This window comes from Bacillus cereus group sp. MYBK95-2, from assembly GCF_051915225.1.
Lineage (GTDB): Bacteria > Bacillota > Bacilli > Bacillales > Bacillaceae_G > Bacillus_A > Bacillus_A cereus.
The window spans coordinates 228,030-343,372 of record NZ_JBQAEH010000002.1; the positions used below are offsets into that span (position 1 = coordinate 228,030).

Sequence of the window (115,343 nt, forward strand, 5' to 3'; positions counted from 1 at the left end):
CAAATATTAATAGGACTTGCGCTTGGTATTGCGGTTGGGGCGATTTTCTTTGGCAATCCAGCAGTGGTGAGTTATTTACAACCAATTGGTGATATTTTCATCCGATTAATTAAAATGATCGTTGTGCCAATTGTTGTAGCAAGTATTGTTGTTGGGGTTGCTGGTGTTGGCGATGTTAAAAAACTAGGTCGACTAGGCGGAAAAACAATTATTTACTTTGAAATCATTACAACAATTGCAATTATTGTCGGTCTATTAATAGCGAATATTTTCCAACCAGGAAAAGGCGTAAATATGGAGCAGTTAACAAAGACAGATATTTCGAAATATACACATACGACAGAGCAAGTACAAAGTCATTCATTTGCAGATACATTTGTAAATATTGTTCCAACGAACATTATGAAGTCGTTAGCTGACGGAGATATGCTAGCTATTATCTTCTTCTCTGTACTATTTGGTTTAGGTGTAGCAGCAATTGGTGAAAGAGGAAGACCAGTTCTTCAATTTTTCCAAGGTGTAGCTGACGCAATGTTTTACGTAACAAACCAAGTTATGAAATTTGCGCCATTTGGTGTATTTGCACTAATTGGTGTTACAGTTTCTACATTTGGTCTTGCTTCATTAATTCCATTAGGGAAATTACTAATTGTCGTATATGGAGCAATGATCTTCTTCGTCGTAGTTGTCTTAGGACTTACAGCGAAAATATTTGGAATTAACATTTTCCAATTCTTTAAGATTTTAAAAGACGAGCTGATTTTAGCGTATTCTACAGCAAGCTCAGAAACAGTTTTACCAAAAATCATGGAGAAAATGGAGAAATTCGGTTGTCCGAAAGCAATTACATCTTTCGTTATTCCGACAGGTTATTCATTTAACTTAGATGGATCAACTTTATATCAAGCAATTGCGGCTATTTTCTTAGCGCAAATGTACGGTATTGATTTATCTATTACACAACAAATTACATTGTTGCTTGTATTAATGGTTACATCAAAAGGGATCGCAGGTGTACCGGGCGTATCATTCGTTGTATTATTAGCGACACTTGGTACAGTAGGTATTCCACCTGAAGGCTTAGCGTTCATTGCTGGTATTGACCGTATTTTAGATATGGCTCGTACAGCAGTTAACGTTGTAGGAAACTCTTTAGCAGCTGTAGTTATGTCTAAGTGGGAAGGTCAATATGACGCTGAAAAAGGACAAGCTTATTTAAAAGAGATTTCTGAAAAGGGTCAAGCGGCTTAATTATAATATGAACAAGCTCTCACATAATATGTGGGAGCTTTTCTGTATATAGAAGAGGAGCAGACATAATGAAACGAAAATATGGTGACGGTTCTTCGTGGAAGAGACTAATAGAAAAGAGTTATACGGTTAAGCAAGTGGAAGAGGGAATGCTCGGAATACTGGATATAAAAAAGGTGAGAGAGCCTAGTTGTAAAGAATATGATGGTGAAGAACTTTGTATTGCAGCAGATCAGTATACGTGGATTCAATATTTCATAGACGGGAAAAACTTTGCGATTACCGCTATGTTAGATGATCAGAAAAAATTAGTGCAATATTATATCGATGTGGCGAAAGAATATAAAATAGACGATCGTGGTTTACCGTATTTTGATGATTTATATTTAGATGTAGTATTATTATCTAGCGGTAAGGTGTATGTATTAGATGAAGAGGAGCTAGAGGATGCTTATAAAAGTGGTGATGTCACGAAGGAAGAGTATGAGCTAGCTTGGCACACTACGAAATGGATATTAGCAACAATAAAAAATAGTGAATTTTATTGGATTTCAATATTGGAAGAAGAAATCGAAAAGTTAAAATGATTGTTGTATTCAAATTTTTGTATAATTACCAAAAAAATCTATACAAAAAATAATTGACTTTTGTTTTGTAAGCGAGTAAAGTTAGGGAAGAAATTATTATTAAAAAATAAATATGAAACCTTCTTATAAAGAGAGGCGGAGGGACTGGCCCTACGATGCCTCGGCAGCGGACTCGATTTCAGAGTGCTGTGCCAAATCCAGCAAGCGTGTGCTTGAAAGATGAGAAGAGTGTTTCTTATAGATGTATAAGACCTCTTCTCATCGGAAGAGGTCTTTTGTTATTCATTAGAAAAAGGTTGAAACTAGGGAGAGATGGTACTTTGAAAGAAACGAGAGGAAATGGTTTAGCTTTATTACCACTTGGAATATTTTTGGCGCTATTTATTGGTTCTGGAATTATTACAGGTGATTTCTATAAATTGCCGATACTTGTAGCGATTTCAATTGCTGTAGGAGTCGCTTTAGTGATGAATCGTAAAGAAAGTTTTAATGTGAAAGTAGAGCGGTTCGCTAAAGGTGCAGGAAATCCGGATATTATGATTATGGTATTAATTTTTGTGCTTGCAGGTGCGTTTTCTGAAACTGCTAAAGGAATGGGCGGAGTAGACTCAACTGTTAATTTAGCGTTAACTATTTTACCGCCAGGATTTATCGTAGCTGGAATCTTTGTTATTGGTGCATTTATTTCATTAGCGATGGGAACTTCAATGGGCACAATTGCAGCATTAGCGCCGATTGCTGTAGGTATTAGTGGTCAAACTGATATCTCAATTGCGCTTGCAATGGCTACTGTTGTTGGCGGAGCGATGTTTGGTGATAATTTATCATTTATTTCAGATACAACAATCGCAGCTGTTCGTTCACAAGGAACAGAAATGAAAGATAAGTTTAAAACGAACTTTTTAATTGTGTTACCAGCGGCTATTATTACAATTGTACTATTAGTAATAGTTACTTCAGGAAGTGACACGCAGATTAAAGCACATAGCTTTGATTGGATAAAGATTTTACCGTACGCAGGAGTACTTATTACAGCGCTACTTGGCTGGAATGTACTTATTGTATTAACTGGTGGAACTGTACTATCTGGTGTTATCGGCCTTATAGATGGAAGTTACACGTTAGAAAGTTTCTTTAAAAGTGTAACGACTGGAATGGGCGGTATGATGGAGTTAGTATTACTTGCTATATTAATTGGCGGTATGGTTGAATTAATCCAATATAATGGTGGTATTCAATATTTAATGAATGTATTAACACGTAATATTCGTTCGAAAAAAGGAGCGGAATTTGGTATTGCTGGTTTAGTGAGTATGACGAATATGTGTACAGCGAATAATACGATTTCAATTATCTTTACAGGCCCGCTTGCAAAAAATATTGCAGATCAATATGAAATAGATCCTCGTAAATCAGCGAGTGTATTAGATCTTTTCTCATGTTGTGTGCAAGGATTAATTCCGTACGGTGCCCAAATGTTAACGGCAGCAGGATTTGCAGCGTTATCTCCGGTTGAATTGTTGCCATATGCATTTTATCCAATCTTAGTTGGAGTATGTGGGATTGTTTCTATTTTAATTGGGTTTCCAAGGTTTTCGAAAGTAGCTGAGAAAAAAGAGTATCATAAAACAGCTTAATTTAATATGAATGTTAGTAATTAAAAAACGTGCAGAGAATAGACTCTGCACGTTTTTTTGCGTAAAGGGCTGAATATGACTCGGTCTTAAGTCTGAGTTAAAAACGGTTCTTAAGCTCGTTATGGAAAGATGAAAAAATAGTTAAGATAAGAGTATCAAATCGAAGGGAGGCAAGCACAAGATGAAACAATTTCTAGCGTTTATCGCAGCCGGTATTTTGGCTTTAATTGCTCTTGGTAGTCTTGCTGGTATTGTAGGATTCGCAATCGGAGCAGGAGTTGTATATTGGAGCTATAAATCATTTGTGCGAGCTAAATCATTTTTTGGAAAGTTAGCTTGGGGTATTGTTGGTTTAATCGGTTTATCCATTGCACTTTCTCATTCGCCAGCATTAATCGGTATCGCTGCTTTAGTGGTTTTATACTACGGATACCGTGAGTGGAAAAAAGAAAAAGATGTAGTTGTTGAATCTGCTCCAGAAAGTTCTAAACCATATAGTAACTTTGAAGATGAGTGGAACAAATTAATGAAAAACTAAAACAATAAATCAAATTATAAATAAAGTAGAAGAGAGGAAGATTTATAATGAAACAATCTTTATTCGGACGTGTACGCGATGCAATTTTAGCTGATTTTCATAACGTGTTAGATGAGAAGGAAAGAAAAAATCCAATTGCGATGTTAAACCAATATTTACGTGATAGTGAGCGTGAAATAACAAAAATTGAGAAGTTAATTGAGCGTCATAAAACATTAAAATCTAATTTTGCTCGTGAGCTTGAGCAAGCACGTTATTTCGTTAATAAAAGATCAAAGCAAGCTATCATTGCTCAAGAAGCAGACGAATTACAATTGCACGAACGTGCGTTAGAAGAGGTAGCTTATTATGAAGGGCAAGTAACTCGATTAGAAGAAATGTATGCAGGTGTTGTAGAGCAAATTGATGAGTTAGAGCGTCGTCTTTCTGAAATGAAAAATAAATTAAAAGAAATGCACGCAAAGCGCATGGAACTAATGGCACGTGAAAATATGGCACATGCAAATCGTCGTATGAATACTGCGATGCATAAAATGGATGAAAATAATCCGTTCTTACGATTTGAAGAGATTGAAGATCATATTCGTGACTTAGAAACTCGTATGAATGAAGAGCATGAGCGTGACACGTTTGATATGAAAATTGCAAAACTTGAGCGTGAAATGAAAGAAAAGAATGATGTATCGTTAACGAAAGAGTTAACAAAATAATAGTAGTATATTATAAAACAGGCTTATGATATAGTGATAGGAGAAAAGGTGTTGGAAAGCAATGCCTTTTCTTCTATGTATATGTGACAAGAAGGGGGGAGCTGAAATGAAGAAACATTTTTCAAAGACACAATTAATGGGGATGCTCCTCATCATATTTGGATTCGGTCTTTTTCTTGATATGATACTTGGACATTTTGAACCAGGTGGTCTCATTTTTGCATTTATTATGCTTATGTTTGGAAGGCATTATCGTAAAAAGAATCGTTATGTACGGGGAAATGTATTTTTATTTGTTGGTGGTATCGTATTTTTATTTTTCTTATTTTCATCAGCAGCATTTGTTCTTGTCGTATTTGCTTGTTTAGCTTTAATTGGTTATCAATTGATTCAACAAGGGCATCAGCAAAAAGCAATGAAGGTTGAAATTAAAGAAAAAGGGATTATAGACGAAGAGAAGCAAATATATCGTACAGAAACATATTTGAAAAATATGTTTGTAGGCAATGTACGAATGATGGATCATATTTATGAACTTGAGGATATTAATGTTCAATATGGTGCTTGTGATGTGGAAATAGATTTAACAACTGCTATGATTCCAGAAGGGGAAACGGTAATTGTTATTCGGGGTGTCGTTGGTAATATTCGTTTATATGTGCCATATGATATTGAACTTTCTTTAAATCATTCTGTTATTGTCGGACGTGTGCTCTTGCCAGGTCATGAAGAGACAGGGTTTAACCGCAATGTTACATTTAGAACAGAGCAGTATAAAGAGGCTCCTCGTCGTATTAAAATTATTTCTTCGCTTGTCGTAGGCGACACGGAAGTGAGGAAAGTATAATGAAGAAACAAAAAAATATTTCGTGGATGTATATTCGTTATTCTATGTTGTCCTCAGTTAGTATCGCACTCATTTGTACAATTGTATATGTATGGAAAAGCGAGCAACAAGTGTATGATTTATTATGGAAGGAATCCATCGCTTCTGTTCCAATTGGCTTGTTTATTATGACTACAAGTTTACTTATCGGGGGAATTGTAGGATATGCAATCGGTTATTATATAGAGCAGCGTATACAAGGATTAAATACTTTTCTATTTGAAGTAGAGCGAGGGAATTTTCCGAGCGATGTTTCGTTTACTGCAGATGATGAATTTCATGAAGTGGAACGAAAAGTAATCGTTCTGGCTCGTCGATTAGAGGAGCAAGCTGGACTCTTTCAAAAAGTAACGAATGAACGAGCTCATTGGAATGAAGAGATGAGACAAGAAGCGATTTCTCAAGAAAGGCATCGTTTAGCAAGGGAGTTGCATGATTCAGTAAGTCAGCAGCTTTTCGCAATGTCGATGATGATGTCAGCGATTAATGAACAAATAACTGAATTTCCAGAGGTGACAAAAAAACAATTGCAACTTGTTGAAAATATGGTTGTAAATGCTCAATCAGAAATGAGAGCATTGCTCCTTCATTTACGTCCTGTACAATTGGAAGGTAAGAAACTGACAGAAGGTATAGAGGAATTATTAACGGAATTATCGCGAAAACAACATATGAAAATTGAATGGCTTATTGAGCCAATAGAATTAAAAAAAGGTGTAGAAGATCATTTATTCCGTATTGTGCAAGAAGCGCTATCAAACACGTTGCGACACGCGAAGGCAAAGAAAACAGAAGTGCGCCTTCGAAAAATTGATCAATATGCGATTTTAAAAATCATTGATGACGGCGTTGGGTTTGAAGTAGGGGTTAATAAGGCTGGTTCATATGGCCTAAGATCGATGCAAGAGCGTGTTCATGAAATTGGTGGGACACTTAAGGTACTTAGTTTCCCGGCCAAAGGTACACAAATAGAAGTAAAAGTACCGATTATGATTGAGAGAGGGGGAGAAGTATGATAAAAGTATTGCTTGTCGATGATCATGAAATGGTTCGTATGGGTGTATCGGCATATTTATCTACACAGCCAGATATTGAAGTAGTAGGGGAAGCTGAGAATGGAAGAAAAGGATCAGAATTAGCATTGCAATTAAGGCCGGATATTATTTTAATGGACCTTGTTATGGATGAGATGGATGGTGTCGAAGCAACACGTGCTATTATTCAAGAATGGCCAGAAGCAAAAATTGTAGTTGTAACAAGCTTTTTAGATGACGAAAAATTGTATCCTGTTATTGAGGCTGGGGCGACCAGTTACTTATTAAAAACATCAAGAGCAAGTGATATTGCTGATGCTGTACGAGCTACTTATGATGGAGAAACAGTATTAGAGCCGAAAGTTACCGGGAAAATGATGTCCCGTATGCGTCAAAAGAAAGAGCAACCTTTGCATGATGATTTAACGGAAAGAGAGTTTGAGATTTTGTTATTAATTGCAGAGGGAAAAAGTAATCAAGAGATTGCGGACGAGTTATTTATTGCACTGAAAACGGTAAAGACACATGTGAGTAATATATTAAATAAATTGAATGTAAGTGACCGTACTCAGGCGGTTATTTATGCATTTAGGCATCAATTAACGAAGTGATAAAGTGAAACTTTAATCAGTGGGGAGGTTGTTCCTCTCCCACTGATTATCAGCCCTCACCAATCGGGCTTTTACGGGCAGTTAATGCGGGATAAAGTAAAACTTTAATTGGTGGGGAATTCCTCGCTGATTATTGGCTCGATACAATATAGATTTGGCATTAAAACAATTGAATGTTTTTATTGACGATAAATAATGTAAGCGTTATCATTTAGGTGTTAACAGTACATATAAAGGGGAGAATGTATATGTTAGTTCAAACTATATTCGGAATGGATAAGTCTAAAAAATTAGGGGATTATGTGAACGCATTACAAGCGCTTTGTGAACAATATAATATTGAAACAGATAAAATTGCGATTATTGAGGCAACAGAGGAATACTATTTATTTTTAGTAAAGCAAGAAGAGCGCTATGATGTTGTCAAGGTAGAAACAGTTGATACAAATATTGAATATTATACGAAGGCTTATAAAATAAGCAGTTTTAATCATGCTGCGTATCAAATGTAAAAAAACTCCCTTTTGGGAGTTTTTTTAGGAGGCTTTTACTTCGTGAGATTCGGTTACTAATGGAACTTTTTTCGTACCGCTTAACCTAGCCGTTGCAAGACCAATAAGACCTCCTACTAATGCTGGTATTAGCCAGCCGATTCCTTCATTATATAAAGGGATAAATTCAAAATATGGTGTGATAAATGAAACTGAAATACCACCTTGTTTTAATCCATCAAATACGCTCACTACAGCTGCTCCAATTAAAGCACCTACATAAACAGAGCGATATCCACCGAAGTATTTATGAAGTAATGATAGTAGTACGAGTACAATCGCAATTGGATACACAACAAGTAGAATTGGAACAGAGATTGCGATAATTTTCGTTAAACCTAAGTTGGCAACTAGTAATCCTAATGCGCAAATGATACTCGCGAACGTTTTGTATGAAAATGTAGTCAATAATGTTGAAAAATATTGGCTGCACGCAGATACGAGTCCAACGCATGTCGTTAAACAAGCGAGTGTAACGATAAGAGATAATAGGAGCAAACCGTATGGACCGAATAATTGTTGTACGATAACAGTAAGTAGCTGTCCGCCATTTTTTGCATATCCGAGCGAGACGCTAGTTGCCCCAAGCCAGCCGAGTGCACCGTATACAAGTACGAGCCCTGTAGCGGCAATAAGCCCTGCTTTTGCTGTGGCGATGGCAATGGACTTACGATCATTCACACCTTTAGAGCGAATTGCATTTACAACGATAATTCCGAATGCAAGTGCTGAAATAGTGTCCATTGTTAAGTAGCCTTCCATAAAGCCTTTGAAGATTGGAGAAGTTTGATACTCTTGCATCGCTGGTCCTGATTGCCCAAGTGGTGTAAATACACTTTTAACAAATAATAAGAAAATAGAGAGTAATAAAATAGGTGTTAATACATTCCCAATACGATCAACAAGTTTAGATGGATTCAAACTCAGCCAAAATACGATAGTAAAGAAGATGATTGTATATACAAATAGCACTAGGCTGCTAGAGCGGATTGTTTCTGGCAAGAAAGAACTAACCCCCATTTCATAAGCGACATTTGCAACACGTGGGATGCCCATGGATGGACCGATGGCAATGTATACAACTACTGTAAAGAAAATTCCGAATAATGGATGGGCATGACTTGCAAGTTGCTGCATTCCATTTCCTGATAGAGAAATTGCGATAACAGTAAGTAGTGGTAAGCCAACTCCTGTTAGTAAAAATCCAATCATTGCTGGCCAAAAGTTTTCACCTGCGTTTTGCCCAAGCATGGGAGGGAAAATTAAATTACCTGCCCCAAAAAATAAAGAAAATAGCATAAGACCCGTGAAAAAAATATGTTTTTTTGATACAGTGTTCATTGTTTTTCCTCCTTTTTCATTCATTTGTAAGAACACAAAAAACTCGTCCCTAAAGAAAGGGACGAGTTATATTTACCCGCGATACCACCCTAATTTACACATGTAGAAATAAATCTATATGTATACGGCTTTGCAACGTACAACATGATACGTGTTCCTTGTAACGGGGGACGGCCGGTAAGAACTTACTGTAACATTCGGTTCTACTTCTCGGAGATGATTTTCGGTTACGCACTGAACGTTGGCTTTCAGCAAATCGCCAACTCTCTGGGGAACAGTTCTATAACGTACTCGTTCTCGTCAATGAATTTTTATTCAAGTATTCTGACAGTATTGTTGCATGTTTTTTTTAGAAAGTCAATATGTTTTTTGGAAGATATATTTATATATGGAAATATCGAAAGTGATATTCGTTGTTGCAAAAGGAATAATGAATTGTAAAATAGGAGTAAAAATTTGCGGAGAATTGTAAAATTTATAGAGAAAGTTGATATTTATAGGAGTAAAGAAGGGATTGTTTGAATTTACAGAGAATAATACAACAATCCACTTGCTGGAAAGAACAAACCAAAAGAGGTGACTGAAATGCTTGCGATGGGAGTATTATTTGGCATTATTGCTATAATTGGTTTTATGTGGTTATATTATTCGCGTTCGTTTAAACAAGCAGAAGTTTTACTCTTTCAAAAAGGTAGTTTATTGACAAATCAGTCTAGATATTTAGTATGTCCGAAGTGTGGAAGTGCACAGGCCAGAAGTGGAGGATATCAAGAGTGTTGCAAAATTAGATTATGAAAGAAAGGAAGCCTCACATTATTTTGTGAGGCTTCCTTCCTTACAACTTCATGGCGCTCCAAATTGTCCATCGATCTCTTTCAATAATAGGAGAGACGTTTTGTAATGCGGTCTGTATATGTTGTAGAAGTTGAGAAAGTTCATCATCTGTTAACTCATATAGAATGGATCGACCTGTTCGAGGAGATAAATCTTGCAATAATGCTTCTACAGAATCATGTATTTTTCGTATTTCCCATTGTGTTTGTGCGGGAAGTACATGAAGAGAATGTTTTTGTAATTCTGTCTGTATAGTGTTGGTTTTTGGACGTCTTTTTGACTCTATTTCAATAAGTTTTGGAAATAGAGAGAAAAAATATCCGCGAATGTGTTCGGGACTTCCTGGAATTGTACAATCTTCAATTGTTCGATCTTGTAAAATAAGTACACCGTTTTTATTTAATATACGAGAAGCTTCACGTAAAAATGTAGCAATGTCTTGTAAATGATGAATAACTGCACGCGAAATAACTATGTCGAATGTTTCATTAGGGTATGGGATATTATGTGCATCACCGTGGATGAATGAAATGTTTGAAAAGTTGTTACAATTTTCTTTTGCAGCTTGTAATATTTCTTTTGAAAAATCAAGTCCCACAACATTTTTGGCTCCCATAAGAGCGAGTTCTTTCGTATAAATCCCACCACCACAGCCGATATCAATTATTTGCTTGTTTTGTATTTCTGTAATGTTTTTTACCATTTCAGCCCAAGAAATATGAGCGTTTCTTGTTGCATATGTGTACTTATTATTTTCATCATGAAAATTAATGGACATGATAAAGACCTCCTTTCAATGATTAGTATAGCGTATTTAATAGGATGTCACGTTTTTGTTTTATGTATGAAGATTATAAGGATTTCTTATCGTAAGAGGAGGATTAATTTGAAAGGGAAATATGTATTGGTGTTGTTGTTTGTTATGTTACTAGCAGCTTGTGGTCAAGTTGAGCCGAAAAAAGAAACAAAAAAAGTAGAAGAGACGGTGAATGAAGTGAAAGAAACAATAGGGGTAACCGTTATACAAAAAAAACATAAAGAGAAAAAGTTGCAGGAATCAGAAGCGAAGTTAGTAATAGACATTTTGAATAAAGCTGAGAAACAAGAAATAACAGGAAGCTTCGGTGAACCTGAATATGAAATACAAATTAGTAGAGATGGGAAAAAAGAAACTTATTATGCATGGTTAAGAGGAGAAGATAGACGAGGATGGGTGCAATATAAGAAAGCTATGTATATGTTGAATGAAAAAGATACGGAAAAGCTTTTGGATATATTTCCAAATGTCTCAGAACAAAAAGAAGATGAGATGCAGGTAAGCCCTTTAACAGAAGTAACAAAAAAAGATTTACAGATTACCGCATTTCATATTAAAACAGGCGATCAAAACGTGAATTATACGGTACGGTATACGATTTCACAATCACTATACAATAAGTTAGTGAAGGAGCAAGAATATTATTTGCAACTCAATTTTCCAGAAAAAGTTCAAAAATTAATTGGAGCAAAAGAGAGTGAAATAATTTTAGGTGAAAAAGTAAAGGAAGGGTATAAGCAATATGAATTGCATGCTACTGTTCTGATAAAAAGCGCTTCACAATCACAATTAAAATCATTAGAAACATATTACGAAAATTATGATTTGAAAATATTAAACAGTGAAAAAGAAAAAATAGGTGTGTTTCAAAATATAATTCAGATTGTTAAAGATTATGGTGAAAAAATGAATTTTCAAAGATAAAGTGAGCCTTTAATTAGCCCTTACGGATTGGAATGAATGTAAACTCGTCAAATCTATATGGCCTTTCCTAGGAAATGATAATAGAGAGGGGAAAGCACCCCTCTCTATTACTTTGCTTTTGCAGATGGCTCATTCATTGATTTTCGTGTAATAAGAAAAGAAATCATAAGAGCGGAAAGGATGACAAGGGCAATAAATACGTGATTGGGCAACAAATCTAATAATAATACGTAACTAACGGTATAAAAAATAAGAGTTGAAGCTAAAAACGATAGAGCACCTATTATAAGAGATTGTAAATTCATTTGTGTACACCTCCTTTTATTTATATTTTTGGCTGAAAATGGATTATATAAACATTATTTCTAACAATAGAAAAAAATATGTCATAATAGAGAAAAGAACAAGCTTTGATGAATGAATATGATTCATTAATGAGAGATAAAGGAGAGGAATATGAAAAATAATAAAAAAGGATTATGGGGAATTATTGTTGCGGTAGGTCTATTTTTACTGTCTAAGTTAAAGTGGGTATTTGCAATTTTTAAATTAGCAAAGTTTTCAACGGTATTTAGTATGTTTCTATCGCTTGGCGCATACGCAGTTCTATATGGTTGGAAATTTGGAGTAGCGCTCATTTATTTGTTGTTTGTTCATGAAATGGGCCATTTATGGGCTGCGAAAAGAAAGGGGATCCCGACATCGCCAGCAATCTTTCTTCCATTTATGGGGGCCCTTATTGGAATGAAAGAGATGCCGAAAAATGCGAAAGATGAAGCTTACATTGCCTATATGGGGCCGCTTTTCGGACTTCTGTCATTTTTACCGGCGATACCGCTTTATATAATGACGAAAGAGCCATTTTGGGCGCTTGTTATTTTGCTTGGAAGTATGATTAATTTCTTTAATTTAATTCCCGTTTCGCCGCTAGATGGTGGGAGAATTATTTCAGTTGTCAGTACTAAAATTTGGGGAGCAGGCCTTATTTTATTACTTGGCTATTCAATTTACTTTAAAAGTATTTTGGGAGGATTTATTGTTATTATCGGTTGTATGGAGTTATATAGAGTAATAAAGAGAGATGAGCCGATTAAGGAATTAGGGCATAAAATTGATGGGATGAAAGAATATGTTACTAGGCTTGAAGAGGAATTAAAAGAAACGGGTGCTGTACATCGGACTATATACGTGATGCATCATGAGATGAATGCATTAAGACAAAGAGAACGGGAAAAAGAGTTACAAATAGGTGAACTTCAAAAAATGGAAGTGTTAGAGTATCTTTTACCGAAGTTCGAACCGTTAGATTATGTTCCATATGAAGATGAAAAAGATGAGTATACAATTCACATAAGGGAAGCATTTGAAGCGTCAGAAAGAAAATTAAATGAATGGAAAACAGAAAAGGAACAACAAGAAAACTATTATAAAGTGGATGCGAAAACGAAATGGACAGTATTTGCTTGTTATATCGGATTAATGATTATACTCGGTTACACAGCTTATGAAGGATATATTGTTTTACAAGAACATTTGCCAACGAGAAATGTATAGAAAAATATTGTCGAAATGATAGGAAGAATTAATACAGGAATTATATTTCTACGAGAGAATGTTACAAGTATAGTCATACGTTGTAATATTTTTAGTAGAGAAGGAGTTCTGTGTATGAAGAAATTGTTAAATGTATTAGGTATTATTATCGTGATGATCATTGCGAGTTATAGTCTTATGAAAGTGCTGTTACATTATGCGAATAAGCCTGCTGAGGTAAATACAATAGCTCAAATAGAAGATGTGCAAGAAGAGACAAAAGTGCTAGATTTTATTCGAATGACACATGAAAGCTATAATAATTTCTTAAATTATGGTAAAGCAGAGAATTATACAGACGGGGATTGGAATCAATTTAAGCAATGGTTTCAACAACAAGAACAATCTTTAAAAAATATACATACGGAAATAAAGAATGAAAAAATAAAACGCGATGTAAATAGAAGCTATGAAATTGTAAAAAAAGGTGTGGAACTTCAAAATATTGAGTATGTAGTGTATGCCCACCGTGTATATCATGACTTGGATATTATCGTAAATAAATATAGAGGTGAAACGAATATCTGGGGGTATACGGAGTTTGGCGATGGGAAAGATATAAAAGTAATCGAACAAGCTATACAAACAAAATAATAAGCTAGCTAGAATTCTAGTTAGCTTATTTTCTTTTGTAAATGCAATGTTCATATATTATTCACAAAAACACCGTGTTAATAGTGATTAAAATCACAATCTGCATTATAAGATTCAGTTAAACTAAAAACAGTTAAGGAAATAGAGGAGTGGGATACAATGTTAAGTGCAAAAACAATTGAAATCGTAAAGTCAACAGTACCATTATTACAAGAAAAAGGTGTTGAAATTACAACGAGATTCTATCAAATTTTATTTTCGGAACATCCGGAATTGTTGAATATTTTCAACCATACGAATCAGAAAAAGGGAAGACAACAACAAGCGTTAGCGAATGCTGTTTATGCAGCTGCAACGTACATTGATAATTTAGAAGCAATTATTCCAGTTGTAAAACAAATTGGTCATAAGCATAGAAGTTTAGGGATTAAAGCTGAGCATTATCCGATTGTAGGTACATGTTTACTACGTGCCATTAAAGAGGTCGCAGGTGCACCTGATGAAGTTTTAAATGCATGGGGAGAAGCATATGGTGTAATTGCTGATGCATTCATTAGCATTGAAGCAGAGATGTATGAAGAAGCTGCACATAAAGAAGGTGGATGGAAAGACTTCCGCAACTTTGTGATTGTAAAAAAAGTGAAGGAAAGCGATGTTATTACGTCATTTTATTTGAAACCTGAAGATGGAGGGAAAGTTTCTTCATTCATCCCAGGTCAATATGTAACGATTCAAATCAATATTGAAGGTGAGACATATACACATAATCGTCAATACAGTTTATCCGATGCTCCTGGGAAAGAATATTATCGTATTAGTGTAAAAAAAGAAAAAGGTGTAGATACACCAGACGGTAAAGTGTCTAATTACTTACATGGACATGTAAAAGAAGGAGATGTTTTACCAGTAAGTGCACCAGCGGGAGATTTCGTGTTAAATATGGATTCAACATTACCAGTTGTACTAATTAGTGGTGGAGTAGGGATTACACCGATGATGAGTATGTTAAATACGTTAATTGAACAAGATTCAAAACGTAATGTATATTTTGTTCATGCAGCAATAAATAGTAATACACATGCAATGAAAGAACACGTTAAGGCAGTAGAAAATGAATATGAACAAGTGAAAGCATATACTTGTTATTCTGCACCGACTGAAAAAGATTTAGAAATGAAGAACTTTGATAAAGAAGGTTTCATTGAAAGTGAATGGTTAAAAACTATTATTCCGACAACTGAAGCAGAGTTCTATTTCTGTGGTCCAGTAGCATTTATGAAGTATATAAATGCTGCACTAACTGATTTAAGTGTGAAACAAGAGCATATTCATTATGAATTTTTCGGCCCAGCAACAAGCTTACAATAAGCAAAAAAACGAGGTATTTATTTTACCTCGTTTTTTATTTGTTCTCGTAATAAACGGTTTACTGTTTCACGGCGTATACCTATCAGTTGGCCAATTTCGGTTTGTGTTAATATTTCATATATAGGAATGTCACCTAAATATAGGGTGAACCATTCTTGTAAACGATGAAGACGTTCTTTCGGAGAGACGGTTGTCAATTGATCAATTCGTTGTTGCATCATTCTTAATTTAGATTGCAATTGCATAGCAATGTTAGCATACGATTCGGGATTTGCTTGAAGTCTCTCATACCATTCACTACTAGTGATCGGTTCCACTTCTGTTTTTATTAAAGCGATAGCTGTACCGTGATATTCTTTCGGTGAAATTAAAGAATGATGAGGTATCGTTTCACCTGGAACGATAATGTTGAATAAAAATGGTGTTCCGTTTTCTTCTAGCCGAACTACTTTTAATAAGCCTGTTTTTATAAAGTATAAAGGACCGTCCTCGCCTTGACGGAATAGTACATCTCCTTTGTGTAGAATCAATGTTAGCCCCCCATTAATATGTTTCTATTTCTTCTATTTTAGCGTATATGTATATAGACAATATGTTATTTCAACAGCAATTTCATTGACGAAATGTATGCTATTACAGTAGTATACTATTTAGTGTGTAATAGTACTAGCAATGAATACGCTGTAGGGGGTTTAGTATATTGTTAGATGCGATGAGAATGACGGATATGAGAATTCCGGCGAATGCTATCATTCATGTAGAAGAGATGAAAGGTGGAGTCGTTTTATCCGTTGAAGTAGACGGCCAAATTATTTATACGATGGCTTATGATGAAGAAACAGATAGTTATGCTGAATTATATGATCGAAAGGATAAGAGGGCGTGCCAAGTACATGAAGACTTCATGGGATGGTCACTTCTTCACTAAAAAAGATGTCAATATGACATCTTTTTTTATTAAATCGATAGAATATACAAAGAAATGAAATATAAGGATAAAATTTGTAATAATTGATTTTGCATTGTTAGCACTCTGTAACTGCAAGTGAACTATTTTTTCGCTATCATAAAGATAACAGTCGCAGTTATAGGAGTGGTCAACTTGAAGAAAGTACATATTTCAAATTATATGTTATTATGTGTTTGTTTAATTTTATTTGTTCTCCTCGGAGGATTTTTATATTCATGTGTATAAGAAAAACGCATTCTAAAAAGAATACGTTATAAAAGGGAAATAATGATTAATCTAGTTCCAAGAATAATTAACGTAATACGCAATAAATTAATTACGGCGTTACCACTTAGTTTTGTATTAATGTAAGCCCCGATTTTTCCGCCAATCCATGCACCCGGAATCAGGATTAATGCATAAATCCAGCTGACATTTCCAAGTGAGATGTGAGTTGCAGAACTTACAATTGCTAATAGAAATACGATGAACATTGAAGTTGCTACTGCAATATGTGCTGGGAATGCAAAAAGAAGCATCATTGCTGGAACAAGTAAGGCACCGCCACCAATTCCAAATAATCCAGATATAAACCCAACTATAAAAGCGATAAAGATAGCAAGAAACGGTGGGAATTGGTAGTGTACAGTATTTCCATCATTATCTGTAAAAGAACGCTTAATTACAGACGTATTTGAGAGGGAAAGAGGTTTTAATTTGTCTCGAAGCATAAGTAGAATTGAGACGAATATAAGGAAAATCCCAAAGTATAAAGAAAATGTGTCTTGGTTTAAAAATTTATTTGCCCATGATCCGATAATACCACCAGGGCCGCTTCCGATAAATAAAATAAGTCCACTTTTATAATCTACTCGCTTATGCTTCATGTAAGTAAGGGTGGAAGATAGTCCTGTGAAAACGACTGTTACCATAGAAGTCCCTACTGCAAGTTGTGGTGATAAACTGTGTAATCCAATTAATAACGGAACAATAATAATTCCGCCTCCAAGCCCAACTAGGCTGCCGACTGTTCCGGCGATTAGTCCGATGAAAAGTAACATGATGTATTCCAAAATTGCCAACTCCTCTAAATAACTTATCCATCAATTATTATACACGCTTTTTAATGAGAAATAGGCTTGTTCACAAAAAAGTCGTCTTCCTAGAAAAATAAGGAAGACGACTTTTGATTAGAAAACAAAATGTAATAGGTAGTAAAACAGAGCAGCTAAAGAAGCTGAAATAGGAAGTGTAATAACCCATGTAATTAACATACGTTTTGCAGTTCCCCATTTTACCCCTTTCACACGGTGAGAAGCACCAACCCCTAAAATAGAAGAAGAGATAACGTGCGTCGTACTAACCGGTAAGTGAATGAATGTTGCACCGAAAATAACAAGTGATGATGATAAATCGGCAGCTACACCATTTACAGGACGAATTTTCATAATTTGTCCACCGACAGTTTTAATAATTTTCCATCCACCGACAGAAGTACCAAGCCCCATTGCGATAGCACAAGATAATTGTACCCAGAACGGGATATCGCTAGAAGTATGATAGTTATTAGCCATAAGAGCCATCGTAATGATTCCCATTGCTTTTTGTGCATCATTCGTACCGTGTGTGTAGGCTTGTAATGCTGCAGTGAAAATCTGGAATATACGGAAGTTCTTATTCGTTTTTGTTAAGTTAAAGTTTTTAAATACTACTTTAAAAATACTGTATACGATATAACCAATAACGAAAGCGATAATCGGTGAAATGATTAAAGCTTCAATAATTTTAATAAATCCTTTAAGATTTAGCGAGCTAATCCCAGCGGCCGCAATTGCTGCACCTGCGATTGAGCCGATAATTGCATGCGAAGAACTACTTGGAATACCGTAGTACCAAGTAATTAAGTTCCAAGCTATCGCCGCAAGCAAAGCAGCTAAAATTACAAGAGAACCATTTTGTAAGGCGAATGGATCAACGATATCTTTTGTAATCGTTTTTGCTACACCTGTAAATGTCATTGCGCCTAAAAAGTTCATAATAGCCGCCATAATAATGGCATGTCTAGGCTTTAGAGCTTTCGTTGAAACAGCCGTTGCAATAGCGTTTGCTGTATCGTGAAATCCATTGATAAAGTCAAAAGCTAAAGCGCAAATGACTACTAAAACGGTCAGTATCAAGAGTGTATCCATGATCAAACTCCTTACGCGTTCTTCATAATAATTGTTTCTAATACGTTTGCAACGCTTTGACAGCTATCAGCTACTTCTTCAAGCTCTTCGTAAATCTCTTTAAATTGAATAATCTTAATCGGATCTTTTTCACGAGAGAATAAGTTCTTAATCGCATGACGGCGAATATCATCACACTGTGATTCATAATCCTTAATTTTAATCGCATTTGTACGAATGTCGACTAATTTTTTGTTAGACATTAATTCAACAGAGTTTGCAATCTCAATCGCACATTGATTAATTGCTTCTACGAATTTAATCATGTATTCATCAGCTTCTGTAATAGAATACATTTCGAACAGACCAGCACTGTGATCTAATCCGTCTAATACATCATCCATACTCATTGCAAGTTGTAGGATGTCCTCACGCTCAATCGGAGTGATAAACGCTTTGTTTAACTCCATAATGATTTCGTGAATAAATGAGTCACCTTTTGACTCATACTCTTTCATGCGCATAGAAAACTCTTTTAAATCGCTAGCATTTTTAATTTTATACTCCACGAAAAACTGCGCGCCTTCTTTTAAATTTTCGGAAACATTCATTAACATTTCAGAAAATTTATCTTTTTTTGATTTAAAGACCATTATTGTTACCCCCACAAAAGTAATATATGTAAAATATATTGGCTAATCAATTCTAACAAAAAACTGTCGTTTTTTAAAACATTTTATCGAAAAGTTTACAAAAACTTAACATAACTCTCGTTGTTCTATTAATAATATTAATATCCAATAGTGAATATCTTACTTGTAGAATGTCCTTTTCTTGCAAAAAGTATGAATGCAAAAGAAAAGCTTTACACTATAGGAATGACTACGTTATTATAATAAATTTAAAAGGCGGTATATTCTTCCTTTTAAAAAGAAGAGTGTAAATAAATGAAGGAAGTGAACGAATGAAATTGAAGAACACTCATTTTAAAAAAATGCTTGAGTGGTTCAATAAGAGGAAGAAACTTCGTAATTCATTAATTGTATTGGGAAGTGTATTCGTTACTCTATTTATTGCTGTAAATATAATAATTTCCATTCAAGACATATCTGAATTAAAACAAGCTGTTCCACAACCGACTTTAATTTATGATGCAAATAATGAGGTCGCAACTAAATTAGCTTCTTCGAAAACAGAAGGCGTTAAAAGAAAAGATATTCCTGATATTATGGTTCAGGCAATTGTTGCAGTAGAAGATAAGGAATTTTTTAACCATCATGGTATTTATTATAGTGGAATTATAAGTGCGGTTTTTAAAAATATTACAGCAGGAGAAGTTGTAGCAGGGGGAAGTACAATAACACAACAACTTGCGAAAAATGTATTTCTGACACAAGACCGCACATACTCCCGAAAAATAAAGGAATATTTTTTAACGAAAAAAATAGAGCGCACGTATACGAAAGATGAAATCATTGAAATGTATATGAACCAAATTTATTTTGGTGAAGGTGCTTGGGGTATAAAAAGGGCAGCTAAATCTTATTTTGATAAAGATGTAAAAGATTTAACAATTTCAGAAGCTGCAACGATTGCGGGCTTGATTAAAGCACCATCTGCGTATTCACCTTATAAAAACTTTAACAAGTCAATTGAAAGACGTAATGTCGTATTAAGTTTAATGAAAGAGCAAGGGTATATTTCTGACGAACAGTATAATAAAGAAAAAGAGAGCGGACTTGTGTTAAAACGTGGCGTTGATGATAAATACAAGGGAAAATACTCTCAATATGTAGACTATATTGTTAGAGAGGCGATGGAAAAGTACGAATTAACACAAAATGAAATTTTAGCGGGTGGTTATCGTATTTATACAGAGCTTGACCCGAAAAAACAACAGGCTGTAGAAGACGTTGTGAATAATGATAGTTATTTCAAAGATAGTGGCTCAGACCAACTTATGCAAACGGGTGTAGTTCTTATGAACCCAAAAACAGGTGGTGTACCAGCTCTAGTTGGAGGCAGAGGGCCGTATCAGTTTTTACAGTTTAACCATGCAACCCAATTAAAAAGACAACCTGGCTCAACGTTAAAGCCTTTGGCTGTATATGTACCAGCGTTAGAACAAGGATATGAAGTATACGATATATTAAAAGATGAACCATTTAACATTAAAGAATATAAACCACAAAATAGCGATCATACTTTTCACGGTGATGTGACAATGTATGAAGCTGTGGCAAAGTCGTACAATGTTTCAGCTGTGTGGCTATTAGAACAAATTGGATTAGATAAAGGATTGAAATCTTTAGAGCGATTTGGTATCCCATTAGTGCCAGAAGATCGTACGTATCCGATTGCTTTAGGCGGTATGCATGTGGGGACATCTCCATTTGTAATGGCTCAAGCATACAGTACATTTGCAAATGATGGAGTCCAAGTGGAAGCTCATGCAATTAGGGAGGTACAAAATGCTGAAGGTGAAACGCTTGGAAAGTGGTATAAGAAAGAGACACGAGTGACGAGCGAGAAAATTTCTCAAAAGATGACATATTTATTAAAAGGTGTTGTCGAAAAGGGAACGGGTGAAAAGGCGAAAGTTAATAATGTTGATACGGCAGGTAAGACAGGAACTACTCAAATTGTAAATGGCCCGAGCACCGGTGCAAAGGATTCATGGTTTGTTGGATACACGCCAGATTTGGTAGGTGCGATTTGGGTAGGATATGATAAAACAGATAGCGATCATTATGTTCCGGGTGGTAGTCAAATTACGACGACAATGTTCCGGGATATTATGAAAAAAGCAAACGCAAATCCAGCTCAAAAAGCATTCCAGTTATCGCTCATATCTGAGGCTGATTATAAAAAACAATTGACTACAATAGAAGAGGAAAAACGAAGAAAAGAAGAAGAGAAGAGAAGGAAAGAAGAGGAACAACAACGAAAACAAGAGCAACAAGAGTGGCTTGATAAAGTGAAAGAATGGATTCCTTCATTTTGGTAAAAGAAAGAGGCGAATAAAAAAATTCGCCTCTTTTTTTGTATGAAAACAAAATAAAATTTTAATCGGTAGAGATTTTTGTCTATCTTAATTAGCTATTAATCCATATCCGTTGAGATACATGATATTACTCATTAAGTACAATATTCGTACTGCCAAAGGATTCGGAATCGTATGTGACGATTATTTTGCCTTTACTAATAGGTTCGTAAGGCAATTCTTCTTCGTAATTACCATTATTTTCATTGTGGATAGAAAGTGTAATTTCATCGATTTTTTTATTTGTATACTGATCTTTAATCGTTTCAGCAATTTGGAGTAACGCCTCGGAACTAGAAGCTTTCGTAATAAGCATTCCTTTTATAACTTTTTTTTCATTATTTGTTGCATTGGAATAAGGGATGTTGCTTTGTTTTGTATACAAAAGTTTGTATGGAACAGTTTTTCTCTCTGCTTTTGATATAGTGGAATATTTTAGAGTTAAAAAAAATCCTACACATAAAATAATGCATACCATAAGAGCAAACCAAATGCGTATTAGTGACATAACTCTCATTTTCATCCCTCTTTCATATCTTTGACTTCATTATTTATCATACAAAATGAGGATTAAGATAGAGTAAATTTGAGGTAAAGAAACGTAAAGAAGGAGCACTTATCCTCCCAAACAAGTGCTCCTTTTTATTAAAAGAGAGATTTAATAGTCAATCAAAATCACATCTATTACTTATAAATGTGCTTAGTCCTCCCAAAATATTTTCGGAAATTGTGGTTAGTAAATTCGGAAGACAGATAGTGTCGCAGTTGTATCGCCCGCAGGTCCTTGTTGAGGCCCTTGAGCACCAGTAGTCCCCGTAGTTCCTCCGCCTAGGCAACCAGATCCATATTGAACTAGAATAGCTTGACCAAGAGTTTGAAGAACTCTAACAAATTCTGTAAGTTCTGACTTAGGGATGTTAATATGGCTACATGCTCTTACTTCGCAACAATCATTACCATAAAATACTTTTCCTTTATTTTTATTGTTCATCTTTTCATTCTTTTCTTTCATAGAATCATTAGTCATTACTATATATTAAAATGAAATTTATACTAAATTCGTGATGGACAAACTACCATTTCTAAAAAAATAAGAAATTGGCCCACCTAGAAAGAAATAAGTAAGTAAGATATAGAGAAAGGTTTATATAATGTAAAGAAGAAAAGTTCAACATAAAAACTGCATGTCAATTGTTGAAGGATGTAACAATTGACATGCAGTTCGTGGATTGGATTTTATTTGTATTGATTTAATCTTTCAAGGGCTGTTTTAGGTAAGATTGGAATTGAAATAGTAAAAGTAGTACCATCTTCATTACTAGTCATTTTTAATGTACCGTTATGATTTTGAATAATTTTTTTCGTTACTGACAAGCCCAAACCTGTGCCGGAATCTTTTGTTGAGAAGAATGGATCAAAGATATAGTCTTGAATCGCTGGTGGAATACCAGTCCCATTATCAGTGAAAGTAATACGAACAAAATTATCTAGGCGGTAACTAGTGATTTGGATAGAAAGTTTTTTTTCTCCTTGAGCATCGACAGCGTTCTGGAATAAGTTTAAAAAAACTTGCACAAGTTCATGACGATCAATATGAACTAATATATCATCTAATTCGGTAGAAAAATTATAATCAATTGAAATGTTATGTAAAAAGACTTCGCTAGCTAGTAACTGTTGAATATACTCACGTAAAAATGTATTAATGGGAAAGGGTTCTCTTTTAAATTCACGTGTTTTTGAAAGAGATAAAAATTTTGTAATGATACTATTTGCTCGATCTAATTCAGGAATAAGTAAATTTTTAAATAGTTCTTTATTAGATGGAGAAACACTTTCTTGTAAAAATTGTAAATATCCTCGTACTGTTGTAAGAGGATTTCGTACTTCGTGTGCAATTCCAGCTGCGATTCGCCCTGCTAACGAAAACTTCTCTGCATCACGTTCTGTATTTAAATAATGAAAGACACTAATAACTCTAAAAATCTCCCCGTTATAATCACGAATAATTCGGTTATTTATAATGCCATAGTTTTTGTCTAAAACTTCTTCATTATATATTTCTGTTCCCGTTTTTAATGTTTCAATCGCTTTAATTTTTTCTTCCGGCAAGTTTAGTAATTGTTGAATCGGTTTTCCGATAATATCATTTCGTATTACACCGAAATCATCTGCAGCAACTTGATTACATAAAGTAATATTCCCTTTATTATCGACAAAAGTTACATGATGTGAAAAGGCATCAAAAATATGTACAAAGTGTTTTTCGAGTTGTTCAAATAAAAATAATGAATCACAAGTAAGTTGAAAATGAGCCTCTTTATTCTCTTTTGGTATTTCTTGAATGGAATGGGTTGTTCTAGTTTTCTTTATTCGTAAACCAATATGTGGATTTTTGTATGTGAAATGATGTGGTAATTGATTCACAAGTTCTTCATAAAAACGTACTTTATTTTCTAGTTCTTCAATTCGTTTTTCATGAGATACAGTAGCATCGTTTGGAAGCATAAATAAATAACCCCTCATTTTAAAAATTCTTCCATATAGTATATCATATTTTTATAAGGATACTCTTAAAGAAAAGGCTACATGATGCAAAGTGTTTGGAAAGTGAATAGAAGATGAAGTTAAAAAGGGAGGGGTATATGTGCTGTTTATTGGAGTGACAGGATGGGGAGATCATGATTCTTTATACATAAATCCCTATGAAAATAGAAATAAATTACGAACATACAGCGAGTATTTTCCTATAGTAGAAGTGGATAGCTCATTTTATGCGATGCAACCTGCACGAAACTATACAAAATGGGCAATGGAAACACCGAAAGATTTTTCTTTTATCGTAAAAGCATATCAAGGAATGACAGGACATATGAAAGGTGAAATTCCTTTTTCTACGTTCGATGAGATGTTTGATGTATATAAACAATCTATTCTTCCTTTAATTGAAGCTGGTAAATTAAAAACGATTTTATTTCAATATCCACCATGGTTTGATTGTAAAAAGAAAAATGTAGATTTTCTTCGATATACGAAAGAAAAAATGGAAGGTTTACCATGTGCAATAGAATTTCGAAATCAAACATGGTTTTATCCAGAAATGAGAGATAGGACGTTACAGTTTCTAGAACAAGAGAAATGGATTCATACAATTTGTGATGAACCACAGGCTGGGATAGGTTCTGTGCCACTCGTGTTAGAGGTTACGAATTCAGACATGGCATTAATACGTTTTCACGGTCGAAATGTTCATGGTTGGCTTGATAAAGGGGAAAACTGGAGAGCGGTTCGCTGTTTATATCGCTACAACAATAAAGAACTGGAAGAATGGGTTGAACGATTAGAGCAATTAAAAAAGAAAACAAAGGATATATACGTACTGTTTAACAACAATTCAGGTGGGGATGCAGCAGATAATGCGAAACAGCTTATGAAAATGATGAACATTACATATGGTGAGCCGAAGCCGGAGCAATTAAATTTTTTTGAATGATAATAAACAAGAAAGGCACTGTACAAACAGGGGGAATGTACAGTGCCTTTCTATATGAAAAAGAGGGGTAACAATGTTACTGAGCGTTTGGTTGATTCATCAATTGTTGGCTTCATAATAAATGATAATGGTTATCATTATCATTGTCAATGGTTTTTCTAAAAATATATAAAAAACTTTGTATATTTTAAATAGAGATAAAAAAAGAACAGCAATTAATGCTGTTCTTTTCCAGTGATGAATTGTTGTAAATCAAAAGGAGTTATCGCCTGGATAAATTCTTTTGAGATAAGTGTTTGAACAAGAGTACTCTCAGAAATAGAAGCACCTGTTTTCTTTTCGTAAGCTTGTTTTAATAAATCAAGTTTTTCAGCCGTTTCTTTCGGTAATTCAATTGTTAAAGTGTTCATAATTTCTCCCCCTTACTATTAGAGTACCACTACAATATAGGAGAGACAAGAAAAGAGAATGTGAAACATAAAAAAGGTTACCAAATTTTCAAATGGTAACCTTTTTTATGTATAAGAGTTATTAAGCAATACCGATATACTTTAAAGTTTTTGATGGAGTACTGTGATCAAAGAAGTGTTGTAAAAATGCAATATCAACACCTGATTTGTATGCACAATAACCCCAAGTTTTTCGAAGTGTATGTGAGCTAATCCCTTCTAATCCAACTTCTTTTGCAGCTTTGTTTAAAATGTACCATGCATGTTGTCTCGTAATAGATTTTGTTCCTTTTTGAGATTTTAACAATGGTTCATTACGTTTCCAAGTTTTACGTTCTTTCATGTAGTCTTCGATTGCGTGCTGTAAGTCTTCATTTACAGCAAACCATTTATGTTTCTTCACTTTTTCATTGTAAAATAAAATGGAATGGCGAACATTTTCATTTTCATCGATTACATCACTAACTTTTAATTGTAAGATTTCACTTACTTTTAAGCCAGAATTTACAGCTAATACGAATAATAAGCCATCACGTTTCGAAGATTGTAAAAGTATATTTTTGATAGTTTCTAATTGTTTTTCATTTTGAATAGGTTGTCCTGCTTGTTTCATTTCACGCACTCTCCTCTTTTATATGTGTAAAGGAAAGGATTAACTTGTTTCTTACTATAAAGGGAGAGTGTGAATTTCATGTGAACTCCTAGTGAAATTAAGACAAATTATTTGACTTCTTTTACTTTTTGTAAATTGAAATAGAATACAACACTGTTAGTCGTATTATACACACCGTATTCGGCATGATGGAGGTCTAAAATGTTTTTTACAATAGATAATCCGAGACCGGTACCTCCAGTGTGACGGCTACGTGATGCATCTAGACGATAGAAGCGATCCCAAATTTTTTCAAGACTTTCTTCAGGGATAGGGTTTCCTGTATTCTCGATTTCGACTTTTACGGTATCTTCTGCTTCTATAATGGAGACTTGTATTTTTTCTCCCTCTGGCGTATAACGGATTGCATTACTTAGTAAGTTCACAACTACTTGCTCAATGCGACTGCGATTTGCTTTAACAAGTATAGAAGGGTCTGCATCGATGTTCACTTGTAAATGTTTTTCTTCCATGCTAAATAATAATTTTGTGTAGACTTGTTGCGTTAATTCACCGATTGAGAACGTCGTCATATCTAGTTTGTAAGTACCAGATTCCAACTTTGCTAATTCTAACATTTCAACAATCAGCCTGTTCATATTTTCTGTTTCTTCTAAAATAACATCAGTATAATACGAAGTATCCTTACTAACACCATCTTTAATTCCTTCTGCAAAACTTCTAATTACACTTAGCGGTGTTTTTAATTCGTGTGATACGCCAGAAATGAATTCTTTTCTTGTTTTTTCTAATTGACGTTCACGTTCAATATCTTGTTGTAACTTTGTATTAGCAACATTTAATCGATCGATTCGATCTTTTAAATTTACAGATAATGTATTGATACTGCCAGAAAGCCCGCCAATTTCATCGTCAGCTGTAACAGGTAATTTCTCGCTGAAATCAAAATTAGCCATTTTTTTTGTAACACGATTTATTTTAATTAATGGCTTAACAATGATTTTTGAGTAGTAGAAGGATAACAAAATAATTACGAGAAACACGATGATTAAGGCATAGACATAATAATCTTTTAAAACGAGCATCGCTTCATTAACAGGCTGCAAAGATGCTATCGCAAAAGCGTATTCTGTAATCCTTCCATTTTCTATAATCGGTTTTACAAAGATACTATTTTTTATATTTTCTCCGCCATCTAATATGAAAGTACTTAATTGGTTCGAGTTAGAAGTTCCCTCTCTAATCATATCTGCAAAATATTGAACGGCTTGTAATGTTTCAATATCATTTGCAAGACGAACCTCCGCTTTGGATGGGAGCTGTAACTTAGTTATAACACCTGTAAAGACGATTCGAGTTGTAGATTTGTATCGGCTTGCAAGTCTGTTCTTAGAAGGGTTACCATTAATTGACTGAAAATCCGAATAGAAATGTTCGTTCTGCCATTGATTATAATTCGTTCCTAATTTTTGTGGTGTGATTATATTATTCTCTTGTACGACTCCATCAACATTGATTATTACATCTTTTTTTAAACCTAAATTTTCGAATTTATTATATTCTTCTGGTGTTAAAAGATTGTTGAGTGGAATGGAATACTGTTTATTATTGTTGGGATTAAATACATCGATATAGTAATTGTTATCACTTTTAATAATACCGTTAGAATCCAAAAACTGCATATCGGCATTTGTTTTATCATGAAATTCTTGTTTTAGTTTTCTAACCTGCTCATAACTTTTATCACTTTTATCATAATTATCTACGAATTTTTCAAAAGCAGTTTGGACTGTTTTTACTTTCTTATTAATATAAAATTTCTCTAAAAATAGAGATTGTCCTAGGAAAAAAAGTAGGAATATGATTGTAAATAAAGTGGATGTTAATAAAAATAGTTTAAAGACAATACTTCTGTTTTTCACTGCGTCACCTCTTATGAGAAATACTGTAAATGATTTCTTTATCCCGTTAAATCCGATTGGTTCAACTAATAATCAGTGGAGGATGGAAAAAACCTCCACTGATTAAAGTTTCACTTCATTATAACAAACGTTACAAGAAAGTAGAGGGGAGAAATCTGTCTCTTTATAAAGTAGTTATTTATAAAAAGTCACATAAAAAGAACTCGCCAGACGTATGACAAGTTCTTTAGTGTATTATTGTTGAATTGCTGCATCTAAAGCGATTTCAATCATTTCGTTAAATGTAGTTTGACGCTCTTCAGATGTTGTTTCTTCGCCAGTGAAGATGTGATCGCTAACTGTTAATACAGATAATGCATTTACACCGTATTTCGCTGCTAATGTGTAAAGAGCAGTTGTTTCCATTTCTACTGCTAATACACCGTAATCTCCAAGTTTTTTAACCATGTCCATGCTTTCACGATAAAACACATCTGCTGTTAAAACGTTACCGACACGAACGTGTAATCCTTTTTCAGTTCCAGCATCGTAAGCTTTCTTTAAAAGATCAAAGTTTGCAGCTGGTGCAAAATCAAATCCTGGGAATGTTAAACGGTTCATATTAGAATCAGTACAAGCCGTCATTGCGATAATAACATCACGAACTTTTACATCTTTTTGAATTGCACCGCAAGTTCCAACGCGAATTAAATTTTTAACTCCGTAGCTTTGGATTAATTCGTTTACATAAATAGAAATAGAAGGAACCCCCATACCTGTACCTTGAACAGATACACGTTTTCCTTTATAAGTTCCAGTGAAACCTAACATACCACGCACATTATTATAGCAAGTAACGTCCTCTAGAAATGTTTCAGCGATATATTTTGCACGTAATGGATCACCAGGTAATAGAATAGATTCAGCGATTTCGCCTTGTTTTGCTTCGATATGTACACTCATAAAAAAGTCCTCCTTATAATGTATTGATAGAAATCAATATCATTTGCATTATACACTACGAATCCTTTCAATTAAAATCTTTTTATTATTTGTAATATGTGCAAAATAGGAGGATTTCATAAATCATAATCTAGAATATATATCTTAAGAAGTTTTGTATGAATAGAGACAATAAAAATGGTAGGTGATGTTTTGAAAAATCTTGTCATTGGGCTTATTGCGTTAGTACTTATTGTGGCAGGAGGATTTTACATAAAAAAATATCAAGAAAACGAAGAGACTGTAGGAGATGTTCAGGAAGTAAAGTGGGATGTTTCAAATGGAAAGGGAAATGAGAAAGTAGATATTGTATTTCAGTTGTTAAACAACAAGAATAATGAAATTCGTGGTGTAAATGATCAAATGCGGGCAGTGATTGTAGATGGACAGTTAAAAAACATACAACAAATTAAACCCACATTTGCAGGGAACGGGTCATATAAGTTATCTTCCAAAATAGCAAAAGACGAAGAATATACAATATTTTTATACGAAGACAAAAATAAGTCCGTAGAGTCATTCGCTAGGAAGAATTTTGGTAGAACGAAAGAGGAGAACAATAAGAAAAAAGTGAAATTTCCAATCGACAGTGTACTTACAAAAAAAATAGGAGAGTATGAAGTTTCTCTTTTATTTGGCGCATTACATCCGAATGAACCAGTTACGTTAACATTTCAGTTTCAAGCGAAAAAGGGTGAAAAATTGAAATTGCATTCAGAGAGAGGAGAAGTAGAGTCACTCTATATAGTGGATGAAACGAAGGAGAATTTTTTATACGCTATGCCTGTAGATACGGATGAGCAATTACAATACCGAATTACATTTCCTGCCGAGGGCACGTATAAAATGTGGGGGAATTTCTATATAAATGGTAAGAAGTATGAAAAAGAATTTATTGTACAAGTTCAAAAAAGAAAAAACAGCTAAGAATTTAGCTGTTTTTTCTTTTTCCTATTAATTTTGTTACAGAGAGCATTGTAATTGGTAAAGAATGATTCTTCCTAAATGCTAAATATTTACCGCTCCATGCTGGTTTATATTTTTCTTTAAAATGTCGTAATCCGCTGAAACTATACGTATAACGAACGTTATTAAAGATTGCAGCAGCCACTCGTTCAGACCAGAAAGACTGTGTGGATAAACCAACATTTGAAAGTGGTGCCATACCGATATTAAAGGAGTGGTATTCATTTTCTTTTGCCCACTGGAATAAGTGGATGAAAATTGCGTCCATAATGCCGCTAGGCGCATCTGGATAATATCGCATTAAATCGACAGATAATGATCCGTTTTGATATACAGGCATGAATGTTGTGAATGCAATAATTTTTCCATCCGCATCAGATAATGTTGCGATAGGAGCGCGACTAATATATTCACGATCGAAGTATCCGAGTGAAAAACCTTTCTCTTTTTTTCCACCAAGCCATGCATCTGAAACTTTTCTTAACTCTTCATATAATTCGTCGGAGAAAGGTGGCTCATGAATAGAGAATGTATAGCCTTCTCTTTCAAAACGGTTGAAAGTAGCTCGCATGCCAGCGCGTTTCTTTCCTGTTATTGTAAAGGTATTTAAATCAACAACAGCTTCTTCACCAAGCTTAAAGAAGTTATAACCAAAATCGTGGTATAAACTCATCCATTTACTTTCAATTTGATAGAATACACAAATGTATCCAAATCGATCAGCCTCAGCTAAAAACTCTTGCAATACAGTACGATAGGAGGAAGGGTCCCCAATTGGATCACCCAGTACAATAAGTCGTTTTCCAGTTATTGAGAAGAGAATGAGTGCTTTTCCATCACTACTGAAAAAGAACTGTTTATCTCCTAAAAAACCTAAATGACTAAGTACATTTCCACCATGTTCATCTAAGAAGTTTTGTAATCGTTTATCATTAGCTGGTTGCCCGGGAAATTCATTTCGATAACGATTTGCAATGAGTGAACCAATTAGTAAAAAAGTAGGAACAAAAAAGGCAGCTGCTAATGCACTTCGTTTTACTTGTGTAATATTACGAACGACAAAATCAGGTTTGAAAGCTTCTTTTGCACCTGCAAATAAAATACCTAAGTTTTTATATAAATATAACGTTACAAGTAGGAATATAAAAACTTTTACGATATCGGAAAGTGAGACTTCCATTTTCTCACGTACAAACCTTTTACGAAGCATATACAATACAGCGAGTACGATTAATAAAATAAAAGTTTCTTCAACATCAATTCCTTTTAGTGTGTTAAAAATAGCCGCTCCAATTAAAGATACAATCGTCATATAATAAGAACGTTTTGTTCCGTAATATATCCCCCGCGAAAGAATGAGGAGGAGAATACCGAATGTTAGCGATAAGCTAAAAGAAAATTGAATAAGATGTTTTGGAGCTAGAATATGTAAGGCGTGTGCCCGATTTATACTTGTCGGTAGAATGGTTGATAAAATAACCATTAAGCCAGCAAATACTGTTAAAGCAGCAGATGCCCAAGAACCTAACTTTCCTAGAAAGTCACGCTGCAAAGTCCATATAACACCAGTTGTCTCTAATGCAGGCGCAATAAAAGGTTTATCTTCAAACTTTTTAATGGCTACTCCTGTCATTTCAAAAGCTGCAAAAATGAGACCAAGGCAGAAGGGCAAGATGTAATAGACGAGACGATATAATAACATAGCAGGGAGTAAAACACCTGTATCGATGCCGTATTGCCCAAGCCCAGTTAAGAAGACAAGATCAAATGATCCAAGGCCACCAGGAACAAGACTAACGACACCAGCTAAAGCAGCAATAACATATACGCCTAAAAACTTTTGGAATTCGATTTCAATGCCAAATAATAGTAATATGACGTACATAACAATACCAGCAGATACCCATTCGACTAATGAAACTAATGAGTATAAAACAGTTGGGTTTTTCTCCTCTTCTTCTTGTTCCTCTGTTTGCGTCGCTTTTCTATTTTTTAATTTAGAAAATCCGATATATATAGGGACGAAAAGAGCGAAGAAGATAAGAACAGGCCATAGCCATGGTTTTTCATGCAAAATAAATCTCGTGTCTAATATTCCGATAAGACCAAGAAATGAAAGAATGGCTAATCCATTAATAAAGGCAGTTGTCATCCAAGCGATACTTTTAATAAGTTTTCCATTTTCTTTTATATATGGACGATAAAGCATTGTGCGTACGCCGGCTCCAACAAGACCACCAAACCCGATAAATCCATTTAAAGTATTAGCAATCCACGAGATACGGAAAATCTTTTGGACAGGAATGTCAGCTTTTAAGTAACGAAGCATAACATAGTCATAAAAGAACATTGTTGATACAGCGAATGCACCAAGTGTAATTGCTAAAAAGACTCCTCCAGTTGGAATGTTTTTAATTGTATCAATCGCTTCTAAAAAAGAAATGCCCGCTAATTCTTTTTTTGCTTGAAAGAATACAATTGTTAATACAACAAATGGGAAGATAATTTTCCCGATTTGTAAGAAACGTTTCCATGAAAACGACATAAATACAACTCTCCTTGTATAAGAAAACTGAGACAATAATATTATTATGACAAACTTCAAGAAAAATAAAAAGGTAATTTCCTGTATAGGGGAGCTATTTTTTATATAGGTATATTTAAAAGAATATTTTGTTTATCAGAAAATTAAGTTAGAATAAGGTGAAAGAAGGTTGAGGGGGGAGTATATGATTATAAAAGGTTACGTAGGATATGAGTTAGAAAAAGAGAAACCTAATACATCAGAAGATTTTTTTAACAGATCTGAAGTGACATATATATTAAATGGTAAAGAGAAAACTTTTTCGGTTTTATACGTTCGATATTTTGAAGAAGTTTTACAAGAAATTACTCCTTTTGAAGGAAATCCAGTGTATAAAGTAGAAGAACAAAACATATATTTGCGCGATATTGTAGCGATATGTTGTTTAATGAAAGATAAGGAGCTTCGTGCGCAAAAACGTTTGTATTTAAATAATATGGAAGAATTTCAACAATATTTTGATGAGGGAACGGTGTCGAAAGTACAAGAAATATTGGCTGAATTACATAAAAATAAAAGAGTAGAAATAGCGTGAAATGGCAAAGGAGAGAGAAAAAATGTCTAATTTTATGGTTGAAAATCAAACAGAACAAGTTTCTATATTTTTAGAAGATGCTATTAATTTGATAACCAATTATGTAAATTATCATACGTTACCTTCTTTATTAGAGGAAACACCAGCAGGGAATGAGCGATATTATAAAGGGTTATTAGCATCAATGAGACGACTTCTCGTTTTTTGCGAAGAAGGACAGGATGCATGTTTTGTTTTGTTGAATAGCCAGCCATTTCGAAAAACAGCAGCTGAAAAAATTTTATATAAGATTTACCATCAAGTAATTGCAGAGTTTTTTTCACCGAAGAGTGATCATTGGTATGAAAATAGTCGGTCTGCATATACAGGGAAAAATTCTATCGTTTTTCAACAAACACCACCTGCATCTTTAGAGCAAGTGATGAAGAGTTTAGAAGGTAAATTTCAATTGATGCGTGAAGAACTAGAATATTATGAGACGGATTATCAGACAAAGATGTTACACAAATATTGATTGAGGAAAAGAAGCTAAGGTGACTTAGCTTCTTTTCCTTTTGTACAGTTATATAAGGGATTTTCATTGAATATAGTTAAGTGGATAGCATTAGGGAGGTGCAACATGAATCAGCAAGGTGTATTTACAGATTACTTTCATGAAGTAGAAAATTGGTGTGAAAGTGTTCTTCACGTATTAGATAGTCGCGCAATGGAAGTGTATGATGTCCATATGCTTGCTTATAAAATTCAGACGTTATTAGAGCGTATGAAAGAGCATGAGTATGAAACAGATGCAGAGTTTATGTATGAAATAAGCGATGATGTAGAACATATTCAGCATCACTTGCAGGAAGTATTTATGCAAGAAGAAGAGGAATATGAATTATATGAAAGAGGGGATAGTGAACGAGCTGTCCCAATTGGAGGACATACACTCCCGCCATTACCTTATCCATATAATGCGTTAGAACCGTATATTTCTAAAGAAATTATGATGTTACATCATGATAAACATCATCGGAGTTACGTGGAAGGATTAAATAAAGCAGAGAAGATGATGGAAGAAGCGAGAAAAACAAATAAATTTGATTTAATTAAGCATTGGGAAAGGGAAGCGGCTTTTCATGGGTCAGGTCATTACTTACACACGATATTTTGGAATAACATGAAAAAAGACGGTGGTGGAAGTCCAAGAGGAACTTTTTCACAACAAATTGAACAAGATTTTGGGAGCTTTTTACGTTTCCAAAAACATTTTACAGAAGCAGCCTCTAAAGTAGAAGGTTCAGGCTGGGCAATTCTCGTTTGGGTACCCCGGTCTGGAAGGTTAGAAATTTTGCAAAGTACACTTCATCAATTATTTACACAATGGGATACGATACCGCTCCTTGTACTAGATGTCTGGGAACATGCGTATTATTTACAATACCAAAATCGAAAAGATGAATATATTAAAAACTGGTGGAATGTTGTAAATTGGCCTGATGTAGAAAAAAGGTTTGAAACTGCGAAACAAATTGAATGGACACCATATTAGACGCAAATTCTCTGCGTCTTTTTTAATGGAAGTAGAAGGAAGATTTCGTTCATATTTTAAAAGGCCAAGCATACACTTGTACAAAAAGTGCCAAAAGGACGTGGGGGAAATATGAGACGAATTTGTGTAATCATTACGCTTCTTATGATGTATGCAAGCGTTATGCCGATTCCTACATATGCAAAGATGAACAGCAATGTTAGTGCTCGAAATGCTGTATTAATGGAGCAACAGTCTGGTCGTGTATTATACGGAAAGGCAGAACATGAGCCTCAAAAAATTGCTAGTATAACAAAAATTATGACCGCCTTATTAGCTGCTGAATCAGGGAAGATGAAAGAAATGGTATCAGTTAGTAATGAAGCGGTGAGGGTGGAAGGATCGGCAATCTATTTAAAGCCTGGACAAAAAGTGAAGTTAGAAGATTTAGTATACGGACTCATGCTTAGATCTGGTAATGACGCAGCGCAAGTAATTGCTGAAAGTGTGGGTGGGAGTATAGATGGATTCGTATATTTAATGAATCAAAAAGCGAAAGAAATTGGAATGAAAGATACGCACTTCTCAAACCCTCATGGCTTAGATGGAGATGGATCACATTATTCGTCGGCTTACGATATGGCATTATTAACGAAATATGCAATGGGAAACGAGACATTTAAGAAAATCTTTGGAACCAAAACATATAAATCAGATTCTTGGGATTACCCGTGGAAAAATAAACATAAGCTGGTAACGTCTTATTATGAATTTGCAACAGGGGGAAAAACAGGCTTTACGAAGAAAGCTGGGCGAACGCTTGTTACAACGGCATCAAAAGGTGGACTAGATTTAATTGTCGTAACTTTGAGTGCCTCTAGTGATTGGGATGATCATATGAATTTGTTTGATAAAGGTTTTGACCGTTTCAAACAAACGAAAGTTTTAGGACAAGGAGCAATTGCTGAAATAAATGAAAAGAAGTATGCCAACCATGTTTATACGAAAAATAGTTTTTCGGTACCGTTAACTGAAGAAGAAAAAAAGAACGTAGTATTAAAAGTTGAACTCGATAAAAGTACAAAACTTACGGATGGAGTAAAGGTTGGGAAGACAGACATTTATGTTGGTAATGAAAAAGTTGGAGAACGGAATTTATTTTATAGTAAACGAAAGTTAGTAGCTACAACGGGACTTTACTGGAATAATGTGAAAGAAATTTTTTCTTACATGATAGGTGTTGGGAACGATGGTTAATCTCGTATGGGTAGCGATGGCTGTCATTGGGATTGTATACGCCATGATAAATGGAACGATGGAAGAAGTGAATAAAGCTGTATTTGACGGAGCAAAAGATGCGGTAACGATTTGTATAGGACTTATTAGTGTTTTAGTATTTTGGCTCGGTTTAATGAAAATTGCAGAGGAAGCCGGATTGTTAAAAAAATTAGTTACACTTTTTATGCCGATAGTAAAAAGGTTGTTTCCAGAAATACCAAAGGATCATCCGTCTATGGGATTTATTCTATCAAATATGATGGCAAACTTTTTTGGTCTAGGTAATGCAGCGACCCCTCTTGGTATTAAAGCGATGGAACAACTGAAAGAGTTAAATGGAGGAAAGGATTCGGCGAGCCGTTCTATGGTGACGTTTCTAGCATTAAATACATCAGCTATTACATTAATTCCTACGACAGTCATTTCCATTCGAATGACGTATGAATCAGCGAATCCTACTGAAATTGTTGGGGTAACATTTATTGCACAAGTACTTTCTATGATTGGGGCAATTTGGATTGACCGCTATTTTTACCGAAGAAGGAGTAGAAAGGGGCGGAAAAAATGAGCATTGTAAATACAATTTCCTTATGGGTAATCCCTTGTGTAATTGGTTTTATCCTTTTATATGGCACAATAAAGAAAGTGCCGACGTATGAATCGTTCGTTGAGGGAGGAAAAGAAGGGATTCAAATTGCAATTTCCATCTTACCGTTTATGGTTGGAATGCTTGTGTCTATTTCTATATTCCGGTCTTCAGGTGCGTTAGATGCAATGATATCGGTAATGAAGCCAATGTTAGATTTGATCCATGTTCCAGCAGAAATTGTACCCTTAGCACTTATACGCCCTATTTCAGGCTCTGCTGGTTTAAGTATTACGACCGATTTAATTGCAACATATGGGCCAGATTCGTTTATTGGGAGATTGGCTTCTACGATGCAAGGGAGCACAGATACGACTTTCTATATTTTAACTGTATATTTTGGAGCGGTTGGGATTAGAAAAATGGGGGATGCACTAAAAGTAGGACTTTTTGCAGATTTAATCGGGATTATATGCTCAATTGTGTTCGTTTCTTTATTGTTTCAGTAATACTATTCATTTTTTACGCTATTTCGCTTATAATACGTATACGACCACTATTAAGGTGTAGCTTAATAGTGGTTTTTTTATGTGGTATTTTTGACAAAATGATGAACTTTTATTGTGAGAAATATGAAAAATATGGACAATAATAAAGGGTAAAAACATGATTTGACCTTTATATGTTTATTATCATCGCTATGTTGTTTAAGTAAGATGAAGCGAATAGCCGTAAAGCGTATGCGGTTGCCAAGTCTTTCTAATGTAAGGTAAGATAAATTCGAGGTGAAAAAAAGAAATGGAACGATTACAAAAAGTGATTGCGCAAGCAGGTATTGCATCGAGAAGAAAGGCTGAGGAATTAATTCAGCAAGGAAAAGTGAAAGTTAATGGAAAAATAGTGAAAGAGTTAGGGACAAAAGTAACTCCTCAAGATAAAGTAGAAGTAAATAATATCCCTCTTGAAAAAGAAGAACCTGTTTATTTTTTACTATATAAACCAACTGGCGTAATTTCAAGTGTATCAGACGATAAAGGAAGAAGTGTTGTAACGGACTTTTTCCCGGAAATTACACAACGTTTATTCCCAATCGGACGCTTAGATTATGATACGTCTGGCGTATTATTAATGACAAACGATGGGGACTTCGCAAACGTATTAATGCATCCTAGATATAAAGTTGAAAAAACATATGTTGCAAAAATAAAAGGGCCATTAACAGGTGAGAAAATTCGCATGTTAGAACGCGGTGTTACGTTAGAAGACGGTAAAACAGCACCAGCACGTGTGAAAATTATTTCTTGGGACAAGCGTAAAGAGATGGCTATTGTACAATTAACAATTCATGAAGGACGTAATCGTCAAGTACGTCGTATGTTTGAAGCGTTAGACTGTAAAGTAGTGAAATTAAAACGTGAACGTTATGCTTTCTTAGAAGTAGGAAGCCTGCGACCTGGTGATGCGAGAGAATTGACACCACATGAGGTGAAACAATTACGCGCGCTTGCTTCTACAAAGCCAAGATAAGCTATAGAGTTAAAAATTCACCAGTGGAGTGCTCTGCTGGTGATTTATTCAATACAACATTTACAGAAGATAATACATAACATTTACCGAGGAGAGGAGAGGTAATATGAAGAAAAATCGCTTATTATTTCGCGTTATTATTCTACTCATTTTATGTGGTGCTGTAGGATTTACCCTTTATCAAGGATTCTTTGCTAATAAAGAGAAAATGCAAATCGGAAAAGAAGCACCTAACTTTATTGTGACGGATTTAGAAGGAAAGAAAATTGAACTAAAAGATTTAAAGGGAAAAGGTGTATTTTTAAACTTTTGGGGCACGTGGTGTAAACCTTGTGAAAAAGAAATGCCTTATATGAATGAATTATATCCAAAGTATAAAGAAAAAGGCGTTGAAATCATAGCGTTAGATGCAGATGAAACGGATATTGCAGTAAAGAACTTTGTGAACCAATATGGTTTGAAATTCCCAGTTGCCATTGATAAAGGACAAAAGATTATAGGAACATATGGAGTAGGTCCTTTACCGACAAGCTTTTTGATTGATAAAGATGGAAAAGTAGTGGAGCAAATTATAGGGGAACAAACGAAAGAACAGTTAGAAGGGTATTTAAAGAAAATTACTCCGTAATAAAGAAAGCCTTTACATAAGGGGTGCGTGTTTATAGTGCCTCCGGTTTAAAAATTCTGAGTATTGCGGTAACTTGAGGTTAGAATATACAATAGTACATATAGATACAGGGGCGGTGAGAGTGTTGAAAGAAATTAAATGTGAATGTGGACATGTTAATCCGATAGGAACCGTTTTTTGTGAAGCTTGCGGGAAACCATTTGAAAGCAATGAAAATGCAAAACTATTGGATATGCGCTATGAGGGGAGTGCACGGAGATCTCTCACGCAGACAAAAACGATAGTCGATAAAATTTGGAGCTTTTTCTCTTCTGTAAAAGTAGGTGTATGGCTAATCGTAATAACTTTAGCTGCATCAGCGATAGGAACTATATTTCCGCAAGAAATGTACATAACTCCAGGTATTGCACCAGCTGAATATTATAAACAAGAATATGGATTTTTAGGACAATTATACTATCAATTAGGGTTTAATAATTTATACGGTTCATGGTGGTATATGATTTTGATTGCTTCTATCGGTATTTCACTTGTGATATGTAGTTTAGACCGCGTTATTCCACTTTATAAAGCTTTAAAAAAGCAAGGCGTAAAAAGACATCCTAGTTTTTTAAAGAGACAGAGATTATATGGGACTGGTACACCGCAAGAAGGTGACCTGGAAAGAGTGCAAGAGAATTTAAAGAAAAGAAACTATAACGTGAAAGTGGAAGACGGAAACGTTTTAGCAGAAAAGGGACGCTTCTCGCGTTGGGGTCCATATGTAAATCATATCGGTCTTATTATCTTTTTATTCGGTGCGATGCTTCGTTTTTTACCGAGTATGTACGTAGACGAAGCACTTTGGTTACGTGACGGTGAAACGAAAGAAATACCAGGGACGGATGGACAATACTACTTAAAAAACGAGAAATTTATAAAAGAAGTTTATGATAAAAGTAAGGACAAGGAAGTTTTTGATGAAGCGATTGATCGTGTAGGCGATAAAATGATTGCGAAAAACTTCCAAACGAATGCCGTATTATATAAAGCAGTAGGAGAAAATATAGCAGGACAAAAACCGAAATTAGAAAAAGTAAAAGAAGCGGAAATTCGAGTGAATGAACCACTGAAATTTGATCAATTTGCAGTGTATCAAGTGGATTATAAAGAAAGTGAATTTAAAAGTATGTCCTTTAACTTGCAAAATAAAGAAAATAATCAAAAGTGGGGACCAATTAAAGTAGATTTAACGAATCCTAAGGAAAAATATGATTTAGGAAATGGTTATTCTCTAGAACTATTAAGCTATTTTCCTGATTTTTATTTTGATGAGAATGGAAAACCAAATACAAAAACGAAATTACCAAACAATCCTGCATTTGTATTTAAAATGTTTACACCTGAAACACCAGATGGTGAAGTGAGTTTTGTTGGTATTCAGCAAAATATAGAACCAGATGGAAACAACAAATATAAAATGTCGTTTGCAGGTGTTGAAATGCAAAATGCCACAGCACTTACTGTAAGAAAAGATTTAACGCTTTGGATTCTCGGCATTGGAGGATTTATATTTATGGTTGGTGTCATTCAAGGTATGTATTGGAATCATCGCCGTATTTGGATACAACGTGTTAATGATGAATGGTGGATTGCAGGGCATACAAATAAAAATTGGTTCGGTTTAAAGAAAGATATTGAAAGAGTACTAGAAGGTACAGCAATTCCACAGCCAAATGATAAAGTAATTGATAAAAAAATTAGTTAAGGTGGGGAAACGATATGGTGCAAATAAGTAGTAACTTTCTCTTTACCGCATTTATTTTATATTTAATTGCCACTCTATTTTTCGGGGGAGCAATTAAAGAAAAGGGTCATAAATGGGCAAATGTAGGAATAACGATTACAATTTTAGGGTTTATTGCACAAACAGTATATTTTGTTACAAGGTGGATTGCATCAGGACATGCGCCAGTTAGTAACTTTTTTGAATTCGGTACATTTTTCGGCATGATGCTTGTAGGAGCATTTATTGTCATGTATTTTATGTACCGTGTAAGCATAATCGGACTATTTGCATTACCAGTTGCGCTTTTATTAATTGCCTATGCAAGTATGTTTCCGAGGGAAATATCTCCGCTTATTCCATCTTTAAAAAGTAATTGGTTACATATTCACGTGACGACGGCAGCAGCAGGACAAGCCATTTTAGCGATTAGTTTTATTACAGGTGTTATGTATTTATTGAAAAATGTAGATCAATCGACGAGAAGTAAACGTACATTTTGGCTAGAGACGGTAGTATTTACACTTGTTTGTACAGTTGGATTTATTGGAGTAACAACGGTATTTTCTAGTATGAAATATGAAGCGAAGTTTCAATGGATTGATAAAAATGAACAACAAGTGGAAATGAAATACAATCTTCCGGCTTTAGTTGGACCGCACGAAGGGAAGTTACTGACAGAAAATAAATTAGAACCGGCAGTTGAAGTTCCAGCGATTGTAAATGCGAAAAAATTAAATACTGTTATTTGGTCAGTGTTAGTTGGAACATTACTGTATATTGTATTAAGACTTGTTTTACGGAAGCGAGTATCGGCGGCACTTCAGCCGTTAGTAAAGAATACGAATAGTGATTTACTAGATGAAATCGGATATCGATCTATTGCAATTGGATTCCCAGTGTTCACATTAGGTGCATTAATTTTTGCGATGATTTGGGCACAAATAGCGTGGACACGTTTTTGGGGCTGGGATCCAAAAGAGGTTTGGGCACTTATCACTTGGCTCTTTTATGCGGCAGTATTACATTTACGCCTATCAAAAGGATGGCATGGAGAGAAGTCAGCTTGGCTTGCAGTAATTGGTTTTGCAATCATTATGTTTAACTTTATTGTAGTAAACTTAATTATTGCCGGTTTACATTCATATGCATAGAGAAATAAAATAGGGGAGTGCATGTCACTTTCCTATTTTATTTTTGTCAACTTTTCTTCTTTTTTGAGAAAAACATGACAAAGTAGCGGTTGATTTTGTAAAATGATGTCGAGGACATTATATGCTGTTCAAAAAAAATACATAGTTTTGGAAAAAAATTGAACAAAATTTATTATTCTTGTGAAGCATAATATGGGAAGTGAAACATTTAGAAGATTGCTTAAATAAACGAGAATAGCGCAACATAATAGTTAAAGAAGGGTAGGTGTGAACCGCTGAGGTGAGAGTGCGCAGCGGGTAGAGATGGAAAATGAATCAAGAATTTTAATTGTAGATGATGAGGATCGTATTCGTCGTTTATTGAAAATGTACTTAGAAAGAGAACAATATACGATTGAAGAAGCAGATAATGGTGATACAGCTTTAGAAATGGCGTTGCAAAATGATTACGATTTAATCTTATTAGATCTTATGATGCCTGGTAAAGATGGCATTGAAGTATGTAAAGGGGTTCGTGAGAAGAAAGCGACACCAATTATTATGCTGACAGCAAAAGGTGAAGAAGTAAATAGAGTACAAGGATTTGAAGTTGGAACAGATGATTATATTGTAAAGCCATTTAGTCCACGTGAGGTCGTACTACGTGTGAAAGCGGTATTACGTCGTGCTGTACCAACAACATTCTTTACACAAGATACAACGACAAAAGATGTTACTGTATTCCCGCACTTAACAATTGATAACGATGCACACCGTGTTACTGCAGATGGTAATGAAGTAAACTTAACGCCGAAAGAATATGAGTTACTATTATTTTTAGCGAAAGCTCCTGATAAAGTATTCGATCGTGAGCAACTGTTAAAAGAAGTATGGCAATATGAATTCTTCGGAGATTTACGTACAGTTGATACACATGTAAAGCGTTTACGTGAGAAGTTAAGCAAAAAATCACCAGATGCAGCGAAAATGATCGTTACTGTTTGGGGTGTAGGTTACAAATTTGAGGTTGTGAACGACTGATGCTTTGGAGAAGTGTAGTAGGGAAGTTATGGATGACCATATTACTTCTCGTTTCGTTTGTTCTTGGATTTGTTGCGATTTTACTTTCACAGTTTTTTAGAACGTATTATGTTGATATGAGTGAAGCTAGGCTTCAAAAAGTTGCAACAAGTGTTTCAGAGTTAATTGAAGAAGGTGCCGATGTAAAAACGATTGAGAATATCGCTTACAAATTCTCTGACCCACTTTCAAGGATTATTATTGTAGAAGATGGTAAAGAAATCTCTTCTTCACCGAAACAAGAAGGGTTAGTCACTCTTACAATGGATGACTTAAAAGAAGATAAAGAATTAGCGGCTGTGTTTACAGACAAAAAAGAAATTAAGAATAATATTAGAAAAGCGTCTAATAGTAGGAAGAATAAAAACACCGAAAATGATATTATGATCGTCGGAAAACCAGTGCAATCAAAAAATCAAAGTGCAGTGTTCGTATATGAATCTTTACAAGTACCGATACAAGGTATGGAAAGAACAACTGATTTTATTTTCTTATCGGCTGGAATTGCGATTATATTAACAACTTTCTTTGCGTTCTTCTTATCTACTCGGATTACAGCACCGCTTCGTAAAATGCGTGAGGTTGCTTTTGAAGTGTCACGTGGGAAGTTTGATGCAAAGGCTCCTATGGTATCTCAGGATGAGATTGGTGAGCTTGCAACGGCCTTAAATCAAATGGGAAAACAGTTGAAGTTTAATATGAACGCCTTGCAACAAGAAAAAGAGCAGTTAGCAAGTATTTTGAGTAGTATGGCAGATGGGGTTATTACGTTAAATCAAGAAGGTGAAGTCGTTGTAATCAATCCGCCGGCCGAACATTTCTTACAAGTTTGGCAAGAAGAAAAAGAGATAGAGCTCAGTAAAAAACTACCTTCTGAACTTGTGGAATTATTCCATCTCGTTGTAGAAAGCGAACAACAACAAGTTGTTGAAATTAATTTACAAAAAGGAAACTATGTAGTTCTTATGACGCCGCTTTACAATCAAACGAAAATTCGTGGAGCTGTAGCAGTGCTGCGAGATATGACGGAAGAACGTCGTCTTGAAAAGATGCGTCAAGATTTTATTGCGAATGTATCACATGAACTTCGTACACCAATGGTCATGCTGCAAGGGTATAGTGAAGCGATTTTAGATGATATTGTGCAAACGAAAGAGGAAATAGATGAGTTTGTTCAAATTATTTATGATGAATCTGTTCGTTTAGGTAAACTTGTAAATGAATTGTTAGATTTAGCTCGTATGGAAAGCGGTCATGTAGAGTTACATATTGGTGAAGTGGATATACATCCGTTTGTTGAAAAAATTGGTCGTAAATTCCAAGGAATTGCAAAGGATAAAGAGGTCGCGTTAACGGTTGATTTCAAAGATCCAATTGAACAATACCCGTTTGATGCAGATCGTATGGAACAAGTATTGACGAATTTAATTGATAACGCAATACGTCATACGAATGCAGGCGGACATGTAACGCTTGTAATTGATACGAAAAATAACGGTCTTATTTTTGAAGTACAAGATTCGGGTGCAGGCATTCCAGAAGAAGATATTCCATTTTTATTTGATCGTTTCTATAAAGCTGATAAAGCAAGAACACGTGGGAAAAAGGGTGGAACAGGACTCGGGCTTGCGATTGCGAAAAATATTGTTCAAGGCCATGATGGTAAAATTTCTGTATCAAGTGTTGTTGGAGAAGGAACTACATTCTCTGTATATTTACCGAATCGTATAATTTAGATATGCGTTTTTAAAGTTGATAATGAATAAAGTTCTGCTGTTTTTTATTTTTTTGTAAACTCAATTAAATAAAGAATGGTAGAACTTTTTTCTATGTTGCTCGAATAAAGAATAACAAGAGAGGTGCTGTGAAGAAATGAAATTATATACAAAAACAGGAGATAAAGGAACGACAAGTGTAATAGGTGGCAGGGTTGATAAAGATGATATCCGTGTGGAAGCGTATGGAACAATAGACGAGGCAAATTCTCATATTGGATATGCAATGACTAAGCTTCAAGGCGGGGCTTTTATAGATATTTACAATGAGCTCGAAAATATTCAACATGAACTATTTGATTGCGGAGGAGACTTGGCAATAGTGGAACAAAAAATTCCTTATAAAGTGACAATTGTGATGGTTGAAAGTTTAGAAAGAAAGATTGATTTATATATAGAAGAAGCCCCGCCACTAGAACGCTTTATTTTGCCAGGTGGTAGCGAGGCAGCGGCTACTATTCATATTGCACGTACTGTTGTAAGGAGAGCAGAACGCTCTATAGTATCATTGCAAAAAGAAGTGAAAATAAATGAAGTTGTATTAAAGTATGTAAATAGATTATCTGATTATTTGTTTGCGATAGCTCGAGTAATAAATGCCCGATTACAAGTGAAAGATGTGGAGTATAACCGTAGTGCATTAGTTTTTCGTGATAAGAAAGAGAAGGAAGTGGAGTAATTCACTTTCTTTTTTTGTATACTTTTTTCTGTAATATACCAAAATAGAGAAGGTATGGTGGTAATTAGAAAACGGAGGATGTATATGAAAGTTTTAAAATGCGGTGTCATGTTATTGAGTATACTGTTTGTATCTCAATTACATGTTTATGCAGAAGAAAATCGATGGACATGGCCTGTTGAAGGTCAGATAAGTGATTATTTTGGGACAAGGCATGGAAAACACTATGGTATTGATGTAGCTGCGCCGATTGGAACGCCTGTGGCAGCTATCCAAGATGGTAAGGTAACGAGGTCTTATTATTCAAGTAGTTATGGAAATGTTGTATTTATTAAACACGGAGAATATGAGGCTGTATATGCACATTTAAATAAGAGATATGTGGATCAAGGAGATTATATTTCCAAAGGAGAAAAAATTGGAGAAGTAGGGAACACGGGAGAATCGCGAGGTGCGCACTTACATCTAGAACTTCATCAAGGAAGATGGACGATGGCGAAAAAGAATGCGATGAACCCATTGCTTGTTTTAAGTGAACAAAGAAATGAAGTTGTTTCTTCGTCATTATATGTCGTACAAAAAGGGGATACTTTAGTTAGTATTGCACGGAAATTTAGTATGACACTTAAGGAAATTAAAGAAAAAAATGGATTGCAGCAAGAGCTAATTTATCCTAATCAACAATTATATGTTAAGTAAAGGAAACGCTTCAAAAATTAAACTTTGAACAAATTTATGTTCTTCTTAAATAAGATTCAATATAAATGAAATTATATGGGCGCTTTTGCTAGAACTATTGAGTGAATCAGAGCATCTATATCTAAAAGAAAACCGTCCCAAAATTTATTTTGGGACGGCTTCTTTTACCAAAAAATAAAGACACATATAAATCCAGAAATAGCTAAATAGCTATATAAGTAAAAAACTTTTGTTCTTGTTTTCTCTTTTGTTCGAAACAGTACGATAGTCGGTTCAATTAAACCGATTGTCAAACAAAGTAGGCCAAGAAGCATACAACCAATCGAGATAGAATACAGGGCGATTTGTGGTGCTTGAAATGGAATCATCCATTTTAATAAAAATGCAATAAGTGCAGTGTAACAAATACTACCGATGTATTTATTCAGTGGTGTATTAGAACGAAAACCAGGAAGTTTTTTTAAGAAAGAGCGGGAAACAACTTCTGTTTGTAAAGATGTATGCTCTTCAATAATTTTTTGAGCTTCTTTTCCTTTTTGAAAAAGAGATAAGATCCAATTTCGCTCACCCTGAAAAATAAATTGAGAAGTTGTCAAATAGTGATCAATCTTCACTTTATTCCAACTCTTCCACGGATGACGCTCACACAATTTTAATTTACTTTCTGTTTTTTTATCATACTGATAAATACTGATGCCATCTTCATCGAAAGTAGCATAGTATGTCTCGTTTGAGAATGTGCCTAAATCAATTGGGCAGTAGAAAAGTAATTCTTTTTTTAAGTAAAAGTATTCTTTTCTTAAGTTTTTTTTCATTGCTTCTCGAATAGAATGTCTCTTGTCTTTTTTCATGACATTTCCTCCATAACTCAGAAAATGTTCTTATCTTAACAATTCAATATCTTATCACTTTTAATTATATATGACTAGGTAATTCAAAAGAGAAATGCCGAATAATAAAAAATATGGATTGTATTGTAAAATATCTCGCAATTTATTTGTTGTTACGAAAAATAAATAACTAATTTTAAATAAGTTACAATTTTTTAGTTCACAATGTTATGAGGTTGTTGTATAATGAAGGGGAAAATAGAATATCGGTCTATCTTCGGGGCAGGGTGAAAATCCCGACCGGCGGTGATGAACTATTTATGATTTTGTTCTAAGCCCGCGAGCCGTTAAGGCAGGATTTGGTGTGATTCCAAAGCCGACAGTATAGTCTGGATGGGAGAAGATGGAGGTTCAAGCGTTCAAAAAAGATATGGATTTGAACGTCTGTTTGATGTGCCTTAAATTCTCCCTTTGTGTAAAACACAAAGGGTTTTTTCGTTCTATGAAAAAATAGGCATAGCAGAACCTTTCCACTTTCCATGAGATGATCGATGGAAAAGGAGAGAGAAAGATGAAACAAAAAAACAGTGTAGTGCAGATGGTGAGTGTAGCGATGCTAAGTAGTATTGCATATTTACTAATGATGTTGGATTTCCCGTTCCCAGGGCTTCCGCCATTTTTGAAAATTGATTTTAGTGATGTACCAGCTCTAATTGCGGCAATTATCTTTGGACCAGTAGCAGGAGTGATTGTAGAGGCGATAAAGAACATTTTACATTACGGGATTCAAGGAAGTTTAACGGGAGTACCAGTTGGAGAAATTGCAAACTTTATTGCAGGATGTTTATTTATTGGGCCAGCAGCTTTCTTATTTAGAAAGTATCGTACTGTGAAGAGTTTAACTACAGGATTAATGCTAGGGACAATTACAATGGCACTTATTATGAGTGTATTAAACTACATCATCATATTCCCGGCGTACACTTGGTTTTTAAATTCACCAGCTATGTCTAGCGAAGCTATAAAAACAACGGTTGTAACGGCAATCTTACCATTTAATTTAATTAAAGGGATTGTTGTAACAATTGTATTTGTAGCATTATTCTCACGCCTGAAAGTATGGGTGTTTGCAAAAATGAAAAATGCATAATATATACTAAAACCATTAGTAGTGTGAAACTACTAATGGTTTTTTATTAAGGAAAATAAAATTTAGATACAAAAAACGCCCCTCATCAATAGGAGGGGCGTTTTTTGAAGTTAATAAAAGACTATTCGAATTTTAAAGCGTCTCCGTCGAATGATTCGTCAGCAACTTTAATTGAGTCAGTTGGACAGCCTTCGAATGCATCCATCATATCTTCAATTAATACATCTGGAATTTCAACGATACCTTGGTTATCATCTAATGTTACAAATGCAATACCTTCATCATCATAGTCATAAATGTCTGGTGCAGCAGCGCCACAAGCACCACATGCAATACAAGTATCTTTATCAACGATTGTATATTTTGCCATCTTTTTTCCCTCCTGATAATATGTATGTGAAAAGCTCGCCATAAAAATTATAACCTTATTGTAAAACGGTTTGTAAAACTTTTCAACATAAAATTATAATGATAATGCTTATCAATTAGAGTGTCAACTTATTTTTGAATTATGTCATAAGATTTTCAAAATACGTAAATATGATTTCGTTTGATACAATAGAATATATACAAGTATATAGTTCTTATATGATAAGTTTAATGAGCGACAGTAGATAGTGTAATTGTACTGAAAAGAATGAAGTTAAGATTGGAAGGTGGAAGCGGTCATGCAAATACAATATACTTTGTTGCATTGTTTAAAACAATTGAATGGTGAAAGAACCGTTTCTTCTATTTATTATTTACTAAAGGGCAAACGTTCTTCGCAAACTTTACAAGATGGAAATATGTTCCGAATTTCTTTTTTGTTCGGAATATATAAATCATTAAATAGAAATGACTATGATGGTGAAGTTGCAAAGTTGTTGCAAGCGGATTTTATTCAAGAAATACATGAAAATACATATGTGTTAACACCTACGGGTAAAATGCAGTTACATAAATGGGAGGAAGTTTATGCTTTTCCGGCGCATTTGCATGGTTTACATTATGGTGAATTAGGTGAAACATTTTGGAAAAGATTATCATTAATTATTCAAACCATATCAAATTTACAACAGAATAATACGAGGTTTATTCCAATTCAGCAAGATACAGAAATAATGATGTGGGTGAAACGTTTTCTAACAGGAAGGCCATATAAGAGAAGTGAGTTGGCGAGAAAACTATGGACGGAAGTACATAATCTTTTAGAAAAGAGTAATGCGATAGAAGCGACGATTGTAACATATCGATTAACGGGTTATGAACGCATTGGTTGTACATTGCAACAATTAGCAGAAATTACGAAACAAGATATATTCAGGGTGTATTTTTTATTTTGGGGTACAATACATTTCTTTATACAAGAAGTTCGTGATAAAGAAAATGAATTTCCACTATTAGCTGAAATTATATCTTATCCAAATGAGAGAGCTGAATTATTTAGTTTATCCACGAAAAAAACATATAATTTTTGGAGACAAGGACGTTCTTTAGAAGAAATAGCGACGATTCGGAATTTAAAGGTTGCAACGATAGAAGATCATTTTGTTGAAATTGCTTTGCGAGAAAAAGATTTTTCTATTGAAATGTTTATGGAAAAAGAAAAGATAGACAAAGTAATAAAAGTAATTGAAGCATTGCAAACGCGGAAGTTACGTGTTTTGAAACAAGCGGTTGGAGAAGATATCTCTTATTTTGAAGTTCGTCTTGTATTAGCGCGGATGGAGGGTGTAAATGAAACTTGAAGAATATTTATATAAGTGGTTTGGATATTCTGAATTTCGTCCAGGTCAAAAAGGAGTAATTACAGATTTATTAGAAGGAAAAGATGTGATAGCAATGCTTCCGACTGGAAGAGGGAAATCTATGTGCTATCAGTTTCCGGGGCTTATGCGAGAAGGAACAGTGCTTGTTGTATCACCGTTATTATCTTTAATGGAAGATCAAGTGACACAATTAAAGTATGTTGTGAAAAACCGAGTGATAGCATTTAATAGTTTTCGGACATTAAATGAAAAAAGAGAAGCGATGAAAAAATTATCTTCATATAAATTTATTTTTGTTTCACCAGAGATGTTGCAGTCGGAGTTATTAATTAGGGAATTGAAGAAAATTCATATTTCATTATTTGTTGTTGATGAGGCTCATTGTATTTCTCAATGGGGTTATGATTTTAGACCGGACTATAAAAAACTAAATGTAGTTATTGAAAATATTGGTTCTCCTACAGTATTAGCATTGACAGCCACAGCGACAAAAGGGGTACTGCAGGATATCGCAGATAGTTTAAATTTAAAGGGTGCCGCGGAACATGTATACTCTATTGATCGTCCTAATATTGCAATGGATGTGCAATTTGTAGAGACGATAGAAGAAAAGAAAGAGGCGCTTTTAGAGCAGGTGATGTATTTACAAGGGCCGGGGATTGTATATTGCTCAAGTAGAGCGTGGACAGAAAGGTTAACGGAATACTTGAGAGGGAAAGGTGTTACTGGTGTAGCTTTTTATCATGGTGGTATGGAACATGAAGAGCGTATGTTAATTCAACAGCAGTTTATGAACGATCAATTGCAACTTGTAATATGCACAAGTGCATTTGGTATGGGGGTAAATAAGGCGAATACGCGATATATTATTCATTTTCATTATCCAACTAATATAGCCTCTTACTTACAAGAAATCGGAAGAGCTGGAAGAGATGGCGAACCGAGTATAGCTATTTTATTATGTAGTCCGTTGGATCATGATTTACCAATTTCAATCATTGAGGATGAATTGCCAAGTAAGTCACAAATAAAATTTTTATTTTCTTTACTACAAGAAAGAATATTTCAAACGAAGGAATTACCAATAGAAGATGTAGAAGAAATTTGTTATAATGCAGCAAGATTTAATGAGCAATATTGGCGTTTCGTTCGTTATCATCTCGAACAGGTTGGAATTATACAACAACGAAGATTATTATTAGAAGGTTTGTCAGATGAAATCATGAATCGATTAATAGCTGAAGTAGAAATAAGGTTGCGTAATAAATATAGTGAGCTAGAAAATATGAAGTCATGGATACAAGTTAAAGGGTGTAGACGTGAATATGTGCTGCAACAGTTCGGTTATAGGAAAGAGCAAGAGTTAATTAATTGCTGCGATTATTGCGGTATTACCAAAGAAGATTATAAAAAAAGACGAGCGCAACAATCGGATTTCGACTATAATTGGGAAACAGAGTTACAAAAGCTTTTCGGCCTAGAAAAGATGGAGGAATGATGAACATTCAAAGGCATAATGTTGAAGATATGAGTCCGCAGGAAATAAGGCTGAATCTATATATAACACAGTTAATTATTATCGGTATTGGCTGTTTACTGGCATATATATTATTTCAAGATGTAAAAGAAGTCTTTAATTTATGGAAATGGGAACCAGTATCTATACTTATTATAGGTGGTTTGTTAGCGATTGGTATTGTGTTATTAGATTATGTTGCAATGCGAGTGTTTCCGGAGTCATGGTTTGATGATGGTGGTATTAACGATAAGATGTTTCGAGGAATGTCCGTTCTACACTTACTCGTTATTACGTTCTTGATTGGTTTTGCAGAAGAATTTTTATTTAGAGGTGTAGTACAGACTCATTTTGGAATTGTAATTGCGAGCTTCGTATTTGCAGTGTTACATATTCGTTATATAACAAAGCCATTTTTATTTTGTTTCGTCTGTTTTATTAGTTTTGTCTTTGGTTATGTATTTGAATGGACAGGAAATTTGTTTATAACAATCTTTGCACACTTTCTTGTTGATTTTATAATGGGACTCCAATTAAGAAAATAAATGGAAGGTGGTGGTGAACAACATGAGGAAACGAATTCCTGATTTTGAAGAGGAATTAGAAGTTGAGCGAGTGGAAGAAAAAGAAAGTTTACCGCCGCGTAGTGAAATTCATAGAAATAAAGAGAAAAAACAAAAGTTTAAAATAAATCACATTTTCGTCCGGGTTTTAACATTTCTATTCATTCTTCTGCCGATTAGTATTTTGTGGTACACGGATAAATATATTCAGGTGAAGGGTGATAGTAATAATGCTGGAAAAAGTGCGTTTGAAGTAATCTTCTTTGATTCAGCTAAATCTGAGTCGCAGAAACATTCTGAAAAAGTAATAACGCATACTGTGAAAGAGGGAGAAACTTTAGAAAGTATAGCGAAGCAATATTTTTCAGATGGAAATGGAATTGAAGTAATTAAAAAGTATAATAACTTGCAGGAAGATGAAGTGAGTGCAGGTCAAGAATTAAAAATTCCGATAAAAGATAAGTCCACAAAGCAAGAAAGCTAGCGAGTTAAGCGATCACAGTTTGTTATAAAAGCCTAGGATTATCTTTATGAGGAGGGAGTCAAAAATATGATATGGATTATATTATTCAGTACTCTCATAGGCATGGGGATTTTATTACTTTTTGTGATGTATAAAGAAGCGATGCGTAATACGGTGTTGGAACATACTTTAGTATTTAAAGAATTTCCGAAAAGTTTTCAAAAAGTAAATGTGTTTTTTATTTCTGATATTCATAGAAGGGTCATTTCGAATTTGTTAATTGAACAAGTAAAAGGAAAAGTAGATCTCGTAATTATCGGAGGAGATTTAGCAGAGAAAGGTGTCTCTTTATCAAAAATCTCTGCGAATATTCAAAAGTTAAGAGAGATAGGTCCTGTATATTTTGTGTGGGGAAACAATGATTATGAGATAGAATATCATGAATTAGATGCGTTATTATTAGAAAATAACGTAAAAGTTTTAGATAATACAAGAGTGGTATTTGAGTCTGAATTAGGAGAGAAAATTTGTTTGCTCGGTATAGATGATGTTGGATTGCACCGTGATCGTCTAGATTTGGCATTGGCGGATTGTAAAGAAGATGGTTTTCGTATCCTAGTTAGTCACAACCCTGATATAATAAAAAAAATGTCTGGAAATGAACAGATTTCACTTGTGTTAAGTGGACATACGCATGGAGGACAAATCCGATTATTCCCATCTAAAAAATATTTAAAAGGTGGCGTATATAACCATTTGAATACGATTCTCTTTGTTAGTAATGGGTATGGAACAACATTGATACCACTTCGTTTCCGAGCACCTGCTCAAACACATATCATTACATTGTGCGGAGGGAAATGATGCCAACTCTTAGTGGGAAATATAATATAAAAGCCGTTTCGAATATAATTGGAGTTCAGCCGAGTACGCTTCGTGCATGGGAAAGACGATATCAAATTATTGCCCCAAAGCGGAATCAAGCTGGGCATCGCTTATATACAGAAGAGCATATTCAAATTTTAAAATGGTTAATGGAAAAAGTTTCTTCCGGTATGATGATTGGACAAGCAGTTCAGTTATTAGAAGAGAATCGTTTGCAGAGTACAGTTCAAAAAGAGATACATTTCGATAAAGAAGTTGTTTTAGTGGACGATTTGCTACAAGCTTTGTTAAAATTTGATGAAATTACAATTGCTGCATTATTAAACGAAGCTTTTAGTATATATTCAACAGAAAAGGTTGTTGCCAGTATCGTTCTTCGAGTGACAGACAAATTATTAACGTCAAAAAATAATAATGAGATTTCAATGGTGCAATTTCAATATGCACTATCATTTTTACAAACGCGTCTAGGGATGGTGTATCACAATGCCTCAATGTTTTCCTCTTTACACAAAGTTATTGTGTTAGAAAAGGATGCATTGAAAGGATTTATTTTTTCAACTTATTTACGCTTAAAAGGATATGAGGCGATATATATTAGGACAAGCTTAGCTGAAGATGGTATGTTATCAGCGGTAGAGGAAATACAGCCGAAATATGTATTTATATCTTTTGCTGACGAACAAGAAATGAAAAAGACGATGAACTTTATAAATTTATTACAAGAAAAAAGGGAATCTCTTTCTGTTGGATTTATCGGAAAGCTAGGCGTTCTAAACCAGTTGGACATTGAAACAATCTTAATTGGTGATACGAAAGAAGAATGGGATGGATGGTTAAAAATGTCGGAATAGTTGTTCGAAAAGAACCATCTATTTTCTATTTCATATAATAAAAATTAGATGCATTGGTTACGTAGGGAGGGTATGAGATGAGGCTGGAACGATTAAATTACAATAAGATAAAAATTTTTCTAACATTTGATGATTTATCTGAACGAGGATTAACGAAAGAAGATTTATGGAGAAATGCACCGAAAGTACAGCAATTATTTCGTGATATGATGCAAGAAGCAAATAAGGAATTAGGGTTTGAAGCAGATGGTCCGATTGCAGTTGAAGTGTTTTCTCTACAAGCACAAGGGATGGTTGTAATTGTAACGAAAGAAAATCAAGAAATGGATACAGATGATGAGTTCCGTGACGAGTTTATTGAAATGCAAGTGACTCTAGATGAAAGTGAGCATATATTATATGAGTTTGCTACGCTAGATGACGTAATTAACCTGTCGAATCGCTTATATAACCTTGGTGTAACTGGCGGAAAGCTATATACGTGGGATGAGCGCTTCTATCTTTGGGTGGAAGAAGAGGAACAAATTCAATTGTTAAAGGCGGATTTTATAGCTATTTTAGCGGAATACGGTAATCCGTCTACAGCAACCATTTATCGCATCATGGAGTACGGTAAAGAATTAATGGATGTTAACGCGATAGAACAAATACACAATTACTTTGTGAAAAAACAAAACCTCAGCTAATACAACATAGCTGAGGTTTTGTTTTTATTTGGAGAAGGGAAGGGATGATTGTAAATACTCGAACATACTTTTTGAAAATAAAATATGCAGTTTTATGGGAGTGTGGTTGATGAAAATAAAAAATATTTAAATATTTAAGTATTTTACTTTTCTAAAAGTAATAAAAGGACTATAATAATAGTGAAAACGCTTGCAACAGAAAATAGTTTGTATATATTTGTTAGCGTTTTCTATTGCATTCCAAATTTAAGGGTGTATACTAGGCAATGAAGGTTTACTAAACAAGTGAAATTACAGGGGGTTTACTTACTATGGTAGCCGAAAAGGGAACTCAAACAAAAACACAACAACAAAGGGAACAACATTTTGAACTATTGAATTCAACACAAATTGTTATTAGTGAAGCGTTAGAAAAATTGGGTTATCCAAACGAAGTATATGAATTATTAAAAGAACCAATTCGTATGATGACAGTGAAAATACCAGTTCGTATGGATGACGGGACTGTTAAAATATTTACAGGATATCGTGCGCAACATAATGATGCTGTTGGTCCAACGAAAGGTGGAATTCGCTTCCATCCGAATGTAACAGAAAATGAAGTGAAAGCACTTTCAATCTGGATGAGTTTAAAATGTGGTATTGTTGATTTACCATATGGTGGAGGTAAGGGTGGAATTATCTGTGATCCACGTGAAATGTCATTCCGTGAGTTAGAAAGATTAAGCCGCGGTTATGTACGAGCAATTAGCCAAATCGTAGGTCCGACGAAAGATATTCCAGCTCCAGATGTATTCACAAACTCTCAAATTATGGCGTGGATGATGGATGAGTATAGCCGTATTGATGAATTTAATTCACCAGGATTTATTACAGGTAAACCGCTTGTATTAGGTGGATCACATGGACGTGAAACAGCAACAGCGAAAGGTGTAACAATTTGTATTCGCGAAGCTGCTAAAAAACGTGGCATTGATATTAAGGGTGCACGCGTTGTTGTTCAAGGATTCGGTAATGCTGGTAGCTTCTTAGCTAAATTTATGCATGATGCAGGTGCGAAAGTTATTGCAATCTCAGATGCTTACGGCGCGTTACATGATCCAAACGGATTAGATATTGATTATTTATTAGACCGTCGTGATAGCTTCGGTACAGTAACAAAGCTATTTAACAATACAATTTCAAACAAAGAATTGTTAGAACTTGATTGCGATATTTTAGTACCAGCTGCAATTGAGAACCAAATTACAGAAGAAAATGCTAATGATATTAAAGCGAAAATCGTTGTTGAAGCTGCAAATGGTCCAACAACATTAGAAGCGACTAAAATTTTAACAGATCGCGGAATTTTGCTTGTTCCAGACGTGTTAGCAAGTGCTGGTGGTGTAACAGTATCTTACTTTGAGTGGGTACAAAACAACCAAGGTTACTACTGGACTGAAGAAGAAGTAGAACAACGTTTAGAAAAAGTAATGGTAAGATCATTTGATTCTATTTATGAAACAGCACAAGTTCGTAAAGTGAACATGCGCTTAGCGGCGTACATGGTTGGTGTTCGTAAAATGGCTGAAGCAAGCCGCTTCAGAGGTTGGGTATAAAATATTATATCTTGAGAAAACGTGATTTCCTTTCGAGGGAATCACGTTTTTTTGTTGAAGTATTAAATGAGGTGTTGTATATGGAGAATGAAATGCTGGAACGAGTAGAACAATTAGAAGAGAAGGTTAAGAGGTTAGAGGGAGAACTTGCAAGAACGATGAAAGCTCGAAAAATAAGTACCGTTCGGATGTTCGGGGAAGGGTTACTGTTTTTGGTATTTGGTGTGGTTGTAGTAGGGCCGATTATTGCCGTTGTAATCTCGATTTTTACTTGGCTTGCTGAAAAATAAAATAAAAATAAAAAGAACGCTTGTTCTATACGAACAAACGTGCTATACTCTCCTTAGATAAACAAAACGGAAATGATTTTAAGGAGAGATAAATGATGAAAATGACAGTAGACCAAAGATTTATGATGCCAGCAGATGTTGTAGAGCGAGTGGAAGTATTACGAAACAAACAAAGCAAGCGTGGCACATTATTACAATCGGTAAATAAATTTTTCGGTTTAGATACGAAAGAAGATTGTGTTTGGTTTTACGGTTTTTATGGAGTGGCTGTAAGTATAGTGTTGTTTATGGTGTTCACTTCAAATATTTTCGATTTTCTCTTCGCGTAAGAAATATGCGATAAGGACATTGCTACCGAATACATATATAAGGAAGTAAGGTAATCTTCTAGAGCGGGAGTTGGTAGCAATGGCGATGTTTCCTATAGAGCGCAACTATATTGGATATGGAAGTTCACGACCGGGGATTCCTCTGACTAAAGTGAGATTTATTGTAAGCCATGATACGGGGAATCCTGGAAGCAATGCGATAGGGAATCGAGATTACTTTAATGAATTACAACCGAAAGCTTCGGCGCATACATTTATAGATGATAAAACAATATTGGAGATTATTCCTATAAATGAAGTTGCGTATCATGTTCGATATGGTGTGCCGACGGATAATGACTTATATGGCTATGACGCGAATAAGGCGGCCATTGGAGTGGAACTTTGTTATGGTGGTGATGTTAACTTTTGGGAAGCATATAATCGTTTTACATGGTATCATGCGTATTTATGCCAAAACTTTGGCTTAAATCCGAAAAAAGATATCGTGTCACATAAAACGCTTGATCCAGCTAGAAAGATTGATCCTGAGAATGTATTAGGGAAACAAGGTATTAAATTTCAGCAGTTTTTAGCAGATGTCTATCGGATGTACGTTTCGTTTAGATGACAAATATATGAAAAATGAATACAATAAAGATAGGTGCCTACTGCTGTAAGTAGGTTTTTTCTTGTTTTTATAAATAGTGTATTGGTAGAAGACTAGGAGTGGACGAGTATGCAGAAAGAAACAGTTATTATAATCGGAGGCGGTCCGTGCGGATTAGCGGCTGCAATTTCGTTGCAAAAGGTAGGGATAAATCCGTTAGTAATTGAAAAAGGAAACATTGTAAATGCCATTTATAATTATCCAACTCATCAAACATTTTTCTCTTCTAGTGAAAAATTAGAAATTGGTGATGTAGCTTTTATTACAGAAAATCGTAAGCCAGTTCGAAATCAAGCGCTTGCGTATTATCGTGAAGTAGTAAGACGTAAATCTGTACGTGTAAATGCTTTTGAGCGAGTGGAGAAAGTTCAAAAAGATGGAGAAGCTTTTCAGGTTGAGACGACAAAGCGTGACGGAAGTAAGGAAATATATATAGCGAAATATATTGTTGTAGCAACTGGATATTATGATAATCCAAATTATATGAATGTTCCAGGTGAGGAATTGAAGAAAGTAGCTCACTATTTTAAAGAGGGGCATCCTTATTTTGATCGAGATGTAGTAGTTATAGGTGGGAAAAACTCGAGTGTAGATGCCGCGTTAGAACTTGTTAAATCTGGTGCACGTGTAACGGTACTGTATCGTGGAAGTGAGTATTCACCAAGCATAAAGCCTTGGATTTTGCCGGAATTTGAGGCGTTAGTACGAAATGGTACAATTCAAATGCATTTTGGGGCTCATGTGAAAGAAATTACTGAGCATACATTAACGTTTACAGTTGATGGTGAAGCTCTTACAATCAAAAACGATTTTGTATTTGCGATGACTGGTTATCATCCTGATCATAGCTTCTTAACGAAGATGGGTGTTCAGATTGATGAAGAAACAGGACGTCCAATTTATACAGAGGATAGAATGGAAACGAATGCTGAAAATATTTTCATTGCAGGTGTCATTGCTGCTGGAAATAATGCAAATGAAATATTTATCGAGAACGGAAGATTTCATGGAGATGCGATTGCGCAAACCATTGCATCAAGAGAAAAATAAAAAGGAGCTGTCGGGAAAACCTCGACAGCTCCTTTTTATTCGTGCATAAACATATTTTGAATGGATTCATGAGAATTTGTATTCTCTAATGCAACAAGTAATTTAATGCGTGCTTTTTGTGCATTTAAGCCGTATGTGAATACAATGCCCATATCTTTTAAGTGTTTACCGCCACCTTCATACGAATATACGTCTTGAACGATACCGTTGAAACAGCGAGAAACTAATACGACAGGAATACCTCTATTTAATAATCTTTCTAGACTAGGTAGTGTTCTTGGAGGGAGATTACCTTGTCCAAGAGCTTCGATAACAATGCCGTCTACAGGAAGATTTTCGATTGCTGCTAATAATGTATCATCCATGCCAGCATATGCTTTTAGAACAACTACATTTTTAGACACTTTGTTTATCGTATATGTTTCGTGATGTACTAAAGCGTGATGGAAGACAACGCCGCGTTTTGTTACCATTCCAATTGGTCCGTATTGTGGGCTTTGGAATGTTGCAACATTACTTGTATGTGTTTTCGTTACATTTGTAGCGCAATGAATTTCGTCGTTTAATACGACTAAAACACCTTTTTCTGCAGCTTCATCACAACTAGCAACTTTTACAGCTGATAAGAAGTTATATAGACCATCAGCACCTAACTCATTGCTAGAGCGCATTGCACCTGTCACTACGATCGGAATAGTTGCTTGTACTGTTAAATCTAAGAAATAAGCTGTTTCTTCTAATGTATCCGTGCCATGCGTAATGACTACGCCATGAATGTTGTCTTGTTTTACTCTTTCATCAATGATGACTTGTAATTGTAACATTTCGCTCGGTGTCATATGAGGAGATGGTAGGTGGAACACATCTTCAACGATTAAATCAACATCGCCTTCTAAATCAGGAATGAATTTTAAAAGAGGATTTTTTTCACCTGGTTGTACGACCCCAGTTTCTTTATCTTCCTCCATTGCAATTGTTCCACCTGTGTGTAAAACTAGGATTCTTTTCAATGCTTATACCCCTTTCAAGTAAAAAAATACATTTAGAACATAACATGTTTTGAGTAAATTCGACAATGGAAATGTATAAAAGTATGCCTCGAAAATGACAATAAAATTAACTGCTATATGTACGATGTATAAAATTATGAAACGAAATGTGCAAATATAGTATAGGAGGGAAGAATTCCGGTGAAAAAGGTGGAGAGAATTTTTATTCGTATATTAATAATACAATTCATTTGTCTTTCTGTTGTGCAATTGTTATTTATACATAAGTCATCAGTGAAATATTTATCTAAAATTGTTTATTATGAGGGTGTCATGGTAAAAAACAAAGTGGAAATCTTGCAGGTGAATAGGTAGTTTTCATTTTCTTCTATGAAGGATTATGCTACAATAATTGAGGATTTAATGACGTGAAGCAAATGAGAAGAAGCAGGGTGAACACCTGCTTTTCGTTTTGTTTTATAAGTGAAAAAATGAGGTGTTACAATGGATAAACGAATTTCAATTGCTATAGATGGTCCAGCAGCTGCTGGGAAAAGTACAGTGGCAAAAGTTGTTGCGAAGGAACTTTCTTACGTTTATATTGATACAGGCGCAATGTACCGTACGCTTACATATGCAGCCCTTGAACAAAAAGTAGACATTGAAAATGAAGAGCAGTTAATGGAAGTTGTAAAGAATGTAAATATTGAGTTTCAGCAAGGAGAAAATACACAGCTTGTATTTTTAAATGGACAAGATGTTTCTGAAGTAATTCGTACACCTGATGTGACGAATCGAGTATCTATTGTAGCGAAACATCGCCTTGTTCGTGAAGAAATGGTACGTCGTCAGCAAGAGTTAGCGAAAAAAGGCGGCGTTGTAATGGACGGCCGTGATATTGGTACACATGTATTACCGGATGCTGAAGTGAAAATCTTTATGCTTGCTTCTGTTGAAGAAAGAGCGGAAAGAAGACATTTAGAAAATTTAAATAAAGGTTTCGAATCTAATTTAGAGCAGCTAAAAGAAGAAATTGCTCAGCGTGATAAATTAGATTCAGAACGCGAAGTTTCTCCACTAAAAAAGGCTGATGATGCATTGGAATTAGATACGACTTCTTTATCAATTGAAGAAGTTGTCCAAAAAATTATGAGCATTGTTTCTGGAGTGTTTGCGAAATAAAGAAAGGGGATAGTCCTCTTTCTTTTTTTGTTTAAATAGAAATGTAAAGGATACGTGAATTGTGAGTCTCTTTCCTTGACAAATGAGCTGATTTGTAAGAAGTTAGTTAAAGAGGAATAAAACTGTCAGAATATATTCGCTATTATATTTCAAAACATACTTTTTTCAAGCTGGTTTTGCTGTATACTATTTATATAGGTTTAATATATTTTCTTGTGAATGTTATTGAAAAAGAGTATGTGATGAGAAATTCTTAAACATGCAAATGAAAACTTTGTTTTCATTTCGTATATACATAAAAAATGCTTTGTCAATTCTGTAGGGAGGTATTTCCATGGTAGAGAAAATGAATGAAGAAGTTATGGATTCAAAAGAATTACAAGTTGGTGACGTTGTTACAGGTTCTGTAACGAAGGTTGAAGAGAAACAAGTGCTTGTAAATGTTGGATACAAAACAGATGGCGTAATTCCAATTAGTGAATTAGCTAACGTTCATATTGAAAAAGCAAGCGATGTTGTAGAATTAGATCAAACACTAGAGTTGAAAATTATTAAATTAGAAGAAGATGATCTTGTCTTATCTAAACGTGCTGTTGATGCAGAAAAAGCATGGGTAGAACTACAAGAGAAATTTACTTCTGGTCATGTATTTGATGTTACTGTAAAAGATATTGTGAATGGCGGATTAGTTGTGGACCTTGGTGTTCGCGGTTTTATTCCAGCTTCACTTGTAGAAGTACATTATGTAGAAGACTTTACTGACTATAAAGGTAAAACATTAGCGGTGAAAATTGTTGAATTAGACCGTGAAAAAAATCGTGTAATCCTTTCGCATAAAGCGGTAGTAGAATTAGAACTAGATTCTAAGAAAAAAGAAGCAATTTCTTCATTAAAAGAAGGGGACGTTGTTGAAGGAACAGTACAACGATTAACTGACTTTGGCGCATTCGTTAACGTTGGTGGAGTGGACGGTTTAGTTCACATTTCACAAATTTCACACGAACGTGTAGAGCAACCTTCTGAAGTGTTAGAGCAAGGTCAAAAGGTTAAGGTAAAGGTGTTATCTGTTGATGCTGATACACAACGTATTTCTTTATCAATTAAAGCAGCTCAACCAGGACCTTGGGAAAACGTTGCTGGCGAAATAAAAGCTGGAGATATTCGTGAGGGAGTAGTAAAACGCCTTGTTACATTTGGTGCATTCGTTGAGATTTTACCGGGCGTTGAAGGGCTTGTACACGTATCTCAAATTGCAAATCGTCACGTGAAAAATCCGAATGAAGTATTGGAAATGGGACAAGAAGTAAAAGTGAAAGTACTTGAAGTTCACGTAGCAGAGAAACGTATTTCTTTAAGTATAAAAGAAGCGCTTGAGGAAAATAATGTAACTGAAGATTATAGTCAGTATGAGCCAAATGCTGATTCTGCTACTTTCCAATTAAGTGATATTATTGGTGAACAACTGAAAAAATTAAAGAAATAATGAGGGGTACAAGTGGTAAGGGCAAAACGTAAATTAGATCATATTGAATACGCTCTTTCTACTGGTCAGTCTCGTACGCATGGCTTTCATGATATTGATTTTGTGCATCAAAGCTTGCCAAATTCAAATTATGACACAATAACATGTGAAACAAAAATCGGCGAACTTTCACTAAGTTCGCCGATTTTTATCAATGCGATGACTGGTGGTGGAGGAGAGAAAACGTTACATATTAATGAGCAATTAGCATATGTAGCGAAACATCATAACCTTGCTATGGCTGTAGGTTCGCAAATGGCGGCGTTAAAAGATGAAAGTGAAGCTGCTTCTTATAAGGTGATTAGAAAGGTAAACCCAAATGGTATTTTCTTTGCTAATTTAGGTAGTGAGGCAACTATCGAGCAGGCAGAGCGCGCCGTTGATATGATTGAAGCGAATGCATTACAAATTCATTTAAATGTCATACAAGAGTTAACGATGCCAGAAGGAGACCGTGATTTTACTGGAGTACTTCAGCGCATTGAGAAAATTGTTTTAAATAGTAAAGTTCCTATCATTGTAAAAGAAGTTGGATTTGGGATGAGTAAGGAAACAATGCAACAGTTAGTGAACGTAGGTGTAACAGCAATTGATATTGGTGGGCAAGGTGGTACGAATTTTGCTGCTGTTGAAAACGAAAGAAGACAGCGAATGCTTTCTTATTTTAATAACTGGGGCATACAAACAGCAACCTCGATTATTGAAGCAACCTCTACAAATAATAACCTCTCTTTTATTGCATCTGGGGGTATACAAACAGCGCTTGACGTAGCGAAAGCAATCGCATTAGGGGCGAATACAACTGCGTTTGCTGGTTATTTTTTACGTATTTTAATGCAAGATGGTATCGAGAAGTTAGTAGATGAAATTGAGCTTCTACATACAGATTTGAAATTTATAATGACAGCTCTTGGTGCGAAGACGATAGAAGAGTTGCAATCTGTACCTCTTGTTGTAAAGGGTGAAACATATCATTGGTTAATGCAGCGTGGTATTGATACTGCGCATTATAGTAGGAGATAAAAAATCAACCATTCGGTTGATTTTTTTTTGTTCTATTCTTTTTCGTAATATAAAGTGGAGAATGGAATTAGTATTATATAAAAATATCATTTCGTAAAAATTGTAATTGAAAAAGGGTTGAAAAATGTAGATGGTGTGTTGTCGAATTACTGGAGAGAACTTAATTTTTAATGGGAATAGGTGAAGGTAAAAAGAAGTAATGGGAAGATATAGTATGCGAAATATTATTTCGATATAAATAGAAATCATTAAACTGATTATGTAAAAGACGGTTTCGTACAATATAGAAACCGTCTTTTTGTATTAATTAGTGCTGGTTTTGTTTTCGAGCCTGTTCTGGTGTATCAAGTCCAGTTGCACCTGGATATTGTAGTGATTGATCACGATCGGATTCAACGCGGCGTGATTCTCGTAGTTTTCGTTCTTGGCGATCTTTACCCATAATGAATAACACCTCCTTGTTAAAAGTGTTGCTGTTATAAGAAAAAACTATGCGTAAATAAAGTGGATTAACTTTCATAAAAAGTTCCCATAATGGAAAACATAGGAGGTGAAGTTGATGGATGGAAGTACTTTTTATTTTGTAGCTTGGATAGGGTGGATCATTGTAACCTTTTTTATGAAAAAGGACCCTATCCGGTGGAAGTTAGGCGCTTGTATACTGATTTTTATAATTTGCTCTCCGTTACATGTAACGATTGCCTCATTCGTGGTATCAGTAAATGCTCTTTTACTTTGTATTATTTCTTTTATAGGGATCACGCTATATTCCGTCTGGAAAAAATTGTATAGCTTACTTTCGGCACTTATTATTGCAATGTTATATACGAGTTTTCATCTGTTAGAAATATATGATCCGATTTGGATTGTGGTGGATAGAGTGTTTCTGCTAAGTAGTGCTCTTGTGTATGCATCGGTGTTATTGCATGGGGATCGCATATTACGATTATGTTCTCTATATGTAGGGATGTTACAAGGAGAGCTGCTAGTGACATTTATTTTTAGGAAATTGAATTTTCCATATGATTACGGTAGTTTAGCATTTTTTGATATCGTCGCCATTTCTACATTATTCATGGCAATATTGTTTTGGATTGCAAAAGCATCAGTATACATGGAACGGTTTAAGAGAAAAACACGTAAAAGAAAGGCGAGGGTAATACATGACTGAATATACACCAGCCATTTTATGCGGCGTAATAGCAGGGACAGTTACAAGGGTGCTAATGCTTCGGACGGATACGCGGCAATATCCGACGAGGCTACATGGGAAAATTATTCATATTGCAATGGGGTTAATTGCAGCTGCTTTAGGAGCGATTGCAATCCCGTCTATTTTGAAAAAAGATTTTTCTGCCATTACATTTCTTACATTAGCAGCGACACAATTTCGTGATGTACGTAATATGGAAAGAAATACGCTTCAACAATTAGATGGGTATGAGCTCGTACCGCGTGGAAATACATACATTGAAGGAATTGCATTGGTTTTTGAAAGTCGCAACTATTTGGCAATGTTAACGTCGTTTGCAACGACGTTTGCGTATATAGGATTCCGTTCATGGATTGCAGGAGTAATTATGGCTATAATCGCATTTTTTATCGCGAAAAAATTAATGTCTGGTAAAAGGCTACATGATCTTGTTGAAATTGAGCACGTTCCGCTTCGTTTTGAAGGAGCAGGGCTTTATATTGACAATATTTACATTATGAATATTGGATTGCCAGCAAGACAAGAAGAAATTATGAAATATGGTATGGGTTTTATTTTAAAGCCGAAATCAATTGATGCGATGGTTACAGTCTCAAATTTAGGGCAACGACAAGCTATTTTACACGATGTTTCAGTAGCGTTAGGGATTTATAGAGATTCTGGTACACCAGCGCTTGTACCGTTAGCAAAGCGTGATTTAGAGGATGGCAGGGTTGGGATTTTTGTCCTGCCGCAAGATCAAGATGCAGAGAAAGCGATAGGTGTCATAGGAAATGTACCAACGTTAGAAAGTGCTGTCCATATGTCATCGGAAGCCCCAAAAGGAAGGGGAGATAAGAGATGATGTTAGAAAGTGTTATTCTGGCAGTTATAACAACGACTCCAGAAAAATTTGCAGGTGGTGCTCCTTTATTCGTTTGCGAATCGACGGAGGAACTAGAATTTGTTGCAAATAATTTAGAAGCAATTTTAGATGGTATTGCACATCGCTTACAAGAGAATGTATATATTATTGTGAAACATTAGCAACGTGTGTTATAATGTGAGGTGTTTTGATACGTTGAGAAATATTCTGGAATGCAAATCCCTTCTTGCACAAAGAAGGGTTTTTTACATAATAAACAGAAGCAAGTTGAAAGGATGAAAGTATATGCCGAAACCAGTAATAGCGATAGTAGGTCGCCCGAACGTAGGGAAATCTACTATTTTCAATAGAATTGTTGGAGAAAGAGTTTCAATCGTAGAAGATATTCCAGGTGTAACGCGCGATCGTATTTATAGCGCTGGAGAATGGTTAAATCATGAATTTAACATTATTGATACGGGCGGAATTGATATTGGAGACGAGCCGTTTTTGACACAAATTCGTCAACAAGCTGAAGTAGCAATTGATGAAGCGGATGTTATCATTTTTATGACAAACGGTCGTGACGGTGTAACAGCAGCTGATGAAGAAGTTGCAAAAATTTTATATCGTTCAAATAAACCGGTTGTACTTGCAGTAAATAAAGTAGACAATCCGGAAATGCGCAGTGACATTTATGACTTTTATGCATTAGGATTTGGCGAACCATTCCCAATTTCAGGTACACACGGATTAGGGTTAGGTGACTTACTAGACGAAGCTGCACAACATTTTCCAAAGATTGAAGAAGACGGATATGATGAAGACACAATTCGTTTCTCTTTAATTGGACGTCCAAACGTAGGGAAATCATCACTTGTAAATGCTCTTCTTGGTCAAGAGCGTGTAATTGTTAGTAATGTAGCAGGAACAACTCGTGATGCTGTCGATACACCATATAGTAAAGATGGAAAAGATTATGTAATTATTGATACAGCTGGTATGCGTAAAAAAGGAAAAGTGTATGAAAGTACAGAAAAATATAGTGTACTTCGTGCGCTAAGAGCGATTGAACGTTCTGACGTTGTTTTAGTTGTTTTAGATGGTGAAGAAGGAATTATTGAGCAAGATAAAAAAATCGCTGGATATGCTCATGATTCAGGGCGAGCTGTTGTTATCGTTGTAAATAAATGGGATGCAGTGAAAAAAGACGAAAAAACAATGAAAGCATTTGAAGAAAATATCCGTGCTCATTTCCAATTCTTAGAATACGCACCAATTGTTTTCTTATCTGCAAAAACGAGAAAACGTACACAAACATTAATACCGGTTATCGATGAGGTAAATGAAAGTCATAGTATCCGTATTCAAACGAACGTATTAAACGATGTAATTATGGATGCGGTAGCGATGAATCCGACGCCAACTCATAATGGTAGCCGTCTGAAAATTTTCTATGCAACACAAGTTGCGGTAAAACCACCGACATTTGTTGTGTTTGTAAACGATCCAGAATTATTGCACTTCTCATATGAGCGTTTCTTAAAGAATCGCTTACGTGAATCATTTGGCTTCGTAGGAACGCCGATTCACATTATCGCTAGAGCAAGAGACTAATGGAGAGGATGTGATTTTATGACAAAAATCACAGTAGTAGGAGCAGGTAGCTGGGGAACAGCGTTAGCGATGGTATTAGCTGACAATGGACATGATGTACGTATTTGGGGAAATCGCCCAGAACTTATGGATGAAATTAATACGAAACATGAGAATAGTCGATATCTCCCAGGCATTACATTGCCAAGCACAATCGTAGCCTACTCTTCTTTAGAAGAAGCATTAGTAGATGTAAATACAGTACTGCTAGTAGTACCAACGAAAGCGTACAGAGATGTATTACAAGAGATGAAAGAAATTGTTACTGAACCAATTACTTGGATTCATGCGAGCAAAGGAATTGAACCTGGTACGTCAAAACGTATTTCGGAAGTGATTGAGGAAGAAATTCCAGAGCACTTAATTAAAGATGTTGTTGTACTGTCTGGACCGAGTCATGCTGAAGAAGTCGGTTTACGACAAGCGACAACAGTTACGTCTGCAGCAAAGCGTATGGAAGCGGCTGAGGAAGTACAAGATTTATTTATGAATAGTTATTTTCGTGTATACACAAATCCAGATATCGTTGGAGTTGAACTTGGTGGTGCGTTAAAAAATATTATCGCATTAGCTGCTGGTATAACTGATGGTCTTGGATTAGGTGATAATGCAAAGGCGGCATTGATGACACGTGGTTTAACAGAGATTGCTCGTTTAGGAAGAAAAATGGGCGGGAATCCGTTAACGTTTGCTGGTCTAACTGGTATGGGAGACTTAATTGTAACTTGTACAAGTGTTCATAGCCGAAATTGGCGCGCTGGAAATATGCTTGGAAAAGGACACTCTTTAGAAGAAGTGTTAGAAAGCATGGGTATGGTTGTGGAAGGTGTAAGAACAACGAAAGCTGCTCATGAATTGGCAGAGAAAATGGAAGTTGAAATGCCGATTACAGCTGCTTTATATGACGTGCTGTTCAATGGGAATAACGTAAAAGATGCAGTAGGCTCATTGATGGGACGTGTTCGAAAACATGAAGTGGAAGCTATACCTGATTTACTGTAAAGAAAAGCGACAGAAGTACATTTGTACTTCTGTCGCTTTTTTATTTTTTGGGTCTTTTCACCATTTTTTCATTTTTGCATAGGATGAAGAGTAACTTGAGGAGAGGGTGAAAAGAATGGATAATAATATTTTTAATAATATTGAGAAGGAAGCGAAAGTAAATAAAGAGGATATTTTTAAATTAGCATCATCCGTGCAAAATGCGAATTTACGTGATGAAACTGTACTTCGTCAATTAATTCATCAAGTGGCTCTTATGGCGGGACGTGAAGTGCCGAAAGAGCAAGAGGATCAAATTGTAAAAGCGATTATTAATAATAATATGCCAACAGATTTTGGTTCGTTAAGCAAAATGTTTAAAAAATAAATTATGAGAAACAAAGAGTTTGGAGATTGCATATGATAGCCATGAAAGAATGGGAATAGAGCTGTTTTTGGGCATATTTGGTCAACCGAAGCGAGAGATACAATCGCTTCGGTTTTATTTTTGCCTAGATTGGTGAGAAATGCTGGAAAACCTATTGATTAAAGTTACATACTCGCGATTTGTAGTAAAATGTTCTTTTTGTATTTGTTTAAAGATTTTAATTTGTTAAAATAGTATAAAAATAGATTAATAAAAAGGGGTGTGTATATGTCAGAAGGGCTTATGAAAATGTGGTTGGCTTTAGGGGCAATTGGATTTATGTTTTTTGCAGTAAGTTTTATTTTATTAAGTAGACATAGAATAAAGAATAAATTTTTGAAAGGGATTACAGCGTTAGTAGCGTACACCCTTATGATTGTGTCAGGAATTGTTATTTTTCTTGTTGTATTTAGTGGACCTGTACAGCAGTAAATGGAATGGTCTCGAAAATACTACATACGGAGCAAATTAGATTAGTATGAAAAGGTGATGCTAGTGAAAAAATTCCATATTATTTTAATATTTTGTTGTATGAGCCTTTTAACGGGGTGTCTGTATCCGAAAGAAAATATGAAGCAAAATGCGGTTCCTTATGAAGATCAGCTACAGGTTGTTCAAAAAGCTGTTGTGACATTTAAGGAGCAAAATGATGGGATATTGCCAATTAAGACGAGGGATATGAGTACACCTATTTATCAAAAGTATCCAATCGATTTTCAACAGATTGCCCCGCGTTACATACAAGAAGCGCCAGGGAATGCGTATGAAAGTGGAGGAGTATATCAATACGTATTAATAGACGTTGAAACAAATCCGACAGTAAAGTTAATTGATGTTAGGATGGCTGAACAAATTCAGGAACTATCTTTAAAGCTTAGGATGTATCGTGATGAACATCAATATCCACCTTTTAAAAAAGTAATTTCAGATGGTGTATATGAATTGGATTTCAAAAAACTAGGATATAAAGATGTACCACAAGTGACAAGTCCATATTCTGGTAAAGGACTTCCTTTTGTAATTAATGAAAAAGGAGAAGTTTTTGTTGATTATAGAATCGACCTATATGACGCTTTGAAAAAAAATGAAGGGCAGTTTACAGAGGGAGAAGATATTCGAAATATACTTTCGAAAGGTTCCCCGTTTGTACCAGCTTATTCTTTACCGTACACAGTAAAGGACGGAGAACCAATTTTTTTAAAATGATAAGTCATGAACCTTTCTTTTAGTGAATAAGTTCTAGAAGAAAGGTTTTTTATGTTATACAACTTACGATGCAAACAAAAGATATTTTTTAATAGTCATATGAAATTGGACAAAATTATATGATATATTGTCCGAACTTCTAGAATACCATTATATTATATCAGATATTATAGGCAACGTTAGAGAAGGTATTAGTTGACTATAAACGCGGAATTATTCCCAAAAATTTTGAGGGAGGGAATCACTTGGAAAAGGTAGATATTTTTAAAGATATTGCAGAACGAACAGGCGGTGATATTTATTTTGGAGTTGTAGGAGCTGTTCGAACAGGGAAATCAACATTCATTAAAAAATTTATGGAACTTGTAGTTATTCCAAATATTGAGAATGAGTCTGACCGTCAAAGAGCGCAGGATGAATTGCCTCAAAGTGCTGCTGGTCGTACAATTATGACGACGGAACCGAAGTTTGTTCCAAACCAAGCGGTTTCTATCGAAGTAGATGAAGGACTTGAAGTGAATATTCGATTAGTAGATTGTGTTGGATATACGGTTCCTGGAGCGAAGGGCTATGAAGATGAGAATGGCCCGCGTATGATTAATACCCCTTGGTATGAAGAACCTATTCCATTCCATGAAGCTGCAGAAATCGGCACGCGTAAAGTAATTCAAGAACATTCAACAATTGGTGTTGTAATTACAACAGATGGAACAATTGGTGAAATTCCAAGAAGAGATTATATAGAGGCAGAAGAACGCGTTGTAAATGAGTTGAAAGAAGTAGGAAAACCTTTCATTATGATAATTAATACGGTACAGCCGTATCATCCAGATACAGAGCAATTACGCCAAAGTTTATCAGAAGAATATGATATCCCGGTTATTGCAATGAGTGTGGAGAGTTTAAGAGAAACAGATGTATATAATGTACTTCGTGAAGCGCTATTTGAATTCCCTGTATTAGAAGTGAATGTGAACCTTCCGAGTTGGGTAATGGTGCTAAATGAAGGGCATTGGTTGCGTCAAAGTTATCAAGAAGCAGTTCAAGAAACTGTGAAGGATATAAAACGTCTTCGTGATGTGGATCGCGTTGTTTGGCAGTTTAGTCAATATGAATTTATTGATCGAGCGAGCCTAGCTGGCATTGATATGGGGCAAGGTGTGGCGGAGATTGATTTATATGCGCCAGATGAATTATATGATCAGATTTTAAAAGAAGTAGTAGGAGTAGAAATTCGAGGGAAAGATCATTTGTTAAAGCTTATGCTCGATTTATCTCATGCGAAAATAGAGTACGATCAAGTGGCGGATGCACTGCGTATGGTTAAGCAAACAGGATATGGTGTAGCAGCACCTGCATTAGCGGATATGAGCTTAGATGAGCCAGAAATTATTCGTCACGGTTCAAGGTTTGGTGTGAAGTTAAAAGCGGTAGCGCCATCTATTCATATGATTAAAGTAGATGTAGAGTCAACGTTTGAGCCGATTATTGGTACTGAAAAGCAAAGTGAAGAATTAGTTCGTTATTTAATGCAAGATTTTGAAGATGACCCGTTATCAATTTGGAATTCTGATATATTTGGACGTTCACTTAGCTCGATTGTTCGAGAAGGAATTCAGGCGAAATTATCTTTAATGCCAGAAAATGCTAGATATAAATTAAAAGAAACGCTAGAAAGAATTATTAATGAAGGATCTGGCGGATTAATTGCGATTATACTATAAGAAAAAATCCCTCTCATTGTAGAGGGATTTTTTGTTTTTTTTGATTATAAAATAGAAAAATAAACAGTCATTATCTAATACATTGTTGTAAATTGTCAAGTTTCATCAGATTTTCACATTTTAAGAGTAACAATTTCCTTAAAAATATTGAATTATAAAGGAGAATCGTATAATATAGGCGTTGATAATGATTTATCTACATCTTTGTAGTATAGAATTTGCAAAAATTGCCTACAAATGAAAGTAAGACTCATTTTATGATCATTATACAGTCTTATCTTTGGGAGGAGGTGAATGGCATGAACAAGACAGATTTAATCAATGCTGTTGCAGAAGCAAGTTCCCTTTCTAAAAAGGACGCAACAAAAGCAGTAGACGCTGTTTTTGATTCTATCTTAGAAGCTTTAAAACAAGGTGATAAAGTACAACTGATCGGATTCGGTAACTTCGAAGTTCGTGAGCGTGCGGCTCGTAAAGGTCGTAACCCACAAACAGGTGAGGAGATTGAAATCGCTGCAAGTAAAGTACCTGCATTCAAACCTGGTAAAGCGTTAAAAGATGCGGTTAAATAATCCTTACATATTAACAGGGAAGAAGAGTTTCCTTTTTGGGAACTCTTCTTTTTGCTTTTAAAAACATAAATATGCTAGAATGTGTTCGTATCACTTTTAGGTTTTCGGGAGGGCTAGCGGATGGCAAAAGTTAATTTAGAACAAATTGAACATGCAGTACGCCTTATTTTAGAGGCGATTGGAGATGACCCAAATCGTGAGGGAGTACTTGATACACCAAAGCGTGTTGCAAAAATGTACGCAGAAGTGTTCTCAGGTATGCATGAAGATCCGAAAGAGCATTTGCATAAAGTATTCGGAGAAGATCACGAAGAGCTTGTACTAGTAAAAGATATACCATTTTATTCGATGTGTGAGCATCATTTAGTACCATTCTATGGAGTTGCTCACGTTGCATATATTCCGCAAGGTGGAAAGGTAACAGGGTTAAGTAAATTAGCTCGTACCGTAGATACAATTGCACGTCGCCCACAACTGCAAGAACGTATTACATCAACAGTAGCGAACTCTATTATGGAAGTACTAGAGCCTCATGGTGTAATGGTAGTAGTAGAAGCAGAACATATGTGTATGACGATGCGTGGTGTGAAAAAACCAGGTGCGAAAACAGTAACGACAGCAGTGCGTGGTGTGCTTGAAAATGATGCTGCAGCGCGCAGTGAAATTTTATCGTTTATTAAAACGAAGTAAAGAAAAGCGGGAAACTGCTTTTCTTTTTTTTTTTAGTAAATAAATGATATAGTTTTAACTAGACAGAGTGAGATTAGAAAGATTGCTTACATGAATGGTAGGTGTAGCCAAGTTTTGGTTATAGAAAATAGAGTGTATGTGTTATAATAAGTTTTATGAATTAGAAAACAAGGGTGATTTTTTGTGTGTGACATCTACGGAGGGTATGCGGGTATAAAAGAAAAATTGATGGAGAAATTACGCCATCCTTATTTTATAAACTATATTGAAGAACCATTTATTGATGAAGAAAAGATAGCATTGTTATATGGTGCTTTAAAGAGTGCAAACTTACATATAGAACAAATTGAGCATTACGTAGTAACAATTATGCTTGTACAAATTGCGCTTGATACGCATGAAAGGGTATCAAATAAAGCAGGCGAGGAAGAGATTGAATTCCATAAATGTCGTCAATTAACAGTACTTGCAGGCGATTACTATAGTGGACTATATTATTATTTATTGTCTATGAATCGTGATATTGTTTTAATTCGTGCACTTGCTGAAGGAATTAAAGAGATAAATGAACACAAAATTATGTTATACCAAAAAGCGCATGAAACGACGGATGACATAATGAAAAGCATAGTAACGATTGAGTCTGTGCTCCTTCAAAAAACATGTGATCATTTTCAGTTATCACATTGGAAGCCATTTATCACATACGTATTAGGTGGAAATCGCCTTCAAAAAGAAATTCAATTGTATGCTGATAAGCAACATTCACCTGTTTTTCAAGCTATGCAAGATGCTTTAGGGGATAAAGCAGAAGTAGTGATTAATGGTTGGATGAAGGAATTGAGAAAGAAAGAAAAACAATTTTTAGAAAATCACACAGACATAAATGAAATAAATTCTGTGTTAAGGAATAAATAGAAGACATAAGCAATTTTACATTGGAAGAAGGTACGAGCATGCAACAATCAAAAGAAGAAAGAGTACATGACGTATTTGAAAAGATTTCTGATAAATACGATGTGATGAATTCTGTAATTAGTTTTCAAAGACATAAAGCGTGGCGGAAAGAAACGATGCGAATTATGGATGTACAACCAGGCAGTCAAGCGCTTGATGTATGCTGTGGAACCGCAGATTGGACAATTGCGCTAGCTGGAGCCGTAGGTGAGCAAGGAAAGGTTGTTGGCTTAGACTTCAGTGAAAATATGTTATCTGTCGGTAAGCAAAAGGTAGAGGCGTTACAATTAAAACAAGTAGAACTTCTACATGGGAATGCAATGGAACTTCCGTTTGAAGATAATACGTTTGATTATGTGACGATTGGGTTTGGTTTACGTAACGTACCGGATTATATGCACGTATTAAAAGAAATGACGCGTGTAGTAAAACCAGGTGGAAAAGTAATCTGTTTAGAAACATCTCAACCAACAATGATTGGTTTTCGACAAGGCTATATTTTATACTTTAAATATATCATGCCGTTATTTGGAAAGATGTTTGCGAAAAGTTATAAAGAATATTCATGGCTTCAAGAATCTGCTAGTACGTTCCCAGGGATGAAAGAATTGGCTCAAATGTTTGAGCAAGCTGGACTTGAACGTGTGCAAGTGAAACCATTTACTTTTGGGGTAGCAGCAATGCATTTAGGAATTAAACCAGAATCAAAATAGAAAAAAGAAGTTTTAGGTTAAGGTGAACAATATGAAGTTACAACTTATGTACTCTTTTTTACGATCGGATATTAATGTGATAGAAAAAGAATTAAAAAAGACAGTCGCTTCTGAACAGCCATTAGTAGAAGAGGCAGCATTACAGCTTATTGAAGCTGGTGGGAAACGAATTCGTCCTGTATTTGTGTTGCTTGCAGGGAAATTTGGAGATTATAAGTTAGATGCGATTAAGCATGTTGCTGTTGCGTTAGAACTTATTCATATGGCTTCTCTTGTTCACGATGATGTTATTGATGCTGCATTTTTACGACGCGGCAGTGCGACTGTGAATGCGAAATGGGGAGATCGTATTGCGATGTATACAGGGGACTATCTGTTCGCTAAGTCTCTTGAATGTATAACCAATATCGAAATTCCAGAGGCACATCAAGCGTTATCACATACTATTTTAGAAGTCTGTAAAGGTGAAATTGAACAAATTAAAGATAAATACAATTATGACCAAAATTTAAGAACGTATTTAAGAAGAATAAAGCGAAAAACAGCATTATTAATTGCCGCGAGTTGTCAATTGGGAGCGATTGCTGCTGGTGCTAATCGTGATACGGTAAATCGTCTATTTTGGTATGGGTATTTTGTAGGAATGTCTTATCAAATTATTGATGACATTTTAGACTTCGTTTCTACAGAAGAGAAACTTGGAAAACCTGCTGGTGGGGATTTACTACAAGGGAATATTACACTTCCTGCTTTATATGCGATGGAAGATCCCGTACTTCGTCAGAAAATCACATCTGTACATGAAAATTCAACAGCAAGTGAAATGCAAGAAATTATTGATGCTGTAAAAAATAGTACAGCAATTGATCAAGCATTTGCGTTTAGTGAACGTTATTTACATAAAGCTTTAGAAATAATAAAACCACTCCCACGTGGAAAAGCAAAGTACGCATTACAAAATGTTGCAAAGTATATTGGAAAACGAAAATTTTAAGGTTTATTCTAAAAAATAAAATAATCTCTCTATTTCAAAACTATTGCACAATTGTGATAAGGGTGATAATATGTGTGTGGGGATATACAATTACATACATAATTCAGAAGTGGAGAGATTTTTTATGGAAAAAACATTTCTAATGGTAAAACCAGACGGTGTACAACGTGCCTTCATTGGGGAAATTGTAGCTCGTTTTGAGAAAAAAGGCTTTCAATTAGTTGGTGCAAAATTAATGCAAGTCACTCCAGAAATTGCTGGACAACACTACGCTGAGCATAAGGAAAAACCTTTCTTTGGTGAGTTAGTAGACTTTATTACATCTGGACCTGTATTCGCAATGGTATGGCAAGGTGAAGGTGTAGTAGATACAGCTCGTAACATGATGGGGAAAACAAGACCACATGAAGCAGCTCCTGGAACAATTCGTGGAGATTTCGGTGTAACTGTTGCGAAAAACATTATCCATGGTTCTGATTCTTTAGAAAGCGCAGAGCGCGAGATTGCTATTTTCTTTAAAGAAGAAGAATTAGTTGACTACTCAAAATTAATGAATGAATGGATTTACTAATTATTTTGAAATAATTTGTAAACGCTTTAATCACTGTGATAATAGTAAAAAGTGCAAGGAGAATAGGGGTATTCTTCTTGCACTTTTTTTATTTTCAGTTAGTTACGAAGTTTGAACTGTTATGATATGTTGATATTTAAATTAGGACTATCGGAAATATAGAATAAGAAAATGGTCGATTTATGATATAATTTCTTTAATATTTTTAGAATGATAAAAGTTAATATAGTGAGATAAATACATATACGAAAAGAGGAATAACGTATGCGATATATTACAGCTGGTGAATCTCATGGTCCACAACTTACAACGATTATAGAAGGTGTTCCGGCAGGATTGTCTTTAGTAGCAGATGATATAAACGAAGAGTTAGCTAGAAGGCAAAAGGGATATGGGCGCGGTAGACGCATGCAAATTGAAACGGATCAAGTGCAAATTTTAAGTGGTGTTAGACATGGAGAAACATTAGGTTCCCCTATTGCACTTGTTGTTGAAAATCGTGATTTTGCACACTGGACAAAAATTATGGGGGCGGAGCCTTTAACTGAGCAAGAAGAAAAAGAGATGAAAAGGAAAGTGACAAAACCAAGGCCTGGGCATGCTGATTTAAATGGTGCGATTAAATATGGTCATAGAGATATGAGGAATGTACTGGAACGTTCGTCAGCGCGCGAAACGACGGTGCGTGTTGCTGCTGGTGCGGTTGCTAAAAAGGTGTTAGCAGAACTTGGTATTAAAGTAGCGGGCCATGTAATTGAAATTGGCGGTGTACAAGCTAAGGAGATTACGTATAGTTCAATTGAAGAATTAAAGAGTATTACCGAAGCATCTCCTGTACGTTGCTTAGATGACGAAGCTGGTAACCAAATGATGAAAGCGATTGATGATGCGAAAGCAAATGGTGATTCAATTGGTGGAATCGTTGAAGTAATTGTGGAAGGGATGCCAATTGGAGTAGGTAGCTACGTGCATTATGATCGAAAACTGGATGCGAAATTAGCAGCTGCAATTATGAGTATTAATGCTTTTAAAGGTGTCGAGATTGGAATTGGTTTTGAAGCAGCGCATAGACCAGGAAGTGAAGTTCATGATGAAATTCTGTGGAATGAGGAGCATGGATATACACGAAGAACAAATAATGCAGGTGGATTAGAAGGCGGTATGACGACTGGAATGCCAATTGTTGTGCGCGGTGTGATGAAACCGATACCTACACTTTATAAACCTCTTCAAAGTGTAGATATTGATACGAAAGAGCCTTTTACAGCGAGCATTGAACGTTCAGATAGTTGTGCAGTGCCAGCAGCTAGTGTCGTTGCAGAAGCGGTTGTGGCTTGGGAATTAGCGACAGCTTTAATAGAACAATTCGGATTAGATCGTATGGAACTAATTCGTGAAAATATTGAGAAACATAATGAATATGCGAGGGGATTTTAATGGGAAACATACATATTCAAACGAAATCAAAAGAATATGATGTACATGTTGGTAAAGAAGTGTTGTCAAACTTAACAACGATCGTTCAAAATATGCAGCCAGCGGTATCTAACGTAATGATTATTTCAGATGAAGCTGTTGCATCACTACATTTACAGACAGTTATCGATGCATTACAAGTAGAGCAGCACGTGTTTTCGTTTGTTGTACCAAGTGGCGAAAAAGAGAAGTCTTTCGAAAATTTCTATGCGGCTCATACGTCAGCTCTTGAAAATAAATTAGATAGAAATTCTTTAATTCTTGCACTTGGAGGCGGAATGATTGGAGATTTAGCTGGTTTTGTTGCTGCATCGTTTATGCGTGGTATTCGCTTTGTGCAGGTTCCGACAACTTTATTAGCGCACGATAGCGCAGTGGGTGGGAAAGTAGCGATTAACCATCCGTTAGGTAAAAATATGATTGGTGCATTCCATCAGCCAGAAGCAGTTGTATATCATACACCGTTTTTACAGTCTCTTCCTGAAAAAGAGTGGCGTTCAGGTTATGCAGAGGTGATAAAGCATGCTCTTATCGGTGATGTGGAGCTATACCATTGGTTAAAAGAAGAAGTGCAAACATTAGCGGATCTTCATGATGAGAAGTTAATCCATATATTAACGAAGGCGATTCCTGTAAAGGCAAATGTTGTGTCACAAGATGAAACAGAGAAGGGTGTACGTGCTCATTTGAATTTTGGACATACGTTAGGACATGCTCTTGAAAAAGAGCTAGGGTATGGAAATATTACTCACGGTGACGGTGTAGCGGTTGGAATGTTATTCGCCATATTTTTAAGTGAGCGAGTGTACAAGGTTGATCTTGCTTATGAAGATATGAAGCAGTGGTTCTTGAAATACGGCTATCCAAAAATGCCAGGAGATTTGAATGTAGAGCGCCTCGTTCAATTGATGAAACAAGATAAGAAAGCAAATGCAGGAGCAATTCATATGGTGCTTATGCAGGAATATGGGGTAGTGAATGTCGTATCTATTTCAGATGAGACTGTTCATATTGCGTTAGAGGCATTTCAAAAAGATATGGTTTAAAATGATAGCGAAGTGCTGTGAAGTGCTCATTTAGAGGTATTCTCGTAATAGTGACGGTTATGACAAAAGATTACAGTAAGGGGCTATAACCGTATTGTAATCAAATTGAATGAAATGACTGGGGGAAGAAAAATGAGAGTGAAAGAGCAATTGTTAACTTTGAGAGCGTATGTGCCTGGGAAAAACATTGAAGAAGTAAAAAGAGAATATGGTTTATCAAAAATTGTGAAATTAGCATCCAACGAAAATCCATTCGGTTGCTCAGCACGTGTGACAGAAGCATTAACTTCTTTAGCGAGCCAATATGCCCTTTATCCAGATGGATATGCCTTTGAACTTCGGACAAAAATAGCGGAACATTTAGGTGTAAAAGCAGAACAACTACTATTTGGTAGTGGATTAGATGAAGTCATTCAAATGATTAGCCGAGCGTTACTACATGAAGGAACAAACGTTGTAATGGCGAATCCTACGTTTTCACAATATCATCACCATGCTGTTATTGAAGGAGCAGAAGTTCGTGAAGTATCACTTAAAGATGGTATTCACGATTTAGATGCAATGCTAGAGCAAGTAGATGAGAAAACGAAAATTGTATGGATTTGTAATCCGAATAATCCAACAGGTACATATGTTGAGAAACAAAAATTACTTTCATTTTTAGAATCAGTTCCTAAGTCGGCTCTCGTTATTATGGACGAAGCATATTACGAATACGCGGAAGCAGAAGACTATCCGCAAACATTACCACTTCTTGAAAAGTATGAAAATCTTATGGTTTTACGCACGTTTTCAAAAGCATATGGTTTAGCTGCTTTTCGTATCGGATATGCGATTGGGGATGCGAAGTTAATCGGACAGCTAGAAGTAGCTAGGTTACCATTCAATACATCAACTGTAGCCCAATCTGTAGCACTCGCTGCATTAGAAGATCAAGCTTTTTTACAAGATTGTGTGCAAAAGAATGCTGAAGGTTTAAATCAGTATTATGCATTTTGTAAAGAATATAACGTATTCTATTATCCATCTCAAACAAATTTCATTTTCTTAAAACTCGGTATACCAGGTAATGAAGCTTTCGAACGATTAATGAAAAAAGGATATATCGTTCGTTCTGGTGCTGCATTTGGTATCGATGATGGTATTCGTATTACTGTCGGTTTGAAGGAAGAAAATGATGAAATTATAGAGTTACTGAAAGAGCTTGTAAATGAGCAAGTACAGAAAGAAGAAACATATTCTTAAGAGATTGTGAAGGCTCCTATTATAGGAGCCTTTTTTATCGCATTCAAAATAAAGGTTGAAGACTGCTAATTAAGTTATTCTGTAAACCACGGTTTGTATGGCTTGATAATTAGTGAGAGAAGTTATTTGCACGGTCATAAAAGAAAGCGGTACAATAGAAGATGATGATAAGGTATCGGTGTCATATCCGAACCTTTTGAACAATTAACTACTCTGTAGGAAGAAGTATAAGAAGAAGCATGCTCATTCTAAAGGTTGCGTTCTAACAGTGAGTTGCTTATGATAAATGAACAGAAGAGAATATTTTTTAGAATTAAAGGAGACGTTTATGCAAAAGTTTGAACAAGCTGTTTCATATATTGAAAATGGTGAAGCAGAAAAAGGATTACAATTATTAAAAGAACAATTAAAAATTGCGAATGATGAAGAGAAGTATGATATCGCTCGTTACTATCATACACTTGGATTTACAGATGAGGCATTAGCAATTACTGAAGACTTACGTTTACTGTATCCAGAAGAAAGTGAATTCACTGTATTTTTAGCAGAATTATATATTGATCTAGATAAAGAAGATGAAGCGATTGAAGTGCTTCATGATATTCCAGAAAATGACGATTTATATGTTCAATCGTTATTACTTGTTGCAGATTTATTCCAAATGCAAGGTTTTGATGATGTAGCAGAGCAAAAACTATTAAAGGCGAAAGAAATGATGCCTGATGAACCTGTTATTACGTTTGGGTTAGCAGAATTATATAGTAGTAAAGGTGAAGAACAAAAGGCAATTACTTATTATGAATCGCTATTAGCGGAACATAAAGTAATGGGTGGTGTTGTGATCGCACTTCGCCTCGCAGAAACGTTAAGCGCGATCGGAAACTGGGAAGAAGCGATTTCTTATTATGAAGCAGGCCTAGAGGAACAAAAAGATATTCACTCATTATTTGGATATGCCTTCACATTATACCAAGGTGAAGAATATCAGAGAGCAATTGGTGCTTGGCAAGAACTAAAAGAATTAGACCCTGAGTACGCATCACTGTACATGTATTTAGCGAAAAGCTATGAAAAAGAAGGAATGCTTCAAGAAAGCTATGAAACGCTTCATGAAGGAATTAAAGTAGATGAGCTTTCAGTTCCATTTTATGTAGAGTTAGCGAACATTGCGGCGAAATTAGGAAAAATAGTAGAAGCAGAGGAAGTTCTTCAAAAAGCGCTTGAGTTAGATCCAGGGCATTTAGGTGCAACATTAAAATATGCATATATCTTAAAAGAACAAGAAAAGTACGAAGAGTTAATTGCAATTGTAGAGCGTGCTATTGATAGTGGAGAACCAGATACACAACTACTTTGGGATCTTGCGTATGCAAAAAAACAATTAGAAATGTATTCGGATGCATTAAAACACTATGAAAGTGCATATACTTCTTTTAAGAATCATCCAGACTTCTTAGAAGAGTACGGTTATTTCTTATTGGAAGAAGGAAAACGAAAAGAGGCGAAAGAAGTATTTACCCAGTTATTACAACTAGACCCGACACAAATTCATATTGAAGAGTTGTTATATAATTTAGAGGATTTTTCATAAGTTGGAAGGAAACTGAATGCCGCTTCTTGAATCTAAAAAGAAAAGAGAAAGACAGAGGAGGGACTTAATTGCTATGAATACCCCTGTTTCTGTAAACGAGAAGAAGGATTTTGTAAAATGGTTTTTGAATAATTACCAACTGAAACAGCGTGAATGTGTATGGATTCTGAATTATTTAATGAGTCACGACCAATTGATGCATAAAGTCCACTTCGTAGAGCATGCAAAATATTGTCCGCGTGGCTTAGTGATGTCAGCGAATTGTGTGAAAGACACACCGTTTCACTTTTTTAAACAAAATGTTATGACAACAGATGCTGAAAAATCGTTTCATGATATTCGTTTAAATCGAGATGAGGATATTTATATTCAACTCAACTTTAAATCATCGTTTCAAAATGCGAATTATGTAGCTGTATTAGAAGAAAACCCATATCTACCAAAGCATATTGAAGTAAATGAAAAAGATCGTTTACTTGCAGAAAGGTTTTTGGAAGAAAGTGTATTTTCGTTTAGGAGAGAACGCCTTTTGAAACAAATTGATGAAGCGTTAGATAAGCAAGATAAGGAAGCGTTTCATAGATTAACGGCAGAGTTAAAAACTTTATAGAATTTATTTGGATTAATAAATTTTTATAAATTTCAGACTTTCATCAAGAAAAACTACCTATATTGGGTAGTTTTTCTTTTTTTACCTCTTTTAGTATGGTTTAATATATATAAAGTGAAAGTTCTGTCATTTGTAAGTGAAGGAGGGAAGGAATTTGAAGTGGATTGTAAAAGATGTGGAACAGTTTGAGCAAGCAAGAGAGTATGTTGATACAGGAGTAATACCGCTGTTATCAATTTCGGCAGCAAAAGAAATGAAAATGGTTGTAGAACAAGGTGAATTTATCGAATTGTTGAGCACGGAATTGGAAAGAGAGTATAAGGGAAGAGTGCTTTTACTGCCTGCGTTTACGTATTTGGTAGAAAGTCAAAAGAATGAAAAAGGTCGTTTGCAAGAATGGACAAATCATTTACGAAGTGAAGGTTTTAAGCATATTGCTTATGTTACAAGTGATTTTTCATGGAAAGAGGATATGCAAGAGTTACAGGGAGATTTGTTTTGGTTTCCTTCATTAGCATTAGAACAATTTAGTGATCAAGCAAAAAGAGAAGTTATTCATGCACATATAAAAAATATAATGGTGATGTTGGAAGAGAAATGGGGAAACTCATAATAAACAGAAAGTTCTTATTATTATGAGTAGTATGATATTGACCTGTGCATGAGCGTATTATATCATGATAGTGTCCTAGTTTTTATTTTTTATATAATTTATCACGAGGGGACAATTTCTGATAGAGGGGGGAAATTTTCGTGAGCGAGAAAGAACATCGCGTGTCAAGAAGACAATTTTTAAATTACACACTCACAGGGGTAGGAGGCTTTATGGCTGCCGGTATTTTAATGCCGATGACGCGATTTGCGCTTGATCCGGTGTTAAGAAAAGAAGCGGGAACGGATATGGTTGCTGTTGCGCAAGTAAAGGATATTACAACAGAGCCGAAGCGTTTCGATTTTAAAGTGAAGCAGGTTGATGGTTGGTACAAGTCTGAAGAACCAAAATCAGCTTGGGTTCATAAAGATGAAAGCGGAGACATTGTTGCGTTCTCTCCAGTATGTAAACATTTAGGATGTACAGTTAACTGGAATTCGGACAAAGCACATCCGAATCAATTCTTTTGCCCATGTCACGGGGGTCGTTATACAAAAGATGGGATTAACATTAAAGGTACGCCACCCCTTGCTCCGCTTGATGTGTACGAGTCTAAAGTGAAAGATGGAACGCTGTATCTAGGAAAAGCGAAGCCAAGAGGGGGTGCAAAGTAGATGTTAAATAAAATTTATGATTGGGTGGATGAAAGATTAGATATTACACCAATATGGCGTGATATCGCTGATCATGAAGTACCTGAACATGTAAACCCGGCACATCACTTTTCTGCATTCGTCTATTGCTTTGGAGGACTTACCTTTTTCGTTACTGTAATTCAAATTTTATCTGGAATGTTTTTGACGATGTATTATGTGCCTGATATTAAAAATGCTTGGGAATCAGTTTACTATTTACAAAATGAAGTTGCTTATGGGCAAATTGTTCGTGGTATGCACCACTGGGGTGCTAGTCTCGTAATTGTAATGATGTTTTTACATACACTCAGAGTTTTCTTCCAAGGTGCGTATAAAAAGCCCCGTGAGTTAAACTGGATTGTTGGTGTTCTTATTTTCTTTGTTATGTTAGGTCTTGGTTTTACCGGATATTTATTACCGTGGGATATGAAAGCTTTATTTGCTACAAAAGTAGGGATTCAAATTGCAGAGCAAACACCGCTCATTGGTCCTTATATTAAAACATTACTCGCTGGTCATTCCGAAATTGTTGGCGCTCAAACATTAACTCGCTTCTTTGCTATTCACGTCTTCTTCTTACCAGCAGCACTTCTAGGTTTAATGGCCTTCCACTTCATCATGATTCGCAAACAAGGTATTTCCGGTCCACTATAAGAGATTGCTAAATTAAAGGGGAAAGAACTAAAGGAGGGAGATTATGCATCGCGGCAAAGGGATGAAGTTTGTAGGAGATTCTCGGGTACCAGTAGCTCGGAAACCAAATATTCCAAAAGACTATTCTGAATACCCAGGGAAAACAGAAGCATTTTGGCCGAACTTCTTGTTAAAAGAATGGATGGTTGGTGCAGTTTTTTTAATCGGTTATTTATGTTTAACAGTGGCGCATCCGTCGCCGCTTGAGAGAATGGCGGACCCAACAGATGCTGGATATATACCACTTCCAGATTGGTATTTCTTATTCTTGTATCAGTTATTAAAGTATTCGTATGCTTCCGGTTCATTTACTGTAATTGGAGCATTTATTATGCCAGGGATTGCGTTTGGAGCATTACTGTTAGCTCCATTTCTTGATCGAGGTCCAGAAAGACGTCCATTGAAGCGTCCTGTGGCAACTGGATTTATGCTTTTAGCAATTGCATCGATTATCTTTTTAACTTGGGAATCTGTAGCACACCACGACTGGGAAGCTGCAAAAAAACAAGGAGCAATTGTAAAAACAGCGCCAGTTGATAAAAATGATGATGGCTATAAATTAATGCAAAAAAATACTTGTTTAACATGTCATGGTGACAATTTACAAGGCGGGGCAGCAGCACCGGCACTGCAAAACTTAACTTTAAAGCCAGAAGAAATTGCTAAAATTGCGAAAGAGGGAAAAGGTTCAATGCCTAAAGGTGTATTTAAAGGTACGGATGAGGAACTGAAGAAGCTTTCGGAATTCGTTGCAAAGTATAATAAAAAATAATAAAAAAGCTGACTACAAAATTTGTAGTCAGCTTTTCTATTTAGTTGGATGAAGTTTGTTATAATAGAGTAGGATTTAGTGAATGAATTACTTTGCTTGAAAGGTGTTGGACATACGGATTGGTGTACTTGTATGCAATGTTAAGACAACGCTCGGTATTATTATTTTTATTAATTGTTAACTTATTAGGTACAATTTATGGATTTATATGGTACGGAAATCAATTGAAAGAAACGTCACCTATATTTTGGCCGTTTGTACCAGATAGTCCTATGGCGACTCTCTTTTTTGTCTTTGTTTTAATTGCTTTTTTGGCAAAGAGAAACTGGGGATTAATAGAAGCGTTAGCGATTGTAACTTTAATAAAATATGGTATTTGGGCTGTTGTTGTAAACGCGATTATGATTTACGTAAAAGGGCCTATAGGCCTTATGGGCTACATGTTAATGCTTTCGCACTTCGCGATGGCAATACAAGGATTTTTATATGCTCCATTCTATCGTATAAAAAAATGGCATTTTATAGTAGCAGCTGTGTGGACGTTGCATAACGATGCAATTGATTATTTATTTTGGCAAATGCCGCGATATGGAATTATGCATTTGTTTGTAGAGGAAATTGGTTATTTTACGTTTTGGTTAAGTATTGCTGTACTATGTATTACATATTATTGTTGCTTACGTGAGCAAAGAAAACAATTTTCTTTATGATGGTTAGAACATTTAGGGGGAGAACATGGAGAAAAATAAGAGTGGTACAAAAATATTGGATCGATTGATTACTTTAGTTGTTTCATATAGCATAGCATTTTCTATTTTTGCACTCGCAACAACGGCAGTTGTATATGGAAAATGGTTGTATTATTTTGAAATTGATTTTTTAAATATTCCTGATTTAGCGGATATGACGAAGGATGAAATTAAAAGAAATTACGATGTGCTTATTACATATTTATCCCCGTTTTATGACGGAGCATTACATTTGCCCACATTAGATATGTCCACAAATGGCCGTATTCATTTTGTAGATGTTAAAAATATTTTAGTAAAGATTCAATATGTGATGTATGCGACAATTATGATTGCAGTGATAGGCGGAATTTATTTATTAAAAAAGAAAAATGAAAAGTTTTTACTGCACGGATCGATTTTAACAATCATTTTTCCGATAGCGCTTATGTTACCAATTGCTATTAATTTTGAAAAGAGTTTTGTATTATTCCATAAACTTTTATTTAGTAATGATTATTGGGTTTTTGATCCTGAAAAGGATCCAATTATATTAATGTTACCAGAAGAGTTCTTTATGCATGCTGCGTGTGCTATTTTATTATTCATTTTAGGTGGGAGTATACTTTGTTACAGCTTATATAGATATCTCGTAAAAAAGAAAAGGATGTCACAGAAAAAATTCTCTGCTTAAAGAGAATTTTTTTCTTTGTAAAACGATAATATATTTTTCGGTCTAGTTCTGTTCTATTCTTGTCCAAATTAACATATTTTGTACTAGTAGTTAAGGGGGGACCGGGATGAAGAGAACATTAATTGGATTGATAGCATTTCTAATTATAATGTTTCCGTTACGTATATATGCTGAAGAGTGGAATGAGCTAACAGGGTTGTTAGACGACTCGTTACAGTTAGTGAAGCGTAATGAAGATGAAAAAGCGGTACAAGTATTACAACATTTCTCGGAGCAGTTTTTAATAAAGGGGAATGAAAAGAAGCAGGAAGTAACACCAGATCAAGTTAGAGTTATTTCTTTAGCTTACGATAAGGCGCAACAATCGCTCTCTGAAGAAGGTTTAGGTAAGCAAGCTAAAATTGATAATGTGCTGGCATTACAACTTGCTGTTGATGCACAAGTATCGAAATATCAACCACTTTGGATGGAAAGAGAAAGGAAAGTAATGGATGCCTTTTCTCAAATGGAAAAAGCGATGGAAAAAGAAGATGCTGGGCAGTTTCAACAAACGTTAAATACGTTTTTAAATGAATTCAATATTATTTATCCAAGCTTAATGATTGCTTTGCCAGAAAACGAGGTCCAGCGTGTAAATGTTCATTTATCTTATTTAGATGAATTTCGTAACGTTATGTTAAAAACGAAAGGCGGCCAAATGCAATTAGGGATTATTAAAGGGGATTTGCAAAAGATATTTCACACAGTAAAAAAAGATGAAATTGCACCCTCTCTCATTTGGTTTATGACAATTACTGGGGGACTTATTTTATTCACATTAACTTATGTTGGATGGAGAAAGTATAAAGGAGAGAGAGAAAAAAGAAAAAGTAATGTACATTCTAAAAATAGATAATGCAATAAATAAAGATATGGATTGTAAGGTTTATTCATTGACAATAGTGGCAGAAGAAAATAGAATGAGAAGTACTATAATTAAAACTTCAATGGAGGTTCATGATGTTTTATTTAATTTACTTCGCGATCATAATGATCATACCGTTGTATGCACAGTCAAGAGTACGTAGTGCCTATAGCAAGTATTCACAAGTTTATTCAACATCAGGTATGACAGGAGCGGAAGTGGCTCGAAAAATTTTAGATGAAAATGGATTATACAACGTAGCTGTAGAAGAAACACCAGGTCATTTATCAGACCATTATGATCCAACCGCTAAGACGGTTCGATTATCAACAGATAACTATTATGGACATTCAGTTGCTGGTACAGCAGTTGCAGCACACGAAGTAGGACACGCAATTCAAGATGCACAAGATTATAACTTTATGCGTATTCGTCATTCGTTAGTTCCTGTGGCTAATTTTGGATCGAATATATCATGGGTATTTATTATGATTGGTATATTTGCGACAATGTCAAAACTATTGTTATTAGGTATCATTTTAATGGCAGCAGGTGTTGTGTTCCAGCTCGTTACATTGCCAGTTGAGTTTGATGCGTCAAAGCGCGCAATGCAACAAATTGAAGCGTTAGGTATTGTATCAACAGATGAATATGGGCAAGCTCGTAAAGTATTAAATGCGGCAGCATTAACATATGTAGCAGCTGCAGCTGTAGCGGTATTTGAATTATTACGTCTCGTATTAATGTATACTGGTATGCAGCGTAGCGACGACTAAAGACTATCAATTTTGATAGTCTTTTTTTGTTGTGTGGATTGAATTATATAATGTATTGCAAATAGAAATAATAGAAGTAATGCGGAAAGGTGGTGGGGGAAATGAAATATCCAGACCATTTAGTAAAACAAGTACAAGAGCGTAGTGCTCCTTATCAACTAGAAGGTTTTTTAAGTGGACAAGGTCCTGAAAATCCCAAATTTATGTTGTTAGGAGAAGCACCTGGTGAAACAGAAATTCATAATGGGATTCCGTTTAGCGGGAGGGCGGGAAAACAATTAATGGTTTTTTTAGAGCGTATCCACGTTACAAGGGAAGAAGTATATATTACGAGCGCTGTTCGGAGTAGACCTTATAAATGGCGAGAGAAAAAAGAACGAAATGGTGAAATCATACAAAAAAAGTATAATAGAACGCCAAATCAGGGAGAAATAGTTGCCCATGCGCCTTTGTTAGATTATGAATTAGAGAAAATACATCCGAAGCTTATCGTCACGCTTGGAAATATCGGTCTTCAACGTTTAACAGGAAAAAATAAAAAAATCACAGATGTACACGGGCAATTATTAAAACAGCCCATTCAAAAATTAAAGGATATGCAAAGTGCAGAGTTTACATGGTCAGAGAAAGAATATCATGTTTTTCCGACTTTTCATCCAGCTTCCATTTTTTATAATCGGAGTTTATTGGAGCTTATTCATGAGGATTTTGAGAAGCTTAAAAGACTTGTAATAAAAAACTAGAAAAGCTAAGGCGCTTTTCTAGTTATATTTAATTATGTAAAGGGTTTTTATTTTCATCTAACGTAAACCCTTCACCAACTACATCATGTACATCACTTACAGCGACAAAAGCATGAGGATCTACAGAAGTAATGATATTCTTTAATTTCACGATTTCATTTTTAGCAACAACGCAATACAATACATTACGTTCCACTTTTGTATACGATCCAACAGCTTTTAAAAAGGTTGCTCCGCGCTCCATTTCAGATAAAATTTTGGCAGCAATTTCATCGTTTTTCTCTGAGATAATAGTCGCTCCTTTGGCAGCATAAGCTCCTTCTTGCATAAAATCAATGACTTTAGCACCGATAAAAACAGCAACTAGCGTATACATGCCCTCGCGGTATGATAAATAGGTAAGAATAGAGACGACGATAACGACAGCATCAAACATAAACATTGTTTTCCCCATACTCCAGCCAACATATTTGTGCGCTAGTCGTGCGATAATATCTACACCGCCAGTAGTCCCGCCATATTTAAATATTATTCCAAGGCCGATACCGATAAATGCCCCGGCGAATAAAGCTGCGAGTGTCATATCATTTTGCAAGTTTAAATGTAAGTTGAGTACTTCGTAACGCTGGAAAATCCATAGAAATAAAGATACGCTAAAGGTGCCAATTAATGTATATAAAAATGTCGTTCTGCCAAGTAACCTCCAGCCAATAAAAAATATAGGGATATTTAAAATTAAGTTTGAGTAGGAAGGATCAAACTTAAATAAAAAATACAATAATAGTGTAATACCAGTAAACCCACCCTCTGCAAGGTGGTTTTCAATATTGATATTGACAATACCGAAAGAAAATATAGCGGAACCAATTAAAATAAAAATAATATTTCGCATCTTCAATTTTGATGTCATATAGAAATCCCCCTAATTATGTAATGATTGCATTGCTCCGCTGAAACGGTAAAACATAATAATAAGTAATTTCTAGTTGCTAGTGAAAATAGTAAGAACCTGATTGATGTGGGCTGATTTTTTGTGAAAAGTGCAAAAGAAAGTTTCACTTTATCCCGCTCTAAAGGCTGATAGGAGATGAAGCAAAGAAGAGGGGCAAACCAGCCGTAGGAACCCGATTGGTGTGGGCTGATCTTTTGCAAAAATCGCAAAAGAAGTTTCACTTTACCCCGTACCAACGGCTGTTAGGAGATAAAGCTCTGAAGAAAGGCGAACCAGCCGTAGGAACCCGATTAGTTCAACTAATCTTTTGCAAAAAAATTACAAAAGAAGTTTCACTTTATTATAGTCTATCCAAAAATGGGTCGCAAATAGGTGTTTGGCGGGGAATAATATTTGTCAAATCGCGATGAATTGGCTAACATGAAAGAGGAAGGATTAGAGGTGAATAGTATGGAAGCAAAAACGATGAAAGATATGCAGAAAGAAGTAGATGCATATATTGGTCAGTTTAAAGAAGGTTATTTCAGTCCGCTTGCAATGATGGCTCGTTTAACGGAAGAAATGGGAGAGCTTGCAAGAGAGGTAAATCATTATTATGGTGAGAAACCGAAGAAAACAACTGAAAAAGAAAGAAGTATTGAAGAAGAGCTTGGAGATGTATTATTTGTTATGATTTGTATGGCAAATAGTTTAAATATTGATTTAGAGACAGCACATAACATTGTAATGAATAAATTTAATACACGTGATAAAGATCGCTGGACACGTATTGATGAGGGAGAGAAAGAATAATGAAAGAAATTAAAGTAATTATCGCCGGACCAAGAGGACGTATGGGACATGAAGCAGTCCTTCTTATGGAAAGAACGGAACATTTTAATTTAGTAGCAGCGGTGGATTATAAGCATGGTGGTGAGAAGATTTCTGATTTACCTGGCATGCCAGCATTACATGCGCCGATTTACGCTGATTTACATACTTGTTTAGATGAAGTAGAAGCAGATGTGTTGTTAGATTTAACAACACCAGAAGTGGGGAAACAACACGTTACACTTGCAGTTGAGCGTGGACTTCGTTCAGTTATTGGTACAACTGGATTTACAGAAGAAGAATTGGCACGTTTAACAGAGAATGCAAAAGAAAAAGCAGTAGGAACAATTATTGCTCCAAACTTTGCAATTGGTGCAGTTCTTATGATGAAATTCTCACAAATGGCAGCGAAATATTTCCAAGATGTTGAGGTAATTGAATTACATCATGATCAAAAATTAGACGCACCATCTGGTACAGCTGTAAAAACGGTAGAGTTAATTCGTCAAAATCGTGAATCAAAGCAGCAAGGTCATCCAAATGAAGTAGAGCAACTAGCAGGTGCACGAGGTGCAAATGTAGACGGTATTCACATTCATAGTGTACGTTTGCCAGGGCTTATTGCACACCAAGAAGTAATGTTTGGTGGAGATGGACAAATGTTAACAGTTCGTCATGATTCATTCAATCGTGCATCATTTATGTCAGGTGTAAAACTATCAATTGAGACAGTAATGAACCTTGATCATCTTGTGTACGGTTTAGAAAATATTATCGACTAAAGGGGAGACAACGGATGAAAATTGCCTTAATCGCACATGACAAAAAGAAAAATGATATGGTTTCGTTTGCATACGCATATAAACCAATTTTTGAACAACATGAATTATTTGCAACAGGAACGACAGGGCTTCGCATTATGGAAGCGACTGGATTAGTTGTAACAAGATATCAATCTGGCCCTCTTGGTGGAGATCAAGAAATTGGTGCAATGATTGCAAAGAACGATTTAGATATGGTGATTTTCTTCCGCGATCCATTAACAGCACAGCCGCATGAACCGGATGTGAATGCATTACTTCGTTTATGTGATGTATATGCGATTCCACTTGCAACGAATATGGCAAGTGCTGAAATGTTAATGCACGCATTAGAGCGAGGAGATTTAGATTATCGTAAGTTAAGAAAATGAGGGGAACAATTATGAGTGGATTACATATATTAGCGTTTGGTGCTCATGCCGATGATGTTGAAATCGGCATGGCTGGTACCATCGCTAAATATACAAAGCAAGGGTATGAAGTAGGTATTTGTGATTTAACAGAAGCTGATCTTTCTTCAAATGGAACGATAGAGTTGAGAAAAGAAGAAGCGAAGGTCGCAGCTCGTATAATGGGAGTAAAAACGAGGCTGAATTTAGCGATGCCAGACCGAGGTTTGTATATGAAAGAAGAGTATATACGTGAAATTGTCAAGGTGATCCGTACATATAAACCAAAACTAGTTTTTGCGCCGTACTATGAAGATCGCCATCCAGATCATGCAAATTGTGCAAAGCTTGTGGAAGAGGCTATTTTTTCAGCAGGAATCCGTAAATATATGCCGGAACTTTCACCACATCGTGTGGAGTCTTTTTATAATTATATGATTAATGGTTTTCATAAACCGAATTTTTGTATAGATATAAGTGAGTACCTCTCTATAAAGGTGGAAGCATTAGAAGCGTATGAAAGTCAGTTTTCAACAGGGAGTGATGGTGTTAAGACACCGTTAACAGAAGGTTACGTTGAAACTGTGATTGCTCGTGAGAAGATGTTTGGAAAAGAAGTTGGAGTCTTGTATGCCGAGGGATTTATGAGTAAGAAACCGGTTTTATTACATGCTGATTTATTAGGGGGATGTAAATGAAATTAAAAATAGGTATTACATGTTATCCTTCTGTAGGTGGTTCTGGAGTTGTTGGAACAGAATTAGGAAAGCAATTGGCGGAACGTGGGCATGAAATTCACTTTATTACATCGGGTTTACCATTCCGGTTAAATAAAGTATATCCAAACATTTATTTTCATGAAGTGACGGTAAATCAATACTCTGTATTTCAATATCCACCATACGATTTAGCGTTAGCAAGTAAAATGGCCGAGGTTGCACAAAGAGAAAACTTAGACATTTTACATGTGCATTACGCAATACCACATGCAATTTGTGCATATTTAGCAAAACAAATGATCGGAGAGCGTATTAAAATTGTTACAACCTTACATGGAACAGATATTACTGTGTTAGGTTCCGACCCTTCGTTAAATAATTTAATTCGTTTTGGTATTGAGCAATCGGATGTTGTTACTGCTGTCTCGCATTCATTAATTAACGAAACACATGAGCTTGTAAAACCAAGTAAAGAAATTCAAACGGTATATAACTTTATAGACGAACGTGTATATTTCAAGCGTAATATGTCTCAATTAAAGAAAGAATATGGTATAAGTGAGAGTGAAAAAGTACTTATTCATATTTCGAATTTTCGTAAAGTGAAACGTGTGCAGGATGTTGTTCAGGCATTTGCTAAAATTGTTAAAGAAGTAGATGCGAAGTTGCTTCTTGTTGGAGACGGACCAGAATTCTGTACGATTTTACAGATAGTGAAGAATTTACATATTGAAGATCGCGTTTTATTCCTAGGGAAGCAAGATAATGTTGCAGAACTACTTGCGATGAGTGATTTAATGTTGCTTCTATCAGAGAAGGAAAGTTTTGGTCTTGTTTTATTAGAAGCAATGGCGTGTGGTGTACCTTGTATCGGAACACGGGTTGGAGGTATTCCAGAGGTTATTCAACACGGGGAAACAGGATATTTATGTGAAGTTGGCGATACAACAGGAGTGGCAAATCAAGCTATTCAGCTATTAAAGGACGAGGAACTTCACCGTAATATGGGAGAACGAGCAAGAGAAAGTGTTTATGAGCAATTTCGCTCAGAAAAAATTGTTTCACAATATGAAACGATTTACTATGACGTACTAAGGGATGACAAAAATGGAAAGATTTAAAAAAGCTAGTTCTATTATTGAGACATTAAAGCAACAAGGACATGAGGCTTACTTTGTTGGTGGGAGCGTACGAGATCTTATTATCGATAGGCCGATTGGAGATATTGATATTGCGACATCTGCTCTACCAGAAGAAGTGATGGCTATATTCCCAAGAAATGTTCCTGTTGGTCTTGAGCATGGAACTGTAATTGTTGTAGAAAATGGTGAGCCCTATGAGGTAACTACTTTTCGAACAGAAAGCGAATATGAAGATTTTCGAAGACCTAGTAGTGTTCAATTTGTTCGTTCATTAGAAGAGGATTTAAAACGTCGTGATTTCACGATGAATGCAATTGCTATGACAGAAGAAGGCAAAATGGTCGATTTATTTGCTGGACAGGAAGCCATTCAACAGAGAGAAATTGTGACAGTTGGAAATGCTGCGGATCGTTTTCAAGAAGATGCCCTGCGAATGATGCGTGGTATTCGGTTTGTAAGCACGTTAGGTTTTTCATTAGAAATGAAAACGAAGCAAGCGATTGAAACGTATGGGCATTTGCTAGAACATATAGCAATTGAGCGTATTACAGTAGAGTTTGAGAAACTGTTAACTGGTACATATTGTGTGAAAGGTCTCAAAGAATTAGTAGAGACGAAGCTATTTTCTCATTTGCCATATTTACAAATGTCAGAAGAGAGACTGTTAAAAGCTACGCAGTATAAATGGGATTCTTTCGAAACGGATATTGAGGCGTGGGCATTTTTCTTATATTGTATCGGAGAAGAACATCCATCTGTCTTTTTACGTCAATGGAAGTTTTCGAATAAAAAAATAAAAGATATTGTTGCAGTTTTATTGACAATCCGTACTAGAAAGGAGAAGGATTGGGATACAGTCCTTCTTTATAAAACGGGAATTCATATCGCTGAAATGGCAGAGAGAGTATATGAAGCGATGATTGAACGCTATGACCCTACATCTGTTGAACGAGTACAATCAATGTTTCATGCATTGCCAATCCAGGAGCGTCAAGAAATGAATGTGACTGGTAATGATTTATTAAACTGGGCAAACAAAAAGCCTGGTCCGTGGGTTGCTGAGATGCTTCAGAAAATCGAAGAAGCAATCGTACAAGGAAACGTAGTTAATGAGAAAGAGCGTATAAGGGAGTGGCTACAAGGATGCAATCTACTATAAGAAAGCAGTTATTGCAAGTTTTTTCTGAAGCGGATGGCGAGTTTGTATCCGGCCAAACAATTAGTGATAAACTTGGTTGTTCAAGAACTGCTGTGTGGAAACATATGGAGGATCTGCGGAGTGAGGGATATGAACTTGAAGCTGTGCGTCGATTAGGTTACCGAATTGCAAGTAAGCCAGACAAAGTGACCGCTAATGAAATTCAGTTAGGGCTACAAACGAAGCGGATTGGTAGAACAGTGTATTTTGAAGAAACTGTTGAATCAACGCAGCACATTGCAGCAAAACTTGCTTATGAAGGTGCAGAAGAAGGAACAGTCGTTGTAGCAGAAGAACAAACAGCGGGAAGAGGTCGTTTAAGCAGAAAATGGCATTCACCAAAAGGAACAGGGATTTGGATGAGTATTATTTTACGCCCATCAATCCCAGTTCATCATGCACCGCAACTTACTTTGTTAGCGGCCGTTAGTGTTGCACAGGCAATTGAAAAATGCACGGGTGTAAACGTAGGAATAAAATGGCCAAATGATATTTTAATTCAAGGTAAAAAGGCTGTAGGTATATTAACAGAAATGCAAGCGGATCCTGATAAAATTAATGCTGTCATTATGGGCATCGGTATTAATGCGAATCAAAAGCAAGAACATTTTGATGAAGAAATTCAGCACATTGCTACTTCATTAGCGATTGAATCAGGTAAGCCGATTGTTCGTGCAGAACTTATGCAACAAATCTATTTACAACTAGAAAAATTATATGAAGAGTATTTACAAAATGGTTTCTCTGTCATTAAAATTCTTTGGGAAAGTTACGCTGTGAGCATCGGGAAAGAAATTACCGCTCGAACGATGAGAGAGACAATTACGGGGTTAGCAAAAGGAATCACAGAGGATGGTGTATTACTTCTGGAGGATCATGAGGGGAAAGTACATCATATTCATTCTGCAGATATTGAAATTAAGTAAAAGAAGTTCCTCTTTTGGAACTTCTTTTTATTTCAATAGTTTTGAGTTGAATTTGTAACATGATAATAAATTTTTTTCATATTTAAAGTTCATTTCAAAATATCTTCCGCCTAGTTGGCAGGGCATGTTATTTGACGATTACTTTGCCTGCCATTCCTTTAAGAAGATGGTATCGACATATTAATTCATATGTACCAGTATTTTTAGGTTTCACGGTAATATTCTTTTCTTTTCCTGACTCGATTACGACGTCAATGCCGAGTTTTTTCACTGTAAAGGTGTGCTCGTTTTTACCTTTATTTTTCAATAGTAATGTTGTTGATCCTTCAAGCGGAATCGTGATAACATTTGGATTAAAGTAATCATCATTTAGTTCAACCTCAATCACTTTCGTTAAATCGGTGGGGGGTGTTACGACAGTAACTGAGGCAAATACATGGGAGGATCCTAAAGACATCCACCATACAATCATTACAAGCAAACTGCTGAATCGAAATAACCACCTGTTCATAGACATCTGCAATTCTCCTTTGTTAAGTACTTTCCTCAATTAACCTGCATCATTAGTTTAAGAGTTATACTATACAGTTAAATGGATTACAGAAAAAATTAACTTGGACTTTTTTAGCATGCGTTGAAAAAACATGTATCTTTTCAGGATTGAATTCTCCATAAAAACTGTATAGCATATATACTCTCGTGTTAAATTTCATATACCGTAATAAGAATAAAAAATTATTTTTTCAAAAAAATGTAGTAATTCCTTTTTGTAGTTTGCTATAATTAGTTCGAATGTGGGCAGTATCAGAGCGAACTGCACCATGATTCGAAGTCATACGAAAAATAATAACTTGGATTCTGCCTTGATCCAATAACGGACTGGGACAGAGGGATGAATAATGCCGACTAACACACAACCCTTCTGCCCTTTTATGGTCAGAGGGGTTTTTTATATGATTTCGGCCATCTCCTCTCTCCTGCATAAAGGAGGAGTAGTTTTTGAAAACAAAAACAGATTTTTTGAAGATGAAAGAGCAAGGTGAGCCGATTACAATGCTAACGGCGTATGATTATCCATCTGCTAAATTAGCAGAAGAAGCTGAAGTTGATATGATTCTAGTTGGAGATTCTCTTGGAATGGTTGTACTCGGATACGATTCAACAGTACCTGTAACAGTAGAGGATATGATTCATCATACGAAAGCTGTACGCCGTGGAGCGAAAGAGACGTTTATTGTAACTGATATGCCATTTATGTCGTATCACGTATCATTACAAGAAACGATGGTGAATGCACGTCGCATCGTTCAAGAGAGCGGGGCACACGCACTGAAGGTAGAAGGTGCTGGAGAAGTTATATCGACGATTCAATATTTGACGAACGCAGGAATTCCTGTTGTAGCGCATTTAGGTTTAACCCCTCAATCTGTAGGAGTGTTGGGTGGATATAAAGTGCAAGGAAAAGATGCGGAGAGTGCAAAAAAATTAATAGAAGATGCAAAGAAATGTGAAGAAGCTGGTGCAATAGCGCTTGTGTTAGAATGTGTACCAATGCAGTTAGCAGAACTTATTTCAGAGCAACTAACAATACCAACAATTGGGATTGGTGCAGGACAAAAAGTAGATGGGCAAGTGCTTGTTTATCATGATCTTATCTCATACGGCGTAAATCGTGTTCCGAAATTTGTGAAGCAATATACGTCTGTTCAAGAGGAGATTGTGCGTGGGATTTCACAATATGTTACTGAAGTAAAGACAAGGCAATTTCCTGAAGAAAAACATTCGTTCACAATGAAAGAGGAAGAATGCTTAGCGTTATACGGAGGAAAACAATAATGAAAATCGTAACTACAGTGCAAGAGATGCAGCAAATTACAAGCGAACTTCGTGCAAGTGGAAAGAGTATTGGTTTTGTTCCAACAATGGGTTATTTACATGAAGGCCATGCTACTTTATTACGTAAGGCAAGAGAAGAAAATGAAATTGTAGTTTTAAGTGTATTTGTAAACCCGCTACAATTCGGCCCAAATGAAGATTTAGATCGATATCCTCGTGATATTGATAGAGATGAAAATGTAGCAAAAGAAAACGGTGTAGATTATTTATTTTATCCGAGTGTAGAAGAAATGTATCCAGCAGAACAAACAACAACAGTAGAAGTTGTGAAGCGCACGGACGTATTATGCGGCCAACAAAGACCTGGTCATTTCGCTGGTGTTGCAACTGTACTGATGAAACTATTTAATATTACGGTGCCAACGCGTGCTTATTTCGGTATGAAAGATGCTCAACAAGTTGCAGTAATTGAAGGATTTGTAACTGATTTCAATATTCCAGTTACAATCGTACCAGTTGATATTGTAAGGGAAGAAGATGGTTTAGCGAAAAGTTCTCGTAACGTGTACCTATCACAAGATGAACGTGAAGAAGCTCTTCATTTATACCGCAGCCTATGTATAGCGAAAGAAAGAATTGAGGCAGGTGAACGTAATCCGGAAATCATTACAAATCTTGTGAAAGATTATATTGAGACGCATACGAAAGGCACTGTAGATTATGCGGATTTATATGCATATCCGTCATTAACAATGGTAGAGAAAGTCGAAGGAAGAATCATTTTAGCTATTGCAGTTAAGTTTGAAAATGTAAGATTAATTGACAATATAACATTAACGGTTAAATAAGGGGGAGCATCTATGTTTCGCACAATGATGAGAGCAAAGTTACATCGTGCAACTGTAACGGAGGCAAATTTAAATTATGTAGGTAGTATTACAATTGATGAAGACTTAATGGATGCAGTAAATATTGTAGAAAACGAAAAAGTCCAAATTGTAAATAATAATAATGGTGCTCGCTTAGAGACATACGTTATTAAAGGGGAACGCGGTAGTGGTGTTGTTTGTTTAAACGGTGCGGCGGCAAGACTTGTACAACCAGGGGACAAAGTAATTATTATTTGTTATGGGCTAGTTACGGAAGAAGAGATTCATACACAAGAACCAAAAATTGCAGTACTAGACGATAATAATCAAATTATTGAAATGTTAGGTGCTGAAAAAGCGGGTACGATATTATAAGTAGAAAGGCTATCTCCATTGCGGAGATAGCTTTTTTGTGCATCTTTTCATTAAGATGAGATAAAACGTGGTATAGTAACATTATATAAATTATTGTTGTTTGAAAGGTAAGAAATTGAGGTGTTACATATATGAGTAAGCGTTATGTCGTTGTTGATTTAGAGACGACAGGGAACTCCTGGAAAGATGGGAAGGATAAAATTACCCAAATTGCAGCTGTTGTAGTAGAAGATGGAGAGATATTGGAGATTTTTTCGTCTTTTGTTAATCCAAAGAGAGAGATCCCACCATTTATTACAGAATTAACAGGGATTGATGAAAGTCTTGTAAAACAAGCCCCGTTATTTCAAGATGTAGCCCCGATGATTGTTGAGCTATTACAAGGTGCGGCTTTCGTTGCGCATAATGTTCACTTTGATTGGAATTTTTTAAATGAAGAATTAAGGCAAGCTGGATATACAGAAATACATTGTCCGAAAATCGACACGGTTGAATTGGCTCAAATTCTTTTGCCGACAGCCGATAGTTATAAATTACGTGATTTAGCTAAAAAGCATGAACTAGAGCACGATCAACCACATCGTGCGGATAGTGATGCTCTTGCAACAGCGGAATTATTTTTACAATTTTTAAATGAAATTGAAAAGTTACCACTTGTCACGTTGCAATCGCTTTATGAATTAAGTGATGTGTTCCAAAGCGATATAGCTGATGTGCTTTCTGAAAATATTTTAAAGAAAGTAATGCACGGTAAAGAAGATATAGCGGAGTATGAAATACATCGAAATATTGCGCTGAAAAAGCGGAACTATTCCTTAAACCTTGGAGAAACGTGTTCATCAAAGTTTGATGCTTTCTTGAATAAAACGATGGATAAATTGGAATCACATATGCCAAAGTTTGAAAGAAGAGAAAGTCAACAACTGATGATGAAAGAGATATATACGGCGTTAAGAGATTCTCGTTTTTCACTAATTGAAGCCGGTACAGGAACAGGAAAGACTCTCGCTTATTTGCTTCCTAGTCTTTATTTTGCAAAGAGAAAAGAAGAACCTGTCATTATAAGTACACAAACGGTACAACTCCAACAACAAATATTAGAAAAAGAAATTCCGTTATTACAAAAAATAATGCCATTTTCATTTGAGGTAGCTCTTCTAAAAGGAAGAAAGCATTATTTATGCTTACATAAATTTGAGTATGCTTTGCAAGAGGAAGAAAAAAATTATGATATGGCACTTACAAAGGCGAAGATTTTAGTTTGGTTATTGCAAACTGAAACAGGTGATCGAGACGAATTAAATATTCCTGAGGGCGGAAAGTTACTTTGGAATCGTATTTGTAGCGATGCGTATAGTCCAGGCGATATGCAAAGTAATTGGTTTAGTCGTTGTTTTTACCAGCGAGCGAAGAATAAAGCTTTATTTGCAGATATCGTTATTACAAATCATGCGTTATTATTTCAAGATTTTTCAAGTGAAGAACCGTTGTTTGCTTCATGCGAACATATTATTTTTGATGAAGCTCACCATATTGAAGAAGCCGCGAGTAGAACATTGGGTGAACAGTTCTCTTGTATGTATTTTCAATTGGTTATATCTCGTCTTGGGACACTAGAAACAGAAGATGTACTCTCCAAAGTATATAAAATGATGAAAAAATCAGAGCAAGCATCTCGTTCAACTTTCCGTATGATAAGTTATAGTTTGAAGGAACTTAAGTTTGATGCGGATGAACTCTTCCAAATGTTACGTACTTTTATATTTAAACAAACAAAGCAAGAGCAAGGAACGAATAATATGCCGCTCATCTATAGGTATAACGCAGAACTAGAAAAAGGTAAGTTGTGGGATAGTATCGTCGAATTAACAAATCGTTTTATATATGAATTAAGAAGGGTAGTAACTGCTCTTGAGAAGCAAGTGGATATATTGCAAAGTAAGTTAGAATGGGAGATGCATGTTGTAACAGGTGAATTTATGCATTTAATTGAGTTGCTGAGAAAGATGGCAGAATCATTACAGTTACTCGTATTAGAAAAGAATTCGTATGTAACTTGGATGGAGACTGAAACGAAAGGGACGATTCATTCAACAGTTCTATATGCACAGCCTGTTCATATTGGTGAAAGATTTGCTGATGAATTTTTAACAGAAAAAAAGAGTGTTATTTTTACATCCGCAACACTAACAGTTAACGATACGTTTGATTATATAAAAGAGGAACTTGGTTTACATGATTTCGCTCCAAATACTTTAAAGGTTCCGTCGCCATTTCGTTATGATGAACAGATGAAATTAATGGTGTCAACGGATGTACCTTTTATTAAGCAAGTAAGTAATGAGCGATATATTGAATCTGTATCGGAACATATTGCAAAGATAGCGAAAGCCACAAAAGGCAGAATGCTCGTTTTATTCACTTCGTATGAAATGTTAAAAGAAGCGTATGCGAATTTAAAAAATAATGATGAATTAGAGGGGTATTTATTACTGACCCAAAGTGTGAATAATAGAAGTCGAAGCCGCTTAATTCGAAAGTTTCAAGAATTCGACAAATCAATTTTATTAGGGACGAGCAGTTTCTGGGAAGGAATAGATATTCCAGGAGATGCCTTAAGTTGTCTTGTTATAGTCCGTCTACCATTTACACCTCCTCATCAGCCGATGATGGAAGCGAAAGGTGAGTGGCTAAAAAATCAAGGTGAAGATGTATTTGCTAAATTAGCGCTTCCACAAGCAATATTACGTTTCAAACAAGGATTCGGCCGCTTAATTCGAACGAATACAGATACAGGAACGGTAGTAGTGTTAGATCGTCGTTTGACGAGTTCTTCCTATGGAAAACGATTTCTACAATCGATTCCTAACGTACCTCTTTATGAAGGGCCATTAGAAGAATTGTTAGTACAATTAGAAGAACCACCAAATGAATAAAAATGGAAGAAAAATACGCCTGAAGTACTTATAAACTTCAGGCGTAAAAAATGTGGGTAGGAGGAATTTTATTTTTCTTACTTCTTGTATACAAAATGTGTTGGTTTTCGACTTGAAACCTTTTTTTGCTGTACATGTCCTGCTATAATAGATGGGTGATGAAGCAGGGGTTGTAAAGAATGTACTCTTATTGTAACCGCATTGCGTTCTTCTATAATTAGAAATTTTTGTGTAACGGAGGAGTTTTTTCATGGAGAAGAAAATCGAAGTACTATCAACGACGCGTATTAAATATTCGTCGGATTTGTATAAAATTGTTGATAGTTTAAATCGTACGTTAAAAGAGCAGGACCTCATGTTCGGACTAGCATTAGACGAAAAAGATAAAGAAACAGCTGTATTTACGATTTACAGAACGTAGTGATACAATGAAAAAGTGGATCTTTGCAATCATTATTGTTATCGTTGCTAGCGGAATATATGGGGCGTATGTTTATAATAAAGCGATGGGAAAGAAAATTCCAAAAGAGTCGAAATTTGTAGAAATTGCTAAAGAAAAAGCAAAGCTTACAAAGGTGAAATCTGTTGATTATTACAACGGAAAATCTGCATATATAGTCGTGCAAGGTACAGATGAAAAGGGAGAACAACTTATCGTTTGGGTGCCTGAGAAAAAAGGGGATACTGTAGTAAGGAAAAAGAGCGAAGGTATTTCTGAAAAAGAGGCTATACAAAGAACAATAGAGCAAGTCGGCAATGAAAGTAAGGAATCAAAAAGTAAGCCGAAAGAGATTATGAAAGTGAAATTAGGCTTTGAAAATGATGTACCACTATGGGAAGTTACATATATTGATGATGACAATCGTTATAGTTATTACTATCTTGAATTTAAAGATGGAAAATTTTTAAGACGATATAGCATTGAAAAATAGATGTAGGGGGAACTACAAATGAAATTAGCAAAGCGAGTAGCTGCTTTAACACCGTCTTCAACTTTAGAAATTACAGCAAAGGCACAAGCATTAAAAGCAGAGGGTCATGATGTAATTGCATTAGGGGCAGGGGAACCTGACTTTAATACACCAGAGCATATTATGGATGCTGCACATAAAGCGATGTTAGAAGGGCATACGAAGTATACACCAACAGGTGGATTACAATCGTTAAAACAAGAAATTGTGAAGAAATTTACTCGCGATCAAGGTATTGCGTATGATCCATCTGAAATTATTGTATGTAATGGTGCAAAGCATGCATTGTATACATTATTCCAAGTATTACTTGATGAGGGAGATGAAGTTATCATCCCAACTCCTTACTGGGTAAGCTATCCAGAGCAAGTAAAGCTTGCTGGCGGTAAGCCGGTTTATGTAGAAGGTTTAGAAGACAATGAGTACAAAATTACAGCAAAGCAGCTGCGTGAGGCAATTACAGAGAAAACGAAAGCAGTTATTATTAATTCACCGAGCAATCCAACAGGAATGATTTATAGCAAAGAAGAATTACAACAGCTTGGAGAAGTATGTTTAGAACATGATATTTTAATCGTTTCTGATGAAATTTATGAAAAATTAATTTATGGTGGCGTAGAATATACTTCAATTGCCCAGCTTTCTAATGCATTAAAAGAACAAACACTTATTATTAATGGTGTATCTAAATCTCATTCTATGACAGGATGGCGTATTGGATATGCTGCAGGAAATAAGCAGCTTATTAAAGCGATGACGAACTTAGCGAGTCATAGTACGTCAAACCCTACTTCAATCGCTCAATACGGCGCAATTGCGGCATATGCAGGCTCACAAGAACCTGTGGAAACAATGCGTCAAGCCTTTGAAGAGAGATTAAACATCATTTATGATAAATTAATTCAAATCCCTGGCTTTACTTGCATTAAACCGCAAGGTGCATTTTACTTATTCCCTAACGTAAAAGAAGCTGTAGCTTTATCAGGATATGCAACAGTTGATGATTGGGCAAAAGCTCTATTAGAAGAGGAAAAAGTGGCTCTTGTACCAGGTACAGGATTTGGTGCTCCAAATAATGTTCGCTTATCATATGCGACATCTCTTGAACAAGTAGAGAAAGCATTAGAGCGTATCCATACATTTATGAAAAGTAAAGTGCAAGCTTAATTTTATATTTCATTCATGTAATATAAAAAACCTCCCCATTAATAGGGAGGTTTTTTTGACGAATTGTGGCAAAAAGAAATAGCTAAAGGTGTGTTATACTAGAGAGCGAGGTGTTTGGTGATGAAAAAGAAAATGATGTTACAGTGGTTTGAGCAGGGAAGCATTGCAATTCCAAAATTACTTATGATGCATTATAAAAAATTAGGTTTAAATGAGACGGAATTTATGGTCGTACTTCATGTACACACATTTTTAGAATCAGGTAATTCGTTTCCGACTCCATCAGAGATTTCTGAACGGATGACGATAACGGAAATGAAATGTATGGAAGTAATTCAAGCATTGATTCAAAAAGGGTTTTTATCACTAGAAGGTGGACAAAGATCAGAAGCGATGATGTGCGAAAGTTATTCTTTACAACCGTTATGGGAAAAAATATTACATTTCTTAATGGATGAATCAATAGAGGAAGAGCAAAAAGAAAAAAAACAGCTGCAAGTAAATTTATATACAGTATTTGAAAAAGAATTTGGAAGACCACTTTCGCCGTTCGAATGTGAAACGTTAGGAATGTGGGAGGACCAAGATCAACATCATCCAAATTTAATTCAAGCGGCTCTTAGAGAAGCTGTAATGAGTGGAAAACTAAATTTCCGATATATTGATCGTATTTTATTTGAGTGGAAAAAGAATGGAATTAAAACGGTAGATCAGGCTCAAAATCAAGGTCAAAAATTTAGAGCGAATCAACAAAGAGCACAACAAATGACAAAACAAGAGACGAAATTTACTGGAAAAGTGCCTTTTTATAATTGGTTGGAGCAGTAATATAGGAGGAAGTATATGTTAAATAAAACGCAAATTCGCTATTGTTTAGACACAATGGCGGATATGTATCCAGAAGCACATTGTGAATTAATTCATGAGAATCCTTTTGAATTAGTAATCGCGGTGGCACTATCTGCACAATGTACAGATGCACTTGTAAATAAAGTGACGAAAAATTTATTTCAAAAATATAAAACACCAGAAGATTATTTAAGTGTATCTTTGGAAGAGTTACAACAAGATATACGTTCTATTGGGTTGTATAGAAATAAAGCAAAAAACATTCAAAAATTGTGTCAGATGTTGCTGGATGATTACAATGGAAAAGTTCCAGAAGACCGTGACGAGTTGACGAAATTACCAGGAGTAGGGAGAAAAACAGCAAATGTAGTTGTTTCGGTAGCGTATGGCATCCCGGCAATTGCTGTTGATACGCATGTAGAAAGAGTGAGTAAACGGTTAGCGATTTGTAGATGGAAAGATTCGGTGTTAGAAGTAGAAAAAACATTAATGAAGAAAGTACCGATGGATGAGTGGGGAGTTACACATCATCGTATGATTTTCTTTGGACGTTATCACTGTAAAGCACAACGACCGCAATGTGAGGAGTGCAGACTGTTAGAAGTATGTCGTGAAGGAAAGAAGCGAATGAAGGTGAAATAAAGGATGGAGCGAGTTATAGAAATACCGAAAGAATTTCACTGTTTACCATTTTTTAAAGAAAGTGTAAATTTAATTAAGTATCATACAGACAATTCTTTTGAAGAGATAATACAAAATACTTACTTTATATTTGATATTGAAAGACAGTATGAGCCGTGGAAGGAAATTGAAAACAGCATTCCAGCGATGTTGAATGTATGGAAAAATAAGCATGAAGACATTGCTATACTGTTTCGAAATAGAAATAAGCAAGAGGCTGAGGGACCAATGATTCTTTTTGCAGCTCACTTGTTATCGGTTGTCTATTGGCTAAATGAACAACCTGTTCATAGTTTGAATGAAATGCAAATAAATACGAATAAATTAAAAGTGCAACCTGTTAATTTTATGGAAAGATATTCATTCATTATAAAGAAACCGAGTAATTATCATTCTTATATTCAATTAGCGCAGTTGTATATCGAAATAGAAAAGCTGTATGTAAAGAAAATGATAACAAAAAAGAAGTCCGCTTCTCGTTAAGAGAAACGGACTTCTTTTTTGTATATTAGGACTCTGTTGTAACAACAGCACCGTCTGCGTGAGGTGTATCTCCTCCGGTATTTTGGTGTTGCTGTTCTTGTTGTTTCTTAGCCTCTTCATCAGCTTTTTTCTTGGCCTCTTCTTCAGCTTTCTTCTTAGCTTCTTCATCAGCTTTTTTCTTAGCTTCTTCATCAGCTTTTCTTCTAGCTTCCTCATCAGCTTTCTTTTGAGCTTCTTCTTGCTGTTTACGTTGTTGTTCTTGCTGTTGTTCTTGTTGTTTCTTAGCCTCTTCTTCAGCCTTTTTCTTAGCTTCGTCTTGTTTTACTTTATCTTCATTAGCCTTTTTCTGGGCTTCTTCATCAGCTTTTTTCTTAGCTTCTTCATCGGCCTTTTTCTTAGCCTCTTCTTCAGCTTTTTTCGCATCTGGAGTTCCGCCAGGCGCAGTGAAGGATGCACCAACTGCTGGGCTTGTTCCAGTGCCTTTTTTCGCTACTACAGAGAAGCTGTAAGTAACACCTGGTTTAATACCACCAAGAGTAGCTGTCGTACCACTTATTGATAGGCTACCACTTGAACCATCAGTTGCTTTATAGCTGGCTGCATATGCATCGACTTCTGCTGGTCCAGACCAGTTTAGTGTAACTGTGCTAGCGCCATCAAAAGTGACATTCAGACCACTAGGGGCATCTACTTTAATTTGTTTAATTGCATCTTTTTTCGCACCTTTTACGTATAATTCTCCGTTTATTTCTTGTACAGAAGAAGGACGTTCAAAGCGAGATTTATCTGTAGCGAATTTGCTCATCATTACTTGGAACATTTGCTGTGCAATTTTAGTATAACGATCACTAATGTAGTTTTCTGGACCATTCTTTACGTAACCCGTCCATACAGCCATCGTATATTGTGGTGTATATCCAGCGAACCAGCTATCCCTGTTTGCATCAGCTGGAATGCCGTATTTCTTTAAATCTTTTGCATCAAAGTTTTGCGTTCCAGTTTTACCCGCTACGTCAACACCTGAAACATATGCTGTTGGTCCTGTACCACCAGAACCAGGTTTTACTACGTCACGAAGAACGTCAGTTACCATGTAAGCTGTATAGTCTTGCATAGCGCGTTGTTCTTTCGGTTTAAAGCTTTTCTTTTTCCCGTCCGGGAAGGTTACTTCTTTTACGAAGTGTGGTTTATTATAGTTACCACTATTACCGAAGGTTGCATATGCACCTGCTACTGCTAATGGAGAACTATCGTTACTACCAATTGCAGTAGATTCATGTACTCCATTTTCAAATGTCATGCCTAAACCTTCAGCAAACTCTTTTGATTTATTAAGTCCAACTGTTTGAGCTGTCTTTAAAGCCGGGATGTTTAATGACTTCTTCAATGCTTCACGAAGTGAAACGTCACCTTTAAAACTCCCTGTAGCATTTTTAATCTTTGTGCCATCCGAATAAGTATATTCAGAGTCATTTAATTGATGGTAAGTAGACCATTGAAGATTCTCAATCGCTGGACCGTAGTCGAAAATTGGTTTCATTGTTGAACCAACTTGGCGTTTTAAATCAGTTGCCATATTATGACCTTTGAAAGTGGACTTATTTTCTTTACGTCCAGCACCAATTGCTCGAACTTCTCCAGATTGTGTATCCATAAATACGAATGATCCTTGGAATTGATCGTTTGGATACTTAATAAGATTACCATCCATAATTTTTTCAGCGTAATCTTGAGCATCTTGATCAAGTGTTGTATGAATCGTTAAACCATCTGAACCGATATTTACATCAGGATATTCTTTTTCAACTTCTTTTACAACCGCATCTAAAAATGCTTGATACTTCATCTCAGTTACTTCTGAAGACGGTTGAAGGCCCTCAGTTACTGGGATCTTAACGGCGTTATTCATTTCTTCTTTTGTTATATAACCATGTCGATTCATTAATGATAATACGACATTACGACGATTTGTTGCTCGTTCAACATTTTCCTTTTTTGTTGGATCATAAATGTTTGGACCTTGGGGTAAACCAGCGAGCATAGCAGCTTCATGTAATTGCAAGTCTTTTAAATCTTTACCATAATATTTTTGCGCTGCTGTCGCAATACCGTATGAACGGTTACCTAAATTAATCTTATTTAAGTACATTTCTAAAATCTCATGTTTAGAGTATTGTTGCTCTAATTTGTAAGATAAGTACCATTCTTGTACTTTTCTTTTAGCAGTTTTGTCCATCGTTAGAAAGTAGTTTTTAACGACTTGCTGTGTAATCGTACTACCACCTTGGGAACCGAAACCACCAGTGACATTTTCCATAACTGCTTTTGTAGTTCGTTTAAAATCAATTCCATTATGATCATAGAAACGCGAATCCTCAGTTGCAAGGAATGCATTTTCAACTACTTTTGGAATTTGATCATAAGTAACGTGTGTTCGTTTTTCAGCACCGTATTCATAGAAGAAATTCCCGTTTTTATCAAGAAACTTTGTTGATAAAGGATTAACAAGTTTGGCTTTGTCTAATTTTGGAGCATCCTTTACCATAACAAAGAAAGCGGAAACGCCGGCTACAAGACCAACGATACCAAGAAGTAGACAACCTATAAGAAATTTCTTGAAAAAGGAGCCTTTTTTCTTTGGTTTTTCTTCTTTATGTGTTTTTTTCTCTTGATTTTTCACATGATTTCGTTCTGTACGAGAACGATAATTATCTGACATTATACTTTCTCCTACCTTTCATTCTCTCCCCCAAAAGTCGAAAAAAGAGCCTTAGTGATGACTCTATCACGAAAAATAAACCATGTCTAGTACACGGATATAGTCAATCCGAGGGTGATAACCGCATGATAATAAGGATCCATGCTCTTCTATTTCTTCTTTCGTAATCGACTTGCGTCCACCAGTATTTTGACGATTCCAAAATGCAATAATATGTTTTGCATCTAGTAAATAAAATTCATCAAAAAGTGTAAATTTAATAATAACAAATGCAATTCCATTATGAGCAACCACTTGCTTCATATGTTCAATTTGATGAAGGTGGAAGTTTTGAAGTGGGAAACTAGTTTTATTTTTTGTTTCCTTTGCTTCAAAATCGATGTATTTCCCTTTGTATACACCGTTGTAATCTGTTGTAGAAGGTTGTTTAAAATACGCTTCTTTTACCACTGCAGCACTTCGAGCGGGGTAATCTACTTTTACAATTTGAAGAGGTGTAGGCTTTTTATGTACACATGCAATATTATGGGTTAAGTAATATTGATTTGTTTCATTCAATTCCTCTTCAAGGGACATACCTCTATTACTATAAGTATGTGTTTTTATAGGTGTTTTTTGAGGTTGTGAAGCTTGATTATACCTTTTTCCATTTGGGTAACGAATGGTCATAGTGTGTCCACCCCCAACTTGCTAAGAATTACTTACAAAGGTGATTATATCAAAAAATGAAAAAAGATGTGACCTTTTTGATGAAAGGTATGATGACTTATTTATGTTTACATGGAATGATTATATGAAAATGAAACAAAATCGAGAAAAAAATTTTTGTACAGAGGAAGAAAAAGCAATCATTCACAATATTAAAAAGAAAACAGAAATAGCTAATGTGGACAATATTTCTCGGACACAATCTTATCAAGAATATTATTTAAGAAATAGTGAAATCAGGTGGGCCTTTTTAGCGAGTATGGTTTCGAGAAATGCGGGCTGGAATATGACTGATTTAGAAGGGAGATATTATGCTACTGTTTTACCTAGAACGGTAAAAAAACATTTATTTATTCTGTACGAACAGGCTAATTGGATTATTTTTTTAGATGCATTTCCTCAGCTATTATTGTATGAGGAAAGTAAGAAGAGACGTGCACCTCTCTTTCATTTGTTGCAATATTTCAACGTATCAATTTTTATGGAAAAAGAATGGTTACTTTTCTGGGAAAGAAGAGATATGAATAGGCTTATGACAGCGCTTATTATAAATGAACAAAATAAAATTCAAAAACCAGTCATTGAGAACACATATTTTAAAAAACATGTATTCCATACTGCACTTTTTAAAGTACAAGAAAGACTTCATATTAGTGCAGTTATCTTCCCAACAATTGAAGGGAGAATGTATGGATTTTCGGTTTATCAATTTGAAACGTTACAACAGCGTATAGAACTAGGAAAAAAATTAGCATGGTTATTGTTTCATCCAATTTATAATGGTTCGTTTTATAAGTTTGCATTGCAAACTACACATACTGGGTCTAGGGAAGATTATGAAGTTTACGCAAAGGAAACTCGAAAGTCTTATACGCCAACACTTAGAGATATTTATCCTGTTATTTTACATGAAGAAATAAAAATGAGAGATTGGTTTTGTGCAAATATGAAAATGAATGTGCTATTTGTACCTGAAGAACCTAAAGGGGAAGTTAATATAACAGAATGGTATAGAAGAAAGAGAGAACAAATCTATAGGCTATCTATCGCAAATCGTTTTGCTAAAAGGATGGATGAGTTCATGATATAATAAAAAAGAAGTCCCGTCTTCCATTTTGAAGACGGGACTTCTTAATTTGAAACAATCCTGCTATGTGTGCTACAACTTTAATCTCAAAACGTAATGCTAGTAGGAGATTAAGGGTGACTTGAAATTTAACTGTTCGTAATAAAGTCTCGCTTTATGTAGCAGGGAAGTTTGGACCATCTAGCTTTGGATTGCCAGTCTCGGGTTTATTTTGTTGTTTGTTTTGGTTTTTCTTTTTTTCATTTTTGTTCTTTGCCATTGTAATACACCTCCTTTTTGTATTGTTACCATTTCTATAAATGACATACGAAATGATTTCTTTGACGAATAACAACTAGTTTTGTCATGTGGGCAGGAGTGGTGAATCATTCGGCGAAATTACATGACAAAGGAAAAGCAAAGAAGGAGGCGTTTTGTATATGGCGATGGTTCAGAAGGAAGATGTAATGAAAAAAATGGATCAAATGTTAAGTTCTCTCGATTTGCTGGAAATGAATATAGGGATTAGAATGAATCATGCATTAAAGGATGCGAGTGAAAAAATATGCAATAAGATAGAAATAACAGAGATGCATATTGAACATATGGAAAATAAATTAGTGCATCACGAAGAGAAAGGGAATTGGGTAAAGACATTTCAAAACGTCGTAGTGAGTGCATAATAAGGTGGGAAAGAAATGAAGAATGAAGCATTAATACAGTCTTCAGAAAAACTCATGCAGTATAATAATGAAGCGAATGTAAAAAAGAGAGAACTAACCGAATACGACTTTTATAAGGATATGAAACCGTTTGTAGATAGGGTAGATGAGGAATTAAAGAAGTGGAAAGAATTAGCTTATAAGTGGATTAAAGAAGAAAAGCCAAAATATATACATGTACAGCAAATTGATCAAGTATATGATAATTTACAAACGAATGTGTTGCAATGCTTTGTAAATAAAGGTAAAGGTAAACGATTCTTTGAAACACACCAAGCCATTTCGTATACTTTGCAAAATATAGTTGAGCAATGTAAATAACAAGAGGGAGAGCCCTCTTGTTATTTTTATGCTTCTGTCATTGTTGTAGGTTTTGTTGCGCCGTTTATTTCTAATTCTTTTATTAATGTTCGATAATCTGATATACATATTTTTCCTTCGAGATACCAATGTCTCGCAAAGTCTAATAATTCATTTGCATTCTCTGTGCAATACCCCTTTTTTTGAGAAAACGCTTGTTTTAAATCCCCTAATACCATGTTGATTCCTCCCCCATGAGAATCTTCTTCTTCATTATCATAGCATGGAAGGGTTTTCTTTTTTAATTTTTTAAAAATTTAAACTTCCGACAAAAATAGACAGATACTCCATCACACATATTATTTTATAGGTACATATTATATATGTAGAAACTTATGTGAAGGAGGAGAGAATGCATGTTTCAACAACCTAACTTATATCAGCAAACGAATCCATATGCACAGCAAAATATGTACCAATATAATACGGATACATATTTACGGTATAATATGTATCCTTTCGAGCCTTATTATGGAAATCAAAATTATTATCAACCGTTTGAAGTGTCCTTTATGAATCAAGCTCAACAACCACAACAGCAGCAACCTTATGTGAATCAAGCTCAACAACCACAACAGCAGCAACCTTATGTGAATCAAGCTCAACAATCACAAGCTCAGCAACCATACATGAATCAACCACAGCAGCAGCCTTATATGAATTCGCAATATTATATGCCACCACCATCTCCGTATGCTAATCAACAAGCGATGTTTTATCCACCAAAACAACCGTACCCGACGCAGGGTAAGCAAAAGCAACAACAGCCAAGTCAGTTTTCTAGTTTTGTTTCTCAATTTAAAACATCAGATGGTAACTATGATGTAAATAAAATGATGAATACAGCTGGACAAATGATGAATGCGATGAATCAAGTGACAGGTATTGTAAAGCAAGTTGGAGGCTTTTTTGGTAAGTGATGTTGAAGAATTGTCTATAAAAACAATGTAAATGAAATAAAGGACTAGACAAATTTCCTTGTAATAAATGGGTATATATAACAAACGGCTTTCTCTCTTTTCTCATACTGTAAAGTGTAATCAGATTTTTTTAACGAGAGAGGAGAGAAAAAACTATGCATCATTGTCATCCTTGCTTTGGAGGGCATAAGCCTACAGGACCTATTTGTACGACTGCTCCTGTCATTCATCCGACGAAACAATGCGTAACACACTCTTTTTCAACAACGGTGGTGCCACACATTTTCCCAACACATACAACACATGTACATCATCAACAAATTAAAAACCAAAACTTCTTCCCGCAAACAAATTCAAATGTAAATGTTGTGGACCCAATCGACCCAGGATTCGGTGGCGGATGTGGACCGTGTGGCCATGGTCATCATCATCATCACCACGGTCATCAAATATCTCCATTTGGGCCAGGACCGAATGTATCACCGTTTGGACCAGGACCAAATGTATCACCGTTTTTACCAAACAATGTATCACCAGTAGGTCCAAATATCGGACCAAACGTTGGTGGAATATTTAAAAAGTAAATGATATGTTAGAACTAGCGAAATGCTAGTTCTTTTTTTTGTAATTGGAGTGTTGATATGAAAGTTATTGCAGTAACAGGATATAAGCCATTTGAACTTGGAATATTTAAAAATGATCATCCAGGAGTGGAGTGTATAAAGAAAGCATTACACCGTAAATTAATCACTTTTGTAGAAGATGGTTTAGAATGGGTTATAATAAGCGGCCAATTAGGTGTAGAATTATGGGCTGCTGAAGTTGTTTTTGAAATGCAAGTAGAATATCCTGATTTAAAATTAGCGGTATTCACTCCGTTTTTAGAACAAGAAGAAAATTGGAAAGAAGATAATCGTGAATATTACGAATTTATTCTTTCTCAAGCAGACCATGTTGATAGTATCACGAAACGGAAGTATGAAAGCCCAGAGCAATTTAAATTAAAAAATCAATTTTTTATTGAAAAAAGTGATGCGCTTTTAGCGGTATACGATGAAGAAAAACCAGGAAGTCCCAAATATATTGTAGAATCAGCAAAGAAAAAAGGGGAAATAGAAAATTATCACAGTTATTTCATTCTTTTTTCTGATTTACAAGATATAATAGAAGAGGAACAGTGGAATAATGCAGAGTAATATGTAATATAGTACTCGTATATATGATTGACAAAAAGCATTGTTTCTGAAAAAATTTAGTTAATGAAAGTTTTGGTAAAAATTTGAGGTGAAGAAAATGATTTCGGATAAAATTAAATTAACAGCGAAAGATATTTTAGAAAAAGAATTTAAAACAGGTATGAGAGGTTATCAGCAAGAAGAAGTAGACAAGTTTCTTGATATGATCATTAAAGACTATGAAGCTTTCCACAAAGAGTTTGAGCAATTAAAGCAACAAAATGCTCGTTTAAAGCGTGAATTAGAGGAACAAAAACTAGCAGTAACGCAAGTTCCGCAACAACCTGTACAAACACCAGTTGCACAACCGGTTTATAACAACACGAATACGGATATTTTAAAACGCTTATCTAACTTAGAAAAAGCTGTATTTGGAAGTAAGTTATACGAATGATGTAAGGTGGGAAAAGGTTTAAGCATTTTACATAGAAAAAAACGTTGCAAAATCTTTTTGTTTCCACTATACTAATGGATGTCATAACGTTTGGGTAATCGCTGCAACGCCAACGTTGTAGAGGAAAGTCCATGCTCGCACGGCCTGAGATGGCTGTAGTGTTCGTGCCTAGCCAATTCATAAGCTAGGGTATTCTGGCTGTAATGCTGGTTTAACGGCAGGGAAAAAACCTAAGTCCTTTCGGATATGGTTTGACTACCTTTAAAGTGCCACAGTGACGAAGTCCTTGAAGAAATGATAGGAGTGGAACGAGGTAAACCCCACGAGCGAGAAACCCAAATAATGGTAGGGGAATCTTTTCCAAGGAAATGAACGACGGGAAAGGACAGGTTTTATAACCTGTAGATAGATGATTGCCACCGGAGTACGAGGCGTGGGCCGTTTGTAGTACAAAGGAACAGAACATGGCTTACAGAACGTTATGAACCAACTATGAAATAACTCAGCTCTCCTTTGTTAGAGGAGGGCTTTTTATTTGTATGAAGTTATAAAGTATGAGTTAAAATGGTTAATGAGAAAATTTTTCGTAAAATGTAATAATTAATAGGACCAATTGCTATTAATTATTGTTTGAATATACATAAGAGGTGAATGAAAATGGGAAAAGTTACTTTAATTGCAACAGCGGCAATGGGTATTGAAGCGTTAGTTGCCCGAGAAGTTCGCGATCTTGGTTATGAATGTCAAGTAGAAAACAGCAAAGTAACATTTGAAGCAGATGAAAAGGCGATTTGTCGTACGAACTTATGGTTACGTACTGCGGACCGTGTAAAAATTAAAGTTGGCGAATTTAAAGCAACGACATTTGATGAGCTATTTGAAAAAACGAAAGCATTAAACTGGGGAGATTATATTCCAGAGAATGGTGAATTCCCTGTTATCGGTAAATCTTTAAAATCTGAATTATTCAGTGTTTCGGATTGCCAACGTATCGTTAAAAAAGCTGTCGTTGAAAAATTAAAAACAACATATAAACGTACAACTTGGTTTGAAGAAGATGGTCCGTTATTCCGTATCGAGATTGCAATGCTCAAGGATATTGCAACATTAACAATTGATGCGAGCGGTGTTGGGCTTCATAAACGTGGATACCGTATGGATCAAGGGGAAGCTCCGTTAAAAGAAACATTAGCTGCGTCTTTAATTAAATTAACAAACTGGAAGCCAGATCGTCCATTTGTTGATCCATTCTGTGGATCAGGTACAATTCCGATTGAAGCAGCATTAATTGGACAAAACATTGCACCAGGATTTAACCGTGGTTTCGCATCTGACGAGTGGGGCTGGGTAGGTAAACAAAACTGGCGTGAAGCTCGTCAAGAAGCTGAAGATTTAGCGAACTATGATCAACGATTACAAATCATTGGATCAGATATTGATCATCGTATGATTCGAGTTGCTCAAGATAACGCAGAAGAAGTAGGCTTAGGCGATTTAATTACATTTAAACAAATGCAAGTAAAAGATTTCACAACAAAAGAGGATTATGGCTACGTTGTAACGAATCCTCCATACGGAGAACGTTTAAGTGAAAAAGCACTCGTTGAACAACTGTATAAAGAAATGGGACAAGTATTCCGCCCATTAGATACATGGTCAGCGTATGTATTAACAAGCTACGAAGCATTTGAGAAGTGTTACGGAAAAGATGCGTCGAAGAAGCGTAAGCTGTTTAACGGATTTATCCGTACAGATTACTACCAATACTTCGGAAAACGTCCACCGCGTAATTCATAGTATAAAACTCCTCTAGCGCGCATATACTGGCTATTATGTAATGCGTAAAGGAGGAAGTCATATGGATAATTTTCAATTATCAATGATTCAAAAAGCTATTCACCGTACGTATGATGAGCTCGGAAAAGAAGTGGATAGTCAAGGTGCGATTGTAGATGAAATACAAAAAGCACAAGAAGAATATTTGTCAGCTCTTTCACATGAAACAGCGAT

General features: G+C 35.4%; 129 protein-coding genes, 1 other RNA gene, 2 riboswitches and 1 other annotated feature (2 of these 133 cut by a window edge). Of the genes, 105 read left to right on the forward strand and 25 right to left on the reverse strand.

Features of this window, described 5'->3' with window-relative positions; translation table 11 throughout:
* From gltP to ACTFN4_RS08180, 9 genes are all read left to right on the forward strand, one after another.
* On the forward strand, positions 1–1,251 hold the 3' portion of the coding sequence (gene gltP, locus ACTFN4_RS08140; RefSeq protein ID WP_000821134.1) for a glutamate/aspartate:proton symporter GltP. It extends 24 nt beyond the left edge of the window; only the last 1,251 of its 1,275 coding nucleotides appear in the window; its start codon lies off the left edge, out of view; its stop codon occupies positions 1,249–1,251.
* Positions 1,252–1,319: 68 nt separating this feature from the next.
* Complete coding sequence (locus ACTFN4_RS08145) at positions 1,320–1,838, forward strand: DUF402 domain-containing protein (protein ID WP_000824664.1); 519 nt, start codon at positions 1,320–1,322, stop codon at positions 1,836–1,838.
* Positions 1,839–1,958: 120 nt separating this feature from the next.
* A riboswitch (SAM riboswitch) is annotated at positions 1,959–2,064 on the forward strand.
* Between the two features lie 94 nt (positions 2,065–2,158).
* Entirely contained in the window at positions 2,159–3,475 is a 1,317-nt protein-coding gene (locus tag ACTFN4_RS08150) for a Na+/H+ antiporter NhaC family protein (protein WP_000665496.1), read from the forward strand.
* 181 nt (positions 3,476–3,656) lie between these two features.
* Positions 3,657–4,013: a lmo0954 family membrane protein gene (locus ACTFN4_RS08155; protein WP_000808640.1), complete on the forward strand. Its 357-nt coding sequence runs from the start codon at positions 3,657–3,659 to the stop codon at positions 4,011–4,013.
* 47 nt (positions 4,014–4,060) lie between these two features.
* Positions 4,061–4,723 (forward strand): PspA/IM30 family protein, encoded by a 663-nt coding sequence (locus ACTFN4_RS08160; protein WP_000814124.1) that lies wholly within the window; start codon positions 4,061–4,063, stop codon positions 4,721–4,723.
* Positions 4,724–4,829: 106 nt separating this feature from the next.
* Complete coding sequence (gene liaF / locus ACTFN4_RS08165; RefSeq protein ID WP_000716095.1) at positions 4,830–5,570, forward strand: cell wall-active antibiotics response protein LiaF; 741 nt, start codon at positions 4,830–4,832, stop codon at positions 5,568–5,570.
* Positions 5,570–6,625, forward strand: a complete 1,056-nt coding sequence (locus ACTFN4_RS08170) for a sensor histidine kinase (RefSeq protein ID WP_000744329.1) — start codon at positions 5,570–5,572, stop codon at positions 6,623–6,625. The genes liaF and ACTFN4_RS08170 overlap by 1 nt, the downstream gene beginning before the upstream one ends.
* A complete protein-coding gene (locus ACTFN4_RS08175; RefSeq protein ID WP_000598707.1) occupies positions 6,622–7,254 on the forward strand; it encodes a response regulator in 633 nt (210 codons plus the stop codon). Before ACTFN4_RS08170 ends, ACTFN4_RS08175 begins: the two co-directional genes overlap by 4 nt.
* Positions 7,255–7,496: 242 nt before the next feature.
* On the forward strand, positions 7,497–7,766 hold the full coding sequence (locus ACTFN4_RS08180) for a DUF3992 domain-containing protein (protein ID WP_306292376.1): 270 nt from the start codon (positions 7,497–7,499) through the stop codon (positions 7,764–7,766).
* Between the two features lie 24 nt (positions 7,767–7,790).
* Here the strand turns inward: ACTFN4_RS08180 and brnQ3 are convergent, their stop codons facing one another.
* Positions 7,791–9,146: a branched-chain amino acid transport system II carrier protein BrnQ3 gene (gene brnQ3, locus ACTFN4_RS08185; protein ID WP_001099135.1), complete on the reverse strand. Its 1,356-nt coding sequence runs from the start codon at positions 9,144–9,146 to the stop codon at positions 7,791–7,793.
* Positions 9,147–9,200: 54 nt separating this feature from the next.
* Positions 9,201–9,459 (reverse strand) — a binding site (T-box leader).
* Positions 9,460–9,731: 272 nt separating this feature from the next.
* On the opposite strand from brnQ3, the gene ACTFN4_RS08190 reads away from it, so the two are divergent.
* Positions 9,732–9,941, forward strand: a complete 210-nt coding sequence (locus ACTFN4_RS08190; RefSeq protein ID WP_000880630.1) for a hypothetical protein — start codon at positions 9,732–9,734, stop codon at positions 9,939–9,941.
* A 40-nt stretch (positions 9,942–9,981) separates the two neighbouring features.
* Here ACTFN4_RS08190 and ACTFN4_RS08195 read toward each other — a convergent pair whose 3' ends face one another.
* Positions 9,982–10,758 carry a class I SAM-dependent methyltransferase gene (locus ACTFN4_RS08195; protein ID WP_000026278.1) on the reverse strand — a complete coding sequence of 259 codons (777 nt, stop codon included), beginning with the start codon at positions 10,756–10,758 and terminating at the stop codon, positions 9,982–9,984.
* 108 nt (positions 10,759–10,866) lie between these two features.
* Here ACTFN4_RS08195 and ACTFN4_RS08200 point away from each other — a divergent pair, with 108 nt between their 5' ends.
* Entirely contained in the window at positions 10,867–11,721 is an 855-nt protein-coding gene (locus ACTFN4_RS08200; protein WP_000677061.1) for a hypothetical protein, read from the forward strand.
* 107 nt (positions 11,722–11,828) lie between these two features.
* On the opposite strand, the gene ACTFN4_RS08205 is transcribed toward ACTFN4_RS08200, so the two are convergent.
* Positions 11,829–12,026, reverse strand: coding sequence for a hypothetical protein (locus ACTFN4_RS08205; RefSeq protein ID WP_001053356.1), 198 nt, complete (start codon positions 12,024–12,026; stop codon positions 11,829–11,831).
* Between the two features lie 151 nt (positions 12,027–12,177).
* Here ACTFN4_RS08205 and ACTFN4_RS08210 point away from each other — a divergent pair, with 151 nt between their 5' ends.
* The 3 genes from ACTFN4_RS08210 (at position 12,178) to hmpA (ending at position 15,276) form a co-directional block, all read left to right on the forward strand.
* The gene (locus ACTFN4_RS08210) at positions 12,178–13,275 is read left to right on the forward strand and encodes a site-2 protease family protein (RefSeq protein ID WP_439962208.1); all 1,098 of its coding nucleotides are present in this window, start codon (positions 12,178–12,180) and stop codon (positions 13,273–13,275) included.
* A gap of 114 nt (positions 13,276–13,389) precedes the next feature.
* Positions 13,390–13,908 carry a hypothetical protein gene (locus ACTFN4_RS08215; protein ID WP_000735227.1) on the forward strand — a complete coding sequence of 173 codons (519 nt, stop codon included), beginning with the start codon at positions 13,390–13,392 and terminating at the stop codon, positions 13,906–13,908.
* Positions 13,909–14,067: 159 nt separating this feature from the next.
* Positions 14,068–15,276: an NO-inducible flavohemoprotein gene (hmpA, locus tag ACTFN4_RS08220; RefSeq protein ID WP_000947337.1), complete on the forward strand. Its 1,209-nt coding sequence runs from the start codon at positions 14,068–14,070 to the stop codon at positions 15,274–15,276.
* 17 nt (positions 15,277–15,293) lie between these two features.
* On the opposite strand, the gene ACTFN4_RS08225 is transcribed toward hmpA, so the two are convergent.
* Positions 15,294–15,806 (reverse strand): Crp/Fnr family transcriptional regulator, encoded by a 513-nt coding sequence (locus ACTFN4_RS08225; RefSeq protein WP_000600589.1) that lies wholly within the window; start codon positions 15,804–15,806, stop codon positions 15,294–15,296.
* 170 nt (positions 15,807–15,976) lie between these two features.
* Between ACTFN4_RS08225 and ACTFN4_RS08230 the strand changes: the two genes are divergently transcribed.
* Positions 15,977–16,204 (forward strand): hypothetical protein, encoded by a 228-nt coding sequence (locus ACTFN4_RS08230; RefSeq protein ID WP_000883008.1) that lies wholly within the window; start codon positions 15,977–15,979, stop codon positions 16,202–16,204.
* 293 nt (positions 16,205–16,497) lie between these two features.
* On the opposite strand, the gene ACTFN4_RS08235 is transcribed toward ACTFN4_RS08230, so the two are convergent.
* The 3 genes from ACTFN4_RS08235 to ACTFN4_RS08245 form a co-directional block, all read right to left on the reverse strand.
* Positions 16,498–17,298, reverse strand: a complete 801-nt coding sequence (locus tag ACTFN4_RS08235; RefSeq protein WP_439962209.1) for a sulfite exporter TauE/SafE family protein — start codon at positions 17,296–17,298, stop codon at positions 16,498–16,500.
* A 117-nt stretch (positions 17,299–17,415) separates the two neighbouring features.
* Positions 17,416–18,414, reverse strand: a complete 999-nt coding sequence (locus ACTFN4_RS08240) for an inorganic phosphate transporter (RefSeq protein WP_000380272.1) — start codon at positions 18,412–18,414, stop codon at positions 17,416–17,418.
* Positions 18,415–18,425: 11 nt separating this feature from the next.
* Complete coding sequence (locus ACTFN4_RS08245) at positions 18,426–19,046, reverse strand: DUF47 domain-containing protein (RefSeq protein ID WP_000231449.1); 621 nt, start codon at positions 19,044–19,046, stop codon at positions 18,426–18,428.
* 311 nt (positions 19,047–19,357) lie between these two features.
* Between ACTFN4_RS08245 and ACTFN4_RS08250 the strand changes: the two genes are divergently transcribed.
* Entirely contained in the window at positions 19,358–21,400 is a 2,043-nt protein-coding gene (locus tag ACTFN4_RS08250; protein WP_000769242.1) for a transglycosylase domain-containing protein, read from the forward strand.
* Between the two features lie 124 nt (positions 21,401–21,524).
* On the opposite strand, the gene ACTFN4_RS08255 is transcribed toward ACTFN4_RS08250, so the two are convergent.
* From ACTFN4_RS08255 to ACTFN4_RS08265, 3 genes are all read right to left on the reverse strand, one after another.
* Positions 21,525–21,953: a hypothetical protein gene (locus ACTFN4_RS08255; RefSeq protein ID WP_001265569.1), complete on the reverse strand. Its 429-nt coding sequence runs from the start codon at positions 21,951–21,953 to the stop codon at positions 21,525–21,527.
* Between the two features lie 216 nt (positions 21,954–22,169).
* Positions 22,170–22,448 carry a hypothetical protein gene (locus ACTFN4_RS08260; protein WP_439962312.1) on the reverse strand — a complete coding sequence of 93 codons (279 nt, stop codon included), beginning with the start codon at positions 22,446–22,448 and terminating at the stop codon, positions 22,170–22,172.
* A 224-nt stretch (positions 22,449–22,672) separates the two neighbouring features.
* A complete protein-coding gene (locus ACTFN4_RS08265) occupies positions 22,673–23,944 on the reverse strand; it encodes an ATP-binding protein (RefSeq protein WP_000937244.1) in 1,272 nt (423 codons plus the stop codon).
* A gap of 139 nt (positions 23,945–24,083) precedes the next feature.
* Here ACTFN4_RS08265 and ACTFN4_RS08270 point away from each other — a divergent pair, with 139 nt between their 5' ends.
* On the forward strand, positions 24,084–24,929 hold the full coding sequence (locus tag ACTFN4_RS08270; RefSeq protein WP_000897361.1) for a DUF72 domain-containing protein: 846 nt from the start codon (positions 24,084–24,086) through the stop codon (positions 24,927–24,929).
* Between the two features lie 215 nt (positions 24,930–25,144).
* On the opposite strand, the gene ACTFN4_RS08275 is transcribed toward ACTFN4_RS08270, so the two are convergent.
* From ACTFN4_RS08275 to deoD, 4 genes are all read right to left on the reverse strand, one after another.
* Positions 25,145–25,339, reverse strand: coding sequence for a DUF3924 domain-containing protein (locus tag ACTFN4_RS08275; protein WP_001094858.1), 195 nt, complete (start codon positions 25,337–25,339; stop codon positions 25,145–25,147).
* 121 nt (positions 25,340–25,460) lie between these two features.
* Positions 25,461–25,991 (reverse strand): tyrosine-type recombinase/integrase, encoded by a 531-nt coding sequence (locus tag ACTFN4_RS08280; protein ID WP_000806236.1) that lies wholly within the window; start codon positions 25,989–25,991, stop codon positions 25,461–25,463.
* Between the two features lie 107 nt (positions 25,992–26,098).
* Positions 26,099–27,913, reverse strand: coding sequence for a sensor histidine kinase (locus tag ACTFN4_RS08285; RefSeq protein ID WP_000797516.1), 1,815 nt, complete (start codon positions 27,911–27,913; stop codon positions 26,099–26,101).
* Between the two features lie 234 nt (positions 27,914–28,147).
* Complete coding sequence (gene deoD, locus ACTFN4_RS08290; RefSeq protein ID WP_000110707.1) at positions 28,148–28,855, reverse strand: purine-nucleoside phosphorylase; 708 nt, start codon at positions 28,853–28,855, stop codon at positions 28,148–28,150.
* Positions 28,856–29,032: 177 nt separating this feature from the next.
* Between deoD and ACTFN4_RS08295 the strand changes: the two genes are divergently transcribed.
* Positions 29,033–29,821, forward strand: a complete 789-nt coding sequence (locus tag ACTFN4_RS08295) for a hypothetical protein (RefSeq protein WP_000232610.1) — start codon at positions 29,033–29,035, stop codon at positions 29,819–29,821.
* Positions 29,822–29,825: 4 nt separating this feature from the next.
* Here ACTFN4_RS08295 and mprF read toward each other — a convergent pair whose 3' ends face one another.
* Positions 29,826–32,405, reverse strand: a complete 2,580-nt coding sequence (mprF, locus tag ACTFN4_RS08300; protein WP_000010848.1) for a bifunctional lysylphosphatidylglycerol flippase/synthetase MprF — start codon at positions 32,403–32,405, stop codon at positions 29,826–29,828.
* Positions 32,406–32,589: 184 nt separating this feature from the next.
* Between mprF and ACTFN4_RS08305 the strand changes: the two genes are divergently transcribed.
* From ACTFN4_RS08305 to ACTFN4_RS08370, 14 genes are all read left to right on the forward strand, one after another.
* Entirely contained in the window at positions 32,590–32,979 is a 390-nt protein-coding gene (locus ACTFN4_RS08305) for a hypothetical protein (protein WP_000584367.1), read from the forward strand.
* 22 nt (positions 32,980–33,001) lie between these two features.
* Positions 33,002–33,493, forward strand: coding sequence for a YpuI family protein (locus tag ACTFN4_RS08310; RefSeq protein ID WP_000064519.1), 492 nt, complete (start codon positions 33,002–33,004; stop codon positions 33,491–33,493).
* Positions 33,494–33,598: 105 nt separating this feature from the next.
* Positions 33,599–34,513, forward strand: a complete 915-nt coding sequence (locus tag ACTFN4_RS08315; protein ID WP_001075741.1) for a superoxide dismutase — start codon at positions 33,599–33,601, stop codon at positions 34,511–34,513.
* Between the two features lie 111 nt (positions 34,514–34,624).
* Positions 34,625–35,749 (forward strand): D-alanyl-D-alanine carboxypeptidase DacB, encoded by a 1,125-nt coding sequence (dacB, locus tag ACTFN4_RS08320; protein WP_001252638.1) that lies wholly within the window; start codon positions 34,625–34,627, stop codon positions 35,747–35,749.
* Entirely contained in the window at positions 35,742–36,338 is a 597-nt protein-coding gene (gene spmA, locus ACTFN4_RS08325; protein WP_000247811.1) for a spore maturation protein SpmA, read from the forward strand. Before dacB ends, spmA begins: the two co-directional genes overlap by 8 nt.
* Positions 36,335–36,865 carry a spore maturation protein SpmB gene (spmB, locus tag ACTFN4_RS08330; protein WP_000029514.1) on the forward strand — a complete coding sequence of 177 codons (531 nt, stop codon included), beginning with the start codon at positions 36,335–36,337 and terminating at the stop codon, positions 36,863–36,865. Before spmA ends, spmB begins: the two co-directional genes overlap by 4 nt.
* A 289-nt stretch (positions 36,866–37,154) precedes the next feature.
* Positions 37,155–37,883: a 23S rRNA pseudouridine(2605) synthase RluB gene (rluB, locus tag ACTFN4_RS08335; protein WP_000440556.1), complete on the forward strand. Its 729-nt coding sequence runs from the start codon at positions 37,155–37,157 to the stop codon at positions 37,881–37,883.
* A gap of 106 nt (positions 37,884–37,989) precedes the next feature.
* The gene (gene resA / locus ACTFN4_RS08340; protein ID WP_000742192.1) at positions 37,990–38,511 is read left to right on the forward strand and encodes a thiol-disulfide oxidoreductase ResA; all 522 of its coding nucleotides are present in this window, start codon (positions 37,990–37,992) and stop codon (positions 38,509–38,511) included.
* 121 nt (positions 38,512–38,632) lie between these two features.
* Positions 38,633–40,258: a cytochrome c biogenesis protein ResB gene (gene resB, locus ACTFN4_RS08345; RefSeq protein ID WP_000910522.1), complete on the forward strand. Its 1,626-nt coding sequence runs from the start codon at positions 38,633–38,635 to the stop codon at positions 40,256–40,258.
* Positions 40,259–40,272: 14 nt separating this feature from the next.
* Positions 40,273–41,430, forward strand: a complete 1,158-nt coding sequence (resC, locus tag ACTFN4_RS08350; protein WP_000250083.1) for a cytochrome c biogenesis protein ResC — start codon at positions 40,273–40,275, stop codon at positions 41,428–41,430.
* 303 nt (positions 41,431–41,733) lie between these two features.
* Positions 41,734–42,450 (forward strand): DNA-binding response regulator ResD, encoded by a 717-nt coding sequence (gene resD / locus ACTFN4_RS08355; protein ID WP_000426861.1) that lies wholly within the window; start codon positions 41,734–41,736, stop codon positions 42,448–42,450.
* Positions 42,450–44,225: a sensor histidine kinase ResE gene (gene resE / locus ACTFN4_RS08360; protein ID WP_000964673.1), complete on the forward strand. Its 1,776-nt coding sequence runs from the start codon at positions 42,450–42,452 to the stop codon at positions 44,223–44,225. The genes resD and resE overlap by 1 nt, the downstream gene beginning before the upstream one ends.
* 136 nt (positions 44,226–44,361) lie before the next feature.
* Positions 44,362–44,943, forward strand: a complete 582-nt coding sequence (locus ACTFN4_RS08365) for a cob(I)yrinic acid a,c-diamide adenosyltransferase (RefSeq protein WP_000781268.1) — start codon at positions 44,362–44,364, stop codon at positions 44,941–44,943.
* An 84-nt stretch (positions 44,944–45,027) separates the two neighbouring features.
* On the forward strand, positions 45,028–45,642 hold the full coding sequence (locus tag ACTFN4_RS08370) for a peptidoglycan DD-metalloendopeptidase family protein (RefSeq protein ID WP_000866117.1): 615 nt from the start codon (positions 45,028–45,030) through the stop codon (positions 45,640–45,642).
* 164 nt (positions 45,643–45,806) lie between these two features.
* Here ACTFN4_RS08370 and ACTFN4_RS08375 read toward each other — a convergent pair whose 3' ends face one another.
* Positions 45,807–46,493, reverse strand: coding sequence for a hypothetical protein (locus ACTFN4_RS08375; RefSeq protein WP_000710837.1), 687 nt, complete (start codon positions 46,491–46,493; stop codon positions 45,807–45,809).
* 248 nt (positions 46,494–46,741) lie between these two features.
* Positions 46,742–46,881: riboswitch (FMN riboswitch) on the forward strand.
* A 162-nt stretch (positions 46,882–47,043) separates the two neighbouring features.
* Here ACTFN4_RS08375 and ACTFN4_RS08380 point away from each other — a divergent pair.
* Entirely contained in the window at positions 47,044–47,622 is a 579-nt protein-coding gene (locus ACTFN4_RS08380) for an ECF transporter S component (RefSeq protein WP_000810855.1), read from the forward strand.
* Between the two features lie 121 nt (positions 47,623–47,743).
* Here ACTFN4_RS08380 and ACTFN4_RS08385 read toward each other — a convergent pair whose 3' ends face one another.
* Positions 47,744–47,992 carry a ferredoxin gene (locus tag ACTFN4_RS08385; RefSeq protein ID WP_001151993.1) on the reverse strand — a complete coding sequence of 83 codons (249 nt, stop codon included), beginning with the start codon at positions 47,990–47,992 and terminating at the stop codon, positions 47,744–47,746.
* A 298-nt stretch (positions 47,993–48,290) separates the two neighbouring features.
* Here ACTFN4_RS08385 and ACTFN4_RS08390 point away from each other — a divergent pair, with 298 nt between their 5' ends.
* The 12 genes from ACTFN4_RS08390 (at position 48,291) to ACTFN4_RS08445 (ending at position 58,256) form a co-directional block, all read left to right on the forward strand.
* Complete coding sequence (locus tag ACTFN4_RS08390; protein WP_001167004.1) at positions 48,291–49,352, forward strand: helix-turn-helix domain-containing protein; 1,062 nt, start codon at positions 48,291–48,293, stop codon at positions 49,350–49,352.
* On the forward strand, positions 49,342–50,871 hold the full coding sequence (gene recQ, locus ACTFN4_RS08395) for an ATP-dependent DNA helicase RecQ (protein WP_000762973.1): 1,530 nt from the start codon (positions 49,342–49,344) through the stop codon (positions 50,869–50,871). The genes ACTFN4_RS08390 and recQ overlap by 11 nt, the downstream gene beginning before the upstream one ends.
* Positions 50,871–51,434, forward strand: a complete 564-nt coding sequence (locus tag ACTFN4_RS08400; RefSeq protein ID WP_001025780.1) for a CPBP family intramembrane glutamic endopeptidase — start codon at positions 50,871–50,873, stop codon at positions 51,432–51,434. The genes recQ and ACTFN4_RS08400 overlap by 1 nt, the downstream gene beginning before the upstream one ends.
* 22 nt (positions 51,435–51,456) lie before the next feature.
* Positions 51,457–51,936 carry a LysM peptidoglycan-binding domain-containing protein gene (locus ACTFN4_RS08405; RefSeq protein ID WP_001231553.1) on the forward strand — a complete coding sequence of 160 codons (480 nt, stop codon included), beginning with the start codon at positions 51,457–51,459 and terminating at the stop codon, positions 51,934–51,936.
* 66 nt (positions 51,937–52,002) lie between these two features.
* Positions 52,003–52,779 (forward strand): metallophosphoesterase, encoded by a 777-nt coding sequence (locus ACTFN4_RS08410; RefSeq protein WP_000637791.1) that lies wholly within the window; start codon positions 52,003–52,005, stop codon positions 52,777–52,779.
* Entirely contained in the window at positions 52,779–53,654 is an 876-nt protein-coding gene (locus tag ACTFN4_RS08415) for a MerR family transcriptional regulator (protein ID WP_001142718.1), read from the forward strand. The genes ACTFN4_RS08410 and ACTFN4_RS08415 overlap by 1 nt, the downstream gene beginning before the upstream one ends.
* A 77-nt stretch (positions 53,655–53,731) precedes the next feature.
* The gene (locus ACTFN4_RS08420; protein WP_001235402.1) at positions 53,732–54,340 is read left to right on the forward strand and encodes a genetic competence negative regulator; all 609 of its coding nucleotides are present in this window, start codon (positions 53,732–53,734) and stop codon (positions 54,338–54,340) included.
* A 311-nt stretch (positions 54,341–54,651) separates the two neighbouring features.
* Positions 54,652–55,938, forward strand: coding sequence for an NAD-specific glutamate dehydrogenase (gene gudB / locus ACTFN4_RS08425; RefSeq protein ID WP_000225173.1), 1,287 nt, complete (start codon positions 54,652–54,654; stop codon positions 55,936–55,938).
* An 80-nt stretch (positions 55,939–56,018) separates the two neighbouring features.
* Positions 56,019–56,228, forward strand: a complete 210-nt coding sequence (locus tag ACTFN4_RS08430) for a hypothetical protein (RefSeq protein ID WP_000426763.1) — start codon at positions 56,019–56,021, stop codon at positions 56,226–56,228.
* Positions 56,229–56,320: 92 nt separating this feature from the next.
* Entirely contained in the window at positions 56,321–56,557 is a 237-nt protein-coding gene (locus ACTFN4_RS08435; protein WP_322368940.1) for a DUF3961 domain-containing protein, read from the forward strand.
* Between the two features lie 79 nt (positions 56,558–56,636).
* A complete protein-coding gene (locus ACTFN4_RS08440; RefSeq protein ID WP_001240655.1) occupies positions 56,637–57,167 on the forward strand; it encodes a peptidoglycan recognition protein family protein in 531 nt (176 codons plus the stop codon).
* 108 nt (positions 57,168–57,275) lie between these two features.
* Entirely contained in the window at positions 57,276–58,256 is a 981-nt protein-coding gene (locus ACTFN4_RS08445) for a YpdA family putative bacillithiol disulfide reductase (protein ID WP_001168522.1), read from the forward strand.
* A gap of 35 nt (positions 58,257–58,291) precedes the next feature.
* Here the strand turns inward: ACTFN4_RS08445 and ansA are convergent, their stop codons facing one another.
* The gene (gene ansA / locus ACTFN4_RS08450; protein WP_000822010.1) at positions 58,292–59,266 is read right to left on the reverse strand and encodes an asparaginase; all 975 of its coding nucleotides are present in this window, start codon (positions 59,264–59,266) and stop codon (positions 58,292–58,294) included.
* A 180-nt stretch (positions 59,267–59,446) separates the two neighbouring features.
* On the opposite strand from ansA, the gene ACTFN4_RS08455 reads away from it, so the two are divergent.
* From ACTFN4_RS08455 to ACTFN4_RS08470, 4 genes are all read left to right on the forward strand, one after another.
* Complete coding sequence (locus ACTFN4_RS08455; RefSeq protein ID WP_322368939.1) at positions 59,447–59,620, forward strand: YpfB family protein; 174 nt, start codon at positions 59,447–59,449, stop codon at positions 59,618–59,620.
* Between the two features lie 129 nt (positions 59,621–59,749).
* Positions 59,750–60,427 carry a (d)CMP kinase gene (gene cmk, locus ACTFN4_RS08460; RefSeq protein WP_061456975.1) on the forward strand — a complete coding sequence of 226 codons (678 nt, stop codon included), beginning with the start codon at positions 59,750–59,752 and terminating at the stop codon, positions 60,425–60,427.
* 334 nt (positions 60,428–60,761) lie between these two features.
* Positions 60,762–61,910, forward strand: coding sequence for a 30S ribosomal protein S1 (gene rpsA, locus ACTFN4_RS08465; RefSeq protein ID WP_000229559.1), 1,149 nt, complete (start codon positions 60,762–60,764; stop codon positions 61,908–61,910).
* 12 nt (positions 61,911–61,922) lie between these two features.
* On the forward strand, positions 61,923–62,972 hold the full coding sequence (locus ACTFN4_RS08470; RefSeq protein WP_000251036.1) for a type 2 isopentenyl-diphosphate Delta-isomerase: 1,050 nt from the start codon (positions 61,923–61,925) through the stop codon (positions 62,970–62,972).
* Between the two features lie 307 nt (positions 62,973–63,279).
* On the opposite strand, the gene ACTFN4_RS08475 is transcribed toward ACTFN4_RS08470, so the two are convergent.
* Positions 63,280–63,414, reverse strand: coding sequence for a YpzI family protein (locus ACTFN4_RS08475; protein WP_000513900.1), 135 nt, complete (start codon positions 63,412–63,414; stop codon positions 63,280–63,282).
* Positions 63,415–63,531: 117 nt separating this feature from the next.
* Between ACTFN4_RS08475 and ACTFN4_RS08480 the strand changes: the two genes are divergently transcribed.
* The 29 genes from ACTFN4_RS08480 to ACTFN4_RS08620 all read left to right on the forward strand — a co-directional run bounded on the left by ACTFN4_RS08480 (position 63,532) and on the right by ACTFN4_RS08620 (position 88,085).
* Positions 63,532–64,143 (forward strand): YphA family membrane protein, encoded by a 612-nt coding sequence (locus ACTFN4_RS08480; RefSeq protein WP_000349103.1) that lies wholly within the window; start codon positions 63,532–63,534, stop codon positions 64,141–64,143.
* Positions 64,136–65,029, forward strand: a complete 894-nt coding sequence (locus ACTFN4_RS08485; protein WP_322368938.1) for a YIEGIA family protein — start codon at positions 64,136–64,138, stop codon at positions 65,027–65,029. The genes ACTFN4_RS08480 and ACTFN4_RS08485 overlap by 8 nt, the downstream gene beginning before the upstream one ends.
* A complete protein-coding gene (locus ACTFN4_RS08490) occupies positions 65,026–65,211 on the forward strand; it encodes a capping complex subunit for YIEGIA (RefSeq protein ID WP_000979059.1) in 186 nt (61 codons plus the stop codon). The genes ACTFN4_RS08485 and ACTFN4_RS08490 overlap by 4 nt, the downstream gene beginning before the upstream one ends.
* Before the next feature lie 124 nt (positions 65,212–65,335).
* Positions 65,336–66,646, forward strand: a complete 1,311-nt coding sequence (gene der, locus ACTFN4_RS08495) for a ribosome biogenesis GTPase Der (protein ID WP_001125893.1) — start codon at positions 65,336–65,338, stop codon at positions 66,644–66,646.
* A gap of 18 nt (positions 66,647–66,664) precedes the next feature.
* Positions 66,665–67,687, forward strand: a complete 1,023-nt coding sequence (locus ACTFN4_RS08500; protein ID WP_000161763.1) for an NAD(P)H-dependent glycerol-3-phosphate dehydrogenase — start codon at positions 66,665–66,667, stop codon at positions 67,685–67,687.
* 115 nt (positions 67,688–67,802) lie between these two features.
* Positions 67,803–68,054, forward strand: a complete 252-nt coding sequence (locus ACTFN4_RS08505; protein ID WP_000369754.1) for a stage VI sporulation protein F — start codon at positions 67,803–67,805, stop codon at positions 68,052–68,054.
* 267 nt (positions 68,055–68,321) lie between these two features.
* Positions 68,322–68,525: a DUF2768 domain-containing protein gene (locus tag ACTFN4_RS08510; RefSeq protein ID WP_001289008.1), complete on the forward strand. Its 204-nt coding sequence runs from the start codon at positions 68,322–68,324 to the stop codon at positions 68,523–68,525.
* 63 nt (positions 68,526–68,588) lie between these two features.
* On the forward strand, positions 68,589–69,299 hold the full coding sequence (locus ACTFN4_RS08515; RefSeq protein ID WP_000713407.1) for a hypothetical protein: 711 nt from the start codon (positions 68,589–68,591) through the stop codon (positions 69,297–69,299).
* Positions 69,300–69,544: 245 nt separating this feature from the next.
* A complete protein-coding gene (spoIVA, locus tag ACTFN4_RS08520; protein ID WP_000416519.1) occupies positions 69,545–71,023 on the forward strand; it encodes a stage IV sporulation protein A in 1,479 nt (492 codons plus the stop codon).
* A gap of 299 nt (positions 71,024–71,322) precedes the next feature.
* Entirely contained in the window at positions 71,323–71,595 is a 273-nt protein-coding gene (locus tag ACTFN4_RS08525) for an HU family DNA-binding protein (protein WP_001043860.1), read from the forward strand.
* Positions 71,596–71,715: 120 nt separating this feature from the next.
* On the forward strand, positions 71,716–72,285 hold the full coding sequence (gene folE / locus ACTFN4_RS08530) for a GTP cyclohydrolase I FolE (RefSeq protein WP_001151482.1): 570 nt from the start codon (positions 71,716–71,718) through the stop codon (positions 72,283–72,285).
* Between the two features lie 183 nt (positions 72,286–72,468).
* On the forward strand, positions 72,469–73,203 hold the full coding sequence (locus tag ACTFN4_RS08535; RefSeq protein WP_439962210.1) for a heptaprenyl diphosphate synthase component 1: 735 nt from the start codon (positions 72,469–72,471) through the stop codon (positions 73,201–73,203).
* 38 nt (positions 73,204–73,241) lie between these two features.
* Positions 73,242–73,955, forward strand: a complete 714-nt coding sequence (gene menG / locus ACTFN4_RS08540) for a 2-heptaprenyl-1,4-naphthoquinone methyltransferase (RefSeq protein ID WP_001187674.1) — start codon at positions 73,242–73,244, stop codon at positions 73,953–73,955.
* Positions 73,956–73,986: 31 nt separating this feature from the next.
* Entirely contained in the window at positions 73,987–74,949 is a 963-nt protein-coding gene (gene hepT, locus ACTFN4_RS08545) for a heptaprenyl diphosphate synthase component II (RefSeq protein ID WP_000776077.1), read from the forward strand.
* Between the two features lie 124 nt (positions 74,950–75,073).
* A complete protein-coding gene (gene ndk / locus ACTFN4_RS08550; RefSeq protein WP_000415883.1) occupies positions 75,074–75,520 on the forward strand; it encodes a nucleoside-diphosphate kinase in 447 nt (148 codons plus the stop codon).
* Positions 75,521–75,784: 264 nt separating this feature from the next.
* A complete protein-coding gene (gene aroC / locus ACTFN4_RS08555) occupies positions 75,785–76,957 on the forward strand; it encodes a chorismate synthase (protein WP_001269384.1) in 1,173 nt (390 codons plus the stop codon).
* Positions 76,957–78,042 carry a 3-dehydroquinate synthase gene (gene aroB / locus ACTFN4_RS08560; RefSeq protein WP_000526822.1) on the forward strand — a complete coding sequence of 362 codons (1,086 nt, stop codon included), beginning with the start codon at positions 76,957–76,959 and terminating at the stop codon, positions 78,040–78,042. Before aroC ends, aroB begins: the two co-directional genes overlap by 1 nt.
* Positions 78,043–78,174: 132 nt before the next feature.
* Positions 78,175–79,287, forward strand: a complete 1,113-nt coding sequence (gene hisC / locus ACTFN4_RS08565) for a histidinol-phosphate transaminase (RefSeq protein ID WP_001264019.1) — start codon at positions 78,175–78,177, stop codon at positions 79,285–79,287.
* A gap of 328 nt (positions 79,288–79,615) precedes the next feature.
* Positions 79,616–80,878, forward strand: coding sequence for a tetratricopeptide repeat protein (locus tag ACTFN4_RS08570; RefSeq protein WP_001168671.1), 1,263 nt, complete (start codon positions 79,616–79,618; stop codon positions 80,876–80,878).
* A 73-nt stretch (positions 80,879–80,951) separates the two neighbouring features.
* Complete coding sequence (locus ACTFN4_RS08575; protein WP_001095925.1) at positions 80,952–81,488, forward strand: ReoY family proteolytic degradation factor; 537 nt, start codon at positions 80,952–80,954, stop codon at positions 81,486–81,488.
* 154 nt (positions 81,489–81,642) lie between these two features.
* Positions 81,643–82,101 (forward strand): YpiF family protein, encoded by a 459-nt coding sequence (locus tag ACTFN4_RS08580; protein WP_000871313.1) that lies wholly within the window; start codon positions 81,643–81,645, stop codon positions 82,099–82,101.
* 140 nt (positions 82,102–82,241) lie between these two features.
* Positions 82,242–82,754 (forward strand): menaquinol-cytochrome c reductase iron-sulfur subunit, encoded by a 513-nt coding sequence (gene qcrA / locus ACTFN4_RS08585; protein WP_001290418.1) that lies wholly within the window; start codon positions 82,242–82,244, stop codon positions 82,752–82,754.
* Positions 82,755–83,429 (forward strand): menaquinol-cytochrome c reductase cytochrome b subunit, encoded by a 675-nt coding sequence (gene qcrB / locus ACTFN4_RS08590; RefSeq protein WP_000932700.1) that lies wholly within the window; start codon positions 82,755–82,757, stop codon positions 83,427–83,429.
* Positions 83,430–83,472: 43 nt separating this feature from the next.
* On the forward strand, positions 83,473–84,240 hold the full coding sequence (gene qcrC, locus ACTFN4_RS08595) for a menaquinol-cytochrome c reductase cytochrome b/c subunit (protein ID WP_000554603.1): 768 nt from the start codon (positions 83,473–83,475) through the stop codon (positions 84,238–84,240).
* A gap of 119 nt (positions 84,241–84,359) precedes the next feature.
* Complete coding sequence (locus ACTFN4_RS08600; protein WP_025709269.1) at positions 84,360–84,950, forward strand: DUF1405 domain-containing protein; 591 nt, start codon at positions 84,360–84,362, stop codon at positions 84,948–84,950.
* Between the two features lie 25 nt (positions 84,951–84,975).
* Positions 84,976–85,662 carry a lipoprotein intramolecular transacylase Lit gene (gene lit, locus ACTFN4_RS08605; RefSeq protein ID WP_000414378.1) on the forward strand — a complete coding sequence of 229 codons (687 nt, stop codon included), beginning with the start codon at positions 84,976–84,978 and terminating at the stop codon, positions 85,660–85,662.
* A gap of 106 nt (positions 85,663–85,768) precedes the next feature.
* Positions 85,769–86,557, forward strand: a complete 789-nt coding sequence (gene ypjB / locus ACTFN4_RS08610) for a sporulation protein YpjB (protein ID WP_000831584.1) — start codon at positions 85,769–85,771, stop codon at positions 86,555–86,557.
* A 101-nt stretch (positions 86,558–86,658) separates the two neighbouring features.
* The gene (locus tag ACTFN4_RS08615) at positions 86,659–87,342 is read left to right on the forward strand and encodes a zinc metallopeptidase (protein ID WP_011109966.1); all 684 of its coding nucleotides are present in this window, start codon (positions 86,659–86,661) and stop codon (positions 87,340–87,342) included.
* A gap of 101 nt (positions 87,343–87,443) precedes the next feature.
* On the forward strand, positions 87,444–88,085 hold the full coding sequence (locus tag ACTFN4_RS08620) for a uracil-DNA glycosylase (RefSeq protein ID WP_000876873.1): 642 nt from the start codon (positions 87,444–87,446) through the stop codon (positions 88,083–88,085).
* Between the two features lie 28 nt (positions 88,086–88,113).
* On the opposite strand, the gene ACTFN4_RS08625 is transcribed toward ACTFN4_RS08620, so the two are convergent.
* Positions 88,114–88,995: a YitT family protein gene (locus ACTFN4_RS08625; protein WP_000202121.1), complete on the reverse strand. Its 882-nt coding sequence runs from the start codon at positions 88,993–88,995 to the stop codon at positions 88,114–88,116.
* Positions 88,996–89,487: 492 nt separating this feature from the next.
* Between ACTFN4_RS08625 and ACTFN4_RS08630 the strand changes: the two genes are divergently transcribed.
* The 7 genes from ACTFN4_RS08630 to ACTFN4_RS08660 are packed head-to-tail and all read left to right on the forward strand — an operon-like array spanning position 89,488 to position 95,042.
* The gene (locus ACTFN4_RS08630; RefSeq protein WP_002108639.1) at positions 89,488–89,829 is read left to right on the forward strand and encodes a nucleotide pyrophosphohydrolase; all 342 of its coding nucleotides are present in this window, start codon (positions 89,488–89,490) and stop codon (positions 89,827–89,829) included.
* Positions 89,829–90,629: a dihydrodipicolinate reductase gene (dapB, locus tag ACTFN4_RS08635; RefSeq protein WP_000658810.1), complete on the forward strand. Its 801-nt coding sequence runs from the start codon at positions 89,829–89,831 to the stop codon at positions 90,627–90,629. Before ACTFN4_RS08630 ends, dapB begins: the two co-directional genes overlap by 1 nt.
* Before the next feature lie 14 nt (positions 90,630–90,643).
* Positions 90,644–91,039, forward strand: coding sequence for a methylglyoxal synthase (mgsA, locus tag ACTFN4_RS08640; protein ID WP_000684765.1), 396 nt, complete (start codon positions 90,644–90,646; stop codon positions 91,037–91,039).
* 11 nt (positions 91,040–91,050) lie between these two features.
* Positions 91,051–91,755, forward strand: coding sequence for a bacillithiol biosynthesis deacetylase BshB1 (gene bshB1 / locus ACTFN4_RS08645; protein WP_000015673.1), 705 nt, complete (start codon positions 91,051–91,053; stop codon positions 91,753–91,755).
* Positions 91,752–92,897 carry an N-acetyl-alpha-D-glucosaminyl L-malate synthase BshA gene (gene bshA / locus ACTFN4_RS08650; protein WP_000768305.1) on the forward strand — a complete coding sequence of 382 codons (1,146 nt, stop codon included), beginning with the start codon at positions 91,752–91,754 and terminating at the stop codon, positions 92,895–92,897. Before bshB1 ends, bshA begins: the two co-directional genes overlap by 4 nt.
* Positions 92,884–94,077, forward strand: a complete 1,194-nt coding sequence (locus tag ACTFN4_RS08655) for a CCA tRNA nucleotidyltransferase (protein WP_000439321.1) — start codon at positions 92,884–92,886, stop codon at positions 94,075–94,077. The genes bshA and ACTFN4_RS08655 overlap by 14 nt, the downstream gene beginning before the upstream one ends.
* A complete protein-coding gene (locus ACTFN4_RS08660; RefSeq protein WP_001192063.1) occupies positions 94,062–95,042 on the forward strand; it encodes a biotin--[acetyl-CoA-carboxylase] ligase in 981 nt (326 codons plus the stop codon). The genes ACTFN4_RS08655 and ACTFN4_RS08660 overlap by 16 nt, the downstream gene beginning before the upstream one ends.
* Before the next feature lie 127 nt (positions 95,043–95,169).
* Here the strand turns inward: ACTFN4_RS08660 and ACTFN4_RS08665 are convergent, their stop codons facing one another.
* A complete protein-coding gene (locus ACTFN4_RS08665; protein WP_000062388.1) occupies positions 95,170–95,559 on the reverse strand; it encodes a cupredoxin domain-containing protein in 390 nt (129 codons plus the stop codon).
* Between the two features lie 482 nt (positions 95,560–96,041).
* Here ACTFN4_RS08665 and panB point away from each other — a divergent pair, with 482 nt between their 5' ends.
* From panB to ACTFN4_RS08715, 10 genes are all read left to right on the forward strand, one after another.
* Entirely contained in the window at positions 96,042–96,878 is an 837-nt protein-coding gene (gene panB / locus ACTFN4_RS08670; RefSeq protein ID WP_000851108.1) for a 3-methyl-2-oxobutanoate hydroxymethyltransferase, read from the forward strand.
* On the forward strand, positions 96,878–97,726 hold the full coding sequence (panC, locus tag ACTFN4_RS08675) for a pantoate--beta-alanine ligase (protein ID WP_000707025.1): 849 nt from the start codon (positions 96,878–96,880) through the stop codon (positions 97,724–97,726). Before panB ends, panC begins: the two co-directional genes overlap by 1 nt.
* Positions 97,727–97,738: 12 nt before the next feature.
* Positions 97,739–98,122, forward strand: coding sequence for an aspartate 1-decarboxylase (gene panD, locus ACTFN4_RS08680; RefSeq protein WP_000490184.1), 384 nt, complete (start codon positions 97,739–97,741; stop codon positions 98,120–98,122).
* Positions 98,123–98,253: 131 nt separating this feature from the next.
* On the forward strand, positions 98,254–101,058 hold the full coding sequence (dinG, locus tag ACTFN4_RS08685; protein ID WP_439962211.1) for an ATP-dependent DNA helicase DinG: 2,805 nt from the start codon (positions 98,254–98,256) through the stop codon (positions 101,056–101,058).
* 250 nt (positions 101,059–101,308) lie between these two features.
* Entirely contained in the window at positions 101,309–101,479 is a 171-nt protein-coding gene (locus tag ACTFN4_RS08690; protein WP_000412179.1) for a YpmA family protein, read from the forward strand.
* A gap of 7 nt (positions 101,480–101,486) precedes the next feature.
* Positions 101,487–101,990 carry a cell wall elongation regulator TseB-like domain-containing protein gene (locus ACTFN4_RS08695; protein ID WP_000758739.1) on the forward strand — a complete coding sequence of 168 codons (504 nt, stop codon included), beginning with the start codon at positions 101,487–101,489 and terminating at the stop codon, positions 101,988–101,990.
* Between the two features lie 18 nt (positions 101,991–102,008).
* On the forward strand, positions 102,009–103,196 hold the full coding sequence (aspB, locus tag ACTFN4_RS08700) for an aspartate transaminase AspB (protein ID WP_000761560.1): 1,188 nt from the start codon (positions 102,009–102,011) through the stop codon (positions 103,194–103,196).
* 120 nt (positions 103,197–103,316) lie between these two features.
* A complete protein-coding gene (dnaD, locus tag ACTFN4_RS08705) occupies positions 103,317–104,024 on the forward strand; it encodes a DNA replication protein DnaD (protein WP_000728542.1) in 708 nt (235 codons plus the stop codon).
* A 15-nt stretch (positions 104,025–104,039) separates the two neighbouring features.
* Positions 104,040–104,687 (forward strand): endonuclease III, encoded by a 648-nt coding sequence (gene nth, locus ACTFN4_RS08710; protein WP_000933030.1) that lies wholly within the window; start codon positions 104,040–104,042, stop codon positions 104,685–104,687.
* Positions 104,688–104,690: 3 nt separating this feature from the next.
* Positions 104,691–105,209, forward strand: coding sequence for a YpoC family protein (locus ACTFN4_RS08715; RefSeq protein WP_000442650.1), 519 nt, complete (start codon positions 104,691–104,693; stop codon positions 105,207–105,209).
* 25 nt (positions 105,210–105,234) lie between these two features.
* Here ACTFN4_RS08715 and ACTFN4_RS08720 read toward each other — a convergent pair whose 3' ends face one another.
* The gene (locus ACTFN4_RS08720) at positions 105,235–107,928 is read right to left on the reverse strand and encodes a PBP1A family penicillin-binding protein (RefSeq protein WP_439962212.1); all 2,694 of its coding nucleotides are present in this window, start codon (positions 107,926–107,928) and stop codon (positions 105,235–105,237) included.
* 66 nt (positions 107,929–107,994) lie between these two features.
* Complete coding sequence (recU, locus tag ACTFN4_RS08725; protein ID WP_000155598.1) at positions 107,995–108,597, reverse strand: Holliday junction resolvase RecU; 603 nt, start codon at positions 108,595–108,597, stop codon at positions 107,995–107,997.
* Positions 108,598–108,700: 103 nt separating this feature from the next.
* On the opposite strand from recU, the gene ACTFN4_RS08730 reads away from it, so the two are divergent.
* On the forward strand, positions 108,701–109,726 hold the full coding sequence (locus tag ACTFN4_RS08730; protein WP_000495658.1) for a DUF2515 domain-containing protein: 1,026 nt from the start codon (positions 108,701–108,703) through the stop codon (positions 109,724–109,726).
* A gap of 151 nt (positions 109,727–109,877) precedes the next feature.
* Here ACTFN4_RS08730 and ACTFN4_RS08735 read toward each other — a convergent pair whose 3' ends face one another.
* The gene (locus tag ACTFN4_RS08735) at positions 109,878–110,057 is read right to left on the reverse strand and encodes a hypothetical protein (RefSeq protein WP_001987054.1); all 180 of its coding nucleotides are present in this window, start codon (positions 110,055–110,057) and stop codon (positions 109,878–109,880) included.
* 85 nt (positions 110,058–110,142) lie between these two features.
* Between ACTFN4_RS08735 and ACTFN4_RS08740 the strand changes: the two genes are divergently transcribed.
* Positions 110,143–110,385 carry a hypothetical protein gene (locus ACTFN4_RS08740; protein WP_001252036.1) on the forward strand — a complete coding sequence of 81 codons (243 nt, stop codon included), beginning with the start codon at positions 110,143–110,145 and terminating at the stop codon, positions 110,383–110,385.
* 15 nt (positions 110,386–110,400) lie between these two features.
* Entirely contained in the window at positions 110,401–110,745 is a 345-nt protein-coding gene (locus ACTFN4_RS08745) for a YppE family protein (protein WP_017673007.1), read from the forward strand.
* A gap of 26 nt (positions 110,746–110,771) precedes the next feature.
* Here ACTFN4_RS08745 and ACTFN4_RS08750 read toward each other — a convergent pair whose 3' ends face one another.
* Positions 110,772–110,963 carry a YppF family protein gene (locus ACTFN4_RS08750; protein WP_000242652.1) on the reverse strand — a complete coding sequence of 64 codons (192 nt, stop codon included), beginning with the start codon at positions 110,961–110,963 and terminating at the stop codon, positions 110,772–110,774.
* 177 nt (positions 110,964–111,140) lie between these two features.
* Between ACTFN4_RS08750 and ACTFN4_RS08755 the strand changes: the two genes are divergently transcribed.
* The 7 genes from ACTFN4_RS08755 to ACTFN4_RS08785 all read left to right on the forward strand — a co-directional run.
* Positions 111,141–111,704, forward strand: coding sequence for a YppG family protein (locus ACTFN4_RS08755; RefSeq protein ID WP_016122190.1), 564 nt, complete (start codon positions 111,141–111,143; stop codon positions 111,702–111,704).
* A 155-nt stretch (positions 111,705–111,859) separates the two neighbouring features.
* Positions 111,860–112,288: a CotD family spore coat protein gene (locus tag ACTFN4_RS08760; RefSeq protein ID WP_000546270.1), complete on the forward strand. Its 429-nt coding sequence runs from the start codon at positions 111,860–111,862 to the stop codon at positions 112,286–112,288.
* Between the two features lie 57 nt (positions 112,289–112,345).
* Positions 112,346–112,900 (forward strand): DUF1273 domain-containing protein, encoded by a 555-nt coding sequence (locus ACTFN4_RS08765; RefSeq protein ID WP_000862908.1) that lies wholly within the window; start codon positions 112,346–112,348, stop codon positions 112,898–112,900.
* A 97-nt stretch (positions 112,901–112,997) separates the two neighbouring features.
* On the forward strand, positions 112,998–113,333 hold the full coding sequence (gpsB, locus tag ACTFN4_RS08770) for a cell division regulator GpsB (protein WP_000622431.1): 336 nt from the start codon (positions 112,998–113,000) through the stop codon (positions 113,331–113,333).
* Between the two features lie 86 nt (positions 113,334–113,419).
* Positions 113,420–113,810: RNase P RNA component class B (rnpB, locus tag ACTFN4_RS08775), an RNA gene on the forward strand.
* Positions 113,811–113,990: 180 nt separating this feature from the next.
* Positions 113,991–115,130, forward strand: coding sequence for a THUMP domain-containing class I SAM-dependent RNA methyltransferase (locus ACTFN4_RS08780; RefSeq protein ID WP_000521224.1), 1,140 nt, complete (start codon positions 113,991–113,993; stop codon positions 115,128–115,130).
* Between the two features lie 61 nt (positions 115,131–115,191).
* Positions 115,192–115,343 carry the 5' portion of a DUF3921 domain-containing protein gene (locus ACTFN4_RS08785; protein ID WP_000368570.1) on the forward strand. The gene runs 31 nt beyond the window's last position, so 152 of the gene's 183 nt are visible here — the first part of the coding sequence; the start codon lies at positions 115,192–115,194; the stop codon falls past the right edge of the window.

Coding starts and splice junctions, on each gene's coding strand:
- mprF (WP_000010848.1), bottom strand. CDS start 32,405: ATGTCGTTTTCATGGAAACGTTTCTTACAAATCGGGAAAATTATCTTC.
- ACTFN4_RS08435 (WP_322368940.1), top strand. CDS start 56,321: ATGATGAAAATGACAGTAGACCAAAGATTTATGATGCCAGCAGATGTT.
- nth (WP_000933030.1), top strand. CDS start 104,040: ATGTTAAATAAAACGCAAATTCGCTATTGTTTAGACACAATGGCGGAT.
- ACTFN4_RS08180 (WP_306292376.1), top strand. CDS start 7,497: ATGTATATGTTAGTTCAAACTATATTCGGAATGGATAAGTCTAAAAAA.
- ACTFN4_RS08305 (WP_000584367.1), top strand. CDS start 32,590: ATGATTATAAAAGGTTACGTAGGATATGAGTTAGAAAAAGAGAAACCT.
- ACTFN4_RS08315 (WP_001075741.1), top strand. CDS start 33,599: ATGAATCAGCAAGGTGTATTTACAGATTACTTTCATGAAGTAGAAAAT.
- folE (WP_001151482.1), top strand. CDS start 71,716: ATGGCAAAAGTTAATTTAGAACAAATTGAACATGCAGTACGCCTTATT.
- ndk (WP_000415883.1), top strand. CDS start 75,074: ATGGAAAAAACATTTCTAATGGTAAAACCAGACGGTGTACAACGTGCC.
- ACTFN4_RS08510 (WP_001289008.1), top strand. CDS start 68,322: ATGTCAGAAGGGCTTATGAAAATGTGGTTGGCTTTAGGGGCAATTGGA.
- ACTFN4_RS08370 (WP_000866117.1), top strand. CDS start 45,028: ATGAAAGTTTTAAAATGCGGTGTCATGTTATTGAGTATACTGTTTGTA.
- ACTFN4_RS08245 (WP_000231449.1), bottom strand. CDS start 19,046: ATGGTCTTTAAATCAAAAAAAGATAAATTTTCTGAAATGTTAATGAAT.
- gpsB (WP_000622431.1), top strand. CDS start 112,998: ATGATTTCGGATAAAATTAAATTAACAGCGAAAGATATTTTAGAAAAA.
- ACTFN4_RS08170 (WP_000744329.1), top strand. CDS start 5,570: ATGAAGAAACAAAAAAATATTTCGTGGATGTATATTCGTTATTCTATG.
- rluB (WP_000440556.1), top strand. CDS start 37,155: ATGGAACGATTACAAAAAGTGATTGCGCAAGCAGGTATTGCATCGAGA.
- dnaD (WP_000728542.1), top strand. CDS start 103,317: ATGAAAAAGAAAATGATGTTACAGTGGTTTGAGCAGGGAAGCATTGCA.
- ACTFN4_RS08755 (WP_016122190.1), top strand. CDS start 111,141: ATGTTTCAACAACCTAACTTATATCAGCAAACGAATCCATATGCACAG.
- ACTFN4_RS08390 (WP_001167004.1), top strand. CDS start 48,291: ATGCAAATACAATATACTTTGTTGCATTGTTTAAAACAATTGAATGGT.
- ACTFN4_RS08190 (WP_000880630.1), top strand. CDS start 9,732: ATGCTTGCGATGGGAGTATTATTTGGCATTATTGCTATAATTGGTTTT.
- lit (WP_000414378.1), top strand. CDS start 84,976: ATGGAGAAAAATAAGAGTGGTACAAAAATATTGGATCGATTGATTACT.
- ACTFN4_RS08160 (WP_000814124.1), top strand. CDS start 4,061: ATGAAACAATCTTTATTCGGACGTGTACGCGATGCAATTTTAGCTGAT.
- ACTFN4_RS08480 (WP_000349103.1), top strand. CDS start 63,532: ATGGATGGAAGTACTTTTTATTTTGTAGCTTGGATAGGGTGGATCATT.
- ACTFN4_RS08145 (WP_000824664.1), top strand. CDS start 1,320: ATGAAACGAAAATATGGTGACGGTTCTTCGTGGAAGAGACTAATAGAA.
- recQ (WP_000762973.1), top strand. CDS start 49,342: ATGAAACTTGAAGAATATTTATATAAGTGGTTTGGATATTCTGAATTT.
- ACTFN4_RS08765 (WP_000862908.1), top strand. CDS start 112,346: ATGAAAGTTATTGCAGTAACAGGATATAAGCCATTTGAACTTGGAATA.
- hepT (WP_000776077.1), top strand. CDS start 73,987: ATGAAGTTACAACTTATGTACTCTTTTTTACGATCGGATATTAATGTG.
- resA (WP_000742192.1), top strand. CDS start 37,990: ATGAAGAAAAATCGCTTATTATTTCGCGTTATTATTCTACTCATTTTA.
- aspB (WP_000761560.1), top strand. CDS start 102,009: ATGAAATTAGCAAAGCGAGTAGCTGCTTTAACACCGTCTTCAACTTTA.
- ACTFN4_RS08310 (WP_000064519.1), top strand. CDS start 33,002: ATGTCTAATTTTATGGTTGAAAATCAAACAGAACAAGTTTCTATATTT.
- ACTFN4_RS08295 (WP_000232610.1), top strand. CDS start 29,033: ATGGTAGGTGATGTTTTGAAAAATCTTGTCATTGGGCTTATTGCGTTA.
- ACTFN4_RS08620 (WP_000876873.1), top strand. CDS start 87,444: ATGAAATATCCAGACCATTTAGTAAAACAAGTACAAGAGCGTAGTGCT.
- gudB (WP_000225173.1), top strand. CDS start 54,652: ATGGTAGCCGAAAAGGGAACTCAAACAAAAACACAACAACAAAGGGAA.
- ACTFN4_RS08275 (WP_001094858.1), bottom strand. CDS start 25,339: ATGAACACTTTAACAATTGAATTACCGAAAGAAACGGCTGAAAAACTT.
- resD (WP_000426861.1), top strand. CDS start 41,734: ATGGAAAATGAATCAAGAATTTTAATTGTAGATGATGAGGATCGTATT.
- ACTFN4_RS08205 (WP_001053356.1), bottom strand. CDS start 12,026: ATGAATTTACAATCTCTTATAATAGGTGCTCTATCGTTTTTAGCTTCA.
- ACTFN4_RS08400 (WP_001025780.1), top strand. CDS start 50,871: ATGAACATTCAAAGGCATAATGTTGAAGATATGAGTCCGCAGGAAATA.
- panC (WP_000707025.1), top strand. CDS start 96,878: ATGAAAATCGTAACTACAGTGCAAGAGATGCAGCAAATTACAAGCGAA.
- ACTFN4_RS08655 (WP_000439321.1), top strand. CDS start 92,884: ATGGAAAGATTTAAAAAAGCTAGTTCTATTATTGAGACATTAAAGCAA.
- spmB (WP_000029514.1), top strand. CDS start 36,335: ATGAGCATTGTAAATACAATTTCCTTATGGGTAATCCCTTGTGTAATT.
- ACTFN4_RS08630 (WP_002108639.1), top strand. CDS start 89,488: ATGGAAGCAAAAACGATGAAAGATATGCAGAAAGAAGTAGATGCATAT.
- aroC (WP_001269384.1), top strand. CDS start 75,785: ATGCGATATATTACAGCTGGTGAATCTCATGGTCCACAACTTACAACG.
- ACTFN4_RS08665 (WP_000062388.1), bottom strand. CDS start 95,559: ATGTCTATGAACAGGTGGTTATTTCGATTCAGCAGTTTGCTTGTAATG.
- recU (WP_000155598.1), bottom strand. CDS start 108,597: ATGACCATTCGTTACCCAAATGGAAAAAGGTATAATCAAGCTTCACAA.
- ACTFN4_RS08210 (WP_439962208.1), top strand. CDS start 12,178: ATGAAAAATAATAAAAAAGGATTATGGGGAATTATTGTTGCGGTAGGT.
- ACTFN4_RS08445 (WP_001168522.1), top strand. CDS start 57,276: ATGCAGAAAGAAACAGTTATTATAATCGGAGGCGGTCCGTGCGGATTA.
- ACTFN4_RS08730 (WP_000495658.1), top strand. CDS start 108,701: ATGTTTACATGGAATGATTATATGAAAATGAAACAAAATCGAGAAAAA.
- ACTFN4_RS08740 (WP_001252036.1), top strand. CDS start 110,143: ATGGCGATGGTTCAGAAGGAAGATGTAATGAAAAAAATGGATCAAATG.
- ypjB (WP_000831584.1), top strand. CDS start 85,769: ATGAAGAGAACATTAATTGGATTGATAGCATTTCTAATTATAATGTTT.
- ACTFN4_RS08280 (WP_000806236.1), bottom strand. CDS start 25,991: ATGAAACAAGCAGGACAACCTATTCAAAATGAAAAACAATTAGAAACT.
- ACTFN4_RS08155 (WP_000808640.1), top strand. CDS start 3,657: ATGAAACAATTTCTAGCGTTTATCGCAGCCGGTATTTTGGCTTTAATT.
- ACTFN4_RS08575 (WP_001095925.1), top strand. CDS start 80,952: ATGAATACCCCTGTTTCTGTAAACGAGAAGAAGGATTTTGTAAAATGG.
- ACTFN4_RS08250 (WP_000769242.1), top strand. CDS start 19,358: ATGAAATTGAAGAACACTCATTTTAAAAAAATGCTTGAGTGGTTCAAT.
- resE (WP_000964673.1), top strand. CDS start 42,450: ATGCTTTGGAGAAGTGTAGTAGGGAAGTTATGGATGACCATATTACTT.
- mgsA (WP_000684765.1), top strand. CDS start 90,644: ATGAAAATTGCCTTAATCGCACATGACAAAAAGAAAAATGATATGGTT.
- brnQ3 (WP_001099135.1), bottom strand. CDS start 9,146: ATGAACACTGTATCAAAAAAACATATTTTTTTCACGGGTCTTATGCTA.
- ACTFN4_RS08500 (WP_000161763.1), top strand. CDS start 66,665: ATGACAAAAATCACAGTAGTAGGAGCAGGTAGCTGGGGAACAGCGTTA.
- qcrC (WP_000554603.1), top strand. CDS start 83,473: ATGCATCGCGGCAAAGGGATGAAGTTTGTAGGAGATTCTCGGGTACCA.
- ACTFN4_RS08615 (WP_011109966.1), top strand. CDS start 86,659: ATGATGTTTTATTTAATTTACTTCGCGATCATAATGATCATACCGTTG.
- ACTFN4_RS08375 (WP_000710837.1), bottom strand. CDS start 46,493: ATGAAAAAAGACAAGAGACATTCTATTCGAGAAGCAATGAAAAAAAAC.
- dapB (WP_000658810.1), top strand. CDS start 89,829: ATGAAAGAAATTAAAGTAATTATCGCCGGACCAAGAGGACGTATGGGA.
- ACTFN4_RS08265 (WP_000937244.1), bottom strand. CDS start 23,944: ATGCTTCCAAACGATGCTACTGTATCTCATGAAAAACGAATTGAAGAA.
- ACTFN4_RS08260 (WP_439962312.1), bottom strand. CDS start 22,448: ATGAAAGAAAAGAATGAAAAGATGAACAATAAAAATAAAGGAAAAGTA.
- ACTFN4_RS08385 (WP_001151993.1), bottom strand. CDS start 47,992: ATGGCAAAATATACAATCGTTGATAAAGATACTTGTATTGCATGTGGT.
- ACTFN4_RS08240 (WP_000380272.1), bottom strand. CDS start 18,414: ATGGATACACTCTTGATACTGACCGTTTTAGTAGTCATTTGCGCTTTA.
- ACTFN4_RS08695 (WP_000758739.1), top strand. CDS start 101,487: ATGAAAAAGTGGATCTTTGCAATCATTATTGTTATCGTTGCTAGCGGA.
- ACTFN4_RS08410 (WP_000637791.1), top strand. CDS start 52,003: ATGATATGGATTATATTATTCAGTACTCTCATAGGCATGGGGATTTTA.
- ACTFN4_RS08365 (WP_000781268.1), top strand. CDS start 44,362: ATGAAATTATATACAAAAACAGGAGATAAAGGAACGACAAGTGTAATA.
- aroB (WP_000526822.1), top strand. CDS start 76,957: ATGGGAAACATACATATTCAAACGAAATCAAAAGAATATGATGTACAT.
- ACTFN4_RS08780 (WP_000521224.1), top strand. CDS start 113,991: ATGGGAAAAGTTACTTTAATTGCAACAGCGGCAATGGGTATTGAAGCG.
- ACTFN4_RS08715 (WP_000442650.1), top strand. CDS start 104,691: ATGGAGCGAGTTATAGAAATACCGAAAGAATTTCACTGTTTACCATTT.
- ACTFN4_RS08175 (WP_000598707.1), top strand. CDS start 6,622: ATGATAAAAGTATTGCTTGTCGATGATCATGAAATGGTTCGTATGGGT.
- hisC (WP_001264019.1), top strand. CDS start 78,175: ATGAGAGTGAAAGAGCAATTGTTAACTTTGAGAGCGTATGTGCCTGGG.
- der (WP_001125893.1), top strand. CDS start 65,336: ATGCCGAAACCAGTAATAGCGATAGTAGGTCGCCCGAACGTAGGGAAA.
- bshA (WP_000768305.1), top strand. CDS start 91,752: ATGAAATTAAAAATAGGTATTACATGTTATCCTTCTGTAGGTGGTTCT.
- ACTFN4_RS08430 (WP_000426763.1), top strand. CDS start 56,019: ATGGAGAATGAAATGCTGGAACGAGTAGAACAATTAGAAGAGAAGGTT.
- liaF (WP_000716095.1), top strand. CDS start 4,830: ATGAAGAAACATTTTTCAAAGACACAATTAATGGGGATGCTCCTCATC.
- ACTFN4_RS08380 (WP_000810855.1), top strand. CDS start 47,044: ATGAAACAAAAAAACAGTGTAGTGCAGATGGTGAGTGTAGCGATGCTA.
- panD (WP_000490184.1), top strand. CDS start 97,739: ATGTTTCGCACAATGATGAGAGCAAAGTTACATCGTGCAACTGTAACG.
- resC (WP_000250083.1), top strand. CDS start 40,273: ATGGTGCAAATAAGTAGTAACTTTCTCTTTACCGCATTTATTTTATAT.
- ACTFN4_RS08420 (WP_001235402.1), top strand. CDS start 53,732: ATGAGGCTGGAACGATTAAATTACAATAAGATAAAAATTTTTCTAACA.
- ACTFN4_RS08215 (WP_000735227.1), top strand. CDS start 13,390: ATGAAGAAATTGTTAAATGTATTAGGTATTATTATCGTGATGATCATT.
- ACTFN4_RS08750 (WP_000242652.1), bottom strand. CDS start 110,963: ATGGTATTAGGGGATTTAAAACAAGCGTTTTCTCAAAAAAAGGGGTAT.
- ACTFN4_RS08625 (WP_000202121.1), bottom strand. CDS start 88,995: ATGACATCAAAATTGAAGATGCGAAATATTATTTTTATTTTAATTGGT.
- spmA (WP_000247811.1), top strand. CDS start 35,742: ATGGTTAATCTCGTATGGGTAGCGATGGCTGTCATTGGGATTGTATAC.
- ACTFN4_RS08405 (WP_001231553.1), top strand. CDS start 51,457: ATGAGGAAACGAATTCCTGATTTTGAAGAGGAATTAGAAGTTGAGCGA.
- ACTFN4_RS08505 (WP_000369754.1), top strand. CDS start 67,803: ATGGATAATAATATTTTTAATAATATTGAGAAGGAAGCGAAAGTAAAT.
- hmpA (WP_000947337.1), top strand. CDS start 14,068: ATGTTAAGTGCAAAAACAATTGAAATCGTAAAGTCAACAGTACCATTA.
- ACTFN4_RS08415 (WP_001142718.1), top strand. CDS start 52,779: ATGCCAACTCTTAGTGGGAAATATAATATAAAAGCCGTTTCGAATATA.
- ACTFN4_RS08195 (WP_000026278.1), bottom strand. CDS start 10,758: ATGTCCATTAATTTTCATGATGAAAATAATAAGTACACATATGCAACA.
- ACTFN4_RS08690 (WP_000412179.1), top strand. CDS start 101,309: ATGGAGAAGAAAATCGAAGTACTATCAACGACGCGTATTAAATATTCG.
- ACTFN4_RS08570 (WP_001168671.1), top strand. CDS start 79,616: ATGCAAAAGTTTGAACAAGCTGTTTCATATATTGAAAATGGTGAAGCA.
- dacB (WP_001252638.1), top strand. CDS start 34,625: ATGAGACGAATTTGTGTAATCATTACGCTTCTTATGATGTATGCAAGC.
- ACTFN4_RS08485 (WP_322368938.1), top strand. CDS start 64,136: ATGACTGAATATACACCAGCCATTTTATGCGGCGTAATAGCAGGGACA.
- ACTFN4_RS08440 (WP_001240655.1), top strand. CDS start 56,637: ATGGCGATGTTTCCTATAGAGCGCAACTATATTGGATATGGAAGTTCA.
- ACTFN4_RS08660 (WP_001192063.1), top strand. CDS start 94,062: ATGCAATCTACTATAAGAAAGCAGTTATTGCAAGTTTTTTCTGAAGCG.
- ACTFN4_RS08490 (WP_000979059.1), top strand. CDS start 65,026: ATGATGTTAGAAAGTGTTATTCTGGCAGTTATAACAACGACTCCAGAA.
- bshB1 (WP_000015673.1), top strand. CDS start 91,051: ATGAGTGGATTACATATATTAGCGTTTGGTGCTCATGCCGATGATGTT.
- ACTFN4_RS08760 (WP_000546270.1), top strand. CDS start 111,860: ATGCATCATTGTCATCCTTGCTTTGGAGGGCATAAGCCTACAGGACCT.
- ACTFN4_RS08745 (WP_017673007.1), top strand. CDS start 110,401: ATGAAGAATGAAGCATTAATACAGTCTTCAGAAAAACTCATGCAGTAT.
- menG (WP_001187674.1), top strand. CDS start 73,242: ATGCAACAATCAAAAGAAGAAAGAGTACATGACGTATTTGAAAAGATT.
- ACTFN4_RS08255 (WP_001265569.1), bottom strand. CDS start 21,953: ATGAGAGTTATGTCACTAATACGCATTTGGTTTGCTCTTATGGTATGC.
- deoD (WP_000110707.1), bottom strand. CDS start 28,855: ATGAGTGTACATATCGAAGCAAAACAAGGCGAAATCGCTGAATCTATT.
- ACTFN4_RS08475 (WP_000513900.1), bottom strand. CDS start 63,414: ATGGGTAAAGATCGCCAAGAACGAAAACTACGAGAATCACGCCGCGTT.
- dinG (WP_439962211.1), top strand. CDS start 98,254: ATGAGTAAGCGTTATGTCGTTGTTGATTTAGAGACGACAGGGAACTCC.
- rpsA (WP_000229559.1), top strand. CDS start 60,762: ATGGTAGAGAAAATGAATGAAGAAGTTATGGATTCAAAAGAATTACAA.
- cmk (WP_061456975.1), top strand. CDS start 59,750: ATGGATAAACGAATTTCAATTGCTATAGATGGTCCAGCAGCTGCTGGG.
- ACTFN4_RS08525 (WP_001043860.1), top strand. CDS start 71,323: ATGAACAAGACAGATTTAATCAATGCTGTTGCAGAAGCAAGTTCCCTT.
- ACTFN4_RS08720 (WP_439962212.1), bottom strand. CDS start 107,928: ATGTCAGATAATTATCGTTCTCGTACAGAACGAAATCATGTGAAAAAT.
- qcrB (WP_000932700.1), top strand. CDS start 82,755: ATGTTAAATAAAATTTATGATTGGGTGGATGAAAGATTAGATATTACA.